Annotated in this window: 100 protein-coding genes and 2 pseudogenes (2 of these 102 running past the window's edge); 52 read left to right on the top strand and 50 right to left on the bottom strand. The window is 63.9% G+C overall.

What is annotated here, in order from left to right; genetic code table 11:
* The 4 genes from AWB75_RS15405 to AWB75_RS15420 form a co-directional block, all read left to right on the top strand.
* A protein-coding gene (locus AWB75_RS15405) for a RecQ family ATP-dependent DNA helicase (RefSeq protein WP_061125049.1) crosses the window boundary here: on the top strand, positions 1–679 show its 3' portion. Its footprint begins 1,109 nt before the window's first position; only the last 679 of its 1,788 coding nucleotides appear in the window; the start codon falls outside the window, past its left edge; it ends in the stop codon at positions 677–679.
* 123 nt (positions 680–802) lie between these two features.
* Positions 803–1,414, top strand: a complete 612-nt coding sequence (locus AWB75_RS15410) for an RBBP9/YdeN family alpha/beta hydrolase (RefSeq protein ID WP_087086636.1) — start codon at positions 803–805, stop codon at positions 1,412–1,414.
* 85 nt (positions 1,415–1,499) lie between these two features.
* Positions 1,500–2,510 carry a sulfate ABC transporter substrate-binding protein gene (locus tag AWB75_RS15415; protein WP_061124955.1) on the top strand — a complete coding sequence of 337 codons (1,011 nt, stop codon included), beginning with the start codon at positions 1,500–1,502 and terminating at the stop codon, positions 2,508–2,510.
* A gap of 134 nt (positions 2,511–2,644) precedes the next feature.
* A complete protein-coding gene (locus AWB75_RS15420) occupies positions 2,645–3,949 on the top strand; it encodes a chloride channel protein (protein ID WP_061124956.1) in 1,305 nt (434 codons plus the stop codon).
* 115 nt (positions 3,950–4,064) lie between these two features.
* Here the strand turns inward: AWB75_RS15420 and AWB75_RS15425 are convergent, their stop codons facing one another.
* From AWB75_RS15425 to AWB75_RS15435, 3 genes are read right to left on the bottom strand one after another with little or no spacing between them, the layout of a single operon-like run.
* Positions 4,065–5,531, bottom strand: coding sequence for an efflux transporter outer membrane subunit (locus AWB75_RS15425; protein ID WP_061124957.1), 1,467 nt, complete (start codon positions 5,529–5,531; stop codon positions 4,065–4,067).
* Positions 5,528–8,665 (bottom strand): efflux RND transporter permease subunit, encoded by a 3,138-nt coding sequence (locus AWB75_RS15430; protein WP_061124958.1) that lies wholly within the window; start codon positions 8,663–8,665, stop codon positions 5,528–5,530. Before AWB75_RS15430 ends, AWB75_RS15425 begins: the two co-directional genes overlap by 4 nt.
* Entirely contained in the window at positions 8,662–9,783 is a 1,122-nt protein-coding gene (locus AWB75_RS15435; protein WP_061125051.1) for an efflux RND transporter periplasmic adaptor subunit, read from the bottom strand. Before AWB75_RS15435 ends, AWB75_RS15430 begins: the two co-directional genes overlap by 4 nt.
* Positions 9,784–10,044: 261 nt before the next feature.
* Here AWB75_RS15435 and AWB75_RS15440 point away from each other — a divergent pair, with 261 nt between their 5' ends.
* Together AWB75_RS15440 and AWB75_RS15445 are read left to right on the top strand one after the other, a co-directional pair.
* The gene (locus AWB75_RS15440) at positions 10,045–10,668 is read left to right on the top strand and encodes a TetR/AcrR family transcriptional regulator (RefSeq protein ID WP_061124959.1); all 624 of its coding nucleotides are present in this window, start codon (positions 10,045–10,047) and stop codon (positions 10,666–10,668) included.
* Positions 10,669–10,824: 156 nt separating this feature from the next.
* Complete coding sequence (locus AWB75_RS15445) at positions 10,825–13,128, top strand: mechanosensitive ion channel family protein (protein ID WP_061124960.1); 2,304 nt, start codon at positions 10,825–10,827, stop codon at positions 13,126–13,128.
* On the opposite strand, the gene AWB75_RS15450 is transcribed toward AWB75_RS15445, so the two are convergent.
* Entirely contained in the window at positions 13,129–15,525 is a 2,397-nt protein-coding gene (locus tag AWB75_RS15450) for a phosphoketolase family protein (protein ID WP_061124961.1), read from the bottom strand.
* Between the two features lie 279 nt (positions 15,526–15,804).
* Here AWB75_RS15450 and AWB75_RS15455 point away from each other — a divergent pair, with 279 nt between their 5' ends.
* The 3 genes and pseudogenes from AWB75_RS15455 to AWB75_RS15465 form a co-directional block, all read left to right on the top strand.
* Entirely contained in the window at positions 15,805–16,209 is a 405-nt protein-coding gene (locus AWB75_RS15455) for a hypothetical protein (protein ID WP_061125052.1), read from the top strand.
* Between the two features lie 127 nt (positions 16,210–16,336).
* Complete coding sequence (locus tag AWB75_RS15460; RefSeq protein ID WP_061124962.1) at positions 16,337–17,515, top strand: porin; 1,179 nt, start codon at positions 16,337–16,339, stop codon at positions 17,513–17,515.
* An 83-nt stretch (positions 17,516–17,598) separates the two neighbouring features.
* Positions 17,599–17,961, top strand: a pseudogene (locus AWB75_RS15465) (SDR family oxidoreductase); the annotation flags it as partial.
* Between the two features lie 52 nt (positions 17,962–18,013).
* On the opposite strand, the gene AWB75_RS15470 reads toward AWB75_RS15465, so the two are convergent.
* Positions 18,014–18,721 (bottom strand): hypothetical protein, encoded by a 708-nt coding sequence (locus tag AWB75_RS15470; protein ID WP_061124963.1) that lies wholly within the window; start codon positions 18,719–18,721, stop codon positions 18,014–18,016.
* Positions 18,722–18,750: 29 nt separating this feature from the next.
* A pseudogene (locus AWB75_RS38115) lies at positions 18,751–19,025 on the bottom strand (superoxide dismutase); the annotation flags it as partial.
* 103 nt (positions 19,026–19,128) lie between these two features.
* On the opposite strand from AWB75_RS38115, the gene AWB75_RS15480 reads away from it, so the two are divergent.
* On the top strand, positions 19,129–20,706 hold the full coding sequence (locus AWB75_RS15480) for an MFS transporter (RefSeq protein ID WP_061125053.1): 1,578 nt from the start codon (positions 19,129–19,131) through the stop codon (positions 20,704–20,706).
* A gap of 52 nt (positions 20,707–20,758) precedes the next feature.
* Here AWB75_RS15480 and AWB75_RS15485 read toward each other — a convergent pair whose 3' ends face one another.
* Positions 20,759–21,685, bottom strand: a complete 927-nt coding sequence (locus AWB75_RS15485) for a sterol desaturase family protein (RefSeq protein WP_200822984.1) — start codon at positions 21,683–21,685, stop codon at positions 20,759–20,761.
* A 307-nt stretch (positions 21,686–21,992) separates the two neighbouring features.
* Between AWB75_RS15485 and AWB75_RS15490 the strand changes: the two genes are divergently transcribed.
* The 3 genes from AWB75_RS15490 (at position 21,993) to AWB75_RS36625 (ending at position 25,822) form a co-directional block, all read left to right on the top strand.
* The gene (locus AWB75_RS15490) at positions 21,993–23,216 is read left to right on the top strand and encodes a PepSY-associated TM helix domain-containing protein (protein ID WP_061124964.1); all 1,224 of its coding nucleotides are present in this window, start codon (positions 21,993–21,995) and stop codon (positions 23,214–23,216) included.
* A 252-nt stretch (positions 23,217–23,468) separates the two neighbouring features.
* Positions 23,469–25,676: a TonB-dependent receptor gene (locus AWB75_RS15495; protein ID WP_061124965.1), complete on the top strand. Its 2,208-nt coding sequence runs from the start codon at positions 23,469–23,471 to the stop codon at positions 25,674–25,676.
* Positions 25,677–25,678: 2 nt separating this feature from the next.
* Positions 25,679–25,822 carry a hypothetical protein gene (locus tag AWB75_RS36625; protein WP_235012115.1) on the top strand — a complete coding sequence of 48 codons (144 nt, stop codon included), beginning with the start codon at positions 25,679–25,681 and terminating at the stop codon, positions 25,820–25,822.
* 150 nt (positions 25,823–25,972) lie between these two features.
* Here the strand turns inward: AWB75_RS36625 and AWB75_RS15500 are convergent, their stop codons facing one another.
* The 5 genes from AWB75_RS15500 to AWB75_RS15520 form a co-directional block, all read right to left on the bottom strand.
* Positions 25,973–26,212: a hypothetical protein gene (locus tag AWB75_RS15500; protein ID WP_087086638.1), complete on the bottom strand. Its 240-nt coding sequence runs from the start codon at positions 26,210–26,212 to the stop codon at positions 25,973–25,975.
* 73 nt (positions 26,213–26,285) lie between these two features.
* Positions 26,286–27,497 (bottom strand): multiple monosaccharide ABC transporter permease, encoded by a 1,212-nt coding sequence (gene mmsB / locus AWB75_RS15505; protein ID WP_061124967.1) that lies wholly within the window; start codon positions 27,495–27,497, stop codon positions 26,286–26,288.
* 1 nt (position 27,498) lies between these two features.
* A complete protein-coding gene (gene mmsA, locus AWB75_RS15510) occupies positions 27,499–29,028 on the bottom strand; it encodes a multiple monosaccharide ABC transporter ATP-binding protein (protein WP_061124968.1) in 1,530 nt (509 codons plus the stop codon).
* A gap of 119 nt (positions 29,029–29,147) precedes the next feature.
* The gene (gene chvE, locus AWB75_RS15515) at positions 29,148–30,212 is read right to left on the bottom strand and encodes a multiple monosaccharide ABC transporter substrate-binding protein (RefSeq protein ID WP_061124969.1); all 1,065 of its coding nucleotides are present in this window, start codon (positions 30,210–30,212) and stop codon (positions 29,148–29,150) included.
* A gap of 114 nt (positions 30,213–30,326) precedes the next feature.
* The gene (locus AWB75_RS15520; protein WP_061124970.1) at positions 30,327–31,664 is read right to left on the bottom strand and encodes an aldehyde dehydrogenase family protein; all 1,338 of its coding nucleotides are present in this window, start codon (positions 31,662–31,664) and stop codon (positions 30,327–30,329) included.
* 146 nt (positions 31,665–31,810) lie between these two features.
* Between AWB75_RS15520 and AWB75_RS15525 the strand changes: the two genes are divergently transcribed.
* From AWB75_RS15525 to AWB75_RS15550, 7 genes are all read left to right on the top strand, one after another.
* Entirely contained in the window at positions 31,811–32,785 is a 975-nt protein-coding gene (locus tag AWB75_RS15525) for a LysR family transcriptional regulator (protein ID WP_061124971.1), read from the top strand.
* A 123-nt stretch (positions 32,786–32,908) separates the two neighbouring features.
* A complete protein-coding gene (locus tag AWB75_RS15530; RefSeq protein ID WP_061124972.1) occupies positions 32,909–34,642 on the top strand; it encodes an IlvD/Edd family dehydratase in 1,734 nt (577 codons plus the stop codon).
* A 55-nt stretch (positions 34,643–34,697) separates the two neighbouring features.
* The gene (locus AWB75_RS15535; protein WP_061124973.1) at positions 34,698–35,624 is read left to right on the top strand and encodes a dihydrodipicolinate synthase family protein; all 927 of its coding nucleotides are present in this window, start codon (positions 34,698–34,700) and stop codon (positions 35,622–35,624) included.
* 33 nt (positions 35,625–35,657) lie between these two features.
* Positions 35,658–36,587 carry a Gfo/Idh/MocA family protein gene (locus AWB75_RS15540; RefSeq protein WP_061124974.1) on the top strand — a complete coding sequence of 310 codons (930 nt, stop codon included), beginning with the start codon at positions 35,658–35,660 and terminating at the stop codon, positions 36,585–36,587.
* A gap of 92 nt (positions 36,588–36,679) precedes the next feature.
* A complete protein-coding gene (locus tag AWB75_RS39160) occupies positions 36,680–36,811 on the top strand; it encodes a hypothetical protein (protein ID WP_268807833.1) in 132 nt (43 codons plus the stop codon).
* The gene (locus AWB75_RS15545) at positions 36,808–37,935 is read left to right on the top strand and encodes a zinc-dependent alcohol dehydrogenase family protein (RefSeq protein ID WP_061124975.1); all 1,128 of its coding nucleotides are present in this window, start codon (positions 36,808–36,810) and stop codon (positions 37,933–37,935) included. The genes AWB75_RS39160 and AWB75_RS15545 overlap by 4 nt, the downstream gene beginning before the upstream one ends.
* A gap of 25 nt (positions 37,936–37,960) precedes the next feature.
* Positions 37,961–38,320: a hypothetical protein gene (locus AWB75_RS15550; RefSeq protein WP_143746441.1), complete on the top strand. Its 360-nt coding sequence runs from the start codon at positions 37,961–37,963 to the stop codon at positions 38,318–38,320.
* On the opposite strand, the gene AWB75_RS15555 is transcribed toward AWB75_RS15550, so the two are convergent.
* The 3 genes from AWB75_RS15555 to AWB75_RS15565 all read right to left on the bottom strand — a co-directional run bounded on the left by AWB75_RS15555 (position 38,317) and on the right by AWB75_RS15565 (position 41,090).
* Entirely contained in the window at positions 38,317–39,618 is a 1,302-nt protein-coding gene (locus tag AWB75_RS15555; RefSeq protein WP_061125055.1) for an SUMF1/EgtB/PvdO family nonheme iron enzyme, read from the bottom strand. The genes AWB75_RS15550 and AWB75_RS15555 overlap by 4 nt on opposite strands.
* 165 nt (positions 39,619–39,783) lie before the next feature.
* A complete protein-coding gene (locus AWB75_RS15560; protein ID WP_087086639.1) occupies positions 39,784–40,509 on the bottom strand; it encodes a helix-turn-helix domain-containing protein in 726 nt (241 codons plus the stop codon).
* A 107-nt stretch (positions 40,510–40,616) separates the two neighbouring features.
* Positions 40,617–41,090: a universal stress protein gene (locus AWB75_RS15565; RefSeq protein ID WP_061124978.1), complete on the bottom strand. Its 474-nt coding sequence runs from the start codon at positions 41,088–41,090 to the stop codon at positions 40,617–40,619.
* 268 nt (positions 41,091–41,358) lie between these two features.
* On the opposite strand from AWB75_RS15565, the gene AWB75_RS15570 reads away from it, so the two are divergent.
* From AWB75_RS15570 to AWB75_RS15590, 5 genes are all read left to right on the top strand, one after another.
* Positions 41,359–42,888, top strand: coding sequence for an MFS transporter (locus tag AWB75_RS15570; RefSeq protein WP_061124979.1), 1,530 nt, complete (start codon positions 41,359–41,361; stop codon positions 42,886–42,888).
* 247 nt (positions 42,889–43,135) lie between these two features.
* Positions 43,136–44,713 (top strand): aldehyde dehydrogenase (NADP(+)), encoded by a 1,578-nt coding sequence (locus AWB75_RS15575; protein WP_061124980.1) that lies wholly within the window; start codon positions 43,136–43,138, stop codon positions 44,711–44,713.
* A 131-nt stretch (positions 44,714–44,844) separates the two neighbouring features.
* Complete coding sequence (locus AWB75_RS15580) at positions 44,845–45,099, top strand: helix-turn-helix domain-containing protein (protein ID WP_061124981.1); 255 nt, start codon at positions 44,845–44,847, stop codon at positions 45,097–45,099.
* Positions 45,099–46,451: a type II toxin-antitoxin system HipA family toxin gene (locus AWB75_RS15585; protein ID WP_061124982.1), complete on the top strand. Its 1,353-nt coding sequence runs from the start codon at positions 45,099–45,101 to the stop codon at positions 46,449–46,451. The genes AWB75_RS15580 and AWB75_RS15585 overlap by 1 nt, the downstream gene beginning before the upstream one ends.
* A 41-nt stretch (positions 46,452–46,492) precedes the next feature.
* Complete coding sequence (locus tag AWB75_RS15590) at positions 46,493–47,431, top strand: SMP-30/gluconolactonase/LRE family protein (protein ID WP_061124983.1); 939 nt, start codon at positions 46,493–46,495, stop codon at positions 47,429–47,431.
* Here the strand turns inward: AWB75_RS15590 and AWB75_RS15595 are convergent.
* From AWB75_RS15595 to AWB75_RS15605, 3 genes are all read right to left on the bottom strand, one after another.
* Complete coding sequence (locus AWB75_RS15595; protein WP_061124984.1) at positions 47,428–47,853, bottom strand: GNAT family N-acetyltransferase; 426 nt, start codon at positions 47,851–47,853, stop codon at positions 47,428–47,430. The two genes, AWB75_RS15590 and AWB75_RS15595, sit on opposite strands and share 4 nt — an antisense overlap.
* An 86-nt stretch (positions 47,854–47,939) precedes the next feature.
* Positions 47,940–48,542, bottom strand: coding sequence for a short chain dehydrogenase (locus AWB75_RS15600; RefSeq protein WP_200822988.1), 603 nt, complete (start codon positions 48,540–48,542; stop codon positions 47,940–47,942).
* Between the two features lie 105 nt (positions 48,543–48,647).
* Positions 48,648–49,103 carry a hypothetical protein gene (locus AWB75_RS15605; protein WP_061125056.1) on the bottom strand — a complete coding sequence of 152 codons (456 nt, stop codon included), beginning with the start codon at positions 49,101–49,103 and terminating at the stop codon, positions 48,648–48,650.
* On the opposite strand from AWB75_RS15605, the gene AWB75_RS37045 reads away from it, so the two are divergent.
* Complete coding sequence (locus AWB75_RS37045) at positions 49,096–49,413, top strand: hypothetical protein (protein WP_143746442.1); 318 nt, start codon at positions 49,096–49,098, stop codon at positions 49,411–49,413. The two genes, AWB75_RS15605 and AWB75_RS37045, sit on opposite strands and share 8 nt — an antisense overlap.
* Before the next feature lie 73 nt (positions 49,414–49,486).
* Here AWB75_RS37045 and AWB75_RS15610 read toward each other — a convergent pair whose 3' ends face one another.
* Positions 49,487–50,107: a DUF3005 domain-containing protein gene (locus tag AWB75_RS15610; RefSeq protein WP_061124986.1), complete on the bottom strand. Its 621-nt coding sequence runs from the start codon at positions 50,105–50,107 to the stop codon at positions 49,487–49,489.
* Positions 50,108–50,387: 280 nt separating this feature from the next.
* Here AWB75_RS15610 and AWB75_RS15615 point away from each other — a divergent pair, with 280 nt between their 5' ends.
* Together AWB75_RS15615 and epsC are read left to right on the top strand one after the other, a co-directional pair.
* Positions 50,388–50,621: a hypothetical protein gene (locus tag AWB75_RS15615; RefSeq protein WP_087086640.1), complete on the top strand. Its 234-nt coding sequence runs from the start codon at positions 50,388–50,390 to the stop codon at positions 50,619–50,621.
* Between the two features lie 137 nt (positions 50,622–50,758).
* Positions 50,759–51,751, top strand: a complete 993-nt coding sequence (epsC, locus tag AWB75_RS15620; RefSeq protein WP_061125057.1) for a serine O-acetyltransferase EpsC — start codon at positions 50,759–50,761, stop codon at positions 51,749–51,751.
* Between the two features lie 69 nt (positions 51,752–51,820).
* Here the strand turns inward: epsC and folE are convergent, their stop codons facing one another.
* The 4 genes from folE to AWB75_RS15640 all read right to left on the bottom strand — a co-directional run bounded on the left by folE (position 51,821) and on the right by AWB75_RS15640 (position 53,741).
* Complete coding sequence (folE, locus tag AWB75_RS15625; RefSeq protein WP_061124987.1) at positions 51,821–52,471, bottom strand: GTP cyclohydrolase I FolE; 651 nt, start codon at positions 52,469–52,471, stop codon at positions 51,821–51,823.
* A gap of 80 nt (positions 52,472–52,551) precedes the next feature.
* Entirely contained in the window at positions 52,552–52,755 is a 204-nt protein-coding gene (locus tag AWB75_RS15630) for a hypothetical protein (protein ID WP_061124988.1), read from the bottom strand.
* An 83-nt stretch (positions 52,756–52,838) separates the two neighbouring features.
* Positions 52,839–53,282 carry a VOC family protein gene (locus AWB75_RS15635; protein ID WP_061124989.1) on the bottom strand — a complete coding sequence of 148 codons (444 nt, stop codon included), beginning with the start codon at positions 53,280–53,282 and terminating at the stop codon, positions 52,839–52,841.
* Positions 53,283–53,309: 27 nt separating this feature from the next.
* On the bottom strand, positions 53,310–53,741 hold the full coding sequence (locus tag AWB75_RS15640) for a YybH family protein (protein WP_061124990.1): 432 nt from the start codon (positions 53,739–53,741) through the stop codon (positions 53,310–53,312).
* 172 nt (positions 53,742–53,913) lie between these two features.
* Here AWB75_RS15640 and AWB75_RS15645 point away from each other — a divergent pair, with 172 nt between their 5' ends.
* Complete coding sequence (locus AWB75_RS15645; protein WP_061124991.1) at positions 53,914–54,549, top strand: TetR/AcrR family transcriptional regulator; 636 nt, start codon at positions 53,914–53,916, stop codon at positions 54,547–54,549.
* Positions 54,550–54,584: 35 nt separating this feature from the next.
* Here AWB75_RS15645 and AWB75_RS15650 read toward each other — a convergent pair whose 3' ends face one another.
* Positions 54,585–55,958 (bottom strand): MFS transporter, encoded by a 1,374-nt coding sequence (locus AWB75_RS15650; protein WP_061124992.1) that lies wholly within the window; start codon positions 55,956–55,958, stop codon positions 54,585–54,587.
* Positions 55,959–56,285: 327 nt separating this feature from the next.
* On the opposite strand from AWB75_RS15650, the gene AWB75_RS15655 reads away from it, so the two are divergent.
* Entirely contained in the window at positions 56,286–57,239 is a 954-nt protein-coding gene (locus tag AWB75_RS15655) for a 2-hydroxyacid dehydrogenase (RefSeq protein ID WP_061124993.1), read from the top strand.
* Positions 57,240–57,306: 67 nt separating this feature from the next.
* Positions 57,307–58,203: a LysR family transcriptional regulator gene (locus AWB75_RS15660; protein WP_061124994.1), complete on the top strand. Its 897-nt coding sequence runs from the start codon at positions 57,307–57,309 to the stop codon at positions 58,201–58,203.
* Here the strand turns inward: AWB75_RS15660 and AWB75_RS15665 are convergent.
* From AWB75_RS15665 to AWB75_RS15675, 3 genes are all read right to left on the bottom strand, one after another.
* The gene (locus AWB75_RS15665) at positions 58,187–59,563 is read right to left on the bottom strand and encodes an aspartate aminotransferase family protein (protein WP_061124995.1); all 1,377 of its coding nucleotides are present in this window, start codon (positions 59,561–59,563) and stop codon (positions 58,187–58,189) included. The genes AWB75_RS15660 and AWB75_RS15665 overlap by 17 nt on opposite strands.
* Before the next feature lie 17 nt (positions 59,564–59,580).
* Positions 59,581–60,915, bottom strand: a complete 1,335-nt coding sequence (locus tag AWB75_RS15670; protein WP_061124996.1) for a glutamine synthetase family protein — start codon at positions 60,913–60,915, stop codon at positions 59,581–59,583.
* A 129-nt stretch (positions 60,916–61,044) separates the two neighbouring features.
* Complete coding sequence (locus AWB75_RS15675) at positions 61,045–61,392, bottom strand: hypothetical protein (protein WP_327219138.1); 348 nt, start codon at positions 61,390–61,392, stop codon at positions 61,045–61,047.
* A gap of 42 nt (positions 61,393–61,434) precedes the next feature.
* Here AWB75_RS15675 and AWB75_RS15680 point away from each other — a divergent pair, with 42 nt between their 5' ends.
* From AWB75_RS15680 to AWB75_RS15695, 4 genes are read left to right on the top strand one after another with little or no spacing between them, the layout of a single operon-like run.
* Positions 61,435–63,315, top strand: a complete 1,881-nt coding sequence (locus AWB75_RS15680; RefSeq protein WP_061124998.1) for an ABC transporter permease — start codon at positions 61,435–61,437, stop codon at positions 63,313–63,315.
* Positions 63,312–64,097, top strand: coding sequence for an ABC transporter ATP-binding protein (locus tag AWB75_RS15685; protein ID WP_061124999.1), 786 nt, complete (start codon positions 63,312–63,314; stop codon positions 64,095–64,097). The genes AWB75_RS15680 and AWB75_RS15685 overlap by 4 nt, the downstream gene beginning before the upstream one ends.
* Positions 64,094–64,801 carry an ABC transporter ATP-binding protein gene (locus tag AWB75_RS15690; protein WP_061125000.1) on the top strand — a complete coding sequence of 236 codons (708 nt, stop codon included), beginning with the start codon at positions 64,094–64,096 and terminating at the stop codon, positions 64,799–64,801. Before AWB75_RS15685 ends, AWB75_RS15690 begins: the two co-directional genes overlap by 4 nt.
* A gap of 34 nt (positions 64,802–64,835) precedes the next feature.
* Positions 64,836–66,026, top strand: coding sequence for an ABC transporter substrate-binding protein (locus AWB75_RS15695; RefSeq protein WP_061125001.1), 1,191 nt, complete (start codon positions 64,836–64,838; stop codon positions 66,024–66,026).
* On the opposite strand, the gene AWB75_RS15700 is transcribed toward AWB75_RS15695, so the two are convergent.
* Positions 66,023–66,595 carry a DNA-3-methyladenine glycosylase gene (locus tag AWB75_RS15700; RefSeq protein WP_200822985.1) on the bottom strand — a complete coding sequence of 191 codons (573 nt, stop codon included), beginning with the start codon at positions 66,593–66,595 and terminating at the stop codon, positions 66,023–66,025. The two genes, AWB75_RS15695 and AWB75_RS15700, sit on opposite strands and share 4 nt — an antisense overlap.
* A 56-nt stretch (positions 66,596–66,651) precedes the next feature.
* Between AWB75_RS15700 and AWB75_RS15705 the strand changes: the two genes are divergently transcribed.
* Positions 66,652–67,095, top strand: coding sequence for a low affinity iron permease family protein (locus tag AWB75_RS15705; protein WP_061125003.1), 444 nt, complete (start codon positions 66,652–66,654; stop codon positions 67,093–67,095).
* A 4-nt stretch (positions 67,096–67,099) separates the two neighbouring features.
* Here AWB75_RS15705 and AWB75_RS15710 read toward each other — a convergent pair whose 3' ends face one another.
* The 13 genes from AWB75_RS15710 to AWB75_RS15770 all read right to left on the bottom strand — a co-directional run bounded on the left by AWB75_RS15710 (position 67,100) and on the right by AWB75_RS15770 (position 79,248).
* Positions 67,100–68,962, bottom strand: coding sequence for a TadE/TadG family type IV pilus assembly protein (locus tag AWB75_RS15710; RefSeq protein ID WP_235012116.1), 1,863 nt, complete (start codon positions 68,960–68,962; stop codon positions 67,100–67,102).
* Positions 68,959–69,627 carry a TadE/TadG family type IV pilus assembly protein gene (locus AWB75_RS15715; protein ID WP_061125004.1) on the bottom strand — a complete coding sequence of 223 codons (669 nt, stop codon included), beginning with the start codon at positions 69,625–69,627 and terminating at the stop codon, positions 68,959–68,961. The genes AWB75_RS15710 and AWB75_RS15715 overlap by 4 nt, the downstream gene beginning before the upstream one ends.
* Positions 69,624–70,127, bottom strand: coding sequence for a TadE/TadG family type IV pilus assembly protein (locus AWB75_RS15720; RefSeq protein ID WP_061125005.1), 504 nt, complete (start codon positions 70,125–70,127; stop codon positions 69,624–69,626). The genes AWB75_RS15715 and AWB75_RS15720 overlap by 4 nt, the downstream gene beginning before the upstream one ends.
* Entirely contained in the window at positions 70,124–71,023 is a 900-nt protein-coding gene (locus AWB75_RS15725) for a tetratricopeptide repeat protein (RefSeq protein ID WP_235012117.1), read from the bottom strand. The genes AWB75_RS15720 and AWB75_RS15725 overlap by 4 nt, the downstream gene beginning before the upstream one ends.
* On the bottom strand, positions 71,020–71,979 hold the full coding sequence (locus AWB75_RS15730) for a type II secretion system F family protein (protein ID WP_061125006.1): 960 nt from the start codon (positions 71,977–71,979) through the stop codon (positions 71,020–71,022). The genes AWB75_RS15725 and AWB75_RS15730 overlap by 4 nt, the downstream gene beginning before the upstream one ends.
* A complete protein-coding gene (locus AWB75_RS15735; RefSeq protein WP_061125007.1) occupies positions 71,976–72,950 on the bottom strand; it encodes a type II secretion system F family protein in 975 nt (324 codons plus the stop codon). Before AWB75_RS15735 ends, AWB75_RS15730 begins: the two co-directional genes overlap by 4 nt.
* Complete coding sequence (locus AWB75_RS15740; RefSeq protein WP_061125008.1) at positions 72,947–74,344, bottom strand: CpaF family protein; 1,398 nt, start codon at positions 74,342–74,344, stop codon at positions 72,947–72,949. The genes AWB75_RS15735 and AWB75_RS15740 overlap by 4 nt, the downstream gene beginning before the upstream one ends.
* A complete protein-coding gene (locus AWB75_RS15745) occupies positions 74,344–75,561 on the bottom strand; it encodes an AAA family ATPase (protein ID WP_061125009.1) in 1,218 nt (405 codons plus the stop codon). The genes AWB75_RS15740 and AWB75_RS15745 overlap by 1 nt, the downstream gene beginning before the upstream one ends.
* A gap of 19 nt (positions 75,562–75,580) precedes the next feature.
* Complete coding sequence (locus AWB75_RS15750; RefSeq protein ID WP_061125010.1) at positions 75,581–75,955, bottom strand: CpaD family pilus assembly lipoprotein; 375 nt, start codon at positions 75,953–75,955, stop codon at positions 75,581–75,583.
* A 7-nt stretch (positions 75,956–75,962) separates the two neighbouring features.
* Entirely contained in the window at positions 75,963–77,369 is a 1,407-nt protein-coding gene (locus AWB75_RS15755) for a type II and III secretion system protein family protein (protein ID WP_061125060.1), read from the bottom strand.
* 157 nt (positions 77,370–77,526) lie between these two features.
* Complete coding sequence (gene cpaB, locus AWB75_RS15760; RefSeq protein ID WP_061125011.1) at positions 77,527–78,480, bottom strand: Flp pilus assembly protein CpaB; 954 nt, start codon at positions 78,478–78,480, stop codon at positions 77,527–77,529.
* A 12-nt stretch (positions 78,481–78,492) separates the two neighbouring features.
* Positions 78,493–79,002, bottom strand: coding sequence for an A24 family peptidase (locus tag AWB75_RS15765; RefSeq protein WP_061125012.1), 510 nt, complete (start codon positions 79,000–79,002; stop codon positions 78,493–78,495).
* A gap of 69 nt (positions 79,003–79,071) precedes the next feature.
* A complete protein-coding gene (locus AWB75_RS15770; RefSeq protein ID WP_061125013.1) occupies positions 79,072–79,248 on the bottom strand; it encodes a Flp family type IVb pilin in 177 nt (58 codons plus the stop codon).
* Between the two features lie 313 nt (positions 79,249–79,561).
* On the opposite strand from AWB75_RS15770, the gene AWB75_RS15775 reads away from it, so the two are divergent.
* Positions 79,562–80,065, top strand: a complete 504-nt coding sequence (locus AWB75_RS15775; protein WP_061125014.1) for a DUF6496 domain-containing protein — start codon at positions 79,562–79,564, stop codon at positions 80,063–80,065.
* Here AWB75_RS15775 and AWB75_RS15780 read toward each other — a convergent pair.
* Positions 80,050–80,973, bottom strand: coding sequence for a LysR family transcriptional regulator (locus AWB75_RS15780; protein ID WP_061125015.1), 924 nt, complete (start codon positions 80,971–80,973; stop codon positions 80,050–80,052). The two genes, AWB75_RS15775 and AWB75_RS15780, sit on opposite strands and share 16 nt — an antisense overlap.
* Before the next feature lie 112 nt (positions 80,974–81,085).
* Between AWB75_RS15780 and AWB75_RS15785 the strand changes: the two genes are divergently transcribed.
* From AWB75_RS15785 to AWB75_RS15820, 8 genes are all read left to right on the top strand, one after another.
* Positions 81,086–81,856 carry a transporter substrate-binding domain-containing protein gene (locus AWB75_RS15785; protein ID WP_061125016.1) on the top strand — a complete coding sequence of 257 codons (771 nt, stop codon included), beginning with the start codon at positions 81,086–81,088 and terminating at the stop codon, positions 81,854–81,856.
* Between the two features lie 3 nt (positions 81,857–81,859).
* Positions 81,860–82,987, top strand: coding sequence for a succinylglutamate desuccinylase/aspartoacylase family protein (locus AWB75_RS15790; RefSeq protein WP_061125017.1), 1,128 nt, complete (start codon positions 81,860–81,862; stop codon positions 82,985–82,987).
* Between the two features lie 76 nt (positions 82,988–83,063).
* Complete coding sequence (locus AWB75_RS15795) at positions 83,064–83,954, top strand: alpha/beta fold hydrolase (RefSeq protein ID WP_061125018.1); 891 nt, start codon at positions 83,064–83,066, stop codon at positions 83,952–83,954.
* A gap of 188 nt (positions 83,955–84,142) precedes the next feature.
* Positions 84,143–89,956 carry an excinuclease ABC subunit UvrA gene (uvrA, locus tag AWB75_RS15800; protein WP_061125019.1) on the top strand — a complete coding sequence of 1,938 codons (5,814 nt, stop codon included), beginning with the start codon at positions 84,143–84,145 and terminating at the stop codon, positions 89,954–89,956.
* Entirely contained in the window at positions 89,946–90,365 is a 420-nt protein-coding gene (locus AWB75_RS15805; RefSeq protein WP_061125020.1) for an ACT domain-containing protein, read from the top strand. The genes uvrA and AWB75_RS15805 overlap by 11 nt, the downstream gene beginning before the upstream one ends.
* A gap of 11 nt (positions 90,366–90,376) precedes the next feature.
* On the top strand, positions 90,377–91,663 hold the full coding sequence (locus AWB75_RS15810) for a DUF445 domain-containing protein (protein WP_061125021.1): 1,287 nt from the start codon (positions 90,377–90,379) through the stop codon (positions 91,661–91,663).
* Between the two features lie 181 nt (positions 91,664–91,844).
* Positions 91,845–93,767 carry an amylo-alpha-1,6-glucosidase gene (locus tag AWB75_RS15815; protein ID WP_061125022.1) on the top strand — a complete coding sequence of 641 codons (1,923 nt, stop codon included), beginning with the start codon at positions 91,845–91,847 and terminating at the stop codon, positions 93,765–93,767.
* Between the two features lie 84 nt (positions 93,768–93,851).
* A complete protein-coding gene (locus tag AWB75_RS15820) occupies positions 93,852–96,590 on the top strand; it encodes an MGH1-like glycoside hydrolase domain-containing protein (RefSeq protein ID WP_061125061.1) in 2,739 nt (912 codons plus the stop codon).
* A 176-nt stretch (positions 96,591–96,766) separates the two neighbouring features.
* Here AWB75_RS15820 and AWB75_RS15825 read toward each other — a convergent pair whose 3' ends face one another.
* Together AWB75_RS15825 and AWB75_RS15830 are read right to left on the bottom strand one after the other, a co-directional pair.
* Positions 96,767–96,952 (bottom strand): hypothetical protein, encoded by a 186-nt coding sequence (locus AWB75_RS15825; protein ID WP_143746443.1) that lies wholly within the window; start codon positions 96,950–96,952, stop codon positions 96,767–96,769.
* A 101-nt stretch (positions 96,953–97,053) separates the two neighbouring features.
* Positions 97,054–99,378: an FdhF/YdeP family oxidoreductase gene (locus AWB75_RS15830; RefSeq protein ID WP_061125024.1), complete on the bottom strand. Its 2,325-nt coding sequence runs from the start codon at positions 99,376–99,378 to the stop codon at positions 97,054–97,056.
* Positions 99,379–99,526: 148 nt separating this feature from the next.
* Between AWB75_RS15830 and AWB75_RS15835 the strand changes: the two genes are divergently transcribed.
* From AWB75_RS15835 to pdxR, 4 genes are read left to right on the top strand one after another with little or no spacing between them, the layout of a single operon-like run.
* The gene (locus AWB75_RS15835) at positions 99,527–100,951 is read left to right on the top strand and encodes an aminotransferase-like domain-containing protein (protein WP_061125025.1); all 1,425 of its coding nucleotides are present in this window, start codon (positions 99,527–99,529) and stop codon (positions 100,949–100,951) included.
* Positions 100,941–101,204: a helix-turn-helix domain-containing protein gene (locus tag AWB75_RS15840; protein WP_061125026.1), complete on the top strand. Its 264-nt coding sequence runs from the start codon at positions 100,941–100,943 to the stop codon at positions 101,202–101,204. Before AWB75_RS15835 ends, AWB75_RS15840 begins: the two co-directional genes overlap by 11 nt.
* Positions 101,201–101,374 carry a hypothetical protein gene (locus AWB75_RS37720; protein WP_159462784.1) on the top strand — a complete coding sequence of 58 codons (174 nt, stop codon included), beginning with the start codon at positions 101,201–101,203 and terminating at the stop codon, positions 101,372–101,374. The genes AWB75_RS15840 and AWB75_RS37720 overlap by 4 nt, the downstream gene beginning before the upstream one ends.
* A 21-nt stretch (positions 101,375–101,395) precedes the next feature.
* Complete coding sequence (gene pdxR, locus AWB75_RS15845) at positions 101,396–102,847, top strand: MocR-like pyridoxine biosynthesis transcription factor PdxR (RefSeq protein ID WP_061125027.1); 1,452 nt, start codon at positions 101,396–101,398, stop codon at positions 102,845–102,847.
* Between the two features lie 10 nt (positions 102,848–102,857).
* Here pdxR and AWB75_RS15850 read toward each other — a convergent pair whose 3' ends face one another.
* The 3 genes from AWB75_RS15850 to AWB75_RS15860 form a co-directional block, all read right to left on the bottom strand.
* Positions 102,858–103,997 carry a TAXI family TRAP transporter solute-binding subunit gene (locus AWB75_RS15850; protein WP_087086641.1) on the bottom strand — a complete coding sequence of 380 codons (1,140 nt, stop codon included), beginning with the start codon at positions 103,995–103,997 and terminating at the stop codon, positions 102,858–102,860.
* A 188-nt stretch (positions 103,998–104,185) separates the two neighbouring features.
* Positions 104,186–106,165 carry a zinc ribbon domain-containing protein gene (locus tag AWB75_RS15855; RefSeq protein WP_061125028.1) on the bottom strand — a complete coding sequence of 660 codons (1,980 nt, stop codon included), beginning with the start codon at positions 106,163–106,165 and terminating at the stop codon, positions 104,186–104,188.
* 635 nt (positions 106,166–106,800) lie between these two features.
* On the bottom strand, positions 106,801–108,384 hold the full coding sequence (locus AWB75_RS15860; protein WP_061125029.1) for an aldehyde dehydrogenase (NADP(+)): 1,584 nt from the start codon (positions 108,382–108,384) through the stop codon (positions 106,801–106,803).
* 141 nt (positions 108,385–108,525) lie between these two features.
* Here AWB75_RS15860 and AWB75_RS15865 point away from each other — a divergent pair, with 141 nt between their 5' ends.
* On the top strand, positions 108,526–109,461 hold the full coding sequence (locus tag AWB75_RS15865; RefSeq protein ID WP_061125030.1) for a LysR family transcriptional regulator: 936 nt from the start codon (positions 108,526–108,528) through the stop codon (positions 109,459–109,461).
* A 15-nt stretch (positions 109,462–109,476) separates the two neighbouring features.
* Here AWB75_RS15865 and tam read toward each other — a convergent pair whose 3' ends face one another.
* On the bottom strand, positions 109,477–110,256 hold the full coding sequence (tam, locus tag AWB75_RS15870) for a trans-aconitate 2-methyltransferase (RefSeq protein WP_061125031.1): 780 nt from the start codon (positions 110,254–110,256) through the stop codon (positions 109,477–109,479).
* Between the two features lie 295 nt (positions 110,257–110,551).
* Between tam and AWB75_RS15875 the strand changes: the two genes are divergently transcribed.
* On the top strand, positions 110,552–111,778 hold the full coding sequence (locus AWB75_RS15875) for a sensor histidine kinase (protein WP_061125032.1): 1,227 nt from the start codon (positions 110,552–110,554) through the stop codon (positions 111,776–111,778).
* A 57-nt stretch (positions 111,779–111,835) separates the two neighbouring features.
* Here AWB75_RS15875 and ahpF read toward each other — a convergent pair whose 3' ends face one another.
* Together ahpF and ahpC are read right to left on the bottom strand one after the other, a co-directional pair.
* Positions 111,836–113,422, bottom strand: coding sequence for an alkyl hydroperoxide reductase subunit F (gene ahpF / locus AWB75_RS15880; RefSeq protein ID WP_061125033.1), 1,587 nt, complete (start codon positions 113,420–113,422; stop codon positions 111,836–111,838).
* A gap of 158 nt (positions 113,423–113,580) precedes the next feature.
* The gene (ahpC, locus tag AWB75_RS15885; protein ID WP_061125034.1) at positions 113,581–114,144 is read right to left on the bottom strand and encodes an alkyl hydroperoxide reductase subunit C; all 564 of its coding nucleotides are present in this window, start codon (positions 114,142–114,144) and stop codon (positions 113,581–113,583) included.
* Positions 114,145–114,314: 170 nt separating this feature from the next.
* Between ahpC and AWB75_RS15890 the strand changes: the two genes are divergently transcribed.
* On the top strand, positions 114,315–114,929 hold the 5' portion of the coding sequence (locus AWB75_RS15890; RefSeq protein ID WP_268807834.1) for an NADPH-dependent F420 reductase. The gene runs 114 nt beyond the window's last position; only the first 615 of its 729 coding nucleotides appear in the window; the start codon lies at positions 114,315–114,317; its stop codon lies off the right edge, out of view.

A 114,929-nucleotide genomic window follows, 5' to 3' on the forward strand; every position in this document is an offset into this window, starting at 1 on the left:
GGAGACGATCACGCGCGTCGCGGAGAAAGTGCGTGAGCTGGCGTTGCAGGACAGCAGCCGCACGCTGGAGAAGCCGCTTGCGCGTCTGCGTGAAGCGTTGCCGAACGTCGGCGCGAACAAGCTGCGCGTCGCGGCGACGCTGCTCAACGATATCGGCATGACGCGGCGCACGCGGCGCGGCGGCATGAAGCTCGTCGTCGACGATGCTTCGCTCGCGAAGCTCGATGATGTATCGCAGCTCTATGCGGAGCGTTCAGAACGCGACCGCGCGGTGCTCGAACGCATGATCGCGTATGCGCAGAGCGCGCAATGCCGCTGGCGCATGCTGCTCGATTACTTCGCCGACGACATGAACGATGCGCGCGCATCGGCGCCGTTGCGGGCGAGCGATGTCGATTACCGCGCGCCCGACGACGAACTCGACGGCGGCGCGTGCGGCGTATGTGACAACTGCGTGCATCCGCCCGAGGTGATCGAAAGTCCGCGTGAAATGCGCGAGAAGGAGAAGGCATCGCCCGAACGCAAGGGGCCCGAGTTCGCGCGGGGGGATCGCGTGCGCGTGCGGCGCTATGGCGAAGGCGTCGTCGAAATGGTCAGCGGCGAGCGCGTCGCCGTGCGCTTCGCCGACGACGAAACGCGCACGTTCATCGCCCGCTATGTGAAGCGTGCCGCTCGATGATCTCTGCATCGCGATGCGGTTCGCCTCCCATCGCCATAAACAAATGACGAAATATTGGTTAGCCGTCGTCGCGCGCTCATCGAGAATGGAGTCTGACCAGTTCGAGTCGCAGCGAGGGCGAAGATGAGTGAGCGCAGCGTGGGGAACGTGACATCGTCGTTGTCGGTGACGCTCGTGACCGTGCCCGGACTGTACGGAAGCGAGGACGCGCATTGGCAGAGCTGGCTGGAGCGCGAACTGCCCGGCGCGCGGCGGGTCGAGCAGCGCGCATGGGACACGCCGAATCTCGCCATCTGGAGCGATGCCGTGCGCGATGTGATCGCGGGCATCGACGGTCCCGTCGTGATCGCGGCGCATAGCTTCGGATGTCTCGCCACCGCGCATGCGCTGTCGCACGCGGGCGCATTTCACGCGCAGGCCGCGCAAGTGGAGGGCGTGCTGTTCGTCGCGCCCGCGAGCCCGGCGAAGTTCCGTTTCGCGGGCGCGTTCAGCGCGTGCAGGCTCGATACGCTTTCGCTCGTCGTCGGCAGCGAGACCGATCCGTGGATGTCGCTGGACGAAGCGCGCACGCTCGCGCAGCGCTGGAACAGCGCGTTCGTGAATCTCGGCAAGGCGGGGCATATCAACACGGCTGCGGGTTTCGGGCCCTGGCCGCTCGCGAAGCATTTCGTCGAAACGCTCGCACGCCGTGTGTCGCCCGAATACGAAGAGGAGGCGCAACGCGCTTACGGCTGAGTTCACTGGTTTTAAAAAGTATGTATGGCCGCCCTCGGGCGGCCTTTGTCTGTTGTGCGATTCGAAACCCTGTCCCGGAGAAGAAATGGCGGTCTATAACAAGCTGGTTATCGCGGTTGCGCTGAGCATCGCATCGGCATCGGCAAGCGTGGCGCATGCGGACACGACGCTGCTCAACGTGTCCTACGACGTGACGCGCGAACTCTACAAGGACATCGACGCGGCTTTCGTCGCGGACTTCAAAAAGAAAACGGGCGAGACGGTCGCAGTGCGGCAGTCGCATGGCGCATCGAGCGCGCAGGCCTTATCGGTGACACAGGGGCTTCAGGCCGATGTCGTGACGATGAACCAGCCCAACGACATCGACCTTCTCGCCGAACGCGGCCAGCTCGTGCCCGCGAACTGGCGCAGCCGTCTGCCCGATGCCAGCGCGCCCTACACGACGACGATGGTCTTTCTCGTCCACAAGGGCAATCCGAAGCAGATCAAGGACTGGAACGATCTCGCGCGATCCGGCGTGCAGGTCGTGATCGCGAATCCGAAGACTTCGGGCAACGGGCGCTATACGTATCTCGCCGCGTGGGGCTACAAGAAGCAGCAGGGCGCGAGCGACGCGCAGGCGCAGGACTTCGAGAAAGCGATCTTCAGGAACGTGCCCGTGCTCGATACGGGCGGGCGGGGCGCGACGACGACCTTCACGCAGCGCGGCATCGGCGACGTGCTCGTCACGTTCGAGAACGAAGTCGGATTGATGAGCGCGGGCCCGGGTGCGAAGGATTTCGAGGCGGTGTATCCGTCGGTGAACCTGCTCGCGGAGCCGCCGGTGTCGATCGTCGACAAGGTGGTGGACAAGCGCGGCACGCGCAAGGAAGCGCAGGCGTATCTCGACTTTCTGTACACGCCCGCCGCGCAGGAGATCATCGCGCAGCATCATCTGCGTCCGCGCAACGCCGATGTGCTCGCGAAGCATGCGGGCGAATTCAGGCCGCTGAAGACGTTCACCGTCGAGCAGATGTTCGGTAGCTGGCAGCAAGCGCAGAAAACGCACTTCGCCGATGGCGGCACGTTCGATCAGGTCGTCGCGGACAAGAACTGACGTGCTTCGTCAGCCGGGCGCGATCCTGCGCTGCGCCGAAACAAAGCCGTGTATATTCGAAACTCGGCGCATCCCGTGAAGAAGCGCGCATGGCAGCCGCGCTACGCTGCGTCTTTACCTCCAGGGTGAACGCGATGCTCTCGTCGACTCAAGCCACGAAGCTCGTCATCGTCACCGTGCTCGTCGGGATCGGCGCGGGGCTGGGCGGCATGTCGCTCGCGCTCCTGCTTCACGCGATCCAGCATGTCGCGTTCGGCTACAGCCTCGACGCGCTGCCCGGCAGCGAGAGCTTTCTTCAGGGCATCAGCGGCGCGCCGCCGCTGCGCCGCTTCATCGTGCTGACGCTGTGCGGCGTGTTCGCGGGCGTCGGCTGGTGGTGCATCTATCGCTTCGGCAAGCCGCTCGTGAGCATCGCAAAGGCGCTCAAGTCCGACGATCCGCGCATGCCCGTGCTGACCACGATCGCGCATACGGTCCTGCAGATCGTCACCGTCGCGATGGGCTCGCCGCTCGGCCGCGAAGTCGCGCCGCGCGAAATCGGCGCGTTGTGGGCGGGGTGGCTATCGCACTATGCGAATCTCACGCCGTCGCAAGCGCGCATCATGGTCGCGTGCGGCGCCGGCGCGGGGCTCGCCGCCGTCTACAACGTGCCGCTCGGCGGCGCGGTCTTCGTGCTCGAAGTGCTGCTCGGCAGCTTCGAATGGCCGATCGTCACGGCGGCGCTGGCGACATCGGCGATCGGGGCGATCGTCGCGTGGATCGGCCTCGGCGACGAGCTCACGTATCGGCTGCCGGTGTATTCGCTCGATGCGCAGCTCGTCGTCTGGGCGATCGTCATGAGCCCGGTGTTCGGGGCGGCCGCGCGACTCTTCGTCGTGCTGACGAAGGCGGCGCGCGACAACGCGGCGCGCGGTACTGCGCTGCCGCTCCTGTCGATTCTCAACTTCACGATGATCGGCGTGCTCGTAATCTGGTATCCGCAGCTCGCCGGCAACGGCAAGAGCGCCGCGGGTCTGTCCTTCGAGGACCATCTCGGCTTCGCGCTTGCGGGCGTGCTGCTCGTGCTGAAGGTGGCCATCGAAGTGAGTTCGCTGCGTGCGGGCGCGCAGGGCGGCCTGCTCACGCCGAGCCTGACGAACGGCGCGCTGCTCGGCGTGATGCTCGGCAGCGCATGCAATGCGTTCTGGCCGGGCACGCCGCTCGGCGCGTTCGCGGTGATCGGCGCAGCGGCCTTCCTCGCCGCGGCGATGCAGATGCCGCTCACGGCGCTCGTACTCGCGCTCGAATTCACTCGTGTCGAGCAGGCGTTCATGATTCCGCTGGGGCTGTCGATCGCCGGCGCGATGGTGACTTATCGCGCGCTGGCGGAAGGGAGGCCGAAGGTCGTCGCGGCGGTGGCGGTTGGGGGGGAGAAGAGGTTGGGTGGCTTGTCGGATTGAGCACCGAAGCTCCCTGACCACCTCCATCGTTGTAATTCTCCGTAGACAGAATGAGGCAGGGTTTCCCGCCAATGGAAATCCATTGCTTCCACGCTAGTTACGGACGACCCTCGCCTTACTTTACGGTGCTGTCACCGCTTTTTGACAGATGCGCGGCGGACGCGACGGGCGAGCCCATCGCCTGAAACAGCGCGGCGGTGTCGCTCATGCGGGCGCTGCTTGCGCGGATCGTCGCAAGCCGCGCGTTGAGATACTGCTGCTCGCTGCCCCGCGCGGCGCGCGGAGGAATCGCGCCGAGCCGCACGCGCGCCGCCGCATCCGCCGATGCATCGCGTGCCGCGCGGCTGGCGCTATCGGCGAAGGCGAGCGCTTCGCTGTCGGTTTCGAGCGAAGCCAGCGTGTTCGCGACGTTCTGAAACGCCGCGAGCACGGTTTGCCTGTATTGCTCGGCCGAGGCTTCGTAAGTGGCGATGGCCGCGCGGCGTTGCGCGAGCAGCGCGCCGCCATGAAAGATCGGCTGCGACAGCGAAGCGCCCACGCTCCACAACGCGCCCGCGCCCGAGAGCGCCGTCGGCCAGTTGAAGCCGCCTTTGCCCATCGATGCCGATAGCGACAAGCTCGGATACAACTGCGCCGTCGCGACGCCGACCTGCGCGGCGGCCGCTTTCAGTGCGGAGTCGGCGGCCTGAATGTCGGGGCGCGTCTGAAGCAGTTCCGACGGCAGCACGACCGGCACATCGGACGGCACGGTGAGGCTCGCGAGATCGAGATCGTCGGGCGCCCGGTCGGGCGTGCGGCCAAGCAGGACGGCTACCGCATGACGTGTCGCGAGCCATTGCGCGCGCAAGCCCGGCAGTTGCGATGCCAGCGACGCCGCGTTCTGCTGCGCGCCGAGCATCTCGGTGCGCGACGCCGAGCCGAGCGCATAGCGGCGTTCGGCGTCGTGCGCGTCGTCGTTGGCCAACGCGACGAGCCGCTCCGTCACGTCGATCTGCGCATGCAAAGCCGCCGCGCCGATCGCACCCGTGACGATATTCGCCGCGAGCGCGCGCCGCGCGGCATCGAGTTGAAACGTTTGTTGATCGACCTGCGCCGCCAGCGATGCGTTCGCATACCGCGCCGCGCCGAAGAGATCGAACGTGTATTGCGCCTGGATCTGCCCGACGAAGAGGTTGTAGACCACGGTCGGCGGTCCGGCCTCGGGAATGCCGAGGCCGCGTTGCCGCGTCGCCTGCGCGCCCGCATCGATCGACGGCAAAAGCGACGAGCCGACTTGCGCGCGCAATTGCTCGCGTGCGGCGACGAGGCTCTTGTCCGCGGCGGCGAGATTGGGACTGGCGCGCAAGCCTTCATCGACGAGCGCATTCAGCGTATCCGACCGATACTGCTTCCACCATTCGGGCACGGGTTTCGCGCCCACGTCGAAACGTTGTGACGCGCCTTCGGCCGTGACGCTCGCTTCCGCTTGCGGCGTTACGCCGTAATGCGCGGGCTGCGGCATCGCGGGCGGCTTGCCATCGGGGCCGAGGGCGCATGCATTCAAAGCCATGCAAGCCAAAGTCATCAATAACCGGCGATTCATGACTGCGCTCCTTCGCGCTCGTCGAGCTTGACGCGGAACCATGCGGCATAGAGCGCGGGCAGATAGAAGAGGGTGAGCACGGTCGCGCTCGTGATGCCGCCCATGAGCGCGGTCGCCATCGGGCCGAAGAAGTTGCTGCGCAGAAGCGGAATGAGCGCGAGCACGGCGGCGGCTGCCGTCAGCGTAATCGGCCTGAAACGCCGCACCGTCGCGCCGATGATCGCATCGAGACGCTTCTGCCCCGAGGCGATGTCCTGTTCGATCTGGTCGACGAGAATCACCGAGTTGCGCATGATGATGCCGAACATCGCGATCACGCCGAGCATCGCGACGAAGCCGAACGGCTTGCCGAACGCGAGCAGCGTTATCACGACGCCGATCAAGCCGAGCGGCGCGGTGAGCACGACCATCATGACGCGCGAAAAGCTCTGCAACTGGATCATCAAAAGCGTGAGCACGACGATCACCATCACCGGAATCTGCGCGTTGATCGACGCCTGGCCCTTGCCGCTTTCCTCCACCGGCCCGCCCACTTCCACGCGATAGCCCACCGGCAGCGCGCGGCGAATCTCGTCGAGCTTCTTGTCGATGGCATGCGTCACGTCGATGCCTTGCGCATCGCCTTTCACATCGGATTGCACGGTGATGGTCGGTTGACGGTCGCGTTCCCAGATCACGCCGTATTCGAGCGTATCGACGACGCGTCCGAGCGCGCTCAACGGCACGGGGCCATGCGGCGTCGGCATCGCGAGCGTGGCGAGGCGCGCGGGATCGACGCGTTCGGCGCGCGGCGCACGCAGATCGACGCTGATCAGCTTGTCGCGCTCGCGATACTGCGTGACCGTCGTGCCGGAGAGCGTCATCGCGAGAAAGCTCGATACGTCCTGCGACGTGACGCCCGCATCGCGCGCCTTCTGCTGATCGATCTCGAAGCGCTCCGAGCGCTCCGAAGGCTCGTCCCAGTCGAACTGCACGTTGGTTGTGCGCGAGTCCGCGCGCATGTCCGCCGCCACCTGCTCGGCGATGTGACGCACCGTGCCGATCTCGTCACCGCTCACGCGGAACTGCACCGGATAGCCGACGGGCGGCCCGTTCTCCAGCCTTGATAGCCGCGTGCGCACGGCGGGAAAGCGCTCGCGCAGCATCGGTTCGAGCCAGCGCGCGAGCGCTTCGCGCGCTTCGACCGACTTCGCGGTGACGACGAACTGCGCGAAGTTCGGCGTCGGCAATTGCTGATCGAGCGGCAGATAAAAGCGCGGCGCGCCGGTGCCGACGAAGCTCACCACGTGATCGATTTCATCGCGGCCTTTGAGCGCTTCTTCGAGGCGCTTCGCTTCGCGCAAGGTCGCATCGAACGATGCGCCTTCCTGCAGACGCACGTCGATGAGCAGCTCGGGCCGGTCCGAGCTCGGGAAGAATTGCTGCGGCACGAGCGAGAAGCCGGCCATCGCGATGACGAACAGGATGACCGTGATCGCGAGCACGACGAAGCGCCGCTTCACGCACCAGCCGACCCATTTGCGTAGGCGTTCGTAGAATTTCGTGTCGTAGATGTCGTGCTCGTGATCGTCGGGCAGATGCGCTTCTTTCTTGCGTTCGGGAAGCAGCTTGTAGCCGAGCAGCGGAATCAGCACGACGGCCGCGAGCCACGACGCGATCAACGCGATCGCCGAGACTTCGAAGATCGAGCGCGTGTATTCGCCGGTGCTTGATTTCGCGAGCGCGATCGGCAAAAAGCCCGCGACGGTGACGAGCGTGCCGGTGAGCATCGGGAACGCGGTGCTCGTGTACGCGAACGCGGCGGCGCGCGTGCGGTTCCAGCCTTGCTCCAGTTTCACGGCCATCATTTCGACGGCGATGATCGCATCGTCGACGAGCAGGCCCAACGCGAGAATCAGCGTGCCGAGCGAGACTTTATGCAGGCCGATATCGAACAGATACATGAAGAGCGCGGTGACGGCGAGCACGATCGGAATCGAGATCACGACCACCATCCCCGTGCGTACGCCGAGCGACACGAGGCTCACGATCAGCACGATCACGACGGCTTCGGCGACCGCTTCGAGAAAGTCATCGACGGACTGCGAGACCGCGTGCGGCATGCTCGCCACTTCGGTCAGCGTCAGGCCCGCGGGCAACTGTGCGCGCAACTTCGTCATCTGCTCATCGAGCGCTTTGCCCAGACGCACGACGTCCTCGCCCGGCTGCATCGTGACGCCGATGCCGAGCACGGGCGTGCCTGCCGAGCGCATCTGCGTGGCGGTCGGATCGATGTAACCGCGCTTGATCGTCGCGATGTCGCCGAGACGGAACGAGCGCCCGTTCACGTTGATGAGCGTATCGGCGAGCGCATCCACGCTTTTGAACTGCCCGCTCGGGCGCACGAACACGCGGTCGTTGGGCGTCGTCAGCACGCCTGCCGGCGAGACGGCGTTCTGTCCGTCGATGGCCTGCGCGATCTGCTGCGGCGATATGTTCAGCCGCGTCAATGTCGTGTTCGCGATCTCGACGTAGATGCGCTCTTCCTGATCGCCGAAATAATCCACCTTGCCGACGCCCGGCACGCGCAGAAGCACGGTGCGCAGGGAATCGGCGTAATCGTGCAGTTGCACGGGCGAGAAGCCGTCGCCTTCGAGCGCGTAGATGTTGGTGTAGACGTCGCCGAATTCGTCGTTGAAGAACGGGCCCTGCACGCCGGGCGGCAAGGTGGCTGCAATATCGCCGACTTTCTTGCGGATCTGATACCACTCCTCGGGCACATCCTTCGCGGGCGCGGAGTCCTTCATCTGAAAGAACAGCAGCGACTCGCCGGGGCGCGAATAGCTGCGGATGAAATCCGTGTACGGCGTTTCCTGCAGCTTGCGCGCGATGCGGTCGGTCACTTCCTCTTGCACCTGACGCGCGGTCGCGCCGGGCCAGAAGGTGCGGATGACCATGACGCGGAACGTGAAGGGCGGATCTTCCGATTGCGCGAGCCGCGTGTAGGAGAGGATGCCGAAGATCGTCGACATCGCGATGAGAAACACGACGAGCGCGCGATGCCGCAGCGCCCACGCAGAGAGATTGAAGCGGCCTTCTTCGTGGCGATGCGCGTCGTCGTCGCGGCTTTCGCTGGTATCGCTGGCATCGCTCATGACGCGAAGTCCTCGGGATGCAAGGGCGCGACGACGCGCACCTTCTCGCCAGCGGAAACGGTATGCACGCCTTGCCACACGATGCGATCGCCCGCCGCGATGCCGCGCGCGATCGTCACGGTGCGCTCGCCATAGCGCGCGACGTCGACGCGCCGCAGTTCGAGCGCATCGCCGGGTTGCTTCACGATCCACACGGCGGGATGGCCGTTGTCGTGAAAGAGCGCAGTCGATGGAATCGTGAACGCGCCTTTATCCGCATCCGACGATGCGAATGCGATATCCGCCGTCATGCCTAGACGCACGTCGGGCGCCGGTCCTTCGAGCGTGAGCTTCGCGCGCCAGGTGCGGCTTTGCGCGTCGGCGGCGGGCGAGAGCTCGCGCACGCGCGCCTTGAAGGTCTTGCCCGGCAAACCGGCGAGCTTCACGATCGCTTCCTTGCCGACGGCGAACGCGGGCAGTGCGGTTTCGGGCACGTCGCAGATCACGTCGATATCGCCGCTCCAGGCGAGCGTGAAGACGGCTTGCCCTGCGGTGACGTTCTGGCCCGTATCGGCTTGTTCGGCGGTGATGACGCCCGCGTGATCGGCGGACAGCGTCGCGTAGCGCAACTGATCGGACGACAGTCCCGCCTGCTGCTGTGCCTGATTGCGCTGCGCGAGCGCGGACGCGTAGGCGTTTTGCGTCTGTTCGAGCTGCGCGGGCGCGATGAGATTTTCGGCGGCCTGCGCGCGATCGCGATCGAGCTGCTGCTTCGCATACACGAGCTGATGCTCGGCGGCGTCGAGTTGCGCGCGGGCGCTGGCGTTGTTCTTTTCGACATCGGCGGGATCGAGACGCGCGACCACTTGGCCCGCCTTCACGCTATCGCCGAGCCGCGCGCGCCGCTCGAGAATCTTGCCGTTGATGCGAAACGAGAGCGGCGTTGAATAGCGTGACTGAATCTGACCGGGCAGGCTCGACGTGCTCGCGTGGCCGTCCGATTGCGCCGCAACCGCGACGACCGGGCGCGGCGCGGGCGCGGGCGCCTCATGCCGCTTGCAGGCGAAAAGCGCTGCACAAACGATCGGAATACATGCCGCGCGCGCCACGACCGACGCGGATGAGTGGAAGAGCTTCACAGGAACCTCGGCGCCCGCAAGGGCATGGTGCGGCACGCCTTCGAAACGAGGCGCGCCGCTCATGGGCGAAGCAAGGGAAAGATGCTCCGGCGGGCAATTTCGAGAAACGAGCCTGCGCGGGGCAGGTCGGCGAGCGGACCTGAAAACCCCGTCCGGCAAGGGTTTCGACGACCCGGACGTGAATACGAAGTGAATTCTAATACATACTTGTATCTGAATGCAAAGCCGGATTTGTAAGCCTGGCGGTGCTACACTTCGGGAATGAAACCAGTCCGTCTCACCCGCGAGCAAAGCCGTGATCAGACGCGTCAACGTCTGCTCGATGCTGCGCAGGCGGTGTTCACCAAGAAGGGATTCGGCGCGTCGAGCGTCGAAGATGTCGCCGCCGACGCGGGTTATACGCGCGGCGCGTTCTATTCGAACTTTTCGAGCAAGGCCGAACTTCTACTCGAAGTGCTCAAGCGCGATCACGACACCATCATGGCGCGGCTCTCGACGCTCTTCGAGGACGGCGAAGCGTCGCGCGCGGACATGGAAGCGCGCGTGTTGCAGTACTACAGCGAGTGCTATCAGAACAACGCGTGCTTTCTGCTGTGGGTCGAAGCGAAGCTGCACGCGAGCCGCGACGCCACATTCCGCGCGAGCTTCAATGCGCTGATGCGCGAATTGCGGCAAACCACGACCGATTACATCCGCGCATTTTCCGAGCGCGTGGGCACGCCGCTCACGATGCCCGCCGAACAGATGGCGCTCGGCTTGATCGCGTTGTGCGACGGTGTCCAGTTCTTCTATTCGTCCGACCCGCAATCGGTGCCCGCGCAGTTCGCCGAAGACGTGCTCGGGCAGTTCTTCCGGCGTGTGGTGCTGAGCGGCGGCGCGGAGTAAAGCGGCTTCATCGACTCGCGAGTCGACAACGGCTGAATGGCGCGCATGAATTCGATGAGCTAATCTTGGCGCGAGAGCCATAGAAGCCGCTTGCAGCACCTCGAATTCGTTCGCGTTTCTCGCGAAACGCGAATGACATCCCTGGAGGGAATCTCCATGAGCGCATTCACGCGGCGCATCGACGTGGGGCATGTCCTGACTTACGTTCGCGCGTGGATGATCGCGCTCGCTGTCTTCACGGGAAGCGCGTCGGCGGCGCCGCTGCCCGCGTCGATGCAGGGCATCATTTCGAACTGGGTGGCCTCGGCGCCGCAGGCGGCTTCCGCGCCTACGCCCGCGAGCCAGGCCGAAATGGTGCGCTCGCTGAACACGCTGATCGGCACCTTCGACAACGACGCGCAACGCAGCGCGTTCGTCGCGCAATTGAAAATGCTGCGCGACGCGATGCAGAAGAGCGCGCCGGCCACGCCCGCACCGGCCGGCGGTGATCTGCTCGGCGCGATCGCATCGGGCATTGCATCGGTCGAAACGAATTTCAGCGAAGGCATCACGCCGCTGCGCTTCTGGAGCGCGCGTTCCAGCGCCGCCGCGAGCGAGCTGCGCGCGATCGGCGCCGATACGAAAGGCGAATCGATCGGGCGGATCGTTGCAGGCATGAGCGCGACGCTCGCGGGCTGGGGCCTGTGCGCGTTCCTGCTGATCCGTCTCCAGCGACGCCTCTTCGCGCGCTATGGCCGCGAGGTTTCGCTCGCGCCGAATCCGACCTCGGTCGAACTGCTGTACTTCGCGTTGCGGCAGACCGGACCGTGGGTCGTCGCGTTCATCGCGGTCTTGCTCTTCGTTCGCGGCATGCCGGATGCGCTCGGCCGCACGCTCGGCCTCGTCATCGCTTACGCGATCGTCGCGGGCTCGATCTTTTCCGCGATCTGCATGATCGTGTTTTCGATCTTCAGCACCGCGCATCGCCGTGTCGCCGTGCGGCAGTTGCTCGCGCACACGTTCTGGCCGCTCTTTGCGATCGGCGCGTGCGGCGCGCTCGGCGATGCCACCGCCAACGCCGATGTCACGCGTCAGCTCGGCCCGAATCTCGCGGGCGTCGTGTCGACCTTCGCCACGCTGGCCGCGGCCCTGCTGAGCGGCTGTTTCGCGCTCGTCTACCGGCGGCCCGTTACGCATCTGATCCGCAATCGGCCGTATGCGCGCCGGCGCGATCATCAGTTCGCGACCGAAGCGCTCGATATCCTCGCTTCGCTCTGGCATATCCCGATGCTGCTGATCGCGGCGGCGGCGATCGTGGCGATCATCGACGGGCGTGGCGCGGAAGGCGACGTGTTGCGGCCTTCGCTGCTCAGCGCGGCGCTGCTCGTCCTGACGCTGTTCGCGTCCGCGCTGCTGATGCATCTGACCCGCCGCCGCGATACGCGTGCGCAGCGGCGCGCGCCGCATCTCACACGGCTCCTGCGCTTCGGCTGCACGCTGGTCGTGCTGCTGGTCTGGCTCGCGTATCTGCGCTTCGAGCTCGAGCTTTGGAGCGGGCCGATCGCGCGGCTCATCAGGCACAGCGCGATGACGCCCGGCTTCAGGCACGCGCTCATCGCCGTGGTCGCGACGGTGTTCGGCGCGTGGTTCATCTGGATACTCATCGACAGCATCGTTCTCGAAGCACTCGGGCCGAACAGTTCGCGCAGCAAGGCGCTGAGTCCCGGCGTGCGCGCCCGCACGATGTTGCCGCTCGTGCGCAACGGCATCTTCATGACGGTCGCGACGCTCGCGGCCATCGTCGCCTGCGCGACCCTCGGCATCAATCTGACGCCGCTGCTCGCCGGCGCCGGCGTGATCGGTCTCGCGGTCGGCTTCGGAGCGAAGTCGCTCGTCACCGATCTCATCACGGGGCTATTCATCATCGTCGAGGAGACGATTTCGGTCGGCGACTGGATCGATATCGACGGTCACGCAGGCACCGTGATGGATCTTACGATCCGCACTGTCCGCTTGCGCGACGGTCAGGGCGCGGTGCACACCATTCCGTTCTCGCAGATCAAGATCGTGAAGAACCTGTCGCGCGATTTCGCGAATGCCGTATTCGAAATCCGCGTGCCGTTCAGCGCGAAGATGGATGACATCAGCCGCATGATCGTGGAAGCGGGCGCGGAGCTGATGGCGGACTATCGCTATCGCAATGAAATACTCGGTCCCGTCGAGATCTTCGGGCTCGAACGCTTCGAGACGAACTGCGTCGTGGTGAAAGGACAGATCAAGACGCGGCCATTGCAGCAATGGAGCGTGGCGCGCGCGTTCAACGCGAGGCTCAAGCTGAAGATGGACGAAGCGGGCTTCGAAATGCTGCTGCCGCAGATGCAGCTCCATGCCGCGCCGGCCGGGCGCGGCCAGACGGAGAACCGTCATGCAGCGGATGCCCCGGCGCAGCCGGAGCTTCGCGTGCTCAAAGAATCGCCCTGATCAAAAAGGCCAGACCCATTCGGCGATTTCGGGCTTGTCGGTGCCGTGCGTATGCGCGTAATCCAGATGACGGATGATCGCGTTTCGCATGTCTTCCCGCAAATGCGTGGCGCGGCTTTGCAAACGCGGCACGCGATCGAGCACGTCGATCACGAGATTGAAACGATCCGCCTGATTGAGTATCGCGAGTTCGAGCGGCGTGTTGATGTTGCCTTTCTCCTTATAGCCGCGCACGTGCAGATTTTCATGATTGTGGAAGCGATAAGCGAGCTTGTGAATCAGCCACGGATAGCCGTGAAAGTTGAAGATCACGGGTTTGTCGAGCGTGAAGAGGCTGTCGAACTCGCGCGCGCTCGATCCATGCGGATGCTCGCTATCGGGCTGCATCCTGAAGAGATCGACCACGTTCACGAAGCGCAGCTTCAATTCGGGCAGGCGTTCGCGCAGAATCGCGGCGGCGGCGAGCGCTTCCTGCGTCGCGACATCGCCACAAGAAGCGAGCACGACGTCGGGCTCTTCGCCTTCGTCGGTGCTGGCGCGCCGCCATACGCCGATACCTTTCGCGCAATGCACGATCGCTTCGTCGATGGTCGCAAACTGCAAATGCTTCTGCTTGTCCGCGACGATGATATTGATGCAATCGGTCGAGCGCATGCATTGATCGGCCACGACGAGCAGCGTGTTGGCATCCGGCGGGAGATAGACGCGCGTGACGGACGGGCTCTTGTTCGTGACGAGATCGATGAAGCCGGGGTCCTGATGCGAGAAGCCGTTATGATCCTGCCGCCATACAGTCGATGAAAGCAGAATCGTTTCCGACGACACCGACGCGCGCCACGGCACATGGTTCTTGCAGATATCGAGCCATTTCGCATGCTGGTTGAACATCGAGTCGATCACGTGCGCGAAGGCTTCGTAGGTATGGAAGAAGCCGTGGCGTCCCGTCAGCAGATAGCCTTCGAGCCAGCCGAGCAAGGTATGTTCGGAGAGCATCTCCATCACGCGGCCGTCGCGCGAGAGCTCGCCGCCGTCCTCGTCTTCGGGCAGAAAGTCCGCCATCCAGACTTTCTTGCTGACCTCGTAGATGGCCTGAAGCCGGTTCGATGCCGTTTCGTCCGGGCCGAACACGCGGAATGTCTCCATGTTGCAGCGCATGATGTCGCGCAGAAAGGCGCCCAGCGGACGCGTGTTTTCGTGCAGGATCTTGCCGGCCTGACTCACATCGACGGCATAGGCGCGGAAGTCGGGCATCTTCAGTTCCTTGCGCAGCATGCCGCCGTTCGCGTGAGGATTCGCGCTCATGCGCCGTGCGCCGCTGGGCGCGGTCGCCCTGATTTCGGCACGCAGGCGGCCGGATTCGTCGAAAAGCTCTTCGGGCTTGTAGCTCTGCATCCAGCGCTCGAGCACGGCGAGATTCGCCGGGTTGTTATGCACGTCCGAGAATGGCACCTGATGCGCGCGCCATGAGCCTTCCACCTTATGGCCGTTGATTTCCTTCGGACCGGTCCAGCCCTTGGGCGTGCGCAGCACGATCATCGGCCAGCGCGGCCGTTCCGTGTCACGGCCGTTGCGCGCCTTCTTCCAGATCGCGTGAATATCCGCGATGGCGGCATCGAGCGTTTCCGCCATCTTCCCGTGCATCTGCGCATGATCGGAGCCTTCGACGAAATACGGCCGATAACCATAACCGACGAACAGGGCTTCCAGCTCTTCATGGCTGATGCGCGCGAGGATCGTCGGATTGGCGATCTTGTAGCCGTTCAGGTTCAGGATCGGCAGCACGGCGCCGTCGCGCGCGGGATTAATGAACTTGTTCGAGTGCCATGCCGTCGCGAGCGGGCCGGTTTCCGCTTCGCCGTCGCCGACGACGCACGCGACGATGAGATCAGGGTTATCCAGCGCCGCGCCATAAGCGTGCGAGAGGCTATAGCCAAGCTCGCCGCCTTCATGGATGGACCCCGGCGTTTCAGGCGTCACGTGCGAGCCGATATGACCGGGAAAGGAAAACTGCTTGAAGAACTTCTGCATGCCTTCGGCATCTTCGCTCTTGTCCGGATAAACCTCGGAATACGTGCCTTCGAGATATGCCGGGCCGAGCACGCCGGGCGCGCCGTGACCGGGACCGGCCATGAAAATCACGTCGATGTCCTCACGTCTGATCACGCGATTCAGATGCGCCCAGACGAACGACAGTGCGGGACTCGCGCCCCAGTGTCCGAGGAGACGTTGCTTGACGTGATCCGCCTTCAGCGGTTCGCGCAGGAGCGGATTGTCGGCAAGAAAGATCATGCCCGCCGCGAGATAGTTGCACGCGCGCCACCAGGCATCGACGAGGCGAAGTTCATCGCTTTCGAGCGCGGAGGAGTGCGATGCACCATTTCGGGAATGCTTGCTCATCGAGAATTCTCCTTGCGGTGAAGGTTCATCAGGAATCCGGGAAAATGCGATGCGCCGGTCGCGCTCTTCAAGATAGTGCTTGCGCGAGCACTTGTGAAACCGCGTTAAGCGCGTTGAGCGAGGCCGTTTCGATTCCCTGCACGATCGATCACTTCATTGCCAGGAAATCCATCGTCGAATGAATTAAAATGCTTTAATAACGCTGAGTTTTACTCGACAGTAGCGTCTTTCAGGCATTCGATGACACGCCATATCCGAAGATATTGGTTTGCCGGCATCGTGGCTTTTCTGCTCGGCAGCTTTGCATCAGCCAGTGAACACACTCGCGTGATTCCCGTTTCGCGAGTCGCGGCGAATGTACTGTTCTTTCCTTATCCCGCCATTGTCTCGACCGCGGCCGCGCATCCGGTCAGGCCGCAGCGCCTGCGCTATCTTTTCAGAGGCATGGACGTGCTGGATGCCGTGACGCTATCGAAGTATGACAACAGCATTCATCCCGATCTGGGCCAGGTCGCCCGGCTTCAACCGCAACCGCCGTCGCCGACTTCCGTGCCGGCGCCGGTGAAACCGCGGGACGGCATCGCGAGCCAGGAAGACGAATGGCACTTCCATGCGAATCCGCAACTCGGCGTGAATCACGAGCACGAGAAAGGCATGACTTTCTCCGTGCGACGCGACTTTTGAACATTCATATCGCCGCTTCTTTCTCATAGCCACGCAGCAATTTTTTTAGTTGCCGGTTGGCGATGCAGTCGCATAAAGTAAATAGAGCGCGCTGCGTCAATTGATGACATCGATGGAGCCCAGGCAAATGAACAAGTTGCTTATATCCGGTGCGACGACGATGCTCACGCTGGCGGGCGCGGCGCATGCGCAAAGCAGCGTGACGCTCTACGGGCTGATCGACGCGGGCGTCACCTACACGAACAGTCAGATCAACCCCACGGGCGCCGGACACAGCAACTGGGAGCTGAAGAGCGGACCCGTGCAGTACAGCCGCTGGGGCTTGCGCGGCGCGGAAGATCTCGGCGCCGGACTGAAGGCCATCTTCAACCTGGAGAACGGCTTTAACCTGAACAACGGGCAGAACACGTCGAGCAATCGCATCTTCAACCGGCAGGCTTATGTAGGCTTGTCGAGCCGCGATTACGGCGTGCTCACGTTCGGGCGTCAAACCGACGACATGGTCGACTTCGTCGGGCCGCTTTCGTTGACCGGCACCGAATATGGCGGCACGCATTTCGCGCATCCGTTCGATATCGACAATCTCAACGATTCGTTTCAGATCAATAACGCGGTGAAATATCAAAGCCCGGATTTCGCGGGATTCAAGCTCGGCGCGATGTACGGTTTTTCGAATCAGGCCGGCGGCTTCTCCAACAATCGCGCGTATAGCCTCGGCATGTCGTATATGTGGGGCCCGCTGAACTTCGGCGCGGGATTCCTGCAACTCAACAGCGACGCGCAAACGCCCGCGCAGCTCAACGCGAACGGCGCCGTTACCGATACGAGCGGCTCATCGCTGCAAGGCGTGCTGACATCGAACGCCGTTCCTCTGGGCGTCTTGTCGAGCCGTCAACAGACGTGGGGCGCCGGCGTGAACTACGCGTTCGGCCCAGCCGTGGCGGGCTTCGTTTATACGCAGACGAATCTCACGCAGTTGTTCCAGACCGGACTCAGCACGCACTTCCAGAACTTCGAAGGCAATCTGCGCTATGCGCTGACGCCTGCGGTCGAGCTCTCCGCCGCCTATACCTACACGCGTGCGAGCGCGCTTGCGGGCGGCAGCAATCCGCACTGGAACCAGGTCAGCGCGATGGCCGGCTACAGCTTCACGCGGCGCACCGATGTCTATGTTCAAGGCGTGTGGCAAGGCGTGAGCGCGGGCAGCGGCTCGCCGTTGGGTGTCGCGTGGATCAACGGCGTCACCGCGCCGTCGTCCACGAGCAATCAGGTCGAGGCGACGGTCGGGTTGCGCCATCGCTTCTGAGCGTCGCGCTTCATTGTCCGGCTGACTTTCGAGCTTCGCGAACGAGCCAGTCGCGAAACGCGGCGAGCCGTGGCAGGCTCGCGGTCCTCAAAGGCAAGTTCTTCATGGCGCAGGCCGCCGCCCGAGCGATGCAGCAGCGCGGCGCGGGCGCGATCGTGCAGACCGGCTCGCTGTGGGCGCTGCAGGCGATCGGCGCGACGCCTTCAGCCGCTTATTCGGCGGCGAATGCGGGTGTGCACGCGCTCAAGCGCAACTTGGCCATCGACCTGGTGGCGTCGAACATCCGCATCAATACGGTCGCGCCCGCGGTCGTGGAGACGCCTGTCTTTAACACGTTCATGTCCGACGATCAGGTGAAAGCGACGCTGCCCGCGTTCAACGCGTTTCATCCGCTCGGACGCAACGACCAGCCCGCCGACGTCGCCGAAGCGATTTTGTTCCTGGCGTTCAGCGGGCGCAACAAGGACGTGATGAACGTCAGTATGACGAAGCAAATGGTCATGCGGCCGATTGCGTGTCGGTACCGATGCGGAATGCGCGATGCAGCGGCGGGCGTATCGTGAGCGTTTCGACGTCCGCGCGCGACCGATGCCGATACTTGCGGCCCCATCCGGTCACGGGGTCCGCATGTTCGTTCGCGCAGAAGCTTTCGAACTCGTGCCACGCTTCTTCGTAATCGCCTGCGCGGGCGAGCTCGAACTGATGACCCTCCGTCGCGCACGACGCGACATTCATGAATTGCTTCAAGATCGGCCGGCAGGCGTAGCTGATGTACGGGTCCGCTTCCTCTCGCGGCCATTCGTTCGCGGCGATGAGCATCTGACGCCACGCGAGGATGGTTTCGCGGCACGTGTCGCAATGCGCGTCGCCCTGAATGAGCGCGCTCGCCTCGAGAACGGCGATCGCGTGCCCTTCGAACTTCGACAGCTTGATCCAGGCCGCGCGCGCGAGGGAATCGGGCAGGCCGTCGTCGCAGTCGATGAGCGCGTTGCTCGCGTCGGCCGGCGGCTCGACCTTCATGACGATGCCTTCTTCGTGAAGCATCACGCGCACGCCGAAATCGGCGACGAGCATCGCGAGACGGCATCCCCAGCGCATGCTCATGTCGCGAAGCCAGGCTTCGTCGGATGTTCGCAGGGCCGCGGCGATTTCTTCGCGCGCATCGGCGAGCCAAAGACTTTGCGCAACCCCATCTGTTCGACTCATGGCGTCATCCCCGATGCGAGCGGAAGGGGTTAGCTTAACTCGCGTGACGCAAATGCGCGTGACAGCACGGACATCTCGTTTCCCCGCGCCCCCGAATACCGCCGCGCCACTTCTCCCAGTCGATCACGTTATGAAACGCCGCGACTTACTCCGGCCGCTAGTTTTCATACTTCAGGTAATACGCGTGTTCCCACACATCGAGCCCAAGAATCGGCGTATTGCCCGACGCGATGCCCGTCATCAGCGGGCTGTCCTGATTGCCGGTGCTTTCGATCGCTAGCTTGCCCGACGCGTCGACATTGAGTCACGCTCAGCCTTTCGTGGACGCGTCCTCGAAGCTTGCCAGCCACGCTGACTGCGTGGGCATGTTCTACTTGGCTTTTCGCCGCACGAACAAGGAAGCGACTTTGGCCAGCCGACCTCTCGAAAACCGGGCGTGCGCGCACGCCGTTGCATCGCAGGCGAGTCCTTGCGATGAGCTCGTCATCCGCGCGCAGCCCGTCGCGGCCGATCGTCCGTGCCGGCGCAAGCGCCTCGCGCTGGCGGCGACGATCCTCGGCTCGAGCATGGCGATGATCGACGGGTCGGTCGTGAATGTCGCGTTGCCGTCGATACAGCGCGACCTCGGCGCGAGCATCGCGGCGATGCAATGGGTCGTCGACGCCTATCTGCTGTTTCTCGGCGCGCTCGTCCTCGTCGGCGGCTCGATGGGCGACAAGCTCGGCCGGCGCAAGGTGTTCATCGCGGGCATCGCGATTTTCACGGTCGCATCGGCGGCGTGCGGCGCGGCGCCCGGCATGAGCTGGCTCATCGCGGCGCGCGCGTTGCAGGGCATCGGCGCGGCGCTGCTGGTGCCAGGCAGTCTCGCGATCATCGGCGCGGTGTTCAAAGGCGAAGCGCGCGGACGCGCGATCGGCACATGGGCGGGCGTGGGCGCGATCACGTCGTCGATCGGGCCGGCGGCGGGCGGCTGGCTCGTCGACGCCTGGTCGTGGCGCGCGATCTTCTTCCTCAATCTGCCGCTTGCCGCCGCGACGATCGTGCTGGCGCTCGCATCGGTGCCCGACAGCCACAACGCCGACGCGCCGCAGACGCTCGACTGGCCCGGCGCCGCGGCCGCCGCGGCAGGGCTGGCGGCGTTGACGTTCGGCCTTACCGAAGCGCCGTCGCGCGGCTTTGCCGATCCGCTCGTGCCCGGCATGATCGGCGCGGGCGTCGTGCTGCTCGCGGCGTTCGTCGCCATCGAAGCGAAATCGCGCGATCCGATGGTCCCGCTCGACATCTTCCGCTCGCGCGATTTCAGCGGCGCCAATCTCGTTACGCTGCTGCTTTACTTCGGGCTCGGCGGCGCGCTGTTTTTCCTGCCGTTCACGCTGATTCGCGCTTATGGCTACAGCGCCACCGAAGCGGGCGCCGCCGTTCTCCCGATGCCGCTCATCATCGGCGTGCTGTCGCGCTTCACGGGCGGGCTGACGGGGCGCTTCGGCGCGCGCACGCTGCTGATCGCGGGGCCGTGCGTCGCAGGCATCGGCTTCGCGATGCTCGCGCTGCCGGTCGTCGCAGGCAGCTATTGGGCGGGCTTTCTGCCGGCGCTCGTCGTGCTCGGGATCGGGCTGACGATCACCGTCGCGCCGTTGACGACGACCGTGATGGCGTCGGTGCCGGGCGAGCGCGCGGGCGTCGCATCGGGAATCAACAACGCGGTCGCGCGCGTGGCGAGCCTTTTGGCGATCGCCGTGCTCGGCATCGTGTTCGTCTGGTCGCACGATGCGGCTTTGTCGGCGCGGCTCGACCGCTTGCATCTGCCGCGCCAGGGCATGCATGTGCTCGACGCCGATGCGAACCCGTCCGCGCCCGCGACGCCGCTCGCCCGCGCGCAAGCCGACGCCATCGCCGATGCGCTGCGCGCTGTCGCGCTGTTGTCCGCCGCGTGCGCGTTCGCCGCGGCGGGCGTCGCGGCGGCCACGATCCGTCGCAACAAATAAAAAAAATCCCGATTTCGCCATCGGGATTCAAGGCACCGCTGAGAAGCTCTTCTTAATGTCCGGCGGCGTGTACCGGTTGTTCGATGGCCTTCGCCGCGCGCTTTTGCAGCTCTTCCGTTGTCTTGCCTTCGCCGTTCGGCAGCCAGCCCGGAGGACGCAGCAGGAAACCGACCGCATCCGACACGCTCTTCGCGTTGAACATGTCCTTCACGAGGCTGACCCAGTGCTCCATCTCGACGACGATCGGGTTATGCGAGGTCACAGGCGTCGTGAGACCGTAGACGCAGGGCTCTTCGGCGCGCTCTTCCACGTAGGTTCCGAACAGGCGGTCGAAGATGATCAGCACGCCGCCGAAGTTCGCATCCAGATACGTCGCGTTCGAAGCATGGTGCACACGGTGCGCGGACGGCGTGTTGAACACGTATTCGAGCCAGCCGAGCTTCGGAATCCACGTGGCATGCAGCCAGAACTGATAGAGCAGGTTGATCGACACGACCGCGAGCACCACGTCCGGCTTCACGCCGAACCATACGAGCGGGGTGAAGAAGATGGCCGAGCCCGCGATCTTGGTCAGCCAGCCGAGCCGGTACGCGGACGAAAGCGTCAGCTGGTTCGGCGAATGATGAACCGCGTGATTCGCCCAGAAGAAGCGGATCGTGTGCGACGCGCGGTGATACCAGTAGTAGCAGAACTCCTGTCCGATGAAGAGCAGAAAGATCGTGAGCGCGGTGTTTGACGTGACCGTATGGATCCGATGCTCCCACGCGAAGTTGAAGACCGGCGTCGCGAGCGAGATCGGCACGAAGGTGAGCAGCTTGCGGCCGACGAGATCGACGAGCGAGATCCAGGTCTCATGCCAGTCGAAGGCCTTGTCGGTGCGCTTGTGCTTGAAGTGCAGGACGACGGCTTCGATCATCGACGCGGTGAGGACGATGCCCATCGCGTACAGCGAGATTTTTCCGAGCAGTTCCAGTTCCATGATTGTTTGCCTTCGTGGGTGGTTGCGAATGAACGCATTGTGGCGATCGGACCCGTTAAAAACCACGCACAAACTATTTCATGGAATGTCATGGGACGCCCGCAAAGCCCTGCCGCACAAGGGACGGGCGTTCCGGGCGAGTTATGTCGAAGTGTGTCGGCGGCGTCGGTTCCGCTCGACGGGTAAGCGTCTTACGAAAACCTTGTATATCGCGATCAATGTCGCTAGAATGCGAACAATTCCTATTTACATAACTTGAAACGATGATCGGGTTCGCGCACGGCTGCTGCTTCGGGGATTCGCGGGCATGAGGCCGGTTCTGGTTCGCCTGCATCGATGGCTCGGCGTCGCGACCGCGCTCTTTCTGTTCGTCTCGGGTCTCACCGGCGCGATCATCGCGTGGGATCACGAAATCGACGAGATTCTCAATCCGCCATTTTTCCATGCTCGCACCGATGGGCCCGCGCTGCCGCCGCTCGAACTCGCGCGCCGCGTCGAGGCCGCCGATCCGCGCGTCGAGGTGACGTACATGCCGCTCGGCTTCGAGCGGGGACATACCGCGCAGATGATGATCATGCCGCGCACGAACCCGGCGACGAATGCGCCCTACGACGTGCCGTACAACCAGATCGCCGTCGATCCGGCGACGGGGCAGGTTCAGGCGCAACGCATGTGGGGCGCGTTCTCGCTCGCTCGCATCGACCTGATGCCGTTCCTCTACAAGCTGCACTACACGCTGCATCTGCCGATCGTCGGCGGTTTCGATGTCGGCACGTGGCTGATCGGCCTCGTCGGCATCATGTGGCTCTTCGATAGCGGCATCGCGCTGATTCTGTCGTTTCCGAGCGTGAAGGCGTGGCGCAAGTCGTTCGCGTTCCGCATGAAGCGCGGCGGCTATGCGCTCACGTTCGACCTGCATCGCTCCGGCGGCGTGTGGATCTGGGGCCTTTTGCTCGTGATGGCGCTCACATCGATCTCGATGAATCTCGCCGAGCCCGTCATGCGCCCGGTCGTGTCGATGTTCTCGAAGCTCTCGCCCTCGTTCCTCGACAACCCGGAACTCGTGCACGCCGGGCCGCCGGGCAAGCCGCTCGCCACGCGCGAGCAGATTCTCGCCGCCGCCGCCCGCGACGCAGAGCGCCAAAAGCTCACCGAGCCGATGGGCGCGCTCTACTACGCGCCGATGTTCAAGGCGTACGGCGTCGGCTTCTTCGCGCCCGGCAACGATCACGGCGACATGGGTCTCGGCAACGCCTGGCTCTACTACAACGGCCAGACGGGCGCGCTCGCGGGCTCGAACATTCCGGGCCGTGGCTCGGCCGGCGACATCTTCATGCAGGCGCAGTTTCCGCTGCATTCGGGGCGCATCGTCGGCCTCGGCGGGCGGATTCTCGTGAGCGCGGCGGGCATCGCCGTTGCGGCGCTGAGCGCCACCGGTCTCATCATCTGGTTCAGAAAGCGCGCGGCGCGCCGTCATTCGGCGGCGGCTGCGAGGGCGCATGCGGCTCGCCAGGGCTCGCTCACAACCTGAAGCGAATCCACGAAAAGCCGCTTCCGCCTCGAATAAAGCTCGACGAGAATGCTAAGTGCGGGTGGGATGTTGCGTTCACGCAAATCACTTCGGTTATTGGATGATAACGACTCGTATTCACATATAATCCGCGCATAACTCAGTCTCTCCGTTAGGCCGTCATCGGCACCGGTGACGCGACTCAGAACAATGCCGCCCGGGTTCCATTCGCGCCCCGGGACGGAAGATCGACCAACATCGCAGTCCGCATCCATGTCCGTTTTACGTTCGTCTTTCCCGCAGGCTGCGCCTGTACGGGCGCTGTCTCATCGCGCCATCATCGTCGCGGCCATCGCGATGGTCTTTTCCCTGTCGGCGCACGCGCAATCGGCCGGCACCGCCGATAGCGACGCCACCGCGCCGCAGGACAGCACGTTGCCGGCCGTCAAGGTTCAGGCGTCGAAGGAACAGCTTCCCGGCGATCTCGCGCCGACGTTCGCGGGCGGGCAGGTCGCGCGCGGCGCGGATTTCGGCGTGCTCGGCCAGCAGAACATGCTCGACGTGCCGTTCAGCATGACGACCTATACGTCGAAGCTGATCGAAGATCAGCAGGCGCGCACCATCGCCGACGTGCTCGCGAACGATCCGTCCGTTCGGACCGCGTATGGGTTCGGCAATTTCTCGGAGACGTATGTGATCCGCGGCTTCGAGCTGCAAGGCGACGATATTTCACTGAACGGGCTGTACGGCATCACGCCGCGCCAGCTCGTCGCGACCGATGCGCTCGCGCGCGTCGACGTGTTCAAGGGCGCGAATGCGTTCCTGAACGGCGCGTCGCCGAACGGCTCGGCGGTGGGCGGCGGCATCAACCTGCAACTGAAGCGCGCCGACGACAAGCCGCTCACGCGCGTGACGCTCGACGGCACGGCATCGGGCGAGATCGGCGCGCACATGGATATCGGCCGGCGCTTCGGCAGCGAAGGGCAGTTCGGCATCCGCGTGAATCAGGCGAATCACGACGGCGAAACGAGCATCGACGGCGAACATCGCCGTGACAACACGACGGCCGTTTCGCTCGACTGGCGCGGCGACAAGCTGCGTCTCTATGGCGATTTCCTGTATCAGCGGCAGCGCATCAACGGCGGCCGCCCGACCGTCAATGATTTCGCGAACTTCATTCCCGGCCCGCCGGCTGCGACGTACAACTACGCGCAGACGTGGAGCTTCAGCGCGATCGAGGACACGGTCGGCATCCTGCGCGCCGAGTACGATTTCCTGCCCGGCTGGACCGCCTATGTGACGGGCGGCGTGCGCCATACCGACGAGCAGGGCGAATACTCGTCGCCGAGCATTCAGGCGAACGGCTCGACCACCGCGACGCGCCTGGGCGTGCCGCACAAGGAAGACGGCATGTCCGCGGAAGCGGGCGTGCGCGGCCACTTCGACACGGGGCCGGTGTCGCATTTCGTGACGGCGGGCGCGTCGATCGTGCGGGTCGATTCGCAGTCGGCGTTCACGTTCAGCAGTTCGTTCCCGACGAGCCTCTACGACACGCCGCAAGTGCCGTATCCGCCGACCATTCTGACGGGCGGCAATCTGGCCGATCCGCAGACGACGGCGTTGAATCTGATGCGCAGTATCGCCGTGTCCGACACGCTCGGCTTCCTGAACGATCGCGTGCTGTTCACGATTGGCGCGCGCCATCAGGAATTGCTGTCCAACACTTACGCGTACACCGGCGCACAGACGCAAAACTACAACGACTCGATCACGACGCCGGTGTTCGGCCTCGTCGTCAGGCCGATGCAGCACGTCGCGCTGTTCGCGAACCGCAGCGAAGCGCTGACCATCGGCGATGCCGCGCCCAATACCGCCGCGAACTTCGGCGATCAACTGCCGCCGGCGAAGTCGAAGCAATGGGAAGTCGGCGCGAAGTACGACAACGGCCAGTATGGCGCGTCGTTCGCGGCGTTCCAGATCGAGCGGCCGCTCACGTTCGTGAATAGTGCGAACGTCTTCGTCGCGGACGGGACGCAGAAGCATCGCGGGCTGGAGGCGTCGATTTACGGCGAGCCGTTGAAGGGCGTGCGCCTGATCGCGGGTGCGACCTATCTCCACGCGACGCAGGAAGACACCGGCAGCGGCGCGACCGCCGGCGACAAGCCGATCGGCGTTCCGACGATGATGTTCAATGTCAACGCGGAATACGACGTGCCGGTGCTCACCGGCCTCACGCTGACGGCGCGCTGGATCCACACAGGCTCGCAGTATCTGAACGTGACGAACACGCTCGCGATTCCCGCGTGGGACCGCTTCGACCTCGGCGCGCGCTATGCGACCGTGCTGTTCGGCAAGCCGACGACATTCCGCGCGACCGTGCTGAACGTGGCGAACAAGTCGTACTGGTCGTCGACGATCGGCGGTTATCTGACGCAGGGCGCGCCGCGCACGCTGCTGTTGTCGATGACGACGGACTTCTGAGCGTGGACCGCATGAAGGCGATTCCGTTCGACAACCCGCTCCTTACGCAGCGCCGCCTTCAGGTGCTGACCCTTGCGGGACGCAGCCTTGACGATCTTGCATCGTTGTGTCTCGAATGGATGATCGGCGATTTGAAGCAGGCGTGATGGTCTGTCGGCAGACTGATGGCCGCTTTAGCAACGCTGTCGTATTCAAGCCGGCTGAACTCGCTCTGGACAACCTATCAATTGGCCTGAGAGGGCAGCACGTTTTTTGATCGATCGTCATTAAAGACGATCGATCTAAAGTACTCGCTATCAGGCCTCTCGCAGGTCGAGTGTCGGCTCCGGCTGCGTGAACAGCCGGGTCATTCGAAGGATGTTCGGCAAGCCGAAGTCATCCACGCTTGGCGTGCGATGCCCCTTGGTCGATGCGACTTCCACCGCAATTTGCAACGCACACGACCGCTCTCTGAGGAGCGCGCCTAACGCATCGGCCAGCAACCTGCGATCCGTGACACTCAGACTGTCTAGCATTCCGCTGTAAGTCGATGACATTCTCGTCTCCCATCGTTTCTCGTGCCAAAGGACGTACTGACAGTTCCAATCGAGTCGCCAAGCGCGGAGTTCGTCAGCCGATCTTGTTCTTGTTATAGACATCGATGAAGACAGCCGCCAACAGAACCAATCCCTTGATCACCTGTTGGTAGTCGATGCCGATACCCATGATCGACATCCCGTTGTTCATCACGCCCATGATGAATGCGCCGATCACCGCGCCCATCACTTTCCCGACGCCGCCCGATGCAGATGCTCCGCCAATGAAGCATGCGGCAATGACATCCAGCTCGAAACCCGTGCCGGCTTTCGGCGTCGCGCTGTTGAGACGGGCGGCGAAGATGAGACCGGCGAGCGCGGCCAGGACGCCCATATTCACGAAGGCATAGAACGAGATACGCTCCGTGTTGACGCCGGAGAGCTTCGCCGCCTTCACGTTGCCGCCTACTGCATAGATGCGCCGGCCAATCGTCGTTCGGTTCATCACGAAGGTGTATGCACCGATGAGAACACCCATGATGATGAGTACCGTAGGCATGCCCCGATACGACGCCAGCAAGTAACTGAAATAAACGATGAAAGCGGTAAGCACGACGTTCTTGACGATGAACATCGCAAACGATCCGCTGTCGACTCCGTGCTTCGCCGCCTTGCTCCGTTGACGCGACTCGATATAGAAGAATGCAAGACCAACGAGAAGGCCGAGCAGAAGCGAAGTAATTCGAAGGTTCTGGCCGTTGAAGAAATCCGGGATGAAGCCGGAACTGACAATGGCGAACACGTCGGGGAAGGGCCCGATCGATTGGCCTTGCAGCAAGGTGATGGTGAGTCCGCGGAACACGAGCATGCCCGCGAGGGTCACGATAAACGACGGCATCCGCCAGAACGCGACGAAATAGCCTTGTGCCGCGCCGATCAATGCGCCTGCGGCCACGCAGATGAGCGTTCCGAGAACGGGATTGACGTTCCACTGAACCATCAGCAATGCCGCGAGCGCGCCGATGAATCCCGATGTCGAACCAACCGACAGGTCGATCTGGCCGGCTACGATCACCATCAACATGCCGAGCGCCATGATGACGATATAGCTATTCTGAAGAACCAGGTTGGTCAGGTTCAGCGGCTGCATCAAGGTGCCGTTCGTGGACACCTGAAAGAATCCCATGATGATGACCAGCGAAACGACGAGGCCATACTCGCGCAGTCCGCGCTTGATCGATTGGGTGTATTCCGTATTTCGGCCCTTCGTTTCAGGGGTCACGGAAGTTGGAAGAGTCTCGCGCATTTCAGTTGGCTCCGTTTCTCATGATGGCACGCATGATTTTTTCCTGACTCGCTTCGGCGCCTGGCATTTCGCCGACGATGCAGCCCTCGTTCATGACGTAAATTCGGTCGCACATGCCCAGCAATTCGGGCATCTCGGAAGAAATCATGACGACGCATTTGCCGTCATTGGCCGCCTGATTGATGATCGTGTAGATTTCGTACTTCGCCCCCACATCGATGCCGCGCGTAGGTTCGTCCAGGATGAGCACCTCGGGTGCCGAATACAGCCACTTGCTCAACACGACTTTTTGCTGGTTGCCGCCGGAGAGATTGCCCACTTTCTGACGGATATCGTGGCACCGGATGCGCAGCTTTTGCTTGTAGTCCAATGCAATCGCGTTTTCCTTATGCTCGTCGACGACGGTAAAGCGGGAGATCGCCTTGAGATTGGCAAGCGAGATGTTCTGCTTGATGTTGTCGTCCAGAATCAACCCTGCGCCCTTGCGGTCCTCGGTCACGTACGCAAGTCCGTGCTTTATCGCTTTCGGCACCGTGGAGACGTCGACTTCTCTTCCGTTCAACCTGACAGAGCCTGAAATACTCTTGCCATAGGAACGGCCGAATACGCTCATGGCGAGCTCGGTGCGTCCGGAACCCATCAGCCCGGCTATGCCGACGACTTCGCCGCGTTTCGCATGGAAGTTCACGCCCTTGATGACGATGCGATCCGTCTGACTCGGATGACGCACTCTCCAATCGCTGACCTCGAACATCGTCTCGCCGATCTGCGGAGTTCGCGGTGGATAGCGGTCGTTCATCTCGCGTCCGACCATCGCCTTGATGATGCGGTCTTCGCTGATCGCTTGCGCCTTGCAGTCGAGTTCGTCGACGGTCGAGCCATCGCGAATGACGGTAATGGAGTCGGCCACCCGCGAGATTTCATTCAACTTGTGCGAGATGATGATGGCGGTCACGCCTCGCTCGCGCAGCTCCATCAGAAGAGTAAGCAGCGTGTCGCTATCCTTCTCGTTGAGGCTCGCGGTCGGTTCGTCGAGAATCAGGAGCTTGACTTCCTTGGACAACGCTTTGGCAATCTCGACCAGTTGCTGTTTGCCGATGCCGAGCGTAACGACCGGGGTATCGGGCGAATCGCTGAGGCCGACTTTCGCAAGCAGTTGTCGGGTCCTCGCGTAGGATGACTCCCAGTCGATCACGCCGCCCTTTGCCTGTTCATTGCCGAGGAAAATGTTCTCGGTGATGGAGAGCATCGGCACGAGCGCCAGTTCCTGATGAATGATGATGATGCCCGCGCGTTCGCTATCGTGAATGCCGGCGAATTTGCGCTCCTCTCCGCGATACACGACTTTTCCCTCATAAGTCCCATGCGGATAAACCCCGCTCAGGATTTTCATGAGCGTCGATTTGCCGGCGCCGTTTTCTCCGCAAATCGCGTGAATCTGGCCTTGGCGGACCGATAGATTCACGTTGTTCAGAGCTTTGACGCCGCCAAAGCTCTTCTGAATGCCACGCATTTCCAGAATCGTATCCATGACCTTCTAGCCAGTGGCGTTGGACGCTGACAGGAGCATCCAGAGGGATGCCCTGCCGGCCAATCATTCGAAGCTCGTTCGTATCGCGCAAACTTGTGCGATGACGACGCAACCGAGTCTTACTTCAGTTGAGCTTCCTTGTAATAGCCACTCGCGACGAGAGTCGTCTTCCAGTTGCCGCTATCGACCAGAACGGGTTTCAGCAGGTAGGTGGGAACGACCTTCACGCCATTGTTGTAGGTCTTCGTGTCATTGACCGGGACGGTCTTTTTGTTGAGCACCGCGTCGGCCATTTCGACGGTGGCTTTCGCCAGTTCGCGGGTGTCCTTGAAAACCGTGGTCTTCTGATCGCCGCGAATGATCGCTTTCACGCTCGGGATTTCGGCGTCCTGTCCGGTGATGACCGGCATGGGTTGTTGCGCCGTGCCATAGCCGACTCCCTTGAGCGACGAAATGATGCCGACGCTGATACCGTCATACGGCGACAGCACAGCGTCCACATGCGCATTGCCGTAATACGCGGAGAGAAGGTTGTCCATGCGAGCCTGAGCCGTGGCGCCGTCCCAGCGGAAAGTCGCGACCTTGTCGAATGCGAGCTGTTTGCTGCGCACGACGAGCTTGCCGTTGTCCATATACGGCTTGATGACCGACAGCATGCCGTCGTAGACGACGTGCGCATTGTTATCGTCAGCGGAGCCGGCGAAGATTTCGGCGTTCGCGGGCGTCTTCCGGTTATTCAGGTCGAGCGACTTGACCACCGAGTCGGCCATCATCGCGCCAACGCCGAAGTTATCGAACGTCGCATAGTAGTCGACGTCCTTGGTGCCGCGAATCAGGCGGTCGTAAGAGATTACCTTGATGCCGCGCGCCTGGGCCTTGCTCAGCGTGTTCGAGAGCGTGGTGCCGTCGATCGGCGCGACGACGAGAATCTTCACGCCCTTGGTGATGAGGTTCTCGATCTGGGCGATCTGGTTCGGAACTTCGTCCTCCGCATACTGGAGATCCGCCTGATAACCTTTGGCCTTGAAAGCATCGACCATGCTTTGCCCGTCGGAAATCCAGCGCGAGGACGATTTCGTGGGCATCGAGATGCCTACGACGCCCTTGTCCTCGGCGTTGGCATAGGGTGCAGTGGCGCAAAGGGCCAGCGCGAGGGTAGCGGTGATTAGTTTTAGCGATTTCATGTCGTCTCCTGGTGTCTCACGTTTTAGTTGATGCATGACTGCTTGGGGAGCCCGCCTCTGCTGCATCAACAGAGGCGTGGCGATTGGCGAAACGGTGTTGAGCTGGGACGGCATTCAGCGGCTGACCCCGACTGTCACGGTGGTCGGCCGATCGACCGTTATCCTATGGCTATGGCTATGGCTATGGCTATGGCTATGGCGACGGAAATGCCGCGCATGCTTGAGCGACGTCGTGCAGAGGCCGGCGCATGGCGCGGGAAGACCCGATGCCGTTCGGTTCGCCAGATCCAAAGCGTGGGCGTAGTCATCGGCCGCCAGAACAACCGCGACCGGTCCGAAGATATCTTCGCGAGTGATTTGCATCTCGGGCTTGGCGAGAAGCAACGCGGGCTCCATGAAATACCCACGCGTCTCGCGCTCGATTGCGCGACCGCCATGAATGAGCTCCGCGCCTTCCTTTATAGCCATCGCGACCGTATCGAGATTGCGCTGCAACTGGCTGTCGTTGGACACGGGACCGATATTGGTTCCCGTTTTCAACGCATGATCGATGCGAAGCGCGGAAAGCCGGGTAAGCATCGCCTCGATGAACGCATGGCGGATTCCCTGTTCGACGATCAGCTTCGACGACGCCGCATGACGCTGCCCATTGAGCCCGTATGCGCCCTCGATAGCCGCATCGACGGCCGTGCTCACGTTCGCATCGTTCAGGACGATCAGCGCGCCATGTCCTCCCGTGTCCAGATCGACCTTTATCTGACGCGCGGCACTGGCTCGCAAGACGCTCGTCCCGGTCGTTACCGATCCGGTAAAACTCACCGCTCGAACCATCTCATTGGCGACCAGACGCGCCCCGACAACGCGTCCGCTACCCAGCACCAGGTTGAATACGCCGGCGGGCAGACCGGAACGGCCGATGATGTCCGCGAGCGCCCACGCACAACCCGAGACGAGTTCGGCCGGCTTGAACACCACGCAATTGCCCGCGCTGAGCGCCGCGGCGATTTTTGCGGCGGGGATCGCCAGCGGAAAACTCCACGGCGTGATCACCGCGACGACGCCCAACGGTTCGCTCGAGTGATGCACGGCTTCTTCGGCGAAAGCGCGAAAGACCTGTCCGGCGTGAACGACTTCATCGATTGCTTCGGGCAAGGTCTTGCCCTGTTCGCGCGCCAGAAGGCAACCGAGTTCCGCGCGACGCGCATGCAGTTCGCTGCCAATCGCATCGAGCGCGCGCGCACGGCGCGCGGCGCCGGCCCGCGACCATTCGCGCCAGGCGGCGCTCGCCGAATCGACCGCCGCGTCCACCATCCGGGCGTCGGCGCGCGCGTATTCGCCAATGGGCTCATCCAGATCCGACGGATTGACGGAAACACCCGTGGTCGCGCTGGTCGTCCAGCCGCCGTTCACATAGTGCTTCAGTACCAGAGGAAGATGCGATTCGCGTTTCATGTCGAGGCGCGTTTCCGACTCATAGATAGATCGACGGTCGGATTCTAAGGAAGCCCCCGATTCCTTTCCAATCACTTTTTTGCCAGCATTGATACCAAAGCGGGTATGTCGAAGCAGATCGGAAAAAACAAAACCGGAGTGCAGCGTTGGGACAGGGATATTCGAACTGGTTTGTGCGAGCGCGCCTCAAGACGCGCCAGTTGTTGTTGCTTGCCGCCATGGAGGAAGAAGGCAACGTGCGACGCGCGGCCGATGTGCTCGGCATGACGCAGCCCGCCGCATCGCGACTGTTGAAAGAACTCGAGGATGTGCTGGAGGTGCGGCTCTTCGATCGCACGCCGCATGGCATGCACGCGACGCTGTACGGCGAAGTGATGATCCGCCATGCGCGCATGGTTCTGTCGAATCTCAACAAGGCCCAGGAGGAAATTGCCGCGCTGCGTGTCGGGCTGGTAGGACAGGTGCGTATTGGCGTGATCGCGGCCGCGGCGGCCAGAATGGTGCCGCTCGCCATTGGCCGCGTGAAGGAGCAGTACCCTCTGCTGCAGATCTGGTTACAGGTGGAGACGTCCGATGTGATGCTGCCGCTCGTGGCGCAAGGTCAGCTCGACGTCATGATCGGCCGCGTTCATGAACAACATGGGCAATTGAAAGATTCGGTGCAATACGCACCGATCGCCGATGAGCCGCTTTGCGTGGTCGCGCGGCCGGGACATCCGCTCGAAGACACCGCGGAGCTGACCATGCGCGACATCGTGAATGCGGAATGGGTCTTGCATCCGCCTGGCAGTGTGCTGCGTCATCGTATCGATATGGCTTTCGCCGAGCTTGGGCTGAATCCGCCGCAAAACGTCGTCAATACCAATAACTTCCTTGCGATCTCTAGCTTGCTGCTGCAAAGCGACATGCTCGCCGTCGTGCCGGATGAAGTCGCGCGGCAGTATGAGCGCTTCGGAACCTTGAGGCGTCTCGCGGTCGAATTGTCTTGCGGGATGGACGCATTCGGGATCATCACGCGACAGGACCATGCGCTGTCGCCGGCGGCGTCCGTTGTGTTGCAAGCATTGCGCGATGCCGCCGCCGAAGTCTATGGCGTGCCGGAGGGAGAATTGAGCGAGTGACCAGATGCGCGTTTTCCCGTATATCGATCCTGGTATCGGGAGCGCCGAATAAGTGATTGGACCAATATGTCCGGGCGCGGCTAATCTTTCCCGCGAATCTTGCCTTTATTCTCGAGAACATCCATGTCTGACAAAAAACGCACGCTCCGTTCCGCTCAATGGTTCGGCACCAATGACAAGAATGGCTTCATGTATAGAAGCTGGATGAAAAATCAGGGCATTCCCGATCACGAATTCGACGGCCGGCCGGTCATCGGCATTTGCAATACATGGTCCGAACTGACGCCGTGCAACGCGCACTTCCGCAAGATCGCCGAGCACGTGAAGCGTGGCGTGTACGAGGCGGGCGGCTTTCCCGTCGAGTTTCCTGTGTTCTCGAACGGCGAATCGAATCTGCGCCCGACGGCGATGCTCACGCGCAATCTCGCCGCGATGGACGTTGAAGAAGCCATTCGCGGCAATCCCATCGACGCGGTCGTGCTGCTCACCGGCTGCGACAAGACGACGCCCGCGCTGCTGATGGGCGCGGCAAGCTGCGACGTGCCCGCGATCGTCGTCACGGGCGGCCCGATGCTGAACGGCAAGCTCGACGGCAAGAACATCGGCTCGGGCACGGCGGTGTGGCAACTGCACGAATCGCTGAAGGCGGGTGAGATCGATCTGCATCAGTTTCTGTCGGCGGAAGCGGGCATGTCGCGATCGGCAGGCACCTGCAACACGATGGGCACGGCATCGACGATGGCGTGCATGGCCGAAGCGCTCGGCACGTCGCTGCCGCACAACGCCGCGATTCCCGCCGTCGATGCGCGCCGTTACGTGCTCGCGCATATGTCGGGCATTCGCATCGTGGTGATGGCGCTCGAAGGCTTGACGCTCTCCAGGATCCTCACGCGTGAAGCCTTCGAAAACGCGATCCGCACGAACGCCGCGATCGGCGGCTCGACCAATGCGGTGATCCATCTGAAGGCGATCGCGGGACGCATCGGCGTGCCGTTGGAACTGGAGGACTGGACGCGCATCGGACGTGACACGCCGACCATCGTCGATCTGATGCCTTCGGGCCGTTTTCTGATGGAAGAGTTCTATTACGCGGGCGGTTTGCCGGCCGTGCTGCGCCGTCTCGGGGAAGCGAATCTGCTGCCGCATCCCGATGCGCTCACCGTCAACGGCAAGTCGCTGTGGGAGAACGTGAAGACCGCGCCGAACACGAACGACGAAGTGATTCGGCAGCTCGACAATCCTTTGATCGACGATGGCGGCATCCGCGTGCTGCGCGGCAATCTCTCGCCGCGCGGCGCGGTGCTGAAACCATCGGCGGCGAGTCCGGAGTTGCTGAAGCATCGCGGGCGCGCGGTCGTGTTCGAGAACCTGGAGCACTACAAGGAACGCATCGTCGATGAATCGCTCGATGTGACCAAGGACTCCGTGCTCGTGTTGAAGAACTGCGGCCCGAAGGGTTATCCGGGCATGGCGGAAGTAGGCAACATGGGCCTGCCGCCGAAGCTTCTGCGTCAGGGCGTGAAAGACATGGTGCGCATTTCCGACGCACGCATGAGCGGCACCGCGTATGGCACGGTGGTGCTGCACGTCGCGCCCGAAGCGGCGGCGGGCGGGCCGCTTGCCGCCGTGCGCGACGGCGACTGGATCGAACTCGATTGCGACGCGGGCACGCTGCATCTCGACATCAGCGACGAAGAACTCGCGCGCCGTATGAGCGACCATCAGCCGCCGCGTGTGCATGGCGATGGCGGTTACGCGCGGCTCTACGTCGATCATGTCTTGCAGGCGGACGAAGGATGTGACCTCGACTTCCTCGTAGGTTGCCGTGGTGCTGCGGTGCCGCGCCATTCGCATTAGAGAACTTACGTTATCCGAATCAACAATCAATACAGACCTTGTCGGATCTCACGCAATGACTACTCAACGCACGCCGCGTTATCGCGGTATTTTCCCTGTGGTGCCGACCACCTTCACTGAATCTGGCGCGCTCGATCTGGACAGCCAGAAGCGGGCTGTCGATTTCATGATCGGCGCTGGCTCGGACGGCTTGTGCATTCTCGCGAATTTTTCAGAGCAGTTCGCTCTCGCGGACGAGGAGCGTGAACTCCTGACGCGTTCGATTCTGGAACACGTCAAGGGCGCTGTCCCCGTCATCGTGACGACGAGCCATTACAGCACCGACGCTTGCATCGAACGCAGTCGCAAGGCCCAGTCGATGGGCGCCTCGATGGTGATGGTGATGCCGCCGTATCACGGCGCGACGTTCCGCGTTCCGGAAACGCAGATATTCGAGTTCTACGCGCGCCTGTCGGATGCCGTGACGATCCCTGTCATGATCCAGGACGCGCCCGCGAGCGGAACCGCGCTCTCCGCGACGTTCCTGGCGCGCATGGCGCGGGAAATCGAACAGGTGTCGTATTTCAAGATTGAGACGCCCGGTGCGGCGGCCAAGCTTCGCGAGCTCATTCGACTCGGCGGCGATGCGGTCGAAGGCCCGTGGGATGGCGAAGAAGCAATTACCCTCTTTGCGGATCTCAATGCCGGTGCAACAGGTTCGATGACGGGCGGCGGATTCCCGGATGGTATTCGCCCGATTCTCACCGCGTTCCATGAAGGCAAGCGCGATGAAGCATTCGCACATTATCAGCGCTGGCTGCCTCTGATAAACCACGAGAACCGTCAGGCGGGGCTTTTGACGGCAAAGGCGCTGATGAAGGAAGGCGGGATCATCGCGTGCGAAAGTCCGCGTCACCCGCTGCCGGCGATGCATCCGGAAACGCGGGCCGAGCTCATCGACATTGCCAGACGGCTCGATCCGCTGGTCCTGCGTTGGGCCTGACAGCAGACAACATCATCTCCGAGACAATCAGACATGACCTCAGTGTTTTCGCTTGCCGTCATAGGCATTGGCAAGATCGCGCGGGATCAACATTTGCCCGCTATCGCCAATAGTTCCGGCTTTAAGCTTGTCGCGTGCGCGAGCCAGCACGCGGAGGTACAGGACGTACGCAATTATCGCGACATCGATTCGTTGCTGGATGCCGAACCTGACGTCGATGCCGTCTCCCTGTGTACTCCGCCGCAGGGACGATATGCGCTGGCACGCAGAGCACTCGAAGCGGGCAAGCACGTCATGCTGGAAAAGCCGCCGGGCGCAACGCTTGGCGAGGTGAATGCCCTGCACGAGATCGCACGCGCCAATGGCCGGACCTTGTTCGCGACCTGGCATTCGCGCTACGCCAGCGCCGTTGCGCCGGCTCGTTCATGGCTCAGCGGCCGGCAGGTTCGTGAGGTAAGGATAAGCTGGAAAGAGGATGTGCGACGCTGGCATCCGGGACAACAATGGATCTGGGAGCCAGGAGGGTTGGGCGTTTTCGATCCCGGCATCAATGCGCTGTCGATCGTCACTGAAATTCTGCCTGGCGAAGTGATTTTGCGCGGAGCACAGCTCGTCGTGCCGCGCAATGCGCATACCCCGATTGCTGCCGAGCTCGACTGCATCGATACGAATGGCGCCCCTGTGATCGCGGAATTCGACTGGCGTCACGGTCCCGTCGAGCAGTGGGACATTGACGTCGAAACGGATGCAGGATTGCTATCCATTCGCGAAGGGGGAAAGCGTCTGATTATCTCCGGCGAGCCGGTGTCGCTCCAACCAGAGCGGGAGTACCGTGCCTTGTACGAGCGCTTTCACGCGCTTATCGGTGAGCACTCGCATGATGTCGACGTGCGGCCTTTGCGTCTTGTCGCTGACGCGTTCCTGCTCGGTCGACGTATCGAAACGGAAGCCTTTGTGTCTTGAAGCGACGGTTGCGCTCAATGGAAGCACTGTCGTAAGACGACGATCCGCCGATCGTCGTTTCCATCCTTCTTGATGTTCACGCGGAGGGTCTCGTGCCCGCGCTCGACGCAGCTTACCGCGAAGGCGGCGTGCAATTGGTCGTGGTGCGGGTCGACTATACCGAGAACAATCGCGTGCTCGTCGAAGAGTTCAAGAATCGAGTCATGGAAGAGGTGACGCAATGAGGATCAAGGCAGCCGTTCTTCAATCGATGGGCGCGGCAGCGCCGTATGCCGAATCACGCCCGCTGTCCATCGAGGACATCGAGCTGGCGCCGCCTGGCGCAGATGAAGTGCTCATCAAGATCGCCGCCGCGGGTTTGTGTCACTCGGACCTGTCGGTCATCAACGGCGATCGGCCCCGCCCGATGCCGATGGCGCTCGGTCACGAAGCAGCGGGCGTCGTCGAGCAGCTTGGCGCGGGCGTCACCGATCTCCAGGTTGGAGACCATGTCGTCGTGGTCTTCGTGCCGAGTTGCGGTCATTGCGCGCCATGCGCCGAAGGGCGGCCGGCTTTGTGCGAGCCGGGCGCGGCGGCAAACGGCGCGGGCACGCTGCTCTCCGGCGCCCGGCGTCTTAGTCTGAAGGGCGACGCGATCAACCATCACCTCGGCTGCTCGGTCTTCGCCGAGTACGCGACGGTGTCGCGCCGCTCCGTGATCAAGATCGATCCCACGGTGCCGCTCGATGAAGCAGCGCTCTTCGGCTGCGCGGTGCTCACTGGCGTGGGCGCGGTGGTCAACACGGCGCAGGTGCGCGTGGGTGCGTCCGTGGCCGTCATCGGACTGGGCGGCGTCGGGCTCGCTGCGCTCATCGGCGCACAAGCTGCGGGCGCCAGACAGATCATTGCGGTCGATCTTTCGGATGCGAAGCTCGAGCAGGCGCGAACGCTCGGGGCCACCCACACGGTCAACGCCTCGCGCGAAGATGCAGTCGAGCACATCCGTGCGCTGAGCTCGGGCGGCGTTGAATTCGCCTTCGAGTTCGCGGGCTCGATCCGTGCGCTGGATCTGGCATACAGCATCACGCGCCGTGGCGGTTCGACCGTTACCGCGGGCTTGCCGCCGTCGACCGCGCGTTGGCCGCTGCCCGCCGTGAGCCTGGTTGCCGAAGAGCGCACCGTCAAAGGCAGTTACATCGGAACCTGTGTGCCTTCACGCGATATCCCGCGCTACATCGAGCTGTACAAGCAGGGGCGTCTGCCGGTGGACAAGCTGCTGACCGGGCGCTTGCGTCTCGACGAAATCAATCGCGGTTTCGATCTGCTGCACGAGGGCAAGGCGATTCGCCAGGTGGTGGTGTTCGAATGAGTCAGGCAAAACGGAAGCTGGGCCGATGGATGGAACACGCTGCAACAGGCGTTTTTCAGGCAATCTTCCGGGTGAGCTGACAGGTTATGTCTTTTCGCAGATGACGCCGGGCGCCACGTTGTCGAAATACAACGTCGGGCTGCTCGACACGTTCGACGACAGGAAGAAGCTGCTCAATTTCCTGCGCATGGAGAAGTGGCTTGCCGACAGGCCGCATCATCCGGGCGAAGCCGCCAAACAACTGCTTATCAATCTCTATAAGAACAACGAATTGATTCGTGGAAAGTTTCAGTTGGGCGAGCGGAAAACTCACGCCGAGGCCCACCGAATTTCTCCATGCGCTAGATCTGGCGTGAGCTTGTCGGGGTCTTTCGTCGCTTTTTAACCGCTCACGCACCGAAATCCCGCGTACACATACTGATAGTGCGCCTGGAACCAGTTGCGGAAACTCGGCCGCAACATGCAGGCCGCGGTGCGCGGCGAACCGCCCTTGATGACGAAGTGCTTGCCATCGAAGAAATTCGCCGAATAACCTGGATAGAACGGAAACGGCTCGAATCCTTGCAACGGGCCGAATGCCGTCGACGTCCATTCCCAGCCGTTGCCGAACTGTCCTTCGACGCCGAACGCGCTGCGATTCTCCGGATGCGCCTGCACCGGCGACGGGTCCCATCGGCGGAAATCGAAATTGCCTTCTGCGACCGGCGGCGTGCCGTGCGCCGCGCGCTGCCATTGCGCTTCCGTCGGCAGCGACTTGCCCGCCCAGCGCGCATACGCCTTCGCTTCCGCATGACTCACGTACACGGGCCAGTCGAGCGGCAGCCCGATCTCGTCGAACATCGTGCGCAGTCGCCATGCGCCTTGTCCGTCGTCACCGTCGACGGGAATCCAGAACGCCGGATGCGCGATGCGCTCTTCTTCCTTCCACGCCCAATCCGCGTCATCCCAATACGCGGCGTTCCAGTAGCCGCCCGCGTCGATGAAGCGCAAATAATCGCCATTCGTGACCATATAGCGGTCGATCTCGAACGCGGGCACTTCGATGCGCTCCTCGCCGAATTCGTTGTCCCAGCCGAACAGACCGCTCTCGCGCGTCAGGCCGAGCGTCGCACTGCCAGCGGGCACGTGCACCGTTTCATGCCGGACCTCGCGATCCGACGCGCGCTCCAAAAGCGCATCCGATGGTGCAATTTTTCTATCGGCTGGCAATTGATGCAGCATGTACGCGAGCGTTTCGGCATGCATCACTCGATGCTCGATCGCGACTTCGAGCAGCTTCGCAGGCGATTCGTCGGTGGAAAGGGGCGCGGCGGCAATCTTGATCGGATCGAAGTGCGCGTCGATGTCGGTGCGAACTGTGTCCCGGTACGCGCGTATCTCATCGAGCGACGGCCAGTCGGAAGGCTGATCGGTCGGCAGCCCGCCGTCCACCGGATCGATGCCAAACGCGAAAAGCTGGTCGTAGGCGGGATTCGGGCTCGGCAGGTCGAAGAGCCGCTGGTCGAGCAGATTGCGGTCGAAGGCTTCGAGATGCCCGATATAAAACACGACGCGATGCCGTTCGGCGATCGGCCGGTCGTAAAGATGCTCGCGCTTGACGACGTCAAAGAGCTCGTCCGTGACGCGGCGCGCTTCGGCAAGGCGCTCGAGCAGCGGATGACGCAGGGAAGGTTCGCGGTTCATGTCGCCCAATCTCCGTGGCTGGCCAATGGCTTCGCATGCGGCCAAAGCAAGCCGAAACGTCAGCTTTGGCCGAACACAAGAGACTAATCCGTAGCGAAGCGCGTGCCAACCGAAATATGGGCGGCGATTATTCGCGAGGGCGCAATAATCGCTCGCGACGTTCCGTCAGACGGCGCGCAGGGCTTCGAAGTCGCGGATGCGGATGAACTTGCCCTGCGCCTCGATGAGCCCCGCCTTGTCGAAGCGCGACAGCGTGCGGCTCACGGTTTCGAGCGTCATGCCCAGATAGCTGCCCATGTCGTCGCGCGTCATGCGCAGCGTGAACTCGGACGATGCATAGCCGCGCCGCGACAGCCGCGACGACAGATCCAGCAACAGCCGCGCGACGCGTTCGTCCGCGCGCAGCAGGCCGAGCCGCACGACATGATTCACCTCACGGTTCATCGCGTGGCTCATCATGCGATGCAGGCGTCTTTGCAGCGCGTCCGTTTCGCGGCACATGCGCTCGAAGAGCGTGTAGGGCACGACGCACACGGAACTGTCTTCCAGCGCGATGGCGTCGCACGTGTGCACGCCTTCCTCGATGCCTTCGAAGCCGAGCGCATCGCCCGCGAGCAGCAGGCCCGTGACCTGCTCGCGTCCGCCGTCATGCGTGACGACCGTCTTGATCGACCCGGAGCGCACCGCGAACAGCGAATCGAAGCGGTCGCCGGTTCGAAAGAGCGTTTCGCCGCGCTTGACCCTGCGCGTGGCGGAGATGATGTTCTCCAGCTTCGCGATGTCGTTCGCGCACAGGCCTTCGGGCATGCAGAGATGCCGCATCGCGCAGGTCGAGCAGTGCGCCGAAGCCGAACTGCGTCGCGCGCGAGAAATGTCAGACGTGGCGGTCATTTTTGGGCTTCGTTTGTTGATGAATGACAAAACGATTGTCCCATAGGCCACAACCCCGGCTGCGTCATAAATTGACGCAGCCGGGGGATCCGTCAAACTTTTTTACCTTAATCGGTTGATTTTTCGGGCGGCGCTCCCGAAGCCGATGGAATCAGCAGCACCGGCAGCGTCGCCTGACGCAGACACCGCTCGGCCACGCTGCCCAGAATGAGCCGCTGAAAGCCTTTGCGGCCGTGCGTGCCCATGATGAGCAGATCGGCATTGAACGCGTCCGCCGCCTTGATGATGAGCGTTGCGACATCGTCGCTGGCGGTGGCTTCGACGGTCACGACTTCGCCGCTGACGCCGCGCGCCTTCATCTGACCGGCGGCGTCGCGGGCGAGCGTCGCGCCTTGCTCCATCAGGCTCGAATGCAGCGACGAGGGATCGTAGCCTGGCACGTCGAGATACATCGGTCCGGCGTCGACGACGTAATAGGGCTGCACGATCGCCTGATGCGTGACGGCGAGATCGAGCGCGGCCGCGAACGCGCGCTCGGAAGTCCGGCTGCCGTCGATGGCGACGAGAATGCGTTTGAACATGAGGTGTGTCCCCGTGAAACGATCGATTGAAAGGCGGCGCGCTGTCTCAAATGTCTTCGCATGATAGGGCGCGGGCATCGCGCCGCGGCGCGGCTTTTTTGCGATAAGTCGATCCAGCGCAAATTCAAGCCGTACAATTCGTGGTTCTCGACATCAGCGCTTGCTTAAATAGCGTCCGCGCGAGTTCTTTTTAGCACTTCTCCAGCCTGCCTGCCCGACCGTGACTCAGACGCCGCACGCCTTACCGTTCAGAACCGCTCTTTACGCGATGCTCGGCATCGGTCTCGTCAACATGCTCGTCGCGCTCGATCAGACGGTGGTCAGCACCGCGCTGCCGTCGATCGTCGCGGAATTGCACGGTTTCGAGTTTTACGCGTGGATCGCGAGCGCGTATCTGCTGGCGTCGGTCGTCACGGTGCCGGTGTTCGGGCGGCTTGGCGATTACTTCGGGCGCAAGCGCTTCGTGATCGCGGCGGTGATCACGTTCACGGCCGCGTCGGTGTTGTGCGGGCTCGCGCCGAGCATGCTGTTCCTCGTGCTCGCGCGCGGCTTGCAGGGCGTCGGCGGCGGCATGATGGTCGGCACCGCGTTCGCGTCGATTCCCGATCTGTTCCCCGATCCGCGCACGCGCGTGCGCTGGCAGGTCGTGCTCGCGGCGGCGTACGGTATCGGCACGGCGGCGGGGCCGTCGCTCGGCGGCTGGATGAGTCAGCACTGGGGCTGGCGCTCGACCTTCCTCGTCAATCTGCCGGTGGGCGCGGCGGCGCTTTACTTCATCTGGCTGCATCTGCCGAACCTGCACCGGCCGCGCGAAGGCGGCGTGAAGATCGACTGGACGGGCGCGGCGCTCGTCGCGCTGGTGCTCGGCGGCTTTCAGGCGCTGATCGAAGCGCTGCCGCAGGACGGACTCACGACGGCGAACATCGCGCTTGGCTTTGGCGTGGCGGTGTGCGCGGCGGCGCTCCTGATCTGCGAGCGGCGCGCGACGCATCCGATCCTCCCGCTCGACATTTTTCGCGATGCGCAGATGAACACGCTCTTCACGCTGTCGTTCCTCGCGGGTTTCGTGATGTTCTCGCTGATCTTCTTCGCGCCGCTGCTGCTGCAAGGCGGCTTCGGGCTTTCGCCGCAGGACGCGGGCCTGCTCGCGACGCCGATCGCGGCGTGCATCGCGCTCGGCAGTTTCATCAACACGCGCATCGTCATTCACATGAAGAAGCCGGTGAACATTCTGTCGATCGGCTTCACGCTGCTGCTGCTCGCGTCCGTCGCGCTGTCGTTCGCGCGCGTCTCGACGCCGCACCTGTGGATTGCGATTCCGATGGGCGCGACCGGCATCGGCCTCGGCTTCATCCTCAACAACATGAACATCTTCGGACAGGAGATCGCGGGCCGCGAGCGCTTCGGCATCACGACGGCGCTGCTGCAGTCGACGCGCATGGTCGGCGGGATGATGGGCACGAGTATCGTCGGGACGATCGTCGCGCATCATTACGCTAGCGTCGTCGGGCGCACGGTCAGCGTGCTCGGCGCGCCGGTGTCGGCGCAATGGCTGCCGCGCCTGTCGGACCCGCGCATTCTCGTCGATGAAGCGTTGCGCGACCGCACGCTCGGCGAACTCTCCGCGGCCGGTCTCGATGCGCCCGCGCTCCTCGACGCGGCGCGCGACGCGCTCGTGCAGTCGATCCACATCGGCGTGATGCTGACGGCCGTCGCGGCGCTCGTGGCGGCGCTGCTGGTGAGGCGCATCGCGCACATCACGTTCCGCAAGCCGGCGACGCCCGTGCCGAAGTCCTGAGCGCGGCGCCTTTGATAAGCGGTTCGCCCCGACTATAGTTTTTTGCGTCGCGGCGCCGACCGCTTGCGCGTCTGCCTTCGCCCCACGGGTTCACCCCGATCCCGACCGTGCATCGCGCTTGCTTCACCGCCTTCGACGGCGGCCCGCGGCGTTCGCGCGGAACGCTTGCGCGGGCCGCGGGTCACTCGGATTGACGAACGGCCGCGCCGCGCGCGTCTTTCACCGCCCACAGAAATGAGGAGCTGACATGAAGATCACCGGAGAAATGCTGATCGGCGCATCGGCCGTGCGGGGCGCCGACGCCACGCTCCGTGCGTTCGACCCCGCCCGCAACGCCGATCTCGAGCCTGCATTCGGCGGCGGTGGCGCGGCGGAAGTGGCGCGCGCGTGCGAGCTGGCCGAGGCCGCGTTCGACGACTACCGCCACGCGCCGCTCGAAACCCGCGCGCAGTTTCTGGAGGCGATCGCGGACAACATCATCGCGCTCGGCGACGCGCTGATCGAACGCGCGATGGCCGAATCCGCGCTGCCGAAGGCGCGTCTCGAAGGCGAGCGGGCCCGCACGGTGGGGCAGTTGCGCCTGTTCGCGTCGCTCGTGCGCGAAGGCCGATGGCTCGCGGCCACGCTCGATTCCGCGCAGCCGGACAGGAAACCGCTGCCGCGTCCCGACCTGCGTTTGCAAAAGATTCCCGTCGGGCCGGTCGCGGTGTTCGGGGCGAGCAACTTTCCGCTGGCGTTTTCGGTGGCGGGCGGCGATACCGCGTCCGCGTTCGCGGCGGGCTGTCCCGTCGTCGTGAAATCGCATCCGGCGCATCTGGGCACGTCCGAGCTCGTCGGGCGCGCGGTGCAAAAGGCGGTAGCGGACAGCGGCCTGCCCGAGGGCGTGTTTTCGCTGGTCGTCGGCGAAGGCAACGCGATCGGCGAGGCGCTCGTCGCGCATCCGGCGATTCAGTCGGTCGGCTTCACGGGATCGCGGCGCGGCGGCCTCGCGCTCGTCGATATCGCCGCGAAGCGGCCCGTGCCGATTCCCGTGTTCGCCGAGATGAGCAGCGTCAATCCGGTGTTCGCGCTGCCGGGCGCGCTCGAAGCGCGCGGCGATACGCTCGCGGTGGCCTTCATCGATTCGGTGACGCTCGGCGTCGGCCAGTTCTGCACGAATCCGGGGCTCGTCATCGCATTGGCGGGCCCGGATCTCGATGACTTCATCGATCTCGCCGCCACCGCGATCATGAAGAAGGAAACGCAGACGATGCTCACGTCGCAGATCGCCGGGGCGTATGCGAGCGGGATCAAGGAACGCGACGCGTCGGGCGCGCGCAATATCGCGACCGGCGTGAGGGGCGAAGCGGCGAGCGGCGCACTGCCGGTGCTGTATCGCGTGAACGCGGAGGAGTTTCTGGCGAAGCCGCAACTGTCGGGCGAGATTTTCGGGCCGACATCGGTGATCGTCATCTGCCGCGACGAAGACGAAATGATCTCGGTCGCGCGTCATCTCGAAGGTCAGCTCACCGCGACGCTGCTAATGGAAAAGGGCGATATCGAGCTTGCGCGGCGGCTCTTGCCGGTGCTCGAACGCAAGGCGGGGCGGATTCTGGCGAACGGCTTTCCGACGGGCGTCGAAGTGTCCTACGCGATGGTGCACGGCGGGCCTTTTCCCGCGACGTCGGATAGCCGATCGACATCGGTCGGCGCGATGGCGATCGAGCGGTTTCTGCGGCCGGTGTGCTATCAGGATTTGCCGGCGGCGCTGCTGCCGGAAGCGCTGGCGGACGACAATCCTCTGTTGCTCTGGCGCTTGAGGGATGGGGAACTGGGGCCGAACTAAGTATCGGGCATTATCTCTGTCACGAATAAACGCGTTTTATTTGTTACGGAGATAATCTGCTGCGTGTCAAATTTGACGAATATGCGTGTGGCGAATAAACTCCATTTATTCGCCACACAGATAGTCGCGCCATGCAACAAGTCATCGCCACCATCGGCCAGATGGGTCACGTGCTCGCCGCAGGCCGCAAACGCGCCGGGCTGACGCAGACGCAAGCGGCAGCGCGGCTCGGCATCAGCCAGAGCCGCATTTCGACGCTCGAACGCGATGCGAGCGCGTTGACATTGGAGCAACTGCTCGCGATGTTCGGCGTCTACGGACTGCAACTGCTGGTTCAGGATCGGCCCGAGGCGCCCCTGCTCGAGGCGAACGAGGCGGATTGGTGATGGCGGGTCGCCTGCCTCATGCCAGATCGTTGTCGGTCTGGGCCAATGGACGACGTGTGGCGATATGGCGTCTGCCCGCGCGCGGGCCCGCGGAACTCATCTACGACGATGCGTGGGTCGGCTCGGACGAGGCGCGCCCGCTTTCCCTGTCGCTGCCGATCCGGCTCGACGGCGCGTCGCTGAAGGGCGATGCGGTCATGAATTACTTCGACAATCTCCTGCCCGATAGCGAGGCCATCCGGCGGCGCATCGCGCAGCGCTTCCAGACCGACAGTCTCGACGCCTTCGACCTGCTTCAGGCCATCGGCCGCGATTGTGTCGGCGCGGTGCAACTGCTCGCGGAGGATGAATCGCCCGCGGGCGTCGGCACGATCGAAGGCACGCCGCTCACCGATCAGGACATCGCACATCTGCTCGATCAAGTCGCCGGCGGCCCGCCCTTCGGCACGGACGATGACGACGACTTTCGCATCTCGCTTGCCGGTGCGCAGGAGAAGACCGCGTTGTTGCGTCACGATGGCCGATGGCTCAAGCCGCACGGCGCCACGCCCACCACGCATATTCTGAAGCTGCCGCTCGGGCTCGTCGGCAATCGCCGAGCCGACCTCACCACATCGGTCGAGAACGAATGGCTCTGCATGCGCCTCTTGCAGGCGTTTGGCTTGCCGGTCGCGAACGTGGAGATCGCGACGTTCGGCGAGCGGCGCGCGCTCGTGGTCGAGCGTTTCGACCGGCGCCTGCATCCGGGAGGCGAATGGATTCTTCGTTTGCCGCAGGAAGACTTCTGTCAGGTGAACGCATTGCCTCCGCACAAGAAGTACGAACAGGACGGTGGTCCAGGCGTGATCGATCTCGCGCGCGTTCTGCAGCAATCGAGCCGTGCGCGTGCCGACATCGAAACATTGATCACATCGCAGATTCTTTTCTGGCTGCTTGCCGCGCCGGACGGCCATGCGAAGAACTTCAGCATTCACCTGCTGAGAGGCGGACAATACCGCCTCACGCCGCTGTACGACATCATGTCGATCTGGCCGGTGGAAGGCGATGGCGCGAATCAGTGGTCGTGGTACAAGACCAAGCTCGCGATGGCGATACCGGGCAAGACGCGGCACTGTGCGCTTCGGGACATTCAGCGACGGCATTTCAACGCGATGGCGCTCAAATGCGGATACGGGGAGAGCGCCGAACCGATCATCGAGCGGATCATCGGGCGCACGCCGGCTGTGATCGACGAAGTTGCGGCGCAACTGCCGGGCGATTTTCCGCATCGTGTGACAGAGCGCATTTTCGCGGGCATGCGCAAATCGCTCGCCGCGCTCGAAGCGATGCCCGCAGCCGCGATTCCGAACTGACGACGCGGACTTCGCATCCGCTTTTTAGGAGACCAACGAGCATGACCCACTCCGAGCGCCGTTATCCCGACCAAGCCATTCGCATTCTCGATCCGCGTTTCAACGCGCTGCGCATCGCATCGGCGTCGGTGGAATGTCTCTATCAGGGAGCGCGCTGGTCCGAGGGGCCGGTCTGGTTCGGCGATGGCCGCTATCTGCTGTGGAGCGATATTCCGAACGACCGCATCCTGCGCTGGGACGAGGAGAGCGGCCAGGTCGGCGTGTTTCGCAAGTCGTCGAACAATGCGAACGGCAACACGCGCGACCGCGAAGGGCGGCTCGTGACCTGCGAGCATCTCACGCGGCGCGTGACGCGGACCGAGTACGACGGCGCCATCACCGTGCTCGCCGACAGCTACGGCGGCAAGCCGCTCAATTCTCCGAACGATGTCGTCGTGAAGTCGGATGGCTCGATCTGGTTCACCGACCCGACCTTCGGCATCGACGGCTTCTATGAAGGCGAAAAGAACGAAGCGCAACTGAAACCGTGCGTGTATCGCGTCGATGGGCAAAGCGGCGAAATCACCATGATGATCGACGCCTTCGTCGGTCCGAACGGTCTCGCGTTTTCGCCGGATGAATCCGTGCTGTATGTGGTCGAATCGCGCTCGACGCCGCGCACGATCTACGCGTTCGACGTCATCGACGGCGGCCGCAGGCTCGGTGAACCGCGTCTTCTTATCGATGCGGAAGCGGGCACGCCCGATGGCTTTCGCGTCGATATCCACGGCAATTTGTGGTGCGGCTGGGGCATGGGCGACGCCGAACTCGACGGGGTGCGCGTGTTCACGCCGCAAGGCGAAGCGATCGGCCATATCGATTTGCCCGAGCGCTGTGCGAACGTGTGTTTCGGCGGGCGGCATCGCAACCGGCTGTTCATGGCGGCGAGCCACGGACTCTATGCGCTCTACGTCAACACGCAGGGCGTAAAAGGCGGCTAAGCCTTGCCGATCCTCTCCATGATGCGCTCCGGGTGCCTGCTCGCCGCGAACCCATGACGCGCGTAAAGCCCGTGCGCATCGGACGTGACGAGCATCATGCGCCGCAGCCCTTGCAGGTCGGGATGCGCCATCACGCATTGCATCAGCCATTTGCCGAGTCCCGCGCCCTGATGCGCGGGCAGCACGAATACGTCGGCGAGATAGGCGAAGGTCGCGGTGTCGGTGATCATGCGCGCGTAGCCGATCTGCTCGTCGCGCAGAAAGAGCCCGAATGCGAGCGAATGGCGCGCGGCGCGCTCGACCTTTTCGCGCGCGATGCCCGGCGACCAGTAAGCCACTTCGCTCAGGTAGCGATGCACGACATCGAAGTCGAATTCATCGATGTCCGTGCTCAACCGATAGTCGTCCCGGGTCCACTGCATCGCGCCGCTCCGTCGTCTTCATGAAGCGCCGAGGATAAGCGATCGATGCGCTGTATTCCATGCACACTTCGCGCCGGCCGCGCCTGTCAGTGCACGTTATAGATGCGTCCGGTTTCCGCGCCCTCCACGCTGCGGCTGTACGCGAGCGCCACGCGCGCGCCGCTCGCGGCCTCGAAGCCGCGGAAGTAAGGGCCGAAGCTTTCGCGCGCTTCCTCAAGCATCGTCGGACTCACGACGTTGATGCGCAGGCCGCGCGGCAATTCGATGGCCGCGCCGCGCACGAAGCCTTCGATCGCGCCGTTGACCGCCGCCGCGCTCGCGCCCTCGCGAATCGGCGCCGCGCCGACGATGCCGCTCGTCAGCGTGAACGAGCCGCCGTCGTTCAGATAGTCGCGCGCGGTGAGGACGAGATTGACCTGACCCATCAGCTTGTCGTCGAGACCGACGCGGAACTGCTCGGGCGTCATGTCGACGAGCTTGCCGAAATGCACATGGCCCGCCGTGGCGACGATCGCATCGACGCGGCCGATCTCGTCGAAGAGCCGCCTGATGCTGTCGAGATCGAGCAGATCGACGCGATGCGCGCCGCGCGTCGCACCGATTTCGATGACTTCATGACGGGCTTTCAGTTCCGCGGCGACCGCACGACCGACCGTGCCCGTCGCACCGATGACAGCGATTTTCATGATCTGGCTCGCAATGTACGTTGAGGGAGATCAGCCATTGTGCGAGCGCGCGGGCGCGCGAAAAAGGCGCGTGCGCTTCAAGGATTGCAAACCGCGGGTTTTGAATGGCTATCGCTTCGACATGCGCGCGGGCATCCGCGAAAGCAGATAGAGCGACGCCGCAAACTTGCAGACCAGCGCCGCGCCGCTCACGAATGCGCCGGCGGGGAAGACATGCCATTGCATCGCGAGCGTCGGCGCGACGAGCGCGACGGCGAGAAAGCCGAGCGCCACGGTGAGCCAGCGCGCCCATTGCAGCCGCGACGCGACGCAGATGTAAAGCAGGCCGACCAGCACGCGCGACGCGATCGATGCCGCGAGCGGATGGCTCGACGCTTCGCCGGGTAGCCCGATGGCGAGCGTCAGCGCGAACTCGGTCCACGACAATGCGTAGGCCGCGCCGAGGCATGCAATCGCGGACGTGAAGCGCTGTTCGGGCGTCACGACATGCCGCGCCGCCGGCTCGATCTGCGCTGCTTCGTCCGGCCCCTGCTCGCACTCGTCGTATGCGTGGATCGTGGTCATCTGGCCTTCCCCTTTATCGATTCTATTCCGCAATTCGCGTTTGCTGCGATGCGGCGCGTCGTTGGCGATGCGTATGCGCATATGGTGTGCCAGCTCTGAGGCACGCGCGTTGCTTCCTGCCAAGACGATAAACGACGAGAAGGAGCCGGCCATGAGTCAAAAGGAACATAAGGAACAAAACCCCCATTCCGAACGCGACGAAGAAGATGTCGACAAGGCAGTCGAAGACACGTTTCCCGCAAGTGATCCGCCCGCGACGGGCGGCGTGACACGCATCGAAACCGATGACGAGAAGAAAGAAAAGAAATGACGTGAAAGCGCAGTGAAGCGAAAAGAGCCGCTTATTCCATGCGGCTCTTTCGTTATGCAGAGATGTGCTGCGCTCAGCTGCGCTCCAGCTCGATCAGTCGCGACGGCCGCAAATGATTGAGCGCGTAATGCTTGCGGCCGCGCAACGTATGGCCGTGCGGATCGCGTCCTTCGTAGCGCACCTTCTCTTCGACCTCGGGCACCGTCGGCGCGACCATGCCGCGATCGATCAGGCGATAGCCGTGCTCGAGCGCGACCAGCACGCCATTGCGGCCCGGACGGCTGTCGAAGCCGCCGAGGCCATCGCCCGGCTCGGCCACGTAGTTCACTGTCGTCGCATTCGAGTTGATGACGGAGTCCGGCTCGCGCGCAAGCATTTCCGCCTCGCGCCGCGCATGAATGTTTTTGGCATCGGCGTCGACGGTGTCGTCGAGCCCGTCGTCGTTCGCTACATCCACGCCGCGCGGCGCCTTCTCGTAGAGGCCTTGCGGCCCTACATGCATGCCCGACTTCGTCGTTTCCGACTTCACGGCGGGGGCCGCGCCCGCAGCCGCGTGAGCCTCGCCGCCCGATGCGGCCTTAATCGCGTCGCTCATCTTCACATGCGCGGTTTCAGCGGCCGGCGTCTTGATCGGGCTATCCGCGGCGCGCTCGTTTTGCTTGCCTTGCGACTCGTTTCCTTCAGCGTTGTTCATCACATGCTCCGTTGGACATGAACTAACCAAGCCTTCACGCAAAACTCATTCCGGCTATTTGGCGACGGAACCGTGAGCCTTTCAGGAAGGCGCCTTAACGGATACCCAAAATTTCGGGCGCTTTTTTCGGCCCCAAGCCGATGCCCTGCAAGTATCATTTGGAACCTGTCGGCGGCAAAGCGCAACAGGCACGATGCGAACAATCAGGAGGGCGCGTCTGCCATTGCCGTCGAAGAGCAATGCGATTCGAGCGAGCAGGGCACTTTCAGACGGGTGACTCATGCAACACGATGCAGCCTTTTCACATCGAGGCTACCTTCTAAACTGCGCGCCCGCCCGGGCCGGAGATGGCAGCTATCAGCCGTATGTCGTGATCTCGCGAACGAGCGATGGCGAGCTCGTCGCGAACCGCTTTTTTCCGTCCGACTTGCGATTTCGCAGCGAGAACGATGCCATTGCGCACGCGCGCGACTGGGCCGTGCGATGGATCGACGCAAGCCACATAACGGTGTGAAGGCGATGTCCACATGAGACATCGCGAACACCGACGTACGAACCGCCGCGCGGCAGGCTTCCTCAAAACCGGTTACGCTTGATGTTTCACCCGTCGTGCGTAAGCGCGGCGGCCGCTTCTCTCGTTTCATGGCCGACATGCAGAACACGCCCACGCTTGGCGCCGTACCGCCGCTCGATTCTCCCCACGACACGACGCACGACGGTCCGCAGGAATGGGGCCTCGCCCGCATCGTCGCGGACTTGCGCCAGTCGCGCGAGGAACTGCATCGCACGCGGCATCCGCTCGGCATACGCGAGTTGCCTTCGCGCGAGGCGATCGTCAGGATCGTCAACGGCCTGCGCTCCGCGCTCTTTCCCACGCATTACGGCGCGCCCGATCTGACCGACGAAAGCGTCGACTATTACGTCGGTCAAACGCTCGAAAGCACCTTGCGTCTGCTGCACGAGCAGGTCCGCCGCGCGCTGCGCTTTCTGCCCGAGCATCGCGATTCGAGCGATGCGGCACTCTCCGCGCAAGCCTTCGCGATCGCGCGGGAATTCGGTGCGCAATTGCCGCATATCCGCGCGCTTCTCGTCAGCGACATTCAAGCCGCCTTCACGGGCGATCCGGCGGCGCAGCACATCACCGAGATTCTGCTGTGCTATCCGGGCGTATGGGCGATGACGCATCATCGGCTCGCGCACGCGCTGCACAAGCTCGGCGTGCCGCTGCTCGCGCGCTTCATCAACGAGATCGCGCATTCGCTGACCGGCATCGACATTCACCCCGGCGCGACCATCGGGCCGAGCTTTTTCATCGATCACGGCACGGGCGTCGTGATCGGCGAGACGGCGGTGATCGGACAACACGTGCGCGTCTATCAGGCCGTGACGCTCGGCGCAAAGAGCTTTCCTTCGACGAGCGACGGCGCGCTCGTCAAGGGCAATGCGCGCCATCCGATCGTCGAGGACGATGTGGTCATTTATGCGGGCGCGACGATTCTCGGCCGCGTGACGATCGGCAAAGGCTCGGTCATCGGCGGCAATGTGTGGCTCACGCATAGCGTGCCGCCGGGCAGCAACGTCTCGCAAGGCAAGGTCCGCGAGGGCAGCGGACCGGAAGTGCCGGGCAACGGCTTCGGCGCATGAGTCAACGCATGAAGCGACGAAAGGGCCGCGAGGCCCTTTCTTTTTCCGGCGCGGGTATTCGTAGCGCGGTTAAGTATTCGACACGCTGAACGCGCTCTGATTGCCGACGATGGAAAGAAATTCGCGGCGTGTCGATGGATCATCGCGGAACGAGCCGAGCATGCGCGATGTGACCATCGACACGCCCGCCTTATGCACGCCGCGCGTCGACATGCATTGATGCGCGGCTTCGAGAATCACGCCGACGCCGAGCGGCTGCAGCACTTCGTCCAGCGTATCGGCGATCTGCGCGGTCATCTTCTCCTGGATCTGCAGGCGTTTCGCGAAAGCATCGACGAGACGCGCGAGCTTCGAGATGCCGACGACGCGTTTGTTCGGCAGATACGCGACGTGCGCGCGGCCGATGATCGGCACCATGTGATGCTCGCAATAGCTTTCGAAACGAATGTCCTTCAGGACGATCATTTCGTCATAACCCTGAACTTCGGAAAAGGTCCGCGCAAGGATATCGTGCGGACTCTGCGTATAGCCCGCAAAGAATTCCTCATACGCGCGCACGACGCGGCCGGGTGTATCGAGCAGACCTTCGCGGCGCGGGTCGTCGCCTGCCCAGCGCAACAGAACGCGCACGGCGGCTTCGGCTTCCTCGCGGGTCGGACGATCGGCTGGTTCAGCAGGCATGTCCGAGCCTGAAAGATGGTTTTTGCGCGGGGCGCTCATCGAAAACTCCTGTCAGTCAATGCAATCAGTGCATTCGGCACCCCGCCATTGTTTCATGTTTCCGAAGACTGATATGAGTGTCAGGTCTTTCCGTCTCCATCGATGCCCGAACCCGTGCGCCAAACTTGCTTGCCTTCCTCGGTCAGCTGGCCGCTGCTATGGTCCTTGTCGGGTTCCGTGCCGGGCTCGGCCATCGCGCCGCCCGGCTGTTCCTGCGACAGCGGCTTCTTGCCCTTGCGTTGCGCGATGCGGTCTTCCTGGGAACGTCCGGCGTAATTGCTCATGTCGCGACTCCTTTCGAATGGTGCGATCAAAGGCGCGCAAGCGGCGTTCCAGCCGGACGTTTCAGCGCATGCTCAGTGCATGTTCACGCAGGCTTGCCCTCGACGCCCCCGAGCACCATCCACGTCACGCCGAACTTGTCGGCAACCATGCCGAAGCGCTTGGCGAAGAAGGTCTGCGTCATCGGCATCTGCACCTGGCCGCCGTTCGAAAGCGCATTGAAGTATTTCTCCGCCTGCTGTTCGTCGTTCGCCGTGAGCGAGAGCGAAACGCCCTTGAAGTCCGGCTTGCCGCTGCACATGCCGTCGGAGCCCATCAGCATGGAATCGCCGATAGTGAAAGCCGAGTGCATGATCTTGTTTTCAGACCCTGCGGGAATGCCGCATCCGCTGGCCGCTTCGGCCTTGCCAGCTTCGGGGTTTTCGCTGTAACGCATCATCATGACGACTTGCGCGCCCAAATTCTCGCGATAAAACGTGATCGCCTCTTCGCAGCGGCCTTCGAAAAACAGATAGGGTTGCACTTGCATGTCTGCTCCTTGATTCATGCGTCGGGGTTATGACTTCTCGTCGGGGTCCATATCCATCGTGAGCGGCACCGATGCGTGCTCGTGCACCACACGCCAGTCGCCATCGATCTTTTTGAAGCACACGGTGGCGCGCACGATGTCATCCTGCTCGCCCACGGCGACGCGATTGACGGAGTGCGCATAAGCCAGATCGCCGCTCGCGGCGACTTCCACTTCCCGCATCTCGAACGTGAGCGGGCCTTTCATGCTGTCGAACCAGCGCTGCCAGTTCTCGCGATAATGCTCGACACCCCGCAGCGACGCGGGCGGCACGACATCGAACACGACGACGTCGGCGGCATAGTGGCTGACGAGCGCGTCCACGTCTTTCGCGAGCACGGCGTGCCGCCACGCTTCGATCAGTTCGCGAATGCGCGCGACCTCTTCATTCGCCTGCGCACGATCGTTCGACTCGGTCATGATCCGCCTCCTGCTGGTTGTCGATTCGCACCGAAGAACACGATGCCGCCGCGTCGTGACAAAGCAACGGCAAGCAACGATGTGAAACTATTTTTCCGCTTGTGTACACCGTCCACAAAAAGTAGCAGAGATAATGGACAGTGTCCACATTTGGAAAGCCCGACGATTAAAAATGACGAATGGCAAGCCGCGTAGCACGTACCGACATGGCGATTTGCGACGCGCACTGATCGAAGCGGGCATCGAACTGGCGCGCGAAGGCGGCCCGGAGGCGATCGTGCTGCGCGAAGCCACGCGTCGCGCGGGCGTCGTACCGAACGCGGCCTATCGTCATTTCGAGAGCCGTCAGGAATTGCTATCGGCGGTGCGTTCCGCAGCGCTGTCGCAGGTTGCGCAGGCGATGGAGGAGGAACTCGCGTCGCGCCCTAAAAAACGCCGTCGAGCGGACACGGCGCGTGCGGGACTGAGAGCCATCGGCGCGGGTTATCTGTGTTTCGCGCAGACGGAAACGGGGCTCTTTCGCACGGCATTCGCTGCGCCGCAAGCGGAATGGGCCGAGCACGAAGGGCCTTACGGCGTGGGACCGAGCGGACTCGACCCGTTTCAGTTGCTGAGCCGCGCGCTGGATGAAATGGTGGAGGCGGGCGCGCTCGACTCGACGCGCCGCCCCGAAGCCGAATATCTCGCGTGGAGCGCGGTGCATGGCTTTGCGCTGCTCCTGATCGAAGGCCCGTTGCAAGGATTGACGCGCGCGCAGATCGAGCCGCTTGCCGGCCGCCTGCTCGATATGGTCGAAAACGGGCTTTGAAAGAAAATCGCGCCGCGTGGAGCGGCGCGATTCGTCTATCGGTTCTCTTCCGCGACTGGTTCCACTACGCTCAGGAGCAACAACAGACATAACGTCGCCGTTCCGACCATGTAGAGGAAGACCGCGGTCCAGCTATAGCTGTCGAGCAGGAAGCCGACTGCGAGCGGTGCGCATGCGCCGCCGATCTGGCCCACCGAGTTCACGATGCCGAACGCCGTCGGATAGGTCGCTTTCGTCGCGAGGCCCATCGGATACGCGGAGTAGCCCGCGAAGCCGATGCCGAGCATCAGGCCCGCCAGCATCAGCGCCGCGCCGAGATAGGCGACGCTGTCGGGTGCATCGATCAGCAGGAAGGTCATGATCATCGTGCCGAGCGCGCCGAGCAGCATCATCGGCTTGCGGCGGCCTCCGAGCAGGCGATCCGAGATGATGCCGCCCAGCATGTTGCCCGTTACCGCGCCGATGAAAGGCGCCGATGCGAGAAAGCCCATCTTCACCGAAGCGAATCCCTTCACCGTGACGAGATAGGTGGGAATCCACGAGATGAAGATATTGCTGATGCCGATCATGCAGCCATAACCCAGCGCAATGCCGAAGATATTCCACGAGCCGAACACCTGCCGGATCGTCTCGAGTTGCGGCACACGCTTCGTGCGATTGATCGCATCCAGGCGCGGCATCGGCGTCATTCGTGCGCGGGCGAACGTCTTGCCGCCACTGTTGCCGGCCGTTGTTTCATCGGCGATATAGCGGCGCTCGGCGGGCGAGCAGAAGCGGTTCTCGCCGGGCGAATTCGTCACCAGGAACAGCCACACGATCGCGAGCACGATGCCCGGCACCGCGAACACATAGAAGATCTCGCGCCATCCCCAAAGCTGGATCACGATGATGCACACCGAAGGCACGATCAACGGCCCGAGCTTCGATGCGGCGATCCACAGGCCCGCGGCCGTGCCTTTTTCCTTCGCGGGAAACCAGCGGTTGATGACGTTCGTGCAGCCGATGCCAAGCGGCCCTTCCGACAAGCCGAGGCCCACGCGATACGCCATCAGCAGAAACACCGACGACGTCGTGCCCATCAGGCCCGTGAAGATCGAGGTGAGGATCATGAAGACGGAAAAGAGCCAGCCCGTCGTCTTTTCGCCGAGGCGTTTATAAAGCAGGCCGACGGGAATCTGCACGAAGCCGTAAGCGAACGAGAACAGACTCACGATCAGGCCGGCCTCGGTGTTGGTGATGTGATATTCCTTCTTCAGATACGGCAGCGCGATGCCGAAGTTGGCGCGATCCGCGCAGGCGATCGCCCAGATGCAGAAGATCAGCCCCATCACGACCCAGCGATGCTTCGTGCGCTTCTCCGCGATGGGCTCCGCCTTGGCGGACCCGATGATGCTGTCGGCGTTGCTCATCGCGATGCCTCCATTGCATATGCGGGTGCATGAGGGAGGCGAATGGATGAATAGCGGGTAGGGCGCAGGATCACGCTGTTGTCTCCGATGTCATTTTTAAAGGCTTTATTGTTGATATGCCTTCCGATGCTTCGAATTGTGGGGACGACCCGCAAGAGCGTCCAATCTTTTCTTGCTATTACCTGATTCCCGGATTGAATCGATTCCGCGCGCTTTATCGTCGCATCGATTCGTGGATCAATTGATAGCCTTTTGGGATTGGACGTTATCGGCAAAAGCAGAGATGATCCGCTCCACATCAGAAACCGAATTCCAGGAGCATGCGAATTGAAGCCGAGCATTCTGCAACTGAACCCTATCCTCGTACCTGCCATCAACGAAAAGCTGGATGCGCGCTACACGATGCATCGCCTGTTCGAGCAGGACGACAAGGAAGCCTATATCCGCGAGCACGGCGCATCGATTCGCGGCGTGATCACCGGCGGTCATACGGGCATTTCGAATGATTTGATCGAGCGCCTGCCCGCGTTGCAGGTGATCGCGGTGAATGGCGTCGGCACCGATGCGGTCGACCTCGAATTCGCGCGCTCGCGCGGCCTTCCGGTGACCGGCACGTTCGGTGCATTGACCGAGGATGTGGCCGACCTCGCGATTGGATTGATCCTCACCGCGTTGCGCGAAATCTGTCCCGGCAACGACTTCGTTAAGACAGGCAAGTGGGTGCAAAACCCGAGTCCGGGCGCGATTCCGTTGTCGCGCCGTTTCAGCGGCAAGCGCGTGGGTATCGTGGGTCTCGGCAAGGTGGGCCGCGCGATCGCGCAGCGCGCCGCCGCGTTCGGTTGTCCGATCGCTTATACAGACGTGCGAAAGATGGATGACGTCGATTATCGCTTCGCGCCCGATCTTATTTCGCTCGCACGCGAAAGCGATATTCTCGTACTCGCCGCCGCCGCCGATAAAGCGAAGGGCATCGTGAACGCAGCGGTGCTCGACGCACTGGGCAAGGACGGCTATCTCATCAACATCGCGCGCGGCAAGCTCGTGGTCGAAAGCGATCTTGTCGAAGCGCTATCGCGCGGCGTCATCGCGGGCGCGGGCCTCGATGTATTCGTCGACGAACCGAACGTGCCGGCCGAATTGTTCGGCATGGATCGCGTGGTGTTGCAGGCGCATCGCGCGAGCGCGACGATCGAATCGCGCACGGCGATGGGCGAGATGGTGCTCGCAAGTCTCGAGCAAGGTCTCGCGGGACAGCGCCCCGAAGGCAGTCTGACGACCTGACGCATCAGCGATAACACGTCCGGCGCGAACATATAATGATCGGCTATCACTTCAACGTCGATTACGAATGCTCGATCTCGGACAAGTGCGTTGCTTCGTCGCCGCCGCGACGGAGCTGAACTTCAGGCGCGCGGCCGCGCTGCTCAACATGACGCAGCCGCCGCTTTCCCGGCAGATTCATCTGCTCGAAGAAAATCTCGGCGTGAAGCTGTTCGAACGCGTCGGCCGCACGGTCAAGCTGACCACCGAAGGGCGCGTGTTTCTCGCGGACGCGACGCGTCTGCTCAATCTCTCCGAGCAAGCCGAAAGCACGGTGCGGCGCGCGAGCAAGGGCAAGACGGGGCGCGTGCGCATCGGTTTCACGGGCGCCGCGGGTTATCAGCTGATTCCCGAGCTGCTCGTCGCGGCGAAGCACGACTTGCCGGATATCGATGTCGTGCTGCTCGAAATGATCTCCGTAGCGCAGATCGAAGGTTTCGAGGCGAACGTCATCGACCTCGGTTTCATGCGGCCTTTGCCGTCGCGGCAGAAAGTGGAGTTCCTTCTCGTCGACCGCGAACCGATGATCGTCGCGCTGCCCGCAGGACACGCGTTATCCCGTTTCGACCAGATCGAGCTGAAGCAATTGCACGAGCTGGCGTTCATCATGCATTCGCCGACGCACGGAAAATACTTCTACGACCGCATCATGAGCATGCTCGTCGCCGATGAAGTGAAGCCGCATTTCACGCAATACATCGATCAGACGCCCACTATCCTGTCCCTCGTTCGCGCGGGATTGGGCGTGTCGATTCTTCCGGCATCGTCGCAGCGATTTCATTACGACAACGTCGAATTCAGGGAAATCGCCGGCAAACCGGTTCAGGCCGAAATGAGCATGGCGTGGCGTTCCGATCAGGACAACCCCGCCGTCACGGCCTTTCGGCACATGGCGGCGGATTACTTCGCTAAGCGGCGTGCGTGATCGCGCGCGATGTCGCGTCGAGCGCGGCTCTCGCCTTGTCGATGATTTCATCGATCTCTTGATGCGTGACGACGAGCGGCGGCGACAGCAACATGCGATCGTGACTCGCTCGCATCACGAGATTGCCCGCGAAGCAGAAGTCGCGGCATAGCGTGCCGATATCGTCGCCATTCGGGAAGCGTTCGCGCGTCGCCCGGTCGGCGGCCAGTTGAACGCCCGCGACGAGCCCCGCGCCCGCGATCTCCCCGACGACAGGATGATCGCCGAGCACTTCGCGCAAGCGTTGCTGAAAGTACGGCCCGACATCGTGCTTCACGCGTGCGACGATGCCTTCGCCGCGCAATAGCTTCAGATTCGCTACTGCTACGGCAGCCGCGACCGGATGCCCCGAATACGTGAAGCCGTGATTGAACTCGCCATTGCTCACGATCGCGTCCGCGATGGCATCGGATAGGGCGACCGCGCCCATCGGCACATAGCCGCTCGTGAGGCCTTTGGCCATCGTGATGACGTCTGGTTCGAAGCCGAAGTGCTGGTGCGCGAACCATTCGCCCGTGCGTCCGAATCCACCGATCACTTCGTCGGCGATCAGCAGCACGTCATGCTTGCGGCAGATGCGTTCGATTTCTGGCCAATAGCTCGACGGCGGGAAGATCACGCCGCCCGCGCCCTGAAACGGCTCGCCGATGAACGCCGCGACGTTGTCCGCACCGAGCGCGAGAATCTTCGCTTCGAGCTGACGCGCGCGCTCGAAGCCGAACGTTTCCGCATCCATCGATCCGCCTTCGCCGAACCAGTACGGCTGATCGATATGCGCGACATGCTCCATCTTCGACGGCATCTGTTCGTGCATATAGCTCATGCCGCCGAGCGTCGCGCCTGCGATGGTCGAGCCGTGATAAGCGTTCTTGCGCGCGATCACATAGCGCTTGTCCGGCTTTCCCTGCACGGCCCAATAGCGATGCACGGCGCGCAGCGCCGTATCGTTCGCTTCCGAACCGCTGTTGCAATAGAGAAAGCGGTTGAACGTGGGCGGCGTGAGTTGCGCGAGCAATGCGGATAGTTCGATAACCGGCGGATGTGTCGTCTTGAAGAACGTGTTGTAGAAGGGCAGGGTATTCATCTGCGCGAGCGCGGCGTCGGTGAGCTCGCGGCGTCCATAACCCACATTCACGCACCACAAGCCCGCCATGCCGTCGATGATGCGGTTGCCCTCCGAATCCCACAGATACACGCCTTCGGCCTTCACGATCACGCGGCTGCCCGCGCGATTCAATGCGCCCATGTCGGAGAACGGATGCAGATGATGCGCGGCGTCGAGCGCGCGGTAATGCGCCGTCGAGTCGATTCGATCGTTCATGTCGTCGTCTCCTGATCTCAGACGTGCAGCAGCAGATGCTTGCGTTCCCACGAGCTGATTACGCGGAAGAACGCTTCGTATTCGGTTTCCTTGAGCGCGAGATACGCGCGCACGAACTTGTCGCCGAACATCTCGGCAAGCGGCTCGCACGCGCCCATCAGCGCGAGGCCTTCATCGAGATTGCGCGGCAGTTGATACGGCTGGCGATAGCCGTCGCTCGCGAGCGGCTTGGTCGGTTCGAGGTGCTGCGTCATGCCGAGATAGCCTGCGGCCAGCGTCGCCGCGATCGCAAGATACGGATTGCAGTCGACGCCCGGTATGCGGTTCTCGATGCGCCGTGCCTGCGGCGACGCATGCGGCACGCGAAAGCCGACGGTGCGGTTGTCGTAGCCCCATTGCACGTTGATCGGCGCGGCCATGAAGCGCGATAACCTTCGATAAGAATTGATATACGGCGCGAAGATCGGCATCAGCGCGGGCGTGTATTTCTGCAGGCCCGCGATATAGCTATAGAAGAGGCCAGTCGGTTCGCCGTCGCGCCCGGTGAAGAGATTGCGGCCAGTCTCCTCATCGACGATGCTCTGATGCACGTGCATCGCGGAGCCCGGCTCGTTCTCCATCGGTTTCGCCATGAAGGTCGCGTACATCTTGTGGCGCAGTGCCGCCTCACGCACGGTGCGTTTGAAAAGAAACACGCGATCCGCGAGATTGAGCGCATCGCCGTGCATGAAGTTGATCTCCATCTGCGCCGCGCCGACTTCGTGAATCAGCGTGTCCACTTCCAGTTCCTGCACCTCGCAGTATTCATAGATATCTTCGAAGAGCGGATCGAACTCGTTGACCGCATCGATCGAATAGGCTTGACGTCCCGTTTCCGCGCGCCCCGTTCTGCCTACCGGTGGCTGCAGCGGCAAATCCGGATCGCGATTCACGTCGACCAGAAAGAATTCCAGTTCGGGCGCGACGACAGGCCGCCAGCCCTTCGCCGCGTATTTCTGAAGCACTTCGCGCAGCACGCGGCGCGGCGAAATCGCGACGGGCGTGCCATCGAAATGCACGCAATCATGGATGACCTGCGCGGTTGGATCGGTGGCCCACGGAATCAGGCGGATCGTCGCGGGATCGGGCACGCAGATCATGTCGGGATCGGTGACGCCGGTGAAGCTGCCGTCGTGGGGATAATCGCCCGTGACGGTCTGGATCATCACGGCTTGCGGCAGGCGCATCGATTCGCCCGACTCGAACTTGCTGCGCGGAATGATCTTGCCGCGCGCGGTGCCGGCCATGTCGGGAATGATCGCTTCAATCTCGGTGATGCGATGTTTTCGCAGGAATTCGTCGATGCGTTCCATTTTCGTTCTCGTGGTTTGAACAGGCGCGTGCTTCCACGGCCTTCGCGATGGATCGCAAAAGCGCGCGCATTCACGCGTGACGATGCACGCGCGGGAGCAGTCAGTCAGCGAAGAGAAAAGGAAGAGGCGCTACGGCAGCAGCGAAGCCGCGCCGACGCAATGCACGGCGATGAACGCGCGCGCGGACAGGACGTTGCGACGCCGCACCGAGCGGCGGGAGAGGACGGTCAGAACCGACAGGAAGCGGCGTTCGGGAGTCTTGCCGCAGCGATCGGCGCAGGAGCGGCGTATGCTCCGACGTGCCAGAGGGCCTTGGACTTTCACGATAACACTCGTTTGGCGAGTTGATTTGCAGGGCAACAGCGCACCATTGCCCTTCAACGAAGATATACGGAACATAAACGCCGTCAATACGGTTTTTCCATGCCGCTCGCGCGCGGCTATTTTGTCGCGCAAGAAGCCTGTTGCCCGATTCACCGATAATGTCGGCTCTCTCAGCCGAAATACCCATAGAGCCCGATGCTCTCCAATCTGCTCGTCCAACTCGTCAACGGCCTCGCCGATGCCTGTGCGCTCTTTCTCGTCGCCTCCGGCCTGTCGCTGATCTTCGGCGTCACGCGCATCGTCAACTTCGCGCATGGCTCGCTCTATATGCTCGGCGTGTATGTCGGATATAGCTTCACCAGCCGTTTCGGCGATAGCGTCGCGGGCTTCTGGGCGTCGATCGTCGGCGCGGCGCTCATCGTCGGCGTGCTCGGCGCGGTTATCGAAGTGAGCGTATTGAGGCGCATCTATCGCGCGCCCGAGTTGTTTCATCTGCTCGCCACGTTCGCGCTCGTGCTGATCATTCGCGACGCCGCGCTCTATGTATGGGGACCGGAAGATCTTTTCGGTCCGCGTGCGCCGCATCTCGAAGGCGCCGTGCAACTGCTCGGTCACGCATTGCCTGCTTATGATCTCGCGCTGATCGTCATCGGTCCGCTCGTGCTGCTCGCGCTCTGGTATGCGCTCACGCGCACGCGCTGGGGCACGCTGGTGCGCGCGGCGAGCGCGGATCGCGAGATGCTTGGCGCGCTCGGCGTCAATCAGGCGTGGCTTTTCACCGGCGTATTTTTCGTCGGCGCATTGCTTGCGGGACTCGGCGGCGCGCTTCAGGTGCCGCGCATGTCGGCGAATCTTTCGCTCGATCTGGAGACTATCGGCAACGCGTTCGTCGTCGTTGTCGTCGGCGGCATGGGCTCGATCCCCGGCGCGTTCGTCGCGGCGTTGCTCATCGCCGAGATCAAGGCGATGTGTATCGGCATCGGGCATGTGTCGATTGCGGGCATCGACTTCTCGTTGTCGAAGTTCACGCTCGTCGCGGAATTCGTCGTGATGGCCGTCGTGCTCGTATTGCGTCCGTGGGGACTTTTCGGCCGCCCGCAATCGATCGCGCGTTCGGCCGCACCCGCCGATCAGCCCATGCGTGCCGCCACGCGCAACATGAAAATCGCTTCGGGCGCCATCGTGATCGCGCTTGCGCTTGCGCCGCTGTTCGCCGATGCGTTTCCCTACATGCCCGTGCTTTTCGTCGAGATCATGATCGCGGTGCTGTTCGCCGCGAGCCTGCACTTCATCATGGGACCGGGCGGCATGCACTCGTTCGGACACGCGGCGTACTTCGGTCTCGGCGCATACGGCGCGGCGCTCTTTCTCAAGGTCTTCGCGCTGCCGATGGAAGCCGCGCTCGTGCTCGGGCCTCTGATCGCGGGCATCGGCGCGATCGTGTTCGGCTGGTTCTGCGTGCGCCTTTCGGGTGTGTATCTGGCGATGCTCACGCTCGCGTTCGCGCAGATCGTGTGGTCGGTCGTCTTTCAGTGGGATGCGGTGACGGGCGGCAGCAACGGCATATTGGGCATCTGGCCGTCGCCGTGGCTGGCATCGCCCGTCGCGTTCTATTACCTCACGCTCGGCTTTACGGTGATCGGCGTATGGCTTTTGCGCCGCATGCTCTTCTCGCCGCTCGGACTCGCGATGCGCGCGGGCCGCGATTCACCGTTGCGCGCGGAAGCCATCGGCATGAACGTCGCGCGCGTGCAGTGGGCGGCGTTCGTCGTCGCGTCGCTCGTATGCGGGCTCGCGGGATCGCTCTATGCGTTCTCGAAGGGCAATATCTCGCCCGAAGTGATCAGCGTGGGCCGTTCCGTCGATGGCCTCGTGATGGTCCTGCTCGGCGGCATCCAGACGCTCACCGGGCCGATCGTCGGCGCGAGCGTGTTCACGTGGTTGCAGGATGCCGTCGCGCGTCAGACGGATTACTGGCAAGCGCTGCTCGGCGCCGCGATCCTCGTGCTCGTCATCGCGTTTCCGCAGGGCATCGCGGGCTTCGTGCGCGATCGCTTCGTCAGGGAGGCGCAATGACGCTGCTGTCCGTCGCGCATCTCTCGAAGTCCTTCGACGGCGTGCAGGCCGTCGACGATGTGTCCTTCGACCTCGAAGCCGGGCAGTTGCTCGCGCTGATCGGCCCGAACGGCGCGGGCAAATCGACCTGCTTCAACATGATCAACGGACAATTGAAGCCGAACGCGGGCTCGATCCGTTTGAACGGTCACAATATCGCGGGCATGCGTCCGCGCGATATCTGGCGTCTCGGCGTCGGCCGCACGTTCCAGATCGCCGCTACGTTCAATTCGATGACCGTGCTCGAAAACGTGCAGATGGCATTGCTCTCGCGCGAGCGGCGCATCTACGGTTTGTTCAGACGCGTCGCGTCATGGAAGGAAGAGGAAGCGATGGCCTTGCTCGATCTCGTCGGCATGGCGGCGCATGCGCGCCGCAGTTGCGCGGTGCTCGCGTATGGCGACGTGAAGCGTGTCGAACTGGCCATCGCCCTCGCGAATCATCCCAGGCTGTTGTTGATGGACGAACCGACCGCCGGCATGGCGCCGCGCGAACGCAATGAACTGATGGCGCTCACCGCGCGTCTCGCGAAGGAGCGCGGCATCGGCGTGCTGTTCACGGAACACAGCATGGACGTGGTGTTCTCGCATGCAGACAAGCTGATCGTGCTCGCACGCGGCCGGCTCATTGCAGAAGGCGATGCCGAAGCGATCCGCAACGATGCGCGCGTGCGCGAGGTCTATCTCGGCACGGGTGCGTCGTTCGCGCCGCGCGCGTGCCTGACCGCGGGAGCATCGTCATGACGCTCCTGAAAGTGGAAGCATTGAATGCGTTCTATGGCCGCGCGCACATCCTGTTCGATGTCGGCTTCGAAGTCGGGCGCGGCGAAGTCGTCGCGCTGATGGGTCGCAACGGCGCGGGCAAGTCCACGACGATGAAAGCCGTCATGGGCCTGTTGCCGCGCATCTCGGGCACGGTGTCGTTCATCGGCGAGAACATTGCAGGCATGGCGCCGTATCGCATCGCGCGAAAGGGTTTGGGCTATGTGCCCGAAGATCGCCGCGTGTTCGGCGATCTGACGGTGATGGAGAACCTCGACGCGGGCCGCCAGCCGCCGCGCGATGGCGCGCCGCTGTGGACGCCCGACAAGCTCTTTCGCGTGTTTCCGAATCTCGGCGAGATGCGTGATCGTCGCGCGAGCCGCATGAGCGGCGGCGAGCAGCAGATGCTCACGGTGTCGCGCACGCTGATGGGCAATCCGCGCCTCGTGCTGCTCGACGAGCCATCCGAAGGCGTCGCGCCCGTGATCGTCGAGCAGATGGCCGATATGATTCTCGAACTGAAGCGCGAAGGCCTTTCGATCTTGCTGTCGGAACAGAACCTGCATTTCGCGGAGCTCGTCAGCGACCGTGTTTATGTGCTCGAAAAAGGCCAGATACGCTACGAAGGCGCGATGAACGCATTCGCGAACGACGGCGCCGCGCGCCGAGAATTTCTTGGCGTATGAACGAATCGAATCCAAACAGAGAGGACAGGTCCCAATGACGTCAATGCGCTTCACCGTCGCAGCGATTGCAGCGAGCATGGCTTTCGCCGCGCACGCCGATACGATCAAGATCGGCGAGATCAATAGCTATAAAGTCGTGCCCGCATTCTTGACGCCATACAAGAACGGCTGGAATCTCGCTCTCGACGAGATCAACGCAGCGGGCGGCGTCAACGGCAACAAGCTCGAAGTCATTTCACGCGACGACAACGGCAATCCCGGCGATACCGTTCGCGTCGCGCAAGAGCTCGTCGCGCGCGAGCAGGTGAAGCTGTTGTTCGGCGGCTATCTGTCGAACACGGGTCTCGCGCTCGCGGACTACGCGAAGCAGCGGCGCATCTTCTTTCTCGCGGCCGAACCACTCACCGACAAGATCGTCTGGCAGGACGGCAACAAGTACACGTACCGGCTGCGCCCGTCGACATACATGCAGGTCGCGATGCTCGTGCCCGAAGCCGCGAAGCTGAAGAAGAAGCGCTGGGCGCTCGTCTATCCGAACTACGAGTACGGGCAATCCGCGGCCGCCACGTTCAAGCGCTTGCTGAAGGCGGCGCAACCGGATGTCGAGTTCGTGATGGAGCAGGCCACGCCGCTCAACAACATCGATGCGGGCGCGGTAACGCAGGCGCTCGCCGATGCGAAGCCGGACGCCATCTTCAACGTGCTCTTCAGCGCCGACCTCGGCAAGTTCGTGCGCGAAGGCAATACGCGCGGCTTGTTCAAGGATCGCGCGGTCGTTTCCTTGCTGACGGGCGAGCCGGACTATCTCGATCCGCTCGGCAAGGAAGCGCCGGTCGGCTGGATCGTGACGGGTTATCCGTGGTATTCGATCGGGACGCCCGAGAACAAAAAATTCGTCGCCGCGTATCAGGCGAAGTATCACGACTATCCGCGCCTGGGCTCGGTCGTCGGTTATTCGGCGATGATGTCGCTCGCCAACGGCCTGAAGAAAGCCGGCTCGCCCGATGCCGACAAGCTCGCCGCCGCGTTCAAGGGCTTGCAGGTCGATACGCCGTTCGGCCCGATCACGTACCGGAAGCAGGACAATCAATCGACGATGGGCGCGTATGTCGGCGTGACGGGCCAGAAGGACGGCAAAGGCGTGATGACGACGTTCCGCTATGTCGATGGCGCGAGCGTGCAGCCATCGGATGAAGAAGTGAAGAAACTGCGTCCCGCCGATTAATCCTTGGGAAAGGGCTTGCTGACGAACTTCGATCCGGCGAGCCCGAAGCGCCACGGCACGTCCATCGCCTTGGTGATGCCGATGCGCGGCCCGACCGCGATCGGAAAGTCCTGTTCCGGCGGCTCGATCTCGAACGGCGCTTCCAGCAGCGACAGGCCGTTGTGCCTGTGCGTGATGCCGAGCGCCTGCGCGAGACGGCCCGGACCCGAGCACAGAAGCCTGATCGGTTCAAGCCCGCGCCGCTCGCGCATCAGATCGATACCGACGAGCGGCTCGATCGCGCGAATCAGCACGCCCGCGCCGTGACCTGCCTCGCGGCACACGAAATTCAGGCACCAGTGGATGCCGTACGAGCGGTACACATACGCATGCGCGGGCGGCCCGAACATTGCTGCGTTGCGTGGTGTCGGCCCGGAAAACGTGTGCGACGCGGGATCTTCGCGATCGTACGCTTCCGTTTCGACGATGCGGCCGCCGACGCCGTCGAAGGTCACGATCGCGCCGATCAGGCGTTGCGCGACTTCTTCGGACGGCGCGTAAAAATCGATGGCTTTGGGTTTCGTGTTCACAAGCGGTATTTTAGCCGCGCCGCCGCATCGGAACCCAACGATCAGGAGACGCCGAAATGAACGCTTCGTGGTTTCTCAAGTTCTCGAATGCACTCGCGCAGATCGCAGGACACGCATCGACTTTCATGGTTGCGGTCGCGCTCGTGGTCGTCTGGGGCATCTCCGGTCCGTTCTTTCACTTCAGCGACACATGGCAGCTCGTCATCAATACGTCGACGACCATCGTCACGTTCCTGATGGTCTTCCTGATTCAGAACACGCAGAACCGCGATACCGCCGCGATGCAGATCAAGCTCGATGAGCTCATCCGCGCAATCGACCAGGCGCATAACGCATTGCTCGATCTCGAAGAACTCGACGAAAAAGAACTCACGGTTTTTCGCAAGCGCTATGAAAAGCTGGCGCAGGAAGCGCGCGATGACTTTCGTTCGGCCAGCAGCGATATCGACATGCCATCGTTCGGGCGCGACGGCGATCGCCCGAACGAAGCGAAGCACTAACCCGTCACTGCGTGAGCCGCAGCACGCCCAGATTGCCCGCGATCTGCTGGAAGATGTTGTTGAGCGTCGTGTTGTCCGGCGCGTGATAGTAGTTGCCGGGGCTCGCGCAGCTCTGCATGTTGGTCCGCGCGCTGGAGCTCGACGCGGACGCGCCGAACGTGATCGCATAGACGGTGATGCCCGCCGCCTTGATCGCCGAGCACACGGCCTGCTGGAACGTGTTGATGTCGTCGGGCCAGCCGGCGTTGTTGCCGCTCGACGGATCGACCGGACTGCCGTTATGCAACTCCGACGAATCCATCAGCGCGTTGGACATGTCGCCGCCGCCCGGCCGCGCCACCGAAGGCGCCGACAGGCTGTTCGTGCCCACGCCCGACAAGCCGTTGAACCACAGCGTATTCGGAATCGAGCCCGCCGCGCCGACCTGATTCTGGCCGTCGGTCAGCACGATCATCACGCGTTGCAGGTTCTGCACGGTGCCGTTGGTCGGTTTCGGCAGCGTCGTGTCGGACGAAATCCAGCCGTTGCCCGAGCCCGCCGTGTCCTGCGACCACGCCGGCTCGAGCATCCGCCAGCCCCACAAAAGACCGACCGGGATGATCGTCGATCCCGAAGGCGTCATTTTCCCGACCGCTGTGATCAACGTGCTGTTGCTCTGCGTGAGGAAGGTCATCGAGGTGCCGAGGCAGGCCGAATTCTGCGTGAGCGTTTGCCCCGAGCTGTTGTACTGGTCGAACTGCGTGGCGATGCCTGTGCCCGCGCCGCCCGATGGACTGTTGCACTTGTTCGCCGAGCCGCCCGAGCCGAGCGTCACGTTCACGCTGGAGTCGGTCGTGGTCGTGGCGCTCGTCGTCGTGCACGAGTTGTATCGGCTCTGCGAGCTGTAGGTGACGATCTTCAGCCCGTTCTTCGGCACGTTGTAGTAATAGCGCTGGAACAGCGGCTGAGGCGTCTTGATCGCGGGATTCGGCGGCGCGTAGGCGCTCGGGTAAAGACTCGTGCCGATGCGCGGCTCGATCGGGCAGCCGCTCCACGCGCTCGCCTGCACGCCGGTCGTGTTATAGGTCGGCAGCACGGAACTGAGCCAGCTCCCCGATGACGACAGCGCGCCCGTTACGTTGACGGTGCTCGCGAACGGCACGAGGCCGATGTAGTTCTTGTTGCCGGTCGTGGCGCCGCTCGTCGGCAACAAGTCATTGATGAGCGATTTGGCCGCGGTCTGCAAGCCGCTCATCTTCGTCGCGCCGCTGACGCCGTTGGCCGCGTCTTTCATCGAGCCGGTGTTGTCGAGCACCATCACGAGTTCGAGCGTGCTCTGCGGCAGGCGCAATGCCGCGTTGTTCGCCGATACCTCCGATGTATCCGGCGTCGTGCCGCCGCCGGTGCTGCCGCCGCTGCCCGGGTTTGCGCTCGACTTGCCGAGAATCTTCGGTGCGAGCAGCGGCAGCTCGCCGCTCGCCGACAGCTTGATCGTCTGGCCTGTCGCGGGCGCGCCCGTCACGGTCGCCGTGAAGTTCGTGGACGGCACGCTGAAGCCCATGAAGCCGCTCGGCATGTTGGCGTCGTAATAGGCGCGGGCGTCCTTCTGCCACGACTGGAGATTGGCGCCGGTCGGCGTGTTGCCGTAGTGCGCGAGATTCGCTCCCGACGAGAGCGTGGCCGCGTCGAGCGCCATCTGCACGCGGCCTTGCGTCATCACGTAGTCGATCGAGTCGAGCGCCACGCACATCGAGCCGATCATCATGCTCGCGGACATCGCGAAGAGGATCGCGACCGCGCCGTTGTCGCCCTTCAACAGACGCTCGCGCGCGCGCAATGCCGATGCAATCGCCATGATCCGGGCCTTGTCCTGTCTGATGGGCGTCATTGTTTGGTGAGCGGCTGACCGGAGCGGGGCCGCACGTAGACGCGGCGATAGACGATCTGCTCGCCCGGCAGACCGGAGATCAGCTTCGATGACATCGTGAACGGGTTGTACGCCAGAAAGACCTCGACGATGATCGCCGAGTCGCCCGTGCGGAACGGCCATGTCGACGGCAGTGGGTTCGTCGACGAGACGCGCGAGGTCATCAGGCTGTTCTTGTTGTTGGCCCACGACGTCGTCGACGCGTTCCAGCGCACGCCGGCGCTGCCCGCCGCCATCGGATTCGACGCGCTCATCGGCAGGCAGCCCGACGACGGCGTGTCGCACACCGACGTCACGTACACCATGCCGTCGGCCTTGATCGGGTAGGGCGCGGCGAGCAGGGCGGCGTCCTGCCAGAGCGAGCCGTAGCTGTTGGCGTTGGTCGTGTCGTTGGCGTCGGCGATCACGGTACTCATCTGGCCGATGGAGTTCGCGAGCGTGAACGCCGTGCGATCGACCGCGCTGGCCGCGCGCATGTACATGTATACCTCCGTGAAACCGAGCATGACGAGCAGCATCATCGGCACGATGATGACGAACTCGATCGACACGCTGCCGCGCTCCGAGCGCAACAGGCGGCCGAGCTTCTTTCGAATCGCGCGCGCGGTTTCGCAGGCCGTTTTCATTTCTCGTTCTGCACGATGTAGTTGCGTTGGAAGGTCAGCGTGTCGATGCCGAACAGCCCCGGAATGCCGGTGATGCCGGGCATCGTGAGCTTGATGTTGTAGGCGATCACTTCGCCGAGACCACCCATGTCGCTGGTCGGCTTGTAGGCCGGGTTGGAAAGGTTGCCGTAGGTGCCGTAGTTCAGCGCGCTGATCTCGACCGTCGCGCCGAGCAGTTTCCAGCCGCCGAGGATCGTGTCGATGACCTTCCGCGCCGCGTCCTGCCGCGTGCCCGTGGCCGGCGTCGAAGTCGTGATCCCGACGCGCGATGCTTCCTGCGCCGCGGCCTGCACGGTCGCATCGACGATCATGTTCACCGCGAGCTCGAGCGTCCCGAGGATGAGCACGATCGAGATGAACGCGACGAACACGAATTCGATCGACGCGATGCCGCTCGCGTCGCGCAAATAGCGCTTCGCGAAGTCGCGCGAGCTCGAACGGCGGCGTGCGGCGGCCTTCATTTGAGGCGCGTGGCCTGAACCAGCGCCGTCGGGATCGCGGCGGGCGCCGCCGGTTGCGCGGACGACATCGACGGCGCGCGCTGCGTCAGCATTTCGCGCTGGATGTCGTAGAAGCGCAGATTGTCTTCGACCGACGCTTTCGGCAGATCGCGCGACAGGATTTCAGCGGCGGCTTCGCGGTTGCCGAGCAAGCCGTACGCGAGCGCGAGATTCTGGCGCGCTTGCGGCGGCGCGGCGGGGAAGCGCGTCACGTCGAGCAGCACGTTAGCGCCTTCGCGCGGATCGCCGCCGAGCACGAGCGACAGGCCGAGATTCACCGACAGCATCGGATCGCCGGGATTCTTTCGCAGCGCGGTGCGCAACACCGCTTGAGCGCCCTTGTGATCGCCTTTCATGTCGTACGCCGCGCCGAGTCCGGCGGACGCGAGCGCGTCGTCGGGCGCCAGTTGGAGCAGACGCTGGTACGTGACGATGGCGTCGTCGAAGCGGCGCTGGCGTATCGCGACGCGTGCAAGGCCGACGAGCGGCGCGGGCGCGTTTGCATCGACCTTGCTGGCGCGATCGTAGTAGACGCCCGCGCGCGTGAAGTCGCCGACCGTGTACAGCGTGTTGCCGAGACCGGTCAGGCCCGCCACCGAATGCGGATCGGATTGCACGGCCTTTTCGTACAGCGTCGTCGCGAGTTCGACATTGCCCGATTCGAGCGCCGTGTCCGCGATGCGCAGCTCGCTCATCGCGCTCGGCGCGGAGTTGCGCGTGACCGCACGCGTATCGACGCTCTTGCGGGTCGTCGTCGTGCAGGCGGTCAGCGCGATCGCGAGCGTCGCGCAGCAGACGGCCGCGCCGAGCCGATGCAGGCGAGCAAGGCGGGGAAGGGAGTTCGGTGTGATCTTCATCGCTTTGCAAAGACGCTCATGAGTTGAATGACGGACGGTCCCGCGGCGATCAGCATCACCGCCGGAAGGATGAAAAGCATCATCGGGACCGCCATCTTGGGTGCGAGCTTCGCCGCCTTTTCTTCCATCGCGACGATGTGGGCGAGCCGCTCGGTATGCGAAAGCGTGCGCAGCGCCTGCGTGATCGGCGTGCCGTAGCGCATCGACTGCGTGAGTGTCGAGATCAGCGCGCGGATCGACGGCAAGTCGATGCGCTCGGCGAGCGCCTGCAACGCGCGCGTGCTGTCGCCGGACAGCTTCAGCTCGTCGGCGGTCAGCGACAATTCGCTCGACAGCGGCGGGCAGATCGTCTTCAGTTCGTCGGCGACGCGCCGGATCGACACGCCGAGACTGTTGCCCGCGTTCGTGCAGATGACGAGCAGATCGAGCGCGTCGGGCAGGCACGAAGCCATCGCCTTGCGGCGGCGCGCCGCGAAGAACGCGATCACGTATTCCGGCACGATCATCCCGACGACGAACACGAGGAGCATCATGACGCCGCGCGCGGCCGGATAGCCGCCCACGACGGGGATGCGCGAGCCGAGCATCACGGTGAACGCGGCGCAAATCAGCCCGACGACGAACTTGAACGCGAGCAGCACGGACACGGCCGACTGGCTGCGATAGCCGCTGCGGATCATCGTCTTGCGCAGCTTCGCGCGATATTTGGCGTCGAAGAGCGGCAGACGGTCGCCCAGGCGCGCGAGACGTTGCGCGATGCGCGCGACGGTGCTTTCGTCTTCGTCTTCCTCGGGCAGCGTGCTTTCGTTGCGGTGCATGACCGCCGCCTGACGCGTGCGCTCCGCGATGCGTCCGCGCTGGCCGCCGTGCTTCGTCACCCACAGGATGAAGATGCCGACGACGAGCGCCAGCAGCATCAGCAGGTTGATGATTGTTTCGATGTTGTCCTGGCTCATCGCGCGGTATCCAGCTTCGACATCTTGTGAACGATGCTCAGGCCGAGCGTCAGGCAGATCGCGGCGGCCGTGAGCACCTTGTTCCCCGCCGGCGTGTTGAACAGCAACATCAGATACGCGCGGTTGAGTGCAAACATGCTGCCCATGATGAAGAACGGCACGGCGGCGAGAATCTTGGTCGTGATGCGCGCTTCGCCCGTGAGCGCTTTCGTTTTCTGACGAATCTCGCGCCGGCGGCGCACGATGCCCGCGAGGTTTTCGAGCGTTTCGCCGAGCTGGCCGCCGGTCTCGCGTTGCAGTAAAAGACACACGCAGAAGAACGAAAAATCCGCGATGCCGATGCGCTTGACCGCCGTATCGAGCACTTCTTCCAGATCGAGACCGACCTTGAGCGCGTCGCCCATGAGCCTGAATTCGCTCTTGAGCGGCTCGGCGCATTCGCTCGACGCGACGCCCATCACGTGCGTCACGGGCACGCCCGCACGCACGGCGCGCACGATCAGATCGATGAGATCGGGAAAGCCGTCGAGAAAGCGGCGCTTGAAACGCTCGACGAGAAAGCGGTACGACTGCGCGACGCCCAGAATCGGCATGCCGATCAGGAGCGCCGCCGGCGCAAAGGAGGGCAGCGGCAGGAAATTGGCCATCAGAAGCGCGACCAGTTCCGCGAAGATCGCCGCGACGATCACCACGCGCAAGCCATTCGCGCCGGCGACCGTCTTCAGGCGCGCGATCTTCGGGCCGAACCACTGGCTGAAGACGTTGTCGTAGCGCGAGAAGGTGAAGAGATCGGGATCGTCGTGACGCGTCTCGCGCGGGTTCAGGCCGCTCGCGGGAAATGCGGCCTGCACGCGCGCCTGGATGCGCGCGTCGGGACGCTGGCGGCGCATGTCCTGCATCACGAGAACCATGATGCCGACCACGAGGACGACGGCGAACGCGCTGAAGGTGATCAGATCGACGTTGATCATGAGCGCATCGCCTCGAGCAACGCGTCTTCCAGACCGTAATACGCGGCGCGCGGCGCGAACGCCGGACGCATCGCGCCGGTTTCGAACACGCCGCGCACTTCCTCGCTATAGGCGCTCGCGTCGTACTGGAACGCGAAGAGATCCTGCGTGATGATGACGTCGCCTTCCATGCCCACCAGCTCGGTGATGCGCGTGACGCGCCGCATGCCGTCGCGCATCCGCTCGATCTGCACGATCATGTGCACCGCGCTCGCGATCTGGCGGCGGATCGACAGGAGCGGCAGGTTGCCGTTCGCCATCATCACCATCGATTCGAGACGCGTGATGCCGTCGCGCGGCGTGTTCGCGTGGATGGTGGTCATCGAGCCGTCGTGGCCGGTGTTCATCGCCTGCAGCACGTCGAAGGCTTCGGGGCCGCGCGTTTCGCCGAGAATGATGCGGTCCGGGCGCATCCGCAGCGCGTTGCGCACGAGATCGCGCTGGTTCACGGCGCCGAGGCCCTCGGCGTTTTCGGGGCGCGTTTCCAGACTCACGACGTGCGGCTGCACGAGCTGCAGCTCGGCTGCATCCTCGATCGTCACCGTGCGCTCGCCGTGGCCGATGAAGTGCGACAGCGCGTTGAGCAGCGTCGTCTTGCCCGAGCCCGTGCCGCCCGACACGATGATGTTCAGCCGGCAGGTGCTCGCGAGCTTGAGCACGGTGGCCATCGCGCCGGACATGTTGCCCTGCTGCGACATGCGGTGCAGCGTGATGTTGCGCTTGGAAAACTTCCGGATCGAGATCGACGCGCCGTGAATCGCGAGCGGCGGCAGCACCACGTTCACGCGGCTGCCGTCGGCGAGGCGCGCATCGACCATCGGGCTGCTTTCGTCGACACGCCGGCCGACGCCCGCCGCGATGCGCTGCGCGACGTTGGTCACGTGCGTGTTGTCGCGGAATTTGCAGTTGGTCAGTTCGAGCCGGCCGTGGCGCTCGACCCACACCTGATCGGGGCCGTTGACGAGCACGTCGGTGATGGTGTCGTCGGCGAGCAGCGGTTCGATCGGGCCCAGGCCGAACATGTCGTTCAGCAATTCGCCGACGATCTGCACCTGCTCGGCGATGGTGATGTTCAGGCGCTCGCGCTCCGCCACGTCGAGCACGAGCTGCTCGACGCCCGGCTTCATCTGCTCGCGCGTCTTGCCGACGGCCGCCGACGGATTCATCGCCGTGAACACGCCGTTGCGGATCACCCTGAAAAGCTCCGAGCGCACCAGCACTTCGCTGCCTTCCGGCGCGTGCGCGCGCGGCGGCGGCGCGGCCGGCGCCGGCGCTTGCTCGACGCCCGTGGCTTCGGCGCCGGGCGCCGCATCCGGGTCGGGCATCGGGCGGGCAACCTGCTTCTGACCGAACATCAGCCTCTCCTCAGCCTGAGCTTCTGGAAGAACGAGCGGTCGGCGTTCATCTGCTGGCCGGTCAGATCGCCGCCGATGCGCGTGATCATCTGATTGAAGCCGTTCGCCGCCTTTTCCTTCGGCGCTTCGCCGAGGTTTTCGGCCGTCGCGAGCGCCTTGGCCTCGAACGGAATCTCGTACAGCACGTTGCGGCCGATGGCCGTCATCAGGTCGTTCGCCTGCACCTTGCCGCCCGACACCGCGTTCGGATTGTTGAGCAGGAGCGAGGTCGGCGGATTGTTGTCGCGATCCTCGATGTGACGCAGCAGGCGAATCGTCTCGCGCGTCGAATGCACCGAGCGGTCCGCGACCACGTACACGCGCGCGGCGTGATTGAAGGCTTCCTGCGCGAGCGGGTCCGTCACGGTGCCGATGTCGAGAATGACGTAATGGAAGCTGTCGCACAGCAGTTCGAGCACGCGCGGCAGCGCGCCGGGCCCGAACGGCCGCGCCGCGCCGTACTCGAGTTCCGCCGACAGCATGAACAGACGGCTGCCCTTCGCGACGAGCGTGCGTTCCACGTATTGCGGATCGAGACGATGCACGTTCTGCAGCACGTCGATGAGCCCGTTGTTGCTTTGCAGACCGAGCATCGAGTTGGCGGCGCCGCCGTGCAGGTTCAGATCGACATAAGCGACCCGGCGATGCGTGTCTTCCGACAGATGGCGCGCGACGTTGAGCGCGAGCGTCGTCACGCCCACGCCGCCGCGCGCGCCCGCGAACGCGATCGTCTTGCCGGCGCGCGCGAGCATCACCGGGCTGACCTTGCCGTCGGACACGTTGACCGTGCGCTTGAGCAGCTCGACGGTGACCGGCTTGACGAGATAGTCGCGCACGCCGATCTTGAGCAGGCTGCGGAACAGGCCGACGTCGTTGCGCTCGCCGAGCGCGACCACCTGCACCGACGGCTCGCACACTTCGGCGAGGCGTCCCAGGTCCGAGAGCGGCATCACCGAATCCTGCAGATCGACGAGCAGAAAGAGCGGCGAGCGATCCACTTTCGCGAGATGCGCGATGGCGTTGTCCACGCTGCCGACTGCGATATGCGCGTGCGGCATCGCCTGATCGAGCACGAAGTTCTTCACGATCTGCTCGGTCTTGCGATCGGAGACGAACGCGATGAAGTCCGCGTTGCGCGTGCTGGACTTGGTCTTCGAGAAGGAAAACGCTGTGCTCATGGCTGGCCTTGTCTTTGCATCACTTGCTGTCGCGCGAGGTCGATTTGTCGAGCGGAATCACCTTGCCGGTCTCATAGCGGCGCACCGCGCCCGCCGCCGCCGTGGCGTTCGCCGGGCCGAGCGTCTGCGGATGCACGGCGTCTTCGGGATGCGCGAGCTGCGCGGCGAGATTCGTGTAGGTCGCGCAGCCCCATTGCATGCTCGGGCGACGGATGCCCGCGTCGGTCAGCAGCGACGGACGCGCGAGGCTGTCGCAGTCGGGCGGCACGGCCGATGCGCCGTCGAAGCCGATCACGGACTCGTTCGGCATGTTGCGCGGCGGCTTGAAGCAGCCGCTGCCGGCCACGGCGAACGTGCCGGCGAGAAGAAGCGTGAGGACTCGTGTGTGTTTCATGACGGGCTCAATAGACGTAGCCGGCCGCGCCGACGAGACGCGGCTGTCCGGCCTGCGCCGGCACGCCGCCGTTCTGGCGCCTGAAGCTGTATTCGACATCGCTCGACGGCGAGATCAGCGAATCGAGCGGTGTGCGCAGTCGCGACGGATCGGTCGGCTCGACGAGATACGGCGTGACCATGATCACCAGCTCGGTCTTGTTGTTCTGGTAATTCGTCGACGAGAACAGCTTGCCGAGCACCGGGATCGAGCCGAGTCCCGGAACCTGGGAAACGACATCGCTCGTATTGCTTTGCAGAAGCCCGCCGATCGCGAAGCTCTGGCCGCTCGCGAGCTCGACGGTCGTATCGGCGCGGCGCACGGACAGCCCCGGCACGGTGACGCCGCCGGTGGTCACGCTCGCGCTCGAATCGATCTGGCTGACTTCCGGGCGCACTTTCAGGCTGATGCGGCGATCGTTGAGCACGGTCGGCGTGAAGTCGAGCTTGACGCCGAACTGCTTGAACTCGACCGTGATCGCGCCGTTGGTCTGCGACACCGGAATCGGAAATTCGCCGCCCGCGAGAAAGCTCGCCGTCTGGCCCGAGAGCGCGACGAGGTTCGGTTCGGCGAGCACGGTCAGGAGGCCTTCCTGATTCAGCGCATCGACGAGCGCGCGGATGTCCACGTTATTCGTTTTGAAGGCGCCGAAAATCGAGTACGCGTTGTTGGTCGGCAGATTGACCGGAAAGCTCACGTTGCCGTTCGCGCCCGTGATCGGCTGGGTCAGGTTGTAGATCGGCCGGCCGCTGAAGATGCCGCTATAGAAGTTGCCCGCGGCATTGCCCATCGCCTGCCAGTTGATGCCGAGCTGCTGCGTGATGTTGCGATCGACTTCGGTGATGCGCACGCGCAATTGCACCTGCAGCGGACGATCGATCGTCATGCGGTTGATGAGCACTTCCTTGTCGGCCATGAACGGCGTCACGGCCTGCACGATCGCGTCGGCATCGGCGGAGTTGGGCGCCTGGCCCGTCAACACGAGCGAAGCCTGACCGCTCGCGACCTGCACGTTCGTGTTCGGAAAGCGCGCGCTGAGCAGGTTGCGCAGCGAGATCATGTCGCGCGAGACGACGACCGTGCGCTGCACGAGCGGCTTGTTGTTGGCGCCGAGCACGTAGAGCGTCGTCGAGCCGGTCTTCTTGCCGAGCACGAACACCGCCTTGTTCGACGGCACGTGCACGTCGGCCACGCCCGGATCGGCGACGAACACCGACACGACATTTTCATTGAGCTGCAACATCGTGCCCTTGCCCGCGTCGAGCATGAGCGGAGCTTGCAGGCCGCCGGGCGCCGCTTCGGTCACGCCGGGACGTCCGACGCTCCCAACGTTCGCGGCGCGCGCGGGCGAGGCCGCGCCGGCGTAGGGCGGCATCGACGGCTGCGCGGCGTGCGCGGCGCCGCAAACGACGAGCGCCACGCACGCCGCCGCGAACGGCGGCTTCGACATCTTGGCGAGGCGACTCGGACTGAACTGCGTTTTCATGACGGTGAATCCTGGCGATGGCGCGCTTCTGAACGTGGGCACGATGTCAACGTTCCACAGGTACGGTCGGAAGCGGCGGAACGCCCTGGCCGGAACCGTTCGCCTGCGCGACGCTCGACGTGTCTGACTTCTCGGAGCCGCGGTAAATGGTCACGGTGCGCGGCATGGCGGGTGCGGCGCCCGGCGCGCCTGTCGGGGCGCGGGGCGCGCGCGGCAGTTCGCGCACGGCGCGGGAAATGTCGCCGGCCCAGATCGGCTTGCGCTCGGCGGGCGCCGACGCGCCCGTGGGCGACGCCGGGTCGCGGCTGACGGTCGCGAAGCTGCGCAACGCGAGCGACAGGCTGCCGAGCCGTGCCGCGACCGCGACGACTTCGCCGATGCGCGGCGTGACTTCGAGCGTGACGGTGCGGGCGCGGCTGATGGCCACGTCGGTGTCGCCGTTCATCTTCGGGCGCTTGATTTCGGAGCCGACCGCGAGCACGCGCACGTGCTCGACGACCGTCTCGCTCGACACCGCGAGATCCGGCGATTCGGTGCGCCGGTCCATTTGCTGCGTGAGCAGCAGATCGACGTAATCGCCCGGCTGGATCAGGCCGGCATTGCCGGACACGTCGTCCACGGCGACCGAGACGGCGCGCATGTCGGGCTTGAGCGTCGCGGCGAGAAATCCCGGCGCGCTCGGCAGGAAGACATCGTCGGCGACGAGGACGGCGCCGCTCTCGACCGGATGGCGCAGCAGCGCGCCTTTCAGGTCGGGCGCGTTCGGGTCGCCGGAGACGATCGCATTCGTCGGCAACTGCGCCTTGGGCGTGTCCTTGAACGCGAGGTCTTCATCGCGCAGCAAGAGACCTTGCGGCAGGCTGGCCGCGCTGACGAGCACTTTCTCGGTCGTCACGACGGGCTTCGACGGCTTCGAGGCGCTTGCGAGGACCACGCGCACGATCAGCGCGATCAGAAGCGCGCCGACGAGCAGAACGGCAAATTTGATGATGTTGGACATAGGGACGCCGTCCTATCGCGTCGAAATGAAGTGCAGCAGGGCTGGCAGCACGATGACGCCGCCGCCGCCGAAGGCAAGCGCCACGCCATACGGCACGCCGCGCGCCGCGGAGAACATCGCGAGCGCGCGCAGCGGCATGAAGCGCTGGGCCGGATTCATGTTGCGGGTGGCGAGGCTCACGAGCGACACCACGGTGCCGATCACGGAGATCAGCGTCAGCGCCGCGAGCGACAGGCCGAATCCCACCCACAGAAAAATGACCGATGCGAGCTTGGCGTCGCCGCCGCCGAGCATCCGGGCGACGAACAACACCGCGCAGGCGAGAAACACGACGACTGCGAGCAGCAGATGCGAGATGACGTCATCGAGGGGCATGCCGGCGATGAGCGCATCGACGAAAAAGAGTGCGCCGATCGTGAGGACGATGGTCGTCGGCAACCGTCGGGTGCGCACGTCGACCACGGCGAGCCACAGGAGCGCGCCGAGCACGAGGAGACGGATGACAACGGAGAAGATCGGCACGATGGACTCAGATCGGGTTGAACCAGAGTGAGGTCCGGGCGTTTGAAAGCCCGGACCTGGGGCTACTGCTTAGCCCGCCGCGTTCTTGACCTTGGTGGTCAGATTCGTGAAGATGGATTGCATTTCGCCACTGAAAGCCCCGCCGACGGCGACCAGCGCGACCACGACGATGCCGGCCAGAATTGCGTATTCCATGGCGCTGACGCCACGTTCGTCGCGCACGAAGGCTTTGAGGAGTTTTTGCATGTTGCTTCCTTGATGAGTGAGATAGGGCTTGCAGTACCAGGGGGTGTCAACCGTTTGGATCATATCCACGGCTTCCGCAGCCAATCGCGAGAACAAAAGGCGGAACTGGCCTCATTTCAAACTGACTCGGGTGCTATGGATAAGCCCGTTAACGGCAGGCCTTGAGCCGCCTTTAACCGAACCGACAAAAATGTTTCCGGTGCGGCGAGATCGCACGAAAGCTTTCGCGCGTCGCCAAACGTCGTGGAAAGTCGCGGGCACGTGCGTTGCTCGATTTTTCGATGCCCCGTTCACTTCATATTGGAGGTCTGACATGCCCGAAAAGAAAACCCTCGAGCGCGCGTCGAAGGCGAAGCGCGAAGGCAAGTCCCCGAGCACGCAAGCCGGCGCGTTCGTGAAGGAGCAGATCGATCACGTTCGTCAGGGCAAGCACGGTGCGAAGTCGGCGAAGCAGGCCATCGCGATCGGGCTGTCCGAGGCGCGGCGCTCCGGTGTGAAGATGAAGCCGCCGAAGAAGGGCACGACGTCCGAGGCGACGCGCAAGAAGGCCGCGCAGGATACGAAGGCCGCGCATCGCACGAATAAGAGCCCCAGCACCGAATCGAAAGCCAGGCGCTCGGCAACGTCCACGCGCGTGCTCAAGCGCGAAAGCACGAAGGCGGCTTCGGACAAGTCGCTGTCGCGGCAATCGCATGCGGCCGCGAGCCGGCGTTCGGCGGCGGATCGTTCCGCTGCGGCGAAGAAGGGCTGGGCGACGCGTCGCGCGAACGCGGCTTCCGGATCGAAGGGCTCACGTACGCGTCACGCGTCGCGCTGAGCGGGAAGCATCCGGGAGTACGAGACGGCCATCGTCGCGAGTTCCTGCGCCGCGGGCGTGAGCGGTACGCCCGCGCGGCGCAGCAGACACACCGGCGTCGCGGCGGCGCGTTCGGCGACCGGCACGATCTCGATGTGCTCGCGAAAGAACGGATGCCCCGCGAGGCTCGCGGGCTCGAGGCCGAGGTAGTCGCTCGACGCGATGCAATGCAGCGTGTCGAAGACCGCTTCGGTCGTCGCGGCGATGCATGGCGGCGCGAGGTTCGCATTCTCGAACAGGGCCGACAGCTTGTTGCCGGCCGCGCTGCCGCCGCGCTGCCGCGTGCTGACCCATTCGGCTTCCTGCAACGCTGCCAGCGTGCGCGAGCGCGCCAGCGGATGACCGCGCCGCGCGATCACCGCGACGTCCGAATCGAAAAGCGGCACCGTTTCCATGTCGTGGATATCGGCGTCGGGGGGGATCAGCGCCAGCGCGAAGTCGAGGCTGCCGTCGCGCACCCATGACATCAGCATGCGCGACGTCGCGCTCGTCAGATGCACGTCGATGCGCGGACAGCGTTCCCGATAACTCGCGAGCAGCGCGGGAAAGAGCCGCATGGTCGCTTCGGCGGCGAGCCCGAGCGAGACGCGGCCAGTCAGTTCACCGCGCAACTGGCGCATTTCCTCTTCGGTCTTTCTGCATTCGCCGAGAATCAGCTCGGCGCGCACGCGCAGCCTTTCGCCGATGGGCGTGAGGCGCGCGCCACGCACGTCGCGTTCGAAGAGCGGCCCGCCCGCCTGCGCCTCGAGCTTGTGCAACTGCTGCGTGATGCCGCTCTGCGCGACATCGAGACGGCGTGCGGCGGCGCGCACGCTCCCCGCGTCGGCGACGGCGACGAACATGCGCAGCTGCGTCAGGGTCAGGTCCACGTCGGCGTTCCGTCGAGTGTTCTCGAAAAGTGATCATGATAAGCAAAACGTCTCTTTTTGAGAGCGTTGTGCGCCCGTACCATCGGTGTCAAATCTCGGAGACACCGCGTTCATGTTCAAGCTCAGAGCTCTCTTCATCGCCGCCGCGCTGATCGCCGCCGCCTCCGTCCACGCGAAAGACGCCGATATGCTTCGCCTCGGCATCGACCCCGGTTATCCGCCGATGGACGTGAAAACGCCCGATGGCCATGTCGCGGGCTTCGACGTCGATCTCGGCGATGAAATCTGCCGCCGCATCGCGATGCGCTGTCAGTGGGTCGAGCTGGAGTTTTCGGGGATGATTCCCGCGCTCCAGGCCCGCAAGATCGACGGAATCATGTCGTCGATGGCGATCACCGACAAGCGCATGAAGCAGATCGCGTTTTCGAGCAAGCTGTTTCAGTTCCGCTCGCGTCTGATCGCCAGGCAGGGCGCGCCGCTCACCGCGACGGCACAGGGCTTGCGCGGCAAGCGTATCGGCGTGCAGAGCGGCAGCCAGTTCGAAACCTATGCGATGAAGAACTGGCAGCCGGGCGGCGTCGAAGTGGTCGCCTATCAGAGCATGGAAGGCGTGCTGAACGACCTGAGCGCGGGCCGCGTCGATGCGGCGCTGCTCGGCTCGGTGGAAGCGGAGCACGGCTTTCTGAAGACGCCGCGCGGCGCGGGTTTCGCGTTCGTCGGCGAGCCGCTTTCGATGGGCGATCACGGCGTCGGCATGGGCTTGCGACAGGACGACGCGGCGCTCAAGGCCAAGGTCGACAAAGCCGTGGCCGACATGCGCGCCGATGGCACGTACCAGAAGATCGCGCGCAAGTATTTCGACTTCGACGTGTACGGCGATTGATCCATGCGAACTGATCGAAAGACACTCGTATCGACGACGCTAGGGACATCGCGCGAGCTCGTCAGCTTTCATTTCGGCGACGCTGGCGATTCGAGCGAAAAGGTCTACATACAAGCCTCGCTGCACGCAGACGAAACGCCCGCGATGCTCACCGCGTGGACACTGAAACAGCGGCTCATCGAACTCGAAGCACAACGACGCGTGCGCGGCGAAATCGCGCTCGTGCCGGTGGCGAATCCGATCGGACTTTCGCAACACGTGCTCGGGCAATTTCTCGGGCGCTTCGAGGCGAACAGCGGGCACAACTTCAATCGCGGCTTTCCGATGCCGACCGCCGCCGCGCTGATCGAACGCGTGGGCGCGCGCTTTTCTTCCGGCGATGACGCGTATAACGCGCATCTTCTGCGTGGCGCGCTCGTCGAGTTGCTCGGCGAAATGCGCGCAAAGAACGAGTTCGAATCGTTGCGGCTCGCGCTGCTCACGCTGGCTTCGCGAGCGGATATCGTGCTCGACCTGCATTGCTCGCTCGAAGCGACGATGCACATTTACACGAGCCCCGCGAGCTGGCCCGCGATCGAGCCGCTCGCGCGTCATCTCGGCGCGAACGGCGTGCTGCTCGCGACGGATTCCGGCGGCCAGTCGTTCGATGAAGTTCACGCGCTGCTATGGAACGAAGTGCGCGCGCTTCTCGGCGATCGGGCTCCGCTTGGCGCGCCGAATATCGCGGCCACGATCGAGCATCGCGGCCAGCGCGATGTCGATTACGACACGGCGTCGCACGACGCGAACGCCATCGTCGAATATCTGATCGCGCGCGGGGTGATCGAAGGCGAGCCGAAAGACGCGCCGCCGCTCGCGCAAGCCGCGACGCCGCTTGCGGGCAGCCAGCAGTTGACGGCGCCGGTGAGCGGGATCGTCGTGTATCGCGCCAAAGTGGGCGCGCGGCTGAAGGCGGGCGATCCGGTTTTCGATATCGTCGATCCGCTCAGCGATGCCGTGACCACCGTCACCACGAACAACGACGGCGTGTTCTACATGCGTCGCGCGATTCGCTTCGTGCAAGCAGGCGCACCGATGGGCCGCGTGACGGGCGAGACGCCGATCAGGACGGGCGTGTTGATCGGGGCGTGAGGGCGTCGGTCGAGCGGGCGTTTGCCTCGCTCGCTAGAATGAGCTTCCCTTCGCGTTCCCATCGAGGAGTCTCGCCATGCTGGACTTCGAACGCCACGCGCGCACGCCGACGCTCGATATCGCCTACGCCGATTCCGGTCCCGCCGGCGGTCCCATTGTGATGCTGCTGCACGGCTGGCCCGATGCAGGCCGCGCGTGGAACGCGGTCGCCACGCGGCTCAACGACGCCGGCTATCGCACCATCGTGCCCGAACTGCGCGGTTCGGGCGGCACGCGCTTTCTACGCGACGACACCATCCGCGACGGCTCGGGCATTGCGCTCGCGCAAGACGCCGTCGATCTCGCCGATACGCTCGGCATCGCGCGATTCGATGTCGTCGGCCACGACTGGGGCGCGCGCGCCGCGTACACGATCGCCGCGCTGTTTCCGCAGCGCGTGCGGCGCATGGCCGCGCTGGCGCTCGCGTTTCAGCCGCGCGGCAAGTTCGAGTTGCCGGATTTCTCGCAGGCGCGGCGCTTCTGGTATCAGTGGTTCATGTCGCTCGATGGCGGCCCGGACGCGCTCGCCGCCGATCCGAAAGGCTTTGCGCGCATCCAGTGGGACACGTGGTCGCCGCCCGGCTGGTTCGACGAAACCGAATTCGCGGCGACGGCGCGCGCCTTCGACAATCCCGACTGGGTGCCGATCACGCTCAACGCCTATCGACGGCGCTGGCGAAGCGATCAGCCATCCGATCCGGCGCTTGGGTCTTCGTACGCGCGGCTCGCGACGATTGAGCGCATCGGCGTCCCCGCGCTGATGATCCAGGGCGGCGTGGATTTCTGCGACGAACCGGCAGGCTCGGAAGGGCAGGACGGATATTTCACGGCCGGATACCGGCGCGTCGTGATCGACGGCGTGGGGCATTTTCCACTGCGCGAAGCGCCGGACGCGGTCGCGGCGGCCGTCATCGCCCATCTGAAGTAAATCGTGGATCAGGCGAGCGTCTTGCGCGGCTGTTGCGAACACTCCTGACACGTTTTGCGACAACTACTGTATGCGTGTACAGTACTGTTCGCTGCGTCAGCCGCGCGCTTCCGAACACTCGCGCGACGCCGCCCACGGCTTGCAGGACATCCGGACGAGCCGTCCAACTCATTGAACCGGTTGAAAAATTGGCATCGAACAACGCAATCCGCATTCGCGGCGCCCGTCAGCACAATCTCAAGAATCTCGACCTCGACCTGCACACCGGCCAGATGACGGTCGTGACCGGCCCGTCCGGCTCCGGCAAGTCGAGCCTCGTGTTCGACACGCTCTACGCGGAAGGCCAGCGGCGCTACGTCGAGACCTTCAGCGCGTACGCGCGCCAGTTTCTCGACCGGATGGACCGCCCGCAGGTCGATCGCGTCGACGGGGTGCCGCCGGCCATCGCCATTGATCAGACGAATCCGGTGCGCAGTTCGCGCTCGACTGTCGGCACGATGACCGAGCTGAACGATCACCTGAAACTGTTCTACGCGCGCGCCGCCGAGCTCTTCGACAAAAAGACCTCGCATCGCGTGCGCCACGACACGCCGGAGACGATCTACGCCGAACTGCTCGAACGCACGCGCGCGGACGATCCGCGTCTCGCGATCACGTTTCCGGTCGAATTGCCCGATACCGCGAGCGACGAAGAAGTGGAGCAATGGCTGTCCGCGAGCGGCTACACGCGCGTGCAGGCGAAGCGCCACGTCGAAACGGAATCCGGCGCGCGGCAGATGCTCGATGTGGTCGCGGACCGTTTCCGTCTGCAGAACACCGAGCGTTCGCGTGCGCTGGAAGCCATCGAAGGCGCGCTGTTGCGCGGCACGGGCCGCGTGAACGTCTATGTGCTGAGGGAAGAAGCCGAGCCGGAAATCTGGCGCTTCTCCACCGGCCTGCATAGCCCGGAAAGCGACTTGCGCTACGCGGACCCGCAGCCTGCGCTCTTTTCCTTCAATTCCGCCTACGGCGCATGCGAAACGTGCCGCGGCTTCGGCCGCGTGATTGGCGTGGATTACGGCCTCGTCATCCCCGACGAAAGCAAGACGCTGCGCGAAGGCGCGGTGAAAACGCTGCAAACGCCGGCATGGAAGGAAAATCAGGATGATCTCGTGAAGTACGGCGCGAAAGCGGGCATTCGTCTCGGCGTGCCGTGGCGCGATCTCACGCAAAAAGAGCGCGACTGGGTCATCAAGGGTTCGCCCGACTGGACCGGCAAGTGGCAGAACCAGTGGTACGGCGTGCAGCGCTTCTTCGACTATCTGGAGTCGAAGGCGTACAAGATGCATATTCGCGTGCTGCTGTCGAAATATCGCAGCTATACGACGTGTCCCGTCTGCAACGGCGCGCGCCTCAAGACCGAATCGCTGCTGTGGCGTCTCGGCACGAAGGAACAGGCCGATGCGGTGCTGTCGCCGTCCGATCGCTTCATGCCGCAAGGCGTCGACTGGACGCGCGCGCAGCTCGAAGCGCTGCCGGGTCTGACCGTGCACGATCTGATGCTGATGCCGATCGAGCGCATCCGGCGCTTCTTCGATTCGCTGACGCTGCCGTCCACGCTGCTCGACGAAGCGCTGAAACTGCTGCACGCGGAAGTGCGCACGCGCCTGAAATATCTTTGCGATGTCGGCCTCGGCTATCTGACGCTCGATCGTCAGTCACGCACGCTGTCGGGCGGCGAAGTGCAGCGCATCAATCTGACGACGGCGCTCGGCACGTCGCTCGTGAACACGCTCTTCGTGCTCGATGAACCGAGCATTGGCCTGCATCCGCGCGACCTGAACCGCATCGTCGAGGCGATGCACCGGCTGCGCGACGCTGGCAACACGCTGGTCGTCGTGGAGCACGATCCCTCCGTGATGCTCGCGGCGGATCGTCTCATCGACATGGGTCCGGGGCCGGGCGAGCGCGGCGGGCAGATCGTCTATGACGGCGCGCCCGACGACATTCAACTCACCGACACGCTGACCGGCGCGTATCTCGGCGGCCGCAAGCACGTGGCGCATGCGTCGAACTGGAACCGCCGCATCGTCGATGCGAACACGCCGCGCCTCACGCTCGAAGGCGCGAGCGATCACAATCTGCAGGACGTCACCGTCGATATTCCGCTGCAACGCCTCGTCTGCGTGACGGGCGTATCCGGCTCGGGCAAATCGACGCTCATTCAGGATGTGCTCGCGCCCGCGCTGATGCGTCATTTCGGCAAGGCGACGGAGGCGCCCGGCGCGTTCCGCGCGCTCAAAGGCGCGGAGCAGTTGAGCGACGTGGTGTTCGTCGATCAGTCGCCGATCGGCCGCACGGCGCGTTCGAATCCGGCGAGCTATGTCGGCGCATTCGATGAAATCCGCAAGCTTTATGCAAAGGCGCCGCTCGCGTTGCAGCGCGGCTACAGCGCGAGCATGTTCAGCTTCAACTCGGGCGACGGCCGCTGCCCGACGTGCGGCGGCTCGGGCTTCGAGCATGTCGAAATGCAGTTCCTGAGCGACGTCTATCTGCGCTGCCCGGATTGCGACGGACGCCGTTATCGCGCGGAAATTCTCGAAGTGAAGATCGAGCGCGGCGGGCGCGAACTGAGCGTCGCCGATGTGCTCGAACTGACCGTCAGCGAAGCGGTGGAAGCATTTGCTTCGGATGGCGAAGTATTGCGTGTGTTGCAGCCGATCGTCGATGTGGGCCTCGAATACGTGAAGCTCGGCCAGCCGGTGCCGACGCTGTCGGGCGGCGAAGCGCAGCGTCTGAAGCTCGCGGGCTATCTCGCGGAAACCTCGCAGGCGAAGAAGAGCGAAAGCCGTCTCTTCATGTTCGACGAGCCGACCACCGGCCTGCACTTCGACGACATCGCCAAGCTGATGCAGGCTTTGCGACGTCTGCTGGAGCGCGGGCATTCGCTGATCGTCATCGAACACAATCTCGATGTGATTCGCGCAGCCGACTGGATCGTCGATCTCGGTCCCGAAGGCGGCGACGGCGGCGGGCAGGTTGTGTGCGTCGGCACGCCGGACGATGTTTCGGCATGCGAACAGTCGCATACGGGCCGTGCGCTGATCGACTATGAAGAAGCGATGCAGCCGGGCGCCGCGGAAAAACGCGCGGGCGTGCCCTTGCAGCTTGCCGCTGAGGTCGCGAGCGCGCGCCGCGCGTTGCAGGGCGAGGACGTGGTGCGTATCGTCAATGCGCGCGAGCACAACCTGAAGTCGCTCGATGTCGATATCCCGCACAACAAGTTCAACGTCGTGACGGGCGTGTCGGGCTCGGGCAAATCCACGCTCGCGTTCGACATTCTTTTCCACGAGGGCCAACGCCGTTACCTCGAATCGCTGAACGCGTATGCGCGCTCCATCGTGCAGCCTGCGGGCCGCCCCGAAGTCGATGCCGTTTATGGCATCCCGCCGACCGTCGCGATCGAGCAGCGTTTGTCGCGCGGCGGACGCAAGTCGACCGTTGCGACGACCTCGGAAGTCTGGCACTTCCTGCGGTTGCTGTACGTGAAGCTCGGCATCCAGCATTGCATCCACGACGGCACGCCGGTTCAGGCGCAAAGCTCGGAATCCATCGCCGCGCAGATCATGCGCGATTTCAAGGGCGATCATGTCGGGCTGCTTGCGCCGCTCGTCGTGAACCGCAAGGGCGTTTATACCGATCTCGCGAAATGGGCGAAGGCGCGCGGCAACACGCATCTGCGTGTCGATGGTGAATTCCTGCCGGTGAGCCCGTGGCCGAAGCTCGATCGCTTCCGCGAGCATACGATCGAATTGCCGGTCGCGGACCTGATCGTGTCGGCGGAAAACGAGGGCGAATTGCGCCGGCTGCTCGACGAAACGCTGGAAATCGGCAAGGGCGTGATGCATCTTTGCGCGCCGCTCGATGACCTGCACGGCTCATGGCACGACGGCGTGCGGCGCGGCAAGGAAGAAACGCGCGTGTTCTCGACCAAGCGCGCGTGCCCGGTCTGCGGCACGAGTTATCCCGAACTCGATCCGCGCATGTTCTCGTACAACAGCAAGCACGGCTGGTGCCATACGTGCGTCGGCACGGGCGTGAAGCTGACGCGCGAACAACGCGCCGCCTTCGACGACACGCTTTTCGCGCAGGACGATCGCGGACGCGAGCAGAGCATCGGCTCGGTGGATCAGGAGCCGGACGATATCGTCGATCAGCCGTGCCCGGATTGCGAAGGCACGCGTCTGAACGATGTCGCGCGCGCGGTCACGTTTGGCAAATATCCGATCACGGAAGTGGGCCGCTGGACCGTGAGCGACACGCGCGAATGGATCGCGTCGCTGAAGCTGAAGGGCCGCGATGCGGATATCGCGCGCGATGTCGTCAGCGAAATCGAAGGGCGCCTGCAGTTCCTCGAAGAAGTCGGGCTCGGTTATCTGAGCCTGGATCGCGCCGCGCCGACGCTCTCGGGCGGCGAAGCGCAGCGCATTCGCCTTGCGGCGCAACTCGGCAGCAATCTGCAAGGCGTGTGTTATGTGCTCGATGAACCGACCATCGGCCTGCATCCGCGCGACAACCTCATCCTGCTTTCAGCGCTGAAAAAGCTGAACGACAAGGGCAATACGCTCGTCGTCGTCGAGCATGACGAGGACACGATTCGCCGCGCGGATCACATCATCGATATCGGGCCGGGCGCGGGCAAGCGCGGCGGCATGGTCGTAGCGCAAGGCAACGTGACCGATCTCGCGGCGCACAAGGCGTCGCTCACCGGACAGTTCCTCGCGAATCCGATCGTGCATCCGTTGCAGCCGCGTCGCGAAGTGCGCGCGGCGACGGCGAAGCGCGCCGCCGTGCCGGAACGATGGCTCACGGTCGAGGGCGCGACGCTGCATAACCTGCGCAACGTGACGGCGAGCGTGCCGCTGAATCGACTCGTCGCGATCACGGGCGTTTCGGGTTCCGGCAAGTCGACCCTCGCGCGCGACGTGCTGATGACGAATCTGCTCGATGCCGTCGGCCGGTCGGTGCTGTCATCGCCCGCGGTGAGACGCGCGCGCAAGGCCGCGCAAGCCGACGCACCCGCGACGAAATCGCGTGCCAGCGTGCTCGCGCGCGAGGCGCCGCGTCCGAAGTTCGACGTGACGCATGCGTGGCAGGGCTGTAGCGGCGTGACCGGTTTCGAGGCGATCGATCGCGTGCTCGAAGTCGATCAGACGCCGATCGGCAAGACGCCGCGTTCGTGTCCGGCGACGTACATCGGCATGTGGGACACGATCCGCAGGCTCTTCGCCGATACGCTCGAAGCACGTGCACGCGGTTATACGCCGTCGCGTTTCTCGTTCAATACGGGCGACGGGCGCTGTCCCGCGTGCGAGGGCCAGGGCGTTCGCACTATCGCGATGAGTTTCCTGCCCGACGTGAAGGTGCCGTGCGACGTGTGCCACGGCCAGCGCTTCAATCCGGAAACGCTGGCGGTGACGTGGCGCGGCAAGAACATCGGCGAAGTATTGACGATGGAAATCGACGAAGCCGTCGAGTTCTTCGCGTCGATGCAGAGCATCGCGCATCCGCTGCAATTGCTGCGCGATGTCGGCCTCGGTTATCTGACGCTCGGCCAGCCGTCGCCGACGCTGTCGGGCGGTGAGGCGCAGCGCATCAAGCTCGTCACCGAGCTGTCGAAGGTGCGCGACGACATCACGCGGCGCGGGCAGAAACCGCCGCATACGCTCTACGTGCTCGACGAGCCGACGGTCGGCCTTCACATGGCCGATGTCGCGAAGTTGATCCGCGTGCTGCATCGGCTGGTCGATGGCGGGCATAGCGTGATCGTCATCGAACATGATCTCGATGTGATCGCCGAAGCGGACTGGGTGCTCGATCTCGGGCCGGAAGGCGGCGTGAACGGCGGCACGATCGTCGCGGCGGCGGACCCGGACACGCTCGCGACGCATCCGCGCAGCCATACGGGCGCGGCGTTGCGGCCGGTTCTGGGCAGAACGAGGGCCGCTGAAAATGCCGCGTGATCTCGATACCCTCATCGCTTCCATGGAGCCGGAGCTTCAACCGGGCGTCTACGTGTTCGCCTCGCTGCCGCACGATGCGGCCGTGAGCGGCGCGGGCATCGTCGCGACGTTTCGCGAGCGGGAAGGTATGACCGTCGTGATGGAAGAAGAGGCGGCGAAGGCGGCGAAGGTCGCGCCGCTTTTTCGCGCGGCGTGGATTACGTTGACGGTGCATTCGGACCTGAACGCGGTCGGCCTGACGGCGGCGTTCGCGCGTGCGCTCGGCGACGCGAACATCAGTTGCAACGTGATCGCGGCGGCGTATCACGATCATATTTTCGTGCCGGTGGAGGATGCCGAACGCGCGATGGATGCGCTTCGAAGCTTGCAACGCTCTGCTGGTAAGCTTTCGCTCTTTCCAAAACCATGAAGCGAAGATAGATGGAAACGCAGGACAAAGCCGTTGCGCTGAAAAGAATGAAGTGGTTTGCGTTCGCGCTGCTGATCGCGGCCGGCGCGTTGTTCGCGCTCGCGAAAAGCCAGCACGATGCGGGCGCGTGGGCGTGGGTGTCGTCGTTTGCGGAAGCTGCGATGGTCGGTGCGCTCGCGGACTGGTTCGCGGTCGTCGCGCTGTTTCGTCATCCGCTCGGCGTGCCGATTCCGCACACGGCGATCCTGCCTGCGAACAAGGCGCGCGTCGCGGACAACCTGGCCGTTTTCGTGCGCGATCGTTTCCTCGGCACCGATGCGCTCGTCGCGCGCGTGAACGCGTTCGATCCCGCGAGCCGTCTGTCGATGTGGCTCGCCGAGCCGAAGAACGCCGAACTGCTCGGCAAGAAGGCGGTGACGGCGGTCGGGCAGTTGCTTTCTTTCGTCGACGACGAGCGCGTCAAGAACATGCTTTACGACACGCTGCGCCGCCGCGCCGACAAGTTCGATCTCGCGAGCGCGGCGGGCAGCGTGCTGTCCGCGTTGACATTGGACCGGCGTCATCAGTTGCTGCTCGACGAAGGCCTGAAGCAGATGGCCGCGTGGCTCGACAAGCCTGAAGTGCAGGAGATGCTTGCGGGGCGCATCGTCGCGGTGGCGGGCGAGGAGTATCCGAAGCTCATCGGCATGCTCGGTTTCGTCGGACTGAACGCCGATGAGCTCGGCGCCAAGTTCGCGGCGGGCCTCGTGCGCGGTGCGAATCAGTGGCTGCACGACGTGAGCAGCGATCCTGAGCACGAGCGCCGCAAGGCGTTCGATGCCGCGGTGGAACGCTTCGTCGAGCGGCTCAAGACGGACGCGTCGTTCAAGGCGCGCATCGACGAGCACAAGCGCGAATGGCTCGAGCGGCCGGAATTGCGCGGCTATGTGAACGGGCTGTGGGACGAGTTCATCGCGTGGCTCGATGCGGATATCAAGCGCGCCGATTCGGCGCTGCACACGAAAGTGACGGCGATGGCGGGGAGTTTTGCCGCGTCGCTGGGGAATGATCCGGCGTTGCGGGATTCGATCAACGAGCACATGCGTGACGCTTTGAAGGCGCTTGCGCCGGAGTTGCGCGATGGCATCGCGAAGCATATCGCGGCGACCGTCAAGCAGTGGGATGATGCGACGCTTGTTAGGGATGTCGAGTTGAATATCGGCAGGGATTTGCAGTTTATTCGGGTGAATGGGACGCTCGTTGGGGGAGCGGTTGGGATTCTTATTCACGCTGTGACGGTTTGGATTGCTGCTGCGTAAAGCTTGTTTTCGAATTGGTCTATTGGCGTTGCCCCTCCCCGGGGCGGGGGTAACTTTCTTTGCGTCGACCAGAGTTGGCGCTTTAGCGCTTACTCTGGTCCCGAGCAAAGAAAGTGACTGCCGCCCCGCACAGGGGCAGAGCAAATAGACCGACGCGAAAGCAGGTTTCCATGGAAGCCAAATGACACGACTAAGCCGCCCCATCGACGCACAAGACCAGGAAGCCGAATGGCTGGAACCCGACTCCAGCGGCGGCTTCGCTTCCGGCACCGTCGGCACGATGCGCACGCGTCGCTACCACGCGCTGCTGCTCACCGCGACCCAACCGCCCGCAGGCCGCGTCGTACTGGTCAACGGCATCGAAGCCTGGCTCGACATGAACGGCGCGCGCTTCCCTCTGTCGATGCAGCGCTACGCCCCCGACGTCATCTATCCCGACACCTCCGCGAACCTGCTTTCCTTCGACACCGACCCGTGGCCGACCTGGCGCTATCAGATCAATGACAACACGGTCGTGATCGCGGAAACGTTCGTCGCGAAAGAAACCCGCGAGACCGTGCTGCGCTGGCGCATCGAGAACGCATCAAACAGCCTCGCGAAACTCGAAGTGCGTCCGCTCCTGTCGGGCCGCGACTACCACGCGCTGCATCACGAGAATCCGGCGTTTTCCTTCGACGCCACGCTCGAAGGCGAGCGCGTGCAATGGCAACCCTACGGCGATCTGCCCACGATCTGCGCAACATCGAACGGCGCCTACGCTCACGCGCCCGACTGGTATCGCAACTTCTGCTACGTGCGCGAGCGCGAGCGCGGTCTCGACTTCATCGAAGACCTCGCGGCGCCCGGCGTCTTCACCTTCGACCTTTCGCACGACGAAGCGGTGTTGATCCTGCACGCGCACTCCGGTCGCGAGAAGCCGTTCGAAGAAAATGCAAAAGAACATGCAACGCATCTCGCGTCGCGGGAAACGGAGCGCCGCGCGGCGCTCGGCTCGCGGCTCGCGCGCAGCGCCGATGCGTACGTCGTCACGCGCAACGTCGGCAAAACGATCATCGCGGGCTTTCCGTGGTTCACCGACTGGGGCCGCGACACCTTCATCTCGATGCGCGGACTGCTGCTCGCGTCGGGCCGGCATCAGGAAGCGGAATCGATCCTGCTCGAATGGGCCGACACGATCTCCGAAGGCATGGTGCCGAACCGCTTCCCCGACAGCGGCGGCCTGCCCGAATACAACTCCGTCGATGCCTCGCTGTGGTTCGTCGTCGCCGTGCACGACTATCTGGCGACGGGCCACGCGCACGCCGCGACCACGAGCCGTCTGCAACGCGCCGCCGACGCGATCCTCGACGGCTATTCGCGCGGCACGCGCTTCAACATCGCCGCCGATACGGACGGCCTGCTGCGCGCGGGCGTTCCCGGCGTGCAACTGACGTGGATGGACGCGAAGGCGGGCGACTGGGTCGTCACGCCGCGTATCGGAAAGCCGGTCGAGATTCAGGCGCTGTGGATCAACGCGCTGTCCATCGCGAGCGCATGGAATCCGCGCTGGCAGGCGTTGCGAGATCAGGCGCGCGAATCGTTCATGGCGCGTTTCGTCGATCCGGACACGCACACGCTTTTCGATGTGGTCGACGCCGATCACGCGCCCGGCAAAATCGATCACGCCATTCGGCCGAATCAGATATTCGCGGTCGGCGGCTTGCCGTTTCAGCTCGTCGATGGCGAGATCGCGCGCGCCGTCGTCGAACAGGTTCAAATGCAGCTTCTGACGCCGCTCGGCCTGCGCACGCTCGCGCCGTCCGACCCGGCCTACAAGGCGCACTATGCGGGCGGCCTGCTCGAACGCGACGGCGCGTATCACGAAGGCACCGTGTGGCCGTGGCTGATCGGCCCGTTCGTGGAGGCCTGGGTGCGCGTGCACGGCGCGGCCGGCGCGCGCGAGCGTTTTCTGACGCCGCTTTATGCGCATCTGGACCGCTACGGCCTCGATCACATCAGCGAAGTCGCCGACGCCGACGCGCCTTACACGCCCGGCGGCACGCCGTTCCAGGCGTGGTCGCTCGCGGAGTTGATGCGCATTGAAAAGCTGCTCGGCGGGAGTTGAGCGCGCGGCGCGCGTGCCGGCATCAAACGCGCTAAATTACGAGTCTTGCCCGCCGGCCCGCATGCCGCCAACGAGGAGAGCCTCATGCCGAAATCGCGCCCCGTCAATCAGCTCGACACCGTCGAAGGCTCGCGGCTGCATTCGAAGGAATGCTCGCGCTGGCAGCGTTGGGGACCGTATCTGAGCGAGCGCCAATGGGGCACGGTGCGCGAGGATTACAGCGAATTCGGCACGGCGTGGGAATACCTTCCGCACGATCATGCGCGCAGCCGCGCGTATCGATGGGGCGAGGACGGTCTCGCCGGTTTCGGCGACGACAAGCTCAACTGGTGCGTCTCGCTCGCGCTCTGGAACGGCTGCGACCCGATCATCAAGGAGCGGCTCTTCGGTCTGACGAACCAGGAAGGCAATCACGGCGAAGACGTCAAGGAACTCTACTTCTACATCGACGGAACGCCGACGCATTCCTACATGCGCATGCTCTACAAGTATCCGCATGCGGCCTTCCCCTACGCCGATCTCGTCGATGAAAACGCGCGCCGCGGCGCCGACATGCCCGAGTACGAAGTGCTCGACACCGGCGTGTTCGACGACGAGCGCTACTTCGACGTGCAGGTGGAATACGCGAAGCACACCGCCGACGACATCCTGATGCGCGTGACGATCGAGAATCGCGGCAACGTCGCCGCACCGATCGACGTGCTGCCGCAGATCTGGGCGCGCAACACGTGGTCGTGGAAGGCGGCGCCGGTCAAGCCGTCGCTTAAGATCGAGACCGTTGCGGGCGAAGGCACGTATGTGCTCGCGCAACAGGCCAGCCACGAGCCGATGGTCGTCACCGCTTGGTCGCCGGATGGCGCGAACATCGAATGGCTGTTCTGCGAAAACGAGACCAACGTGCGGCGGCTCTTTCGCATGGAAGGCGCGGGACCGTTCAAGGACGGCTTCAACGATTACCTCCTGAATCACGACGAAAACGCGATCCGCCGCGACGCCGGCACGCGCGCGGCGGCGCACGCGCATCTCGAACTCAAGGCGCACGGCAAGGCCGTGGTGTACCTGCGCTGGCGGCCGGAATCCGCGCCGGACGCCGTGCCGCTCGATGCCGATGCGCTCTTCGCGCGCCGGCTCGCGGAAGCGGACGAGTTCTACGGCGCGCTGCAACACGACATCGCCGATGCCGATCAGCGGCTCGTCCAGCGACAGGCGCTCGCGGGCATGCTGTGGTCGAAGCAGTACTACCAGTTCGACGTCACGCGCTGGCTCGACGGCGACCCGCTTCAGCCGAAGCCACCGAAGCAGCGGCGCTTCGGGCGCAACGCGGACTGGCGGCATCTGTGCAACGCGGACATCGTATCGATGCCGGACAAGTGGGAGTATCCGTGGTACGCGTCGTGGGATCTCGCGTTCCATGCGGCCGCGTTCGCGCTGATCGATCCCGAGTTCGCGAAGCGGCAGTTGCTATTGCTCGTGAAGGACCGCTATCAGCATCCGAATGGTCAGTTGCCCGCGTACGAGTGGGCGTTCAGCGATGCGAACCCGCCGGTGCACGCATGGGCGACGTGGCGCGTCTACGAGATCGATCGCGCTATCACCGGCCGTGGCGATCGCGATTTTCTGGAGCTCGTGTTCCACAAGCTGCTGCTGAATTTTTCGTGGTGGGTGAACCGCAAGGACGCCGATGGCAAGAACATCTTTCAGGGCGGCTTTCTCGGGCTGGACAACGTCGGCATCTTCGATCGCTCGTCGCCGCTGCCCACGGGCGGCCACATCGATCAGGCCGACGGCACCGCATGGATGGCCGCGTATGCGCTCGACCTGATGCGCATCGCGTTGGAACTGGCGTATGCGAACAAGGTGTTCGTCGATATCGCGGTGAAGTTCTTCGAGCACTTCCTGTATATCGCGGAAGCGGTGAGCTGCGAGGACAACTGCGACACGGGACTCTGGGACAGCGAGGACGAATTCTTCTACGACAAGCTGCGCCTGCCGGACGGCTCCAACGTGCCGATGCGCATCCGCTCGATCGTCGGACTCATTCCGCTCTTCGCCGTGCATGTGCTGGAAACGAAGGTGTACCGTTCGCTGCCCGAATTGCGCGAGCGTCTGCACTGGTTCCTGGAGCATCGCACCGATCTCGCGCGCCTCGTGTCGCGCTGGAACGTGCAAGGGCAGGGCAACAGCGTCCTGTTGTCGCTGTTGCGCGGGCATCGCATGAAGGCGCTTCTGAAGCGCATGCTCGACGAAACCGAATTTCTCTCCGATCACGGCGTGCGCGCGCTCTCGCGCGTGCATCTCGATAACCCGTTCGTCTTCTATCACAACAGCGAAAGCTTCAGCATCCGTTATCTGCCGGCCGAATCGGACTCGCGCGTGTTCGGCGGCAATTCGAACTGGCGCGGCCCGGTGTGGATGCCGGTCAACTATCTGCTGATCGAATCGATTCACGAGTTTCATCGCTATTACGGCGATGATTTCCGCGTCGAGTACCCGACGGGCTCAGGACAGAAGTTCTCGCTCGCGCAGATCGCCGACGAACTCGCGCGCCGCGTGACGACGCTCTTTCTGCTCGACAAGAACGGCGAGCGGCCCGTGATGGCCGCGTACCCGCTGCTGCAGGCCGATCCGCGCTCGCGCGATCTCGTGCTCTTTCACGAGTACTTCCACGGCGACAACGGGCGCGGCGTGGGCGCGTCGCATCAGACCGGCTGGAGCGGACTGGTCGCGCTGCTGCTGCAACCGCATGCGACGGGGCCCTCGGGCGTGGTGCCGCTCGCCGGCGAAGCCGATGCGGACATTCAGGAGTTCGCAGGAGCGAAATAGCGGGCAGTGCAGTTTCGGCGTTTCACAAAAAGTCAACGGTGTTACGCCGAAACCGTAGTTCGGAATAGTCTTGTATTGCTTGTGCCTCCAACTGGGTAAATTTGTAAAACACAAATCCAGAACAGTTTGGAGAACGGAATGAATCATTCCCTCAGTGCCTATTCCGTGAGCGGTTATCAGTTACGCATGGGCGTCTTCGGCATCGCCCACTTCGAGAACGAGCAGTGCCCGCCCTTCGCATGGGTCATGCTCGTGTTCGCCGCCGCCATGCTGGGCGGCGTTTGGTTCAGCAATGAATTCCATAGCATCGCCGCCGGATCGATCGCATGGGTGGCGATCCTCGCCACGCTGGGCGCATTCATCGATCGCCGGTTCAGCGGCGCGCAGGCGCTCGAACGCCGCATCCGCAGGCGGCAGAAGGCGCGTCTGAACGCGCTGTGCGGTATGTCGGCGGAAGCGGTCTTCAGGCAGCCACCGCTTGACGTGTCGACGTCAACAGCACGGGAATGGACTTCGACGTTGGCGTGCCGGCGCCATCCGCGACCGACGACAACGGCACGAGCGGGTTGGTCTCCGGATAGTACGCACCGAGGCAGCCACGCGGAATGTCGTACTCGACCAGCGTGAAGCCGTCCACGCGGCGCAGTACACCGTCGTCCCACACGCTCGTGATGTCCACGAGCTCACCCGGCTCGAAGCCGAGCATGTCGATGTCCTCGCGGTTCGCGAACAGAACGTGCCGCTGCCCGTACACGCCGCGGTAGCGATCGTCGAGGCCGTAGATCGTCGTGTTGTACTGATCGTGCGAGCGCGTCGTCATGAGCGTCATCAGGCGCTCGCCGTGAAGGGCGCGGGCGCGGTGAATCGGCGTATCGAACGCGATCTCGTGCACGATGAACTGCGCCTTGCCGCTCGGCGTCTTCCAGACGCGATCGCGCGAGGCCACGCCGAGATGGAAGCCGCCGGGCTGCTTTAAACGCTCGTTATAGCGCTCGAAGCCGTCGATCACTTTCTCGATGCCATCGCGAATCAGCGCGTAGTCGTTCGCGTGGGCGAGCCAGTCGACCTTGCCGGAGCCGAGTGCCGCATCCGCCATGCGCGCGACGATCGCCACTTCGGACAGCAGGTTCGGCGACGCCGGCTTGTTCATGCCGTACGAGATGTGCACCATGCTCATCGAATCCTCGACCGTCACGCCTTGCGGCACGCCGTTCTGCGAGTCGATCTCCGTGCGGCCGAGCGTCGGAAGAATGAGCGCGTCGCGGCCGTGCACGAGATGGCTGCGATTGAGCTTGGTCGTGATGTGCACGGTGAGGTCGCACGCACGCATCGCTTCCCAGGTGCGCGGCGTGTCGGGCGTCGCGATCGAAAAATTGCCGCCGAGCCCGATGAACACTTTCACCTTGCCATCGACCATCGCGTGAATCGTTTCGACCACGTCGTAGCCGTGCTCGCGCGGCGGCTCGAAATCGTAGGCCGCGCCGAGCCTGTCGAGAAACGCCTGCGTCGGCTTTTCCTCGATGCCCACCGTGCGGTCGCCCTGCACGTTCGAATGGCCCCGCACCGGGCATAACCCCGCGCCGCGCCGGCCAATATTGCCGCGCATCATCATCAGGTTCGACAGGAGCTGAATTGTCGGCACCGAATTCTTGTGCTGCGTGAGGCCCATGCCCCATGTGGCGATGACGGCGCGGCCCTTCGCGTAGATATCGGCGAGCTGGAGAATGCCGTCCATGTCGACGCCCGACTCCGCGACGATCGCTTCCCAGCTTTCCGCGCGCAGGTCATCGGCGAACGCGTCGAAGCCGACCGTATGCTCCGCGATGAATTCGATATCGAGCACGCGCTCGGTGCAGTTGGCGACCGCCTGATCATCCAGCTCGATCACGCGCTTGGCCACGCCCTTGATCAATGCGAAGTCGCCGCCCACTTTCGGCCGGATGAACACCGAACTGATTTTCACGCCCTTCGGCGACAGCATGTCGAGCGCGTGCTGCGGGCTCGCGAAGCGTTCGAGGCCGCGCTCCTTCAGCGGATTGATCGACACGATGGTCGCGCCACGCTTCGCGCAATCGCGCAATTCGCCGAGCATGCGTGGATGGTTGGTCGCCGGATTCTGGCCGAACAGAAGCAGCGTGTCGGCGTGCTCGAAATCGTCGAGCGTGACCGTACCCTTGCCGATGCCCACCGTGTGCGGCAAGCCGCGGCTCGTCGCCTCGTGGCACATGTTCGAGCAATCGGGGAAATTGTTGGTGCCGTACATGCGCACGAACAATTGATAGAGAAACGCGGCTTCGTTGCTCGCGCGTCCCGATGTATAGAACGCCGCCTGATCCGGATCGTGCAGCTTCTTCAGATGCCAGGCGATCAGCTCGAACGCCTGCTCCCACTCGATCGGCACGTAGCGGTCGCGCTTCGCATCGTAGACGAGCGGATCGGTCAGCCGTCCGTGCTGCTCCAGTTCGTAATCCGTTTGCGTCATCAGCGACGCCACCGTGTGCGCTTCGAAGAACGCGGGCGTGACGCGCTTGCTCGTCGCCTCGGCGGCGACGGCCTTAACACCGTTCTCGCAGAACTCGAAGGTCGACGCGTGCTCGCGGTCGGGCCACGCGCAGCCGGGGCAATCGAAGCCGTCGGGCTGGTTCTGCCTGAAGAGCGTCCGGTAATTGCCGCCCGCCACCCTTTCCTTGACGAGATTGATGGCGACCTGCTTCAGCGCGCCCCAGCCGGCGGCGGGATGCGTGTAAGGCTCGATGCGCGGTTCGACGCGGACTTCAGGCTTCTTCATGGCGATGGTTCAGGCGGAGCATGCGATGAATGAAGCGTACTGTGTTCCGAATCGAGCGCGGCGCACAGAAAATGCGAAATCAGAGGGATACAGTTGCGACGTTTTGACCTAGACTGCAACGCATATCGAGCAGAAAGGAAAACGCCCGTTGAAGCTCTACGAGAAGCTCGCCGACGAGATCGAGGAAGCCGTGCGCCGCGGCGTGTTCGCACCGGGCGAGAAAATCGCGTCGGTGCGGCAGGCCAGCCAACGCTATGACGTGAGCATCAAGACCGTGCTGCACGCCTACGCGATCCTGGAAAGCCGCGGCATTCTGGAGACCCGCCCGCAGTCCGGCTACTTCGTGCGCGCGAAGCCGGAAACGCTGAAGGCCGAGCCGAAGCGTCCGGCACGCGCGCTGGCCGTGGCCTCCGAGGTCGATGTCAGCCGGCTCGTGCTCTCGACCTTGCGCAGCATCCGCGCGCACGACGCCGTTCCGTTCGGCTCGCCGTATCCCGATCCCGAGCCGTTTCCGTGGCGGCGCATCAACCAGTACGCGAACGCGATCGCGCGGCGGCATGCGACCTGGAATCTCATCGACGATCTGCCGCCGGGCAATCCCGAGCTGATTCGACAGATCGCGCGGCGCTATGCGGAGAACGGCGTGCCGGTGGACCCGGAGGAGATCGTGATCACCGTCGGCGCGACCGAGGCGATCAATCTGAGCCTGCAGGCCGTCGCGAAACCGGGCGACACGGTCGCGGTCGAATCGCCGACCTACTACGCGATGCTGCACGCGATCGAGCGACTCGGCATGCGCGCGATCGAAGTGCCGACGCATCCGGCGGAGGGCATCGATATCGACGCGCTCGAACAGATCATCGCGCGCAGAAAGATCGCCGCGTGCATGGTGATGCCGAACTTCCAGAATCCGCTCGGCTTTCAGATGCCGGACGAACGCAAGCGCCGGCTCGTCGAACTGCTGTCGGCGCACGAGATCCCGGTGATCGAAAACGATGTCTATCACGAGCTCTATTACGGCGATGCGCGCCCGTCGACGCTCAAGAACTTCGACACGAAAGGGCTCGTGCTGCATTGCGCGTCGTTTTCGAAGAGCCTGGCGGCGTCGTACCGGATCGGCTGGGCGATGCCGGGGCGGTATCGCGCGCAGGTCGAGAAGCTCAAATTCCTCAATACGTTGACGACGCCGTCCGTGCCGCAGGTCGCGATCGCGGATTATCTGCGTCAGGACGGCTACGACCGGCATTTGCGGCGCGTGCGCAGGCTGTACCGGCAGCAGTCGCGCATCATGAGCGCGATGGTCGAACGGTTTTTCCCGGCGGGTACGCGGATGTCCGTTCCGCAGGGCGGCTACGTGCTGTGGGTCGAGCTGCCGGAGCGCGTCGATTCCATGCGGCTGTATCGCGCGGCGCTCGATTGCGGCATTACCATCGGGCCGGGCTATATGTTTTCGACGCGCAATGCGTTCAGCCACTTCATCCGGCTCAACTACAGCTATCCGTGGACATCGCAGAGCGAAGCCGCGTTGCAGCGGCTCGGCGCGCTGGTCAAGGAGTTCGCGAATGAACGATGACATCGATCCGGCGCTCGTCGCCGTGCTGGCGCAGCTTTGGCGGGCGCATAGCGAGACGCCTGCGCGGGCGTGGTCGCTGGCGAAGCTCGCGAAGCAGTCCGGCCTGCCGATGAGCGCGCTGCGGCGTCAACTGACCGGGCTGGCGGACGGCGGGCTGGCCGAGGTGCAGACGAGTGAGGAAGGCACGGGAAGCGCGTGGTTGACGGAAGAGGGCGCGGCGCTTTGCAGGGCGGTTTTTGGGGAGGATGAATGAAGCGAACGAAAACGGAACGCAATGCGACCGATTCGCCGAGCGAAAAACTCATGACGGACGAACAGTCTGAGCGCCAGGCGTTCGGGATATGGCATGGCCACGAGAAAAGCGGTATGGAATATCAGGACGAGCTGCGTTCGGAATGGCCCACCGATCCGATCACCCGATAGGTCGGTGAGACGCCACCACCCTTGGACATCCACATCACCCTCCACGGCCGCCGCGACCTGACCGGCCAGATCTACGGCCAATTGCGCGCGGGCATCATCGAAGGGCGGCTCGCCGCGAATGCGCGCCTGCCGTCCACGCGCGATCTCGCCGCGCAACTCGGCGTGTCGCGCAAAACCACGCTCGAAGTGTTCGAGCGCCTCATCGCGGAAGGTTTTCTGCGCACCCGCGCGGGCGATGGCACCTTTGTCGCGGACGGGCTCACGCGGCTGCCTTCCGCGCGGGCCGAACCGGTGTCGGCCCGTGCCCGCGCGAGCGGCATCTGGCGCGAGATGCCCGAGCGCATGGCGATGCCCATGCCGCCCGCCCGCGAAGCGCTCGACTGCGACTTCAAGGGCGGCGTGACCGAAAAGTCGCTCTTTCCCTACGATGCCTGGCGACGCTGCCTGAATCAGGCGCTGCGCACGCAGGCGCGCACGAACGGCGGCGTCGCGGGTTATTGCGATCCGGGCGGCGAGCAGGAGCTTCGCCTCGGCATCGCGCGTTATCTCGCATTCAGCCGCGCGGTCGTGTGCAACTGGCAGGACGTGCTCGTGACGCAGGGCGCGCAGCAGGCGCTCGACCTGCTCGCGCGCGTCGTGATCCAGCCGGGCGATGTCGTCGCGGTCGAGGAGCCCGGCTATCCGCCCGCGCGCGCGCTATTCGCGGCGCTGGGCGCGCGCCTCGCGCATGTGCCGGTCGACGGCGAGGGCATCGTCGTGAAGAAGCTGCCGCGCGATACGCGACTCGTCTACGTGACGCCGTCGCACCAGTTTCCGCTCGGGATGCCGATGAGCCTGGAGCGGCGCATCGAGCTGCTCGAATGGGCCGCGAAGCGCGGCGCGGTGATCGTCGAGGATGATTACGACGGTGAATTCCGCTTCGAAGGCCGGCCGGTGGAATCGCTGAAAAGCCTGGATCGCGCGGGGCTCGTCGCGTATCTGGGCACGTTCTCGAAGACGCTGTTTCCCGATCTGCGGCTCGGCTATGTGGTGCCGCCCGCGACGCTGTCTGAGCCGCTCTGGACCGCTAAGCAGATCTGCGACTGGCACAGCTGCATGCTGACGCAAACGGCGCTCGGCGCGTTCATGCTCGACGGCGAATACGCGAAGCATCTGCGCCGCATGCACAAGGCGTACGCGGCGCGGCGTGCCGTGCTGATCGAGCGCCTGCGCGGTGAGCTCGCGCCGTGGTTCGAGCCGCTGCCCGCGACGGCGGGCATCCACCTCGTCGCGCGGCTGAACGGTTCATTGCGTGAAGATGAAGTGGTCGCGGCGGCGCGCGAGGCGTCGGTCGGGCTGTACGGCATTGGCGCGTATTACGCGGGCGAGCCTGCGCAGCAGGGCGTGCTGCTCGGCTACGGAGCCACGTCCGTCGATGCGATCGAGCGTGGCATGACGCGTCTCGCCGCGCTCATGCCGACGCTCGCGCGCTAGCTTCGCGGCGTCACTGATCGCACAACAGCAGCAGCTTTTCCTGCGCGGTGCAGCTCTCCTTCCTCGGCTTTTGCGTTGCCCCGTCCTGCTGGCGCGTCGCGACTTTGCGCGCCGGATTCTGCGACTGCTCGGCCGCCGCCGTGCGCTGCGCGATGCACGCGCGCAAGTGCTTTTCCATCGGCGGATAGTATTTCCAGCCCTTCGTGAGCGGCGGCAGTTCGAGATGCACCTGCTTCCACTTCGGATGCCCCTGCGCCTGCAGCGTGTCGAAGTTCGCGCACAGCGAATCGGCGAACTTCGACAGCGCGCCGACCGTGCCGCGCAAACCGTAGTCGTAGGTCACGAGGAATGCTTTCACGGTGAGCGTCGGCGTGTCTTCCTGAATCCAGTTCGGATAGCTCGACGTGCGGATCGTCGCGGGGAAGTACGTCTGCTTCGCGCGCGCGGTTTCCTGCGCGCCGGAATCGAGGCGCAGCAGCCGGATCTGCTTCAGCAACTCGGGATTCATGTCCTGAAAGAGCTTCGCGGGCTGCCCCGCGACGATCACCGCGACGTCGATCTTGCCGACGATCAGCCGCGCGAGCGAATCCTCGTTGTTGAGGTGCTGCTCGTTCGCCTCGGCGATCGGCTCGCCGAACATCAGCCGATACAGCGTCTCCGCCGATTGCGCCGTGCCGCTGCCGATCGGCCCGACGCTGATGTTCTTGCCCTTGATCTCGTGGATGTACTTCATCGGCGAATCGGCGCGCGTGACGAAATAGATCTCTTCGTCGTAGAGCGGCATGATGAGCCGCAGCGGCTTGATGATCTTGCCGGCGTCGGCGTTGCCCGAGGTCGCCATGTCCATGTACGCCTGATACACGTCCGATTGCACCAGCGCGAACTTCACGCCGGGTTCGTAGCGCATGCGCTGCACGTTTTCCGCCGATCCCTTCGACGGCAGCACTTCCAGTTCGATGCCCGCCGGCTCCGCCACGTACTTCGACAGATCCTGGCCGATCTGGATATACGTGCCGCGTTCCTGGCCCGTGGTGATCTTGTAGGGAATCGGATCGGCGGCGAAGCTCGATCCCGCGCCGGCCAGCCCGGCGATGGCAAGAAGCGCCAGCGCGCCCCGTGCGGCGTTGCGCATGCATTTCGTGGTGAACATGATTGACCCTTTGATCGGAGTTGGAACGGGTGCTTTTTAAACTCGCGCGATGCGGATAGTCATTCGCGGCGCGCGCAATCTGCTCATGCACGGTCATTCACATGCGTGTTCACGCAAAGCTGCGTGGCGTGTGTGCCTGCCGTGCCGATGTCTCTGTATGTACTTGTTCTTGCGTCGTTGTTTATTTTTTAACGCGATGGCTTCGGCGACGGTGCGCCGCCGCTCCAGCCGTACTGCTTGATGGCGCGCTCGAGCTCCTCGGTCTTGTCGGAGTCGAGATGCGAGCCGGCCGGCATGGCGGCAAACGGAGGCGACGCCGTGGCGGCGGTGGCCGGCTGCGCGCTGCGCGGCGCGGCGCTCGCCTGCGCGGCGGGCTGGCCGACGACCGGGACGCGCTGCGGCTGAGCGGTGGCCGTCTGGGCGACCGGCTGTGCGCTGGCTGCGGGCGTGCGCGGCACGGCGGCCTGCATCGTCGAGGTGGAAGGCGGCAGCGCGCTGCTCTGGTTCGCGGGCTGAGCCGCGCGCGGCGCGGAGGCGCGCGGAGCCGGCGCGGACGGCTGCGGCGGATCTTCGCCGAGGTAATACGCGCCGCGCGAGTTGGCCGGGCGTGTGGCCTGCGCCGGCTCGTCGCCGAGATAGTAGGGCGCGCGCGGGTTCGCGCTCCGCGCGCTGGCCGCGCCGGAAGGCTGAGATTCTTCGTCGCCGAGGTAGTAGGGCGCGCGCGCCGCCTGCGTGACGGGCGCGGCATTGCTCTTCGCCGCCGGCTGCTGAGCCGAAGGCGCCGCCGCCTGAGCCGATGGCGCCGCCGCTTGCCTGGGCGCCTGCGTGGAAGGCGCGGGCGCCGTCATCGTCGTAGCGACGGTAGGCGGCAGAGGCGGCATGATCGTCGCGGTGAGTGCGCTGGTCGCTGCCTGGCCTCGCGCAATCTTCTCCGCACGCGCGTCTTCCTCGGCCTGGCGCGCGGCGGCGCCGCGTTGCCCCGCCCGTCGCTCCGTTGCAGGTTTCTGCGCGAGGACGTTCGGTTTCGCGCCGGGCGCGGCCGCTGCAACGTTTGCCTGAGCGGGAACGGGCGCGGGCGCGGCGGCGCCGGCCCTCGGCGCGGCTGCGGCGGCCGTGTTCGCCGTGTCGGCTGCGGAAGGCGCCGTGCCGGGCATCCTCTTCGCGAGCGCGGCTGCCGCCGTCGGCGCGAGCCAGCCCGCATGCGAAATCACGCGCTCGAGCATGGCTTGCGATTCGATGTTGCTGCCGTCGAGCGCGAGCGCCTCGCCGGCGTTTTGCTGCACACAAGCCCAGGCGGAGGTCCGCTCGCAGGCGCGTGCGAGCTGCAGCGCGGCGTCGCGCTGCGATTCGCGCTTGACGAGCTCGTCCTTCAGGGTTTCGTAGTCCGCACGCGCCTGTTGCTGCGCCGGCAAGACTCTGAGCAGCGCGCGGGCGCTGGCGAGGTCGTGTTGATCGAGTGCGAAGCGCACGTCCTGTAGCGCATCGCCGGAAGCGGGCGCGCGGGTGATGGTGGATGCGTGCCGCTCGGCCGTGGCGGGTGCGGGCATATCGGACGTGCCCGTCGCGCCGCGCACGAGCGCGCCGACCTTCGAGTCGATTGCGCCCGAGACGCTGTGTTCGGCGGAGGGCGTGCCGACGTTGTCGGAATCGCCGAGCTGGTAGTAGAACATCGCGCCGAGCACCAGGACGAGGCCGCATCCGCCCGCGATGATCGTCTTCTTCTGGTTCCAGCGCTCGGAGCCGGGCAGGGCGTCCCAATCGTTGCTCGATTCGGCGTAGGCGTTGCGCGCGGATTCCTCTGCGCGCCGCGTGCGATATTCCGCCGCTTTCTGGGCGATGCGCTCGCTCGCGCGCTCCGTCCAGCGCGAGCGCATGCCCGGCTCGACGCGCTCGGACCTACGTTCGGAGGCGCGTTCTGACGACCCGCCGCGAGCGCCGATCGAGCCGGCGGAAGGGGATGCGGAAGCCGCAGCCGATGCGAGCGGCGCGGCCTCTTCGAAAATTTGCGCGCGCGGCTTCTCCGCGCGGGCTTCGCGCTGCTGGCCGAACGCGGCGCTGCGGTCGGCGCCGCAATTGGGGCAACTGTCGGCGTTCTTACGCACCGTGCTGCCACACCGCTGGCAGACGACGGAGAACATGGATGCGGGAAACGTCAGACGCGTGGTCATGCTGGAGCCCTCGAAGGACATGTGCGTGAGCTTGCCGATTTCGCGTGGCCGCCAATGCGCGCCGAGTTGCGCGCGTGGTCGCAGGGACGCGGTCCCGCGGCAGCAATCCTTCGTATTTTTTCCTCGCCCGCGATGTGCGCTGACGGGAAACGATTTTCCGACTATGGTTCAACCGCTATCGGACGTCAATTACCTTTCGCACCTATTCGGGCCGCCAACTTAAGCGACTACACCATTGCGTCTCGTCGTGCTTCGTATGGCGTCGGAACGTGGCGTCCGGCGCATGGCCCTGATGTCGATGTGAAAGCGTCGGATCGGCACGCGCCGCGCCTCGCTCTTCTCGCTCACGATATTTCTGACATTTTGGGATGCCGCCGGCGGTTGTGAACCGCCAATCCCTAGCCGTTATACGACAAGGGTGGGCGTCCGCCGGATAACCCACTGATGACAAAGCGATTCCCGCGCGCGGGCGAGCGTTGTTGCACGCCAACGCCGGCCCCCCGTGAGGCGGCCGAAATTCGCCAAGGGTTTCGAAGCGTCGTCCGAGAAGCACGCTTTCGCTTGCGGACGAGCCGAAAACAATCGGCCCGCGGCGTGAAATTCGCGCCGCGGGCCGTGTCGATCGGCTGAAAGCCCTACTTGGCCAGTTGCAGCTTGCCGTCGATGCGGCGGTTCAGGCCGAGCGGATTCTCAGTCTTGAGCGCGTCGGGCAGGAGCGCGTCAGGAAGATCCTGATAGCTGACCGGGCGAAGGAAGCGGTTGATCGCGAGGCTGCCGACCGAGGTCGAGCGGCCATCCGCCGTCGACGGGAACGGGCCGCCGTGCACCATCGCGTGGCCGACTTCCACGCCCGTGCCGAAGCCGTTCACCAGAAGGCGGCCGGTGCGGCGCTCGAGCGCGGGCAGGAAGCTGCGCGCGTCGGCGTAGTCGGCTTCGTCGATATGCAGCGCCGACGTCAACTGGCCTTCCAGCGATTCGATCAGCGCGAGCATCGTCGCGAGATCCGGGCAGCGCACGACCAGCGACGACGCGCCGAAGATTTCTTCCTGCAGGTCGTGGCTCTTGCGGAAGGCATCGGCGGTGGTGACGAACAGCGCCGACTGGCCCTGATTGTCGCCCTTCGCCTCGACGCCGCGCGCGGCGGTCGTCACGCCCGTATGTTCGGCGGCGCGCGCCACGGCGCTCTGGTAGGTCTTGCAGATGCCCGGCGTGAGCATTGTCTGCGCGGCGGTTTCGTTCAGCGCCGCCGATGCCGCTTTGATGAATTTATCGAGATCCGGACCGTCGACGGCGAGCAGCAGACCCGGATTCGTGCAGAACTGGCCCGCACCGAGCACCAGCGACGACACGAATGCCTTCGCGATGCTCTCCGCGCGGTTCTTGAGCGCGTTCGGGAACAGCAGAACCGGGTTGATGCTGCTCATTTCCGCATAGACGGGAATCGGTTCGGCGCGTGCCGCGGCGATCTTCATGAGCGCCGTGCCGCCGCCGCGCGAGCCGGTAAAGCCTGCTGCCTTGATGCGGTAATCCGCGACGAGACCCTGACCGACGTCGCGGCCGCTGTCGAACAGGAGCGAGAACGTGCCTTCGGGCATGCCGCAGTCCTTCACGGCTTTTTGCACCGCGCGCCCGACGAGCTCCGCCGTGCCCGGATGCGCCGAATGCGCCTTGACGATGACCGGGCAGCCCGCGGCGAGCGCCGACGCCGTGTCGCCGCCGGCGACGGAGAACGCGAGCGGGAAGTTGCTCGCGCCGAACACCGCGACCGGACCGACGCCGATATGACGCAGACGCAGATCGACGCGCGGCAGCGGCTTGCGCTCAGGCTGCGCCGGATCGATGCGCACGCCGAGGAAATCGCCGTTTCGGACGACGTCGGCGAACATGCGCAACTGGCCGACCGTGCGGCCGCGCTCGCCTTCGAGACGCGCGCGGGGCAGTCCGCTTTCGATCATGCAGCGCTCGATCAGGTCGTCGCCGATATCCAGAATGTTTTGCGCGATGGTTTCGAGGAACGCCGCGCGCGCTTCGGGCGCGGTTTCGCGATAGACGTCGAACGCGGTCCACGCGAGCGCGCACGCGCGGTCGAGATCGGCGAGCGTCGCGCCGCCGAAAGCCGGTTCGATGGCGGCGCCGGTCGACGCGTTGACGGCCTTGATCGAGCCGTTCGAACCCGGAACCGATTGCTGACCGATGAGCAGGTTGCCAGTGAGTTGCATGTTGTCTCGTCCTTGCGATGAGTGATTCGTGGCGGACCGGTTGTACGATGACTCGCCCTGTGCCGACTATACGGTCTCGCGCGCGCCGCTGTATAGTGAAAGCTTTCCATCGCATGATCGCTTTTTGGAATCACCCGGCTCATGAAGAATACGCTGGACGTACTCATGTCGCGGCTGCGCATGAAGCAGTTGCAATTGCTGATCGCGCTCGACGATCACAAATCGCTGCACAAGGCGTCGGGCGCGATGTCAATGACGCAGTCCGCCGCGAGCAAGGCGCTGGCCGAACTCGAATCCATGCTGGAAGCGCCGCTGTTCGAGCGCGCGAAAACCGGGCTGATCCCGAACCCGTTTGGCCGCTGCGTCGTGCGCTACGCGCGCGTGCTCGCCGCCGATCTGAACGCGCTGTGCCAGGAAGTCGCGCAGATCCGCGCGGGCACGGGCGGGCGGCTGACGGTCGGCACGATCATGGGCGCGGTGCCGGACGTCGTCGCGCCGATCGTCAACGAGATGCACGCGAAGCATCCGGATCTCGCCATCGAGATCGTCGAGGATACGAGCGCGCGCATGCTGCCGATGCTCGATGACGGCCACGTGGACCTCGTGATCGGCCGGTCGAGCGTGTCGGATCAGCCGTCGAAGTATCACTATCAGCCCCTCACGGACGAGCCGCTGTGCATCGTCGTCGGGCACGCTCACGAGCGCACGGGCGCGGGCGAAGTCGGTTTCGGCGATCTCGCGCAGTACCGCTGGGTGACGTATCCGAGCTATATGCCGATGAGCGCGCTGCTCGAGCGCGAATTCGACCTCGCCGGCCTGCCGATGCCCGCCAATCCCATTTCCACCGCCTCGCCGCTGATGACCGTGACGCTGTTGCAGGAGAGTCCCGAACTCGTGTCGATTCTGCCGGCGAGCGTCGCGAAAGTCTTCGAGCGCCACGGCATGCTGCGCATCCTGCCGGTGCGCATGAAGTCGAAATCGCAAACTTTCGGCATCGTCACGCGCAAGGGCGGCGCGCTGTCGCCGGCGGCGCGGCAGTTCGTGCAGATGTTGCGCGATCAGAGACGGCCGCACTGAGCGTTGCGCTGCGGGTCAGCGCGTCGCGACGATGAAAATGCGCGGGAAGGGCAGCAAAACGGTGTCGTCGTCGAAGACGGTGTATTCGGCTTTCAGCCCGGCGCGATAGCGGTCGAGATAGGCGGCCGTTTCGTCTGCGTCGAGTTTCGCGAGAAACGGACGCAGCCCGCTGCCCCTGAACCATTCGATGATCGCATCGACGCCGCCTTCGAGCGGATGATGGTACGTCGTGCGCCACACGTCGACGTTCGCGCACAGCGGCTTGAGCAGCGCGTAATACCAGTCCGCCCGATAGCGCGCGGTGCGCTCCACGCCTTTTAGCCTGTCGCGCCACGGACCGTCGGCGGCGACCTCGCGCATCAGCCGGTGCGCGGGTTCGTCGAGATTGTCGGGCATCTGCACGGCGAGCCGCCCGCCGTCCGAAAGCATGCCGACGAGCTTCGGCAACAGCGTCTCGTGGTCCGGCACCCACTGCAGCGACGCGTTCGCGAGAATCAGATCGACGGGGCTTTCGGTTCGCCATGCGGCGATATCGGCGAGCTCGAAACGGACGTCCGGCAGACGCTTTTTCGCCGCGTCGATCATGTCGCCGGAATTGTCGACGCCGATGACGCGCGCGTGCGGCGCATGGGCGAGCAGCGTTTCGATCGAGTTGCCGGGGCCGCAGCCGAGGTCGACGGCCGTGCGCGCGGTTTCGGGCTGAGCCGCGCTCAGGAGATCGCGGACGGGGCGCGTGCGTTGCGCTTCGAACAGCGTGTATTGCCGGGCTTGCCAGTCTGTCGATGATGTCGTCATATCGGGTTCCAGTCGGTTGCCTGATGGATACAGGCGCGATTTTGAACGCCCGAGCGCATACCGTAAAATGAATTCGCGCTGCAAATCATCAGGCTATGAATGGAATGCTGAATCTGGCGGACGTGGCGAAAGTCCAGGAGAAAACTCGGATTTGCGCCTTCGGCACGGGCATCAGCCTATACTGGCGAAGCATTCGCGGGCGGCTCCGGGGCGGCCGCCCGGAATATCTTTCGACTGCATATCACGATCACCACGCGCGCCGCATCCGGCGCCAAAAGCAATCGGGGACTCGCAGATGAGCGACACGTCAGTCGGCGGCTTGAGCGGTCTCGTGGCCGCGCTGCGCCAGCAGCAACACGCGCTCACCGAGCAATGGATGAAGCTCGTGTTCGGCGATCAGGAGGTCGAACATTCGGATCAACTCACGTATCGGCAGCTCGCGGATCATCTGCCGAGCATTTTCGACGAAATCTGCATCGTGCTGGAATCGCGCAATCTGCGTGACCAGGAAGGCGCGATCGAGCGCGACGCCCGCCAGCATGGGCAATGGCGCTGGCAGCAGGGTTACCGTGTCGACGAACTCGTGCGCGAGCTCGATCTGTTCCGTCAGGTGCTGCTGCTCGCGATCGGCGAGTACGCCTGCACGCACGAAAATTTCTCCCGCGCCGACGAAGAGCACGCCCGCCTCATGACCGACGAGGTCGTGAGCTTCGTGACGCTCGCGTCGATTCGCGAGGCGATCGGCGAGCGCGACCGCAAAATCGACGAATACACCGGCATGCTGGAGCGCGCGAACTACGAGCTGACGCTCAGGCAAAAGCTCATCAGCGATCTCTACGAAACGCGCATGCAGATCACGCGGCGCGTCGCGCACGATCTGCGCAATTTTCTGAACGTATTCTCGACGGCGCTGCAACTCGCCACGCGCTCGCCCGCGAAGCGCGACACGGCGCTCGGGCTCGCCAACCGGCAGGTCGCCGACATGGCGACGCTCGTCGATGAAATGGTCGAATACTCGAAAGTGCTCGGCGACGATTCGGTGCTGACCGTCGAAGCGTTCGATCTCGTCGGCCTCTTCGACGAACTCATGCAGGCGTGCCGCGTCGCGACCGAGACGAAGGGGCTGAAGCTCATCGGACACTTCGACCCGGCGCTCGGCACGGCGACGTCGAACCGGCTGAAGGTTAAGCAGGTCGCCCTTAATCTGCTATCGAACGCGATCAAGTACACGTCGTCGGGGGAAATTCTGCTGTCGATCACGGCGGTGCCGGGTGACCGGTGGAAGCTGCTCGTCGCCGATACGGGCGTGGGCATCGGCGCGGCGGATCAGGAGCGCGTGTTCGAGGAATTCGAGCGTGCCGCCGATGACGACATCCCCGGCGCGGGGCTCGGGCTTGCCATCGTCAAGGAATTGTCGCGCACGCTCGAAGGGGAGTTGCGGTTCCAGTCATCGAAGGGACACGGCAGCGTCTTCGAGGTGACGTTTCCGCGAGTGCTGGTACCGAAAGCGCAAGCGCAATAAAAAAGGCGGACGGGTTGCCCCGTCCGCCTCCGGTCACTTCGACGCCTGACTAAACGCTCAGGCCGCCGCTTCTTCTTCGACCACTGCTTCGTCTTCCACCGACGCGCGGATCAGGTGATCGAACGCCGAAAGCGATGCCTTCGCGCCTTCGCCGACCGCGATCACGATCTGCTTGTACGGCACCGTCGTCACGTCGCCCGCGGCGAACACGCCCGGCGCCGACGTCGCGCCCTTCGCGTCGACGACGATCTCGCCGAACTTCGACAATTCCACGGCGCCCTTCAGCCATTCCGTGTTCGGCACGAGACCGATCTGCACGAACACGCCTTCCAGTTCGACGTGATGGCTCGCGCCCGTCGCGCGGTCCGTGTACGTGATGCCGTTGACCTTCTTGCCATCGCCGGAGATTTCCGTCGTCTGCGCGTTCGTGACGATCGTCACGTTCGGCATGCTGCGCAGCTTCTTCTGCAGCACCGCGTCGGCGCGCAGCTCCGTGCCGAACTCGATGAGCGTCACCGCCGCGACGATGCCCGCGAGATCGATCGCCGCTTCCACGCCGGAGTTGCCGCCGCCGATCACCGCGACGCGCTTGCCCTTGAACAGCGGGCCGTCGCAGTGCGGGCAGTACGCCACGCCGCGGCCGCGATACTCGCGCTCGCCCGGCACGTTGATTTCACGCCAGCGTGCGCCCGTCGACAGGATCACGGTCTTCGCCTTCAACACCGCGCCGCTCGCGAGATGAATCTCGTTGACGCGGCCCGGCACGAGCTTGTCGGCGCGCTGCACGTCCATCACGTCGACTTCATAGCTCTTGACGTGCTGTTCCAGCGCCGTCGCGAACTTCGGCCCTTCGGTTTCCTGCACGGAGACGAAATTCTCGATGGCCATCGTGTCGAGCACCTGGCCGCCGAAGCGCTCCGCGACGACGCCCGTCGCAATGCCCTTGCGCGCCGCGTAGATCGCCGCCGCCGCGCCTGCCGGGCCGCCGCCGACGATCAGCACGTCGAACACCGGCTTGTTTTCGAGTTCCTTCGCCGCGCGCGCCGATGCGCCCGTGTCCAGCTTCGCGAGAATTTCCTTCACGCCCATGCGACCCGAGCCGAAGCTCTCGCCGTTGACGAACATCATCGGGACGGACATGACCTGGCGCGCTTCGACTTCCTGCTGAAAGAGGGCGCCGTCGATCGCGACGTGCTTGATGCGCGGATTGATGATCGCCATCACGTTCAGCGCCTGCACGACTTCCGGGCAGTTCTGGCACGACAGCGAGAAATACGTTTCGAAGGCGAAGTCGCCGTCGAGATTGCGAATCTGCTCGATGGTGGCGTCGTCGAGCTTGATCGGATGGCCGCCGGTCTGCAGCAGCGCGAGCACGAGCGACGTGAATTCATGGCCCATCGGGATGCCGGCGAAATGGATGCCCGCGGCCTTGCCCGGCTCGCCGATGGTGAAGGACGGACGACGCACGCTGGCGTCCTCTTTCTCGACGACGCTGATCCGTGCGGACAGCGAGGCGATCTCGTCGAGCAGGCTTTTCAGCTCGCGCGACTTGTCGCCGCCGTCGAGGAAGGCGACGAGTTCGATCGGCCGGGTGACTTTTTCCAAATACGCTTTTAACTGGTTCTTGAGATTGGCGTCGAGCATGGCGATGTCCGTTCCTTGACTGCGTGTTGCAGACGCGTTGCGCCGCGACGCTGCGAAATTCGCAGCGCCGGACGAACGCTTTCTTCTGGATGAACCTGCCGCAGAAGCGCGGCAGGTTCGATACGGCGACTCGTAGAGGGTACGAGCGGGGTACGAGCTTAGATCTTGCCGATCAGGTCGAGCGACGGGGTCAGCGTTTCAGCGCCCGGCGTCCACTTGGCGGGGCAGACTTGGCCCGGGTTCTTCGCGATGTATTGCGCAGCCTGAACCTTGCGGAGCAGTTCGCCCGCGTCACGGCCGATACCGTTGTCGTGCACTTCGCACAGCTTGATCTCGCCTTCCGGGTTGATCACGAACGTGCCGCGCAGCGCCAGGCCTTCTTCTTCGATCAGAACGTCGAAGTTGCGCGAGATCGCGAGCGTCGGATCGGCGATCATCGGGTATTCGATCTTCTGGATCGTGTCCGACGTGTCATGCCAGGCCTTGTGCGTGAAGTGCGTGTCGGTCGAGACCGAGTAGATTTCGACGCCGAGCTTCTTGAACTCTGCGTAGCGGTCAGCCAGGTCGCCCAGTTCCGTCGGGCACACGAACGTGAAGTCGGCCGGGTAGAACACGAACACCGACCACTTGCCCTTCAGGCTTTCGTCGGTGACGGTCACGAATTCACCGTTGTGGTAGGCGGTTGCTTTGAACGGCTTGACTTGGCTGTTGATGATGGGCATTTACCGGTTTCCTTTTGGAGTGGTGGTGAAGAAGTCAGTGAACTATACAGTAAAACTATCGTAATCGCGAAGTGGATTGATTTTATTGGTGGGATAGGACGAATCTATCGCGACGATATGACTCGCTGCACTACGCTTGCATCAAGCATCGCGCGTATTCGATTGACGTGGTGGCTTACATCTCGATTTCAACTGGAGGCGGTATGAAAATCGGAATAATCGGCGCCGGGAATATCGGTTCCGTTCTGGCTTTGCGGTTCGGTGAAAACGGTCATGACGTGCGGATCGCCAATTCGCGCGGTCCGGCGTCGCTCGCGGATATCGAGCGGCAAACCGGCGCGACCGCCGTCGAGGCACGCGACGCGGTGAAAGACGCGGACGTGGTCGTCGTCACGATTCCGCAGGCGAAGGTGCCGAACCTGCCGAACGACCTGTTCGCGGGCGTGCCGGCGAGCGTCGTCGTCATCGACACGGGCAATTACTATCCGCAGCAGCGCGACGGGCGCATCGAAGCCATCGAGAAGGGCACGCCGGAGAGCCGCTGGGTCGAGCAGCAGATCGGCCGTCCGGTCGTGAAGGCGTTCAACAATATTTATGCGGATCACCTGAAGACGCGCGGCAAGCCCGCGGGCACGCCGGGGCGCATCGCGCTGCCCGTCGCGGGCGATGATGCGAAGGCGAAAGCCGTCGTGATGAAGCTGGTCGACGAAATCGGCTTCGATGCCGTCGATGCGGGCGAAATCGACGATTCGTGGCGTCAGCAGCCCGCGACGCCCGTCTACACC

The sequence above is a fragment of the Caballeronia catudaia genome (assembly GCF_001544755.2).
Lineage (GTDB): Bacteria > Pseudomonadota > Gammaproteobacteria > Burkholderiales > Burkholderiaceae > Caballeronia > Caballeronia catudaia.

Excerpts from the sequence above, each read along its gene's own strand:
- AWB75_RS15410 (WP_087086636.1), top strand. The coding sequence starts at position 803 with ATGAGTGAGCGCAGCGTGGGGAACGTGACATCGTCGTTGTCGGTGACG.
- AWB75_RS15415 (WP_061124955.1), top strand. The coding sequence starts at position 1,500 with ATGGCGGTCTATAACAAGCTGGTTATCGCGGTTGCGCTGAGCATCGCA.
- AWB75_RS15420 (WP_061124956.1), top strand. The coding sequence starts at position 2,645 with ATGCTCTCGTCGACTCAAGCCACGAAGCTCGTCATCGTCACCGTGCTC.
- AWB75_RS15425 (WP_061124957.1), bottom strand. The coding sequence starts at position 5,531 with ATGAATCGCCGGTTATTGATGACTTTGGCTTGCATGGCTTTGAATGCA.
- AWB75_RS15430 (WP_061124958.1), bottom strand. The coding sequence starts at position 8,665 with ATGAGCGATGCCAGCGATACCAGCGAAAGCCGCGACGACGACGCGCAT.
- AWB75_RS15440 (WP_061124959.1), top strand. The coding sequence starts at position 10,045 with ATGAAACCAGTCCGTCTCACCCGCGAGCAAAGCCGTGATCAGACGCGT.
- AWB75_RS15445 (WP_061124960.1), top strand. The coding sequence starts at position 10,825 with ATGAGCGCATTCACGCGGCGCATCGACGTGGGGCATGTCCTGACTTAC.
- AWB75_RS15450 (WP_061124961.1), bottom strand. The coding sequence starts at position 15,525 with ATGAGCAAGCATTCCCGAAATGGTGCATCGCACTCCTCCGCGCTCGAA.
- AWB75_RS15460 (WP_061124962.1), top strand. The coding sequence starts at position 16,337 with ATGAACAAGTTGCTTATATCCGGTGCGACGACGATGCTCACGCTGGCG.
- AWB75_RS15470 (WP_061124963.1), bottom strand. The coding sequence starts at position 18,721 with ATGAGTCGAACAGATGGGGTTGCGCAAAGTCTTTGGCTCGCCGATGCG.
- AWB75_RS15485 (WP_200822984.1), bottom strand. The coding sequence starts at position 21,685 with ATGGAACTGGAACTGCTCGGAAAAATCTCGCTGTACGCGATGGGCATC.
- AWB75_RS15490 (WP_061124964.1), top strand. The coding sequence starts at position 21,993 with ATGAGGCCGGTTCTGGTTCGCCTGCATCGATGGCTCGGCGTCGCGACC.
- AWB75_RS15495 (WP_061124965.1), top strand. The coding sequence starts at position 23,469 with ATGTCCGTTTTACGTTCGTCTTTCCCGCAGGCTGCGCCTGTACGGGCG.
- AWB75_RS15500 (WP_087086638.1), bottom strand. The coding sequence starts at position 26,212 with ATGTCATCGACTTACAGCGGAATGCTAGACAGTCTGAGTGTCACGGAT.
- mmsB (WP_061124967.1), bottom strand. The coding sequence starts at position 27,497 with ATGCGCGAGACTCTTCCAACTTCCGTGACCCCTGAAACGAAGGGCCGA.
- mmsA (WP_061124968.1), bottom strand. The coding sequence starts at position 29,028 with ATGGATACGATTCTGGAAATGCGTGGCATTCAGAAGAGCTTTGGCGGC.
- chvE (WP_061124969.1), bottom strand. The coding sequence starts at position 30,212 with ATGAAATCGCTAAAACTAATCACCGCTACCCTCGCGCTGGCCCTTTGC.
- AWB75_RS15520 (WP_061124970.1), bottom strand. The coding sequence starts at position 31,664 with ATGAAACGCGAATCGCATCTTCCTCTGGTACTGAAGCACTATGTGAAC.
- AWB75_RS15530 (WP_061124972.1), top strand. The coding sequence starts at position 32,909 with ATGTCTGACAAAAAACGCACGCTCCGTTCCGCTCAATGGTTCGGCACC.
- AWB75_RS15535 (WP_061124973.1), top strand. The coding sequence starts at position 34,698 with ATGACTACTCAACGCACGCCGCGTTATCGCGGTATTTTCCCTGTGGTG.
- AWB75_RS15540 (WP_061124974.1), top strand. The coding sequence starts at position 35,658 with ATGACCTCAGTGTTTTCGCTTGCCGTCATAGGCATTGGCAAGATCGCG.
- AWB75_RS15545 (WP_061124975.1), top strand. The coding sequence starts at position 36,808 with ATGAGGATCAAGGCAGCCGTTCTTCAATCGATGGGCGCGGCAGCGCCG.
- AWB75_RS15550 (WP_143746441.1), top strand. The coding sequence starts at position 37,961 with ATGGATGGAACACGCTGCAACAGGCGTTTTTCAGGCAATCTTCCGGGT.
- AWB75_RS15555 (WP_061125055.1), bottom strand. The coding sequence starts at position 39,618 with ATGAACCGCGAACCTTCCCTGCGTCATCCGCTGCTCGAGCGCCTTGCC.
- AWB75_RS15560 (WP_087086639.1), bottom strand. The coding sequence starts at position 40,509 with ATGACCGCCACGTCTGACATTTCTCGCGCGCGACGCAGTTCGGCTTCG.
- AWB75_RS15565 (WP_061124978.1), bottom strand. The coding sequence starts at position 41,090 with ATGTTCAAACGCATTCTCGTCGCCATCGACGGCAGCCGGACTTCCGAG.
- AWB75_RS15570 (WP_061124979.1), top strand. The coding sequence starts at position 41,359 with ATGCTCGGCATCGGTCTCGTCAACATGCTCGTCGCGCTCGATCAGACG.
- AWB75_RS15575 (WP_061124980.1), top strand. The coding sequence starts at position 43,136 with ATGAAGATCACCGGAGAAATGCTGATCGGCGCATCGGCCGTGCGGGGC.
- AWB75_RS15580 (WP_061124981.1), top strand. The coding sequence starts at position 44,845 with ATGCAACAAGTCATCGCCACCATCGGCCAGATGGGTCACGTGCTCGCC.
- AWB75_RS15585 (WP_061124982.1), top strand. The coding sequence starts at position 45,099 with ATGGCGGGTCGCCTGCCTCATGCCAGATCGTTGTCGGTCTGGGCCAAT.
- AWB75_RS15590 (WP_061124983.1), top strand. The coding sequence starts at position 46,493 with ATGACCCACTCCGAGCGCCGTTATCCCGACCAAGCCATTCGCATTCTC.
- AWB75_RS15595 (WP_061124984.1), bottom strand. The coding sequence starts at position 47,853 with ATGCAGTGGACCCGGGACGACTATCGGTTGAGCACGGACATCGATGAA.
- AWB75_RS15605 (WP_061125056.1), bottom strand. The coding sequence starts at position 49,103 with ATGACCACGATCCACGCATACGACGAGTGCGAGCAGGGGCCGGACGAA.
- AWB75_RS15610 (WP_061124986.1), bottom strand. The coding sequence starts at position 50,107 with ATGAACAACGCTGAAGGAAACGAGTCGCAAGGCAAGCAAAACGAGCGC.
- AWB75_RS15615 (WP_087086640.1), top strand. The coding sequence starts at position 50,388 with ATGCAACACGATGCAGCCTTTTCACATCGAGGCTACCTTCTAAACTGC.
- epsC (WP_061125057.1), top strand. The coding sequence starts at position 50,759 with ATGCAGAACACGCCCACGCTTGGCGCCGTACCGCCGCTCGATTCTCCC.
- folE (WP_061124987.1), bottom strand. The coding sequence starts at position 52,471 with ATGAGCGCCCCGCGCAAAAACCATCTTTCAGGCTCGGACATGCCTGCT.
- AWB75_RS15630 (WP_061124988.1), bottom strand. The coding sequence starts at position 52,755 with ATGAGCAATTACGCCGGACGTTCCCAGGAAGACCGCATCGCGCAACGC.
- AWB75_RS15635 (WP_061124989.1), bottom strand. The coding sequence starts at position 53,282 with ATGCAAGTGCAACCCTATCTGTTTTTCGAAGGCCGCTGCGAAGAGGCG.
- AWB75_RS15640 (WP_061124990.1), bottom strand. The coding sequence starts at position 53,741 with ATGACCGAGTCGAACGATCGTGCGCAGGCGAATGAAGAGGTCGCGCGC.
- AWB75_RS15645 (WP_061124991.1), top strand. The coding sequence starts at position 53,914 with ATGACGAATGGCAAGCCGCGTAGCACGTACCGACATGGCGATTTGCGA.
- AWB75_RS15650 (WP_061124992.1), bottom strand. The coding sequence starts at position 55,958 with ATGAGCAACGCCGACAGCATCATCGGGTCCGCCAAGGCGGAGCCCATC.
- AWB75_RS15660 (WP_061124994.1), top strand. The coding sequence starts at position 57,307 with ATGCTCGATCTCGGACAAGTGCGTTGCTTCGTCGCCGCCGCGACGGAG.
- AWB75_RS15665 (WP_061124995.1), bottom strand. The coding sequence starts at position 59,563 with ATGAACGATCGAATCGACTCGACGGCGCATTACCGCGCGCTCGACGCC.
- AWB75_RS15670 (WP_061124996.1), bottom strand. The coding sequence starts at position 60,915 with ATGGAACGCATCGACGAATTCCTGCGAAAACATCGCATCACCGAGATT.
- AWB75_RS15680 (WP_061124998.1), top strand. The coding sequence starts at position 61,435 with ATGCTCTCCAATCTGCTCGTCCAACTCGTCAACGGCCTCGCCGATGCC.
- AWB75_RS15685 (WP_061124999.1), top strand. The coding sequence starts at position 63,312 with ATGACGCTGCTGTCCGTCGCGCATCTCTCGAAGTCCTTCGACGGCGTG.
- AWB75_RS15690 (WP_061125000.1), top strand. The coding sequence starts at position 64,094 with ATGACGCTCCTGAAAGTGGAAGCATTGAATGCGTTCTATGGCCGCGCG.
- AWB75_RS15695 (WP_061125001.1), top strand. The coding sequence starts at position 64,836 with ATGACGTCAATGCGCTTCACCGTCGCAGCGATTGCAGCGAGCATGGCT.
- AWB75_RS15705 (WP_061125003.1), top strand. The coding sequence starts at position 66,652 with ATGAACGCTTCGTGGTTTCTCAAGTTCTCGAATGCACTCGCGCAGATC.
- AWB75_RS15710 (WP_235012116.1), bottom strand. The coding sequence starts at position 68,962 with ATGACGCCCATCAGACAGGACAAGGCCCGGATCATGGCGATTGCATCG.
- AWB75_RS15715 (WP_061125004.1), bottom strand. The coding sequence starts at position 69,627 with ATGAAAACGGCCTGCGAAACCGCGCGCGCGATTCGAAAGAAGCTCGGC.
- AWB75_RS15720 (WP_061125005.1), bottom strand. The coding sequence starts at position 70,127 with ATGAAGGCCGCCGCACGCCGCCGTTCGAGCTCGCGCGACTTCGCGAAG.
- AWB75_RS15725 (WP_235012117.1), bottom strand. The coding sequence starts at position 71,023 with ATGAAGATCACACCGAACTCCCTTCCCCGCCTTGCTCGCCTGCATCGG.
- AWB75_RS15730 (WP_061125006.1), bottom strand. The coding sequence starts at position 71,979 with ATGAGCCAGGACAACATCGAAACAATCATCAACCTGCTGATGCTGCTG.
- AWB75_RS15735 (WP_061125007.1), bottom strand. The coding sequence starts at position 72,950 with ATGATCAACGTCGATCTGATCACCTTCAGCGCGTTCGCCGTCGTCCTC.
- AWB75_RS15740 (WP_061125008.1), bottom strand. The coding sequence starts at position 74,344 with ATGTTCGGTCAGAAGCAGGTTGCCCGCCCGATGCCCGACCCGGATGCG.
- AWB75_RS15745 (WP_061125009.1), bottom strand. The coding sequence starts at position 75,561 with ATGAGCACAGCGTTTTCCTTCTCGAAGACCAAGTCCAGCACGCGCAAC.
- AWB75_RS15750 (WP_061125010.1), bottom strand. The coding sequence starts at position 75,955 with ATGAAACACACACGAGTCCTCACGCTTCTTCTCGCCGGCACGTTCGCC.
- AWB75_RS15755 (WP_061125060.1), bottom strand. The coding sequence starts at position 77,369 with ATGCCGCCCTACGCCGGCGCGGCCTCGCCCGCGCGCGCCGCGAACGTT.
- cpaB (WP_061125011.1), bottom strand. The coding sequence starts at position 78,480 with ATGTCCAACATCATCAAATTTGCCGTTCTGCTCGTCGGCGCGCTTCTG.
- AWB75_RS15770 (WP_061125013.1), bottom strand. The coding sequence starts at position 79,248 with ATGCAAAAACTCCTCAAAGCCTTCGTGCGCGACGAACGTGGCGTCAGC.
- AWB75_RS15775 (WP_061125014.1), top strand. The coding sequence starts at position 79,562 with ATGCCCGAAAAGAAAACCCTCGAGCGCGCGTCGAAGGCGAAGCGCGAA.
- AWB75_RS15785 (WP_061125016.1), top strand. The coding sequence starts at position 81,086 with ATGTTCAAGCTCAGAGCTCTCTTCATCGCCGCCGCGCTGATCGCCGCC.
- AWB75_RS15790 (WP_061125017.1), top strand. The coding sequence starts at position 81,860 with ATGCGAACTGATCGAAAGACACTCGTATCGACGACGCTAGGGACATCG.
- AWB75_RS15795 (WP_061125018.1), top strand. The coding sequence starts at position 83,064 with ATGCTGGACTTCGAACGCCACGCGCGCACGCCGACGCTCGATATCGCC.
- AWB75_RS15805 (WP_061125020.1), top strand. The coding sequence starts at position 89,946 with ATGCCGCGTGATCTCGATACCCTCATCGCTTCCATGGAGCCGGAGCTT.
- AWB75_RS15810 (WP_061125021.1), top strand. The coding sequence starts at position 90,377 with ATGGAAACGCAGGACAAAGCCGTTGCGCTGAAAAGAATGAAGTGGTTT.
- AWB75_RS15815 (WP_061125022.1), top strand. The coding sequence starts at position 91,845 with ATGACACGACTAAGCCGCCCCATCGACGCACAAGACCAGGAAGCCGAA.
- AWB75_RS15820 (WP_061125061.1), top strand. The coding sequence starts at position 93,852 with ATGCCGAAATCGCGCCCCGTCAATCAGCTCGACACCGTCGAAGGCTCG.
- AWB75_RS15825 (WP_143746443.1), bottom strand. The coding sequence starts at position 96,952 with ATGAATGCGCCCAGCGTGGCGAGGATCGCCACCCATGCGATCGATCCG.
- AWB75_RS15830 (WP_061125024.1), bottom strand. The coding sequence starts at position 99,378 with ATGAAGAAGCCTGAAGTCCGCGTCGAACCGCGCATCGAGCCTTACACG.
- AWB75_RS15840 (WP_061125026.1), top strand. The coding sequence starts at position 100,941 with ATGAACGATGACATCGATCCGGCGCTCGTCGCCGTGCTGGCGCAGCTT.
- AWB75_RS37720 (WP_159462784.1), top strand. The coding sequence starts at position 101,201 with ATGAAGCGAACGAAAACGGAACGCAATGCGACCGATTCGCCGAGCGAA.
- AWB75_RS15850 (WP_087086641.1), bottom strand. The coding sequence starts at position 103,997 with ATGTTCACCACGAAATGCATGCGCAACGCCGCACGGGGCGCGCTGGCG.
- AWB75_RS15855 (WP_061125028.1), bottom strand. The coding sequence starts at position 106,165 with ATGACCACGCGTCTGACGTTTCCCGCATCCATGTTCTCCGTCGTCTGC.
- AWB75_RS15860 (WP_061125029.1), bottom strand. The coding sequence starts at position 108,384 with ATGCAACTCACTGGCAACCTGCTCATCGGTCAGCAATCGGTTCCGGGT.
- AWB75_RS15865 (WP_061125030.1), top strand. The coding sequence starts at position 108,526 with ATGAAGAATACGCTGGACGTACTCATGTCGCGGCTGCGCATGAAGCAG.
- tam (WP_061125031.1), bottom strand. The coding sequence starts at position 110,256 with ATGACGACATCATCGACAGACTGGCAAGCCCGGCAATACACGCTGTTC.
- AWB75_RS15875 (WP_061125032.1), top strand. The coding sequence starts at position 110,552 with ATGAGCGACACGTCAGTCGGCGGCTTGAGCGGTCTCGTGGCCGCGCTG.
- ahpF (WP_061125033.1), bottom strand. The coding sequence starts at position 113,422 with ATGCTCGACGCCAATCTCAAGAACCAGTTAAAAGCGTATTTGGAAAAA.
- ahpC (WP_061125034.1), bottom strand. The coding sequence starts at position 114,144 with ATGCCCATCATCAACAGCCAAGTCAAGCCGTTCAAAGCAACCGCCTAC.